The sequence below is a fragment of the Maribacter aquimarinus genome (assembly GCF_047345505.1).
Classification (GTDB): domain Bacteria; phylum Bacteroidota; class Bacteroidia; order Flavobacteriales; family Flavobacteriaceae; genus Maribacter.
Genome location: NZ_JBLFEO010000014.1, coordinates 1 through 115,343, shown reverse-complemented (window position 1 = coordinate 115,343; position 115,343 = coordinate 1). Strand labels below are relative to the sequence as shown.

Sequence of the window (115,343 nt, the reverse complement as noted above, 5' to 3'; positions counted from 1 at the left end):
GAGCCTAAAAAGCAATTTGCTTACCCTGTACCGAGATGCCGACCTCCGCAAAAAAATGGGGAAAAAAGGGCATCTACATTTCAAGAACAGGCTTACCCCCGAGCTGGCCGCGCGTACCATTGCGGAACAGGCCCTGATTTCGGTGCATGAGCGCCCCTAAAAACGCCCAAGGCCAACCCGCTCCTTCCCTTATGTTTATTTTGGATGTATGTGGTACACACCCATCTAAAAGGGGGGTGGCATAACGTTACGTTTCCGTGAAAGGGCCATCGGGAAGTCCGTTTAAACGGAACCCATTGTTCTTCTTCTGCCCTAAACGGCATTACTACGCTCGGAGGCGCAACACTTTTCCGGACTTGGCCATGGAAAGCGCAGTGCACTCACCGTTAATGGATACGGCCTGAACCGAACAGCTGGCCTCAGCTTACTTTCAATAGACCACCTGCTCTACCACTGGATGGGTTTTTGCAGGGGAAAGATCACCTGAACTGGACCAATTATGGCATTTGAACTTTCCGTTGTCGTACAGCAGATTCTGAATGTCACCATCACTGTCCAAGTAGAATATGTTTTCTTTTCCGTTAATGAACATCGCAGTGGGTGGCCCTGCGGCCAAGGGGGCAAAGGCCAACTGGGTCCATCTATTGGCCAGTTTGGTCCAACTGTCTTTTCTGAACCTCCCATTCTCATGGATATAATGTTCAATTTCCCCGTCCGTTCCCTTGAAAAACACGTGTTCTTGCTCATTTACACGCATGGTGGCCACCTTATCCTTGGCTTGGGGCCCACCGGTCTCCTTGGTCCAATTGGCGATCTTACCTTGCTCCATATCTATTACGGTGACCTCATCATTGACATCGCGGAACAGTAATTTTATGCCCGCCTTGGTGGCGAGTATGGCGGGCGACTGTTGGGCCTTGGGGGCCTTATACGTCATGGTGATGTTTTTGGAGCGGTAAGCCCCATCATCCCCATTTTTAAGTTCATGAACATCATTGTTGGCGTCCAAGAGGTAAACAAGGGCAACGCCGTCCTTAATGATGGACGAGATCTCGGTTTTTCCGTTAAGATCGAGCCCCAAATGCGCCAAAGATGATGTGTTGTACGAGTCCTGTGCCACCTGTACCGCCACCAGCTCCCCTTTCGCGCTCAGATAGAAAAGATGGGGTTCCCGACCATCATGGGCCACGGCAATGTTACCGTTTACTTTTGGGGCACTGGACAGGTTGGAAATGTTCCTGACCTGAAAGCCACTGGAAGAGAGGGCCACTTGCACAATGTCCTCGTTCACATCTATGTAATACACCCGTTCTTCCTGGCCCTGGACCTCTTTTTGGCCACAGCCGGAAAAACCCATAATGATACTTATGGCCATTACGGCAATCCATCCCATTCTTTTCATTTTATGCTATTTTATCGGTTTTATTTAAAAAATCTGCAAGTCTCAGGGCAAGCGCCACAATGGTAAGCGTTGGGTTGGCGACCCCGGAAGTACTGAACACCCCGGATCCGGCAATGTACAAGTTGGACACTCCGTGCACTTGGCAATTTTTATCCACCACGCCCTCTTTTGGAGAGGTGCTCATTCTGGTGACCCCCATATGGTGCCATCCGCCAGCCAAATATTCGGGCCATTCAATGTGCTCCGCCAGCAACCAATCGGCCATCTTGATCCTACCCAAACCTACCCTGCCCAGTTCGGAACCCATGATTAAATTGGACTTTAAAATGGATAGCTTATCGCTTTCCAACAACTGCCAATTGAGCTGGGTATGGGGTATGCCCAAGGCGTCTTTTGTACGGGACAAAACCACCCGGCTATCTGGATTGGGAGCTTGCTCGCTTCGGGTATTGAACACATACCTAACGGTGTCCAGCTTATCGCTTTCACTATGGGTCTCCACTTTTTTCATTTGTGCCCACTTACCCAATAAGCGATCCACATTCTCATCCCCAAAGATGCTCTTTAGTTTGTCCACCTTCTCTTTTCTACCGTCCAAACCTTCCCACATATTGAGCAGTTTTTCTGAATCCTCGCTTTGGTTCACGGTTACGCTGCCCTCTGCCGCACTCATGATCCTCACGGAGTAGTTCTGCAGCTGTTGTTCTTGTTGGATGCGCTCCGAGGTAACCAGCATGCCAAAGGCCGTTGAGTTCATGGAGTGGTCAAAGTAAAGATCGGTGCCATACCGTGCCAAAAGCACCAATTCTGCACTATCCACATGCGGATGTTCCATAAAATACCTACCCACCCGGTCGTTCTCATTGCCCACTCCGGTGTTCACCACATCATTGGAGTTTAACAGGTGCCTAACATTCTGCAAGGCACCACAGGCCATAATGAACCTGCCCGCCCTTACCTGATGTTCCTTTCCACTGAGCGTGGCAATGGTAATGTCCTTGATTTCCGACCCATATTCGTTCAGGTTTAACCGAACAAGGTTGGCATTGGTGAGCAAACGCACATTGGCCGAATCCACGATGGCGGCACGATATTTTGGTCCAAACCTGGTGGGGGCACTTTTTTGCCACATCTTTGTCTGCACCACCGCTGTGTTGAGCGGCAATTGGGGCCGCTCCAGTTTGTCTGCCCAGTAGGTTGCGTCATACTCATACTCCTGCAAATCACAGATGGATTGTGCTTTTTCATAATAGGGATGCAAATCTGCCAGTGTTATGGGCCAGCCACTGTTGGGCACTCAGGGCCGTTCTTTAAAATCCTGCTCGTCCAGAATGGAGCACTGCCCCGTCCAGTGATTGGTGGTGCCCCCAAAAAAACGGAGCCTGCTGGACGCCAAGGGAAAATAGGGCTGCCCCACATTTTCACCTTTGTTCATTTCCTGTACCTCCGCATCATACTCAAAGGTGCCGCTCTCCAGCAATAAGACCTTATGCCCCAAACGATCCAGCTCCAAGGCCAAGGTGATGCCGGCGGCCCCGGCACCTATGATGCAGATGTCACTTTCAATGATTTCATTTCTTGCAATGGATTCCAGTGGTTGGTGCATGGTGCTACGCTTCTAATTGGTTCAACAATAAAAATACCGCTTCAGATTTTGCCAGCACCCAACCGTTGCAGATCACCGTATTCTGGTTTTCAAAGTCGGCTCTGATGCGCTCCTCAAGGTCTGCTTCCATATCTTCCGGAAAATCCATGTTCCGATCAAAGGTGTCTGCCAAATAATTGACAATGGCATTCAGGTCATTTTGAGGCAAAAATTCCTGCAGCAAAGGATAGGTGCCTTGGCCCCCGGAATTGCAGGAACCAAACAATGGAAGGCCAGCAAGAAATATCAGGGGTATGGCGGAACTGGTTCCTTGTATGAATTGTCTTCTTTTCATGTCTGTTGGTTGTTGGCGGTGCGGTCATAGCGGCAACATCGCCTTAATATAATGGTATTGAACGTTTTTATTTTTCGTTTATTTCAATTACGTGCCAATCCATTGGCCATGCATTGGCTATTAACATTACCGGCAAAGATTGGGAAATCCCGGCAAAACAAAAACCTAAACGGGACAAAACTGAACATCCCTTGAACACCCTTGGCTTGGATCTGTAAAAATCCAGGTTTCAAAAAAGCACTCCCCGCTGGCCCAAACCGGCAGGTTTCAGGGGCACTGTGCCCAACAATTGAACGCCGGCGCATTGTAAACGCCCTTTTGCCCCAACCTTGGCTGGGCTCTCTTAACCATCTGCACCCCAACCGAACAAACGTGGGGCAAGGTAACCGCTTACCCTATAGACTGATGTCCTGTTTTAGAAAACGTCTTTTTAGGTAGCCCATACCCTTAATGTGCCAGGCAAAACCGTTGACGGGCCAACTGAGCCAATAGAGCTTTTTTCTGTAAAGCAAGGGCTTTACCTTTACAATGTAGCGAAACATCTGGCTGGGGCGCAAAAACAGATTCTTTAAAATCATCTTTTTGTTACTTCCCAATTCGGCCATATCATAGGTGATCCCCACCTTATTGTTGCCTATATTTTGATAAAAACCTCTGGCAATGGCGTTGACAAAGCGCATTTTGGGGCGGCTGGCCACCAAATCCAGTTCTATCTTCAAGTTCACCAGTGACCGGGTGACCATCCCATCATCATAACATACGGTAAAGAGTGCTTGCAACAGATCGCCGTAGCGGCCAAACATATAGTCTTGCAAGGGACCAATGATCTCATCAAAAATTGATTTCTCCTCCTTTTTGTGATATTCTATGCAATGCCCGTCCGTTTCCTTATAGCCCAAGGTACTCCCGTGCGGTGCCGCCAACAATTGCTCGTAGAGCTGTCTATTGGCCATAAGGATGTGGTCCGTATCCTTTATGTAAGGGTACACACTGAAGAGCAAGCCAAAGCGTTTGGTATGTTCGGTAATGTTGTAAATTTCCTGCAAGCCCAGATAGTACCCGGTAACGGGTATCCTTTCTTCCATATATTGGTAAAGGCACTCCTGCATGGTACCCCCCCAGCCCACATCCACAAGGTGCATGCCCGTATCACCAAAATCTGCCCCAAAGGATTTCAGGTATCTTTCAAAATACATTTTTTGCCCTTGCCTATTGTCTTCGTACAATGCCACGAACAAGGGTTCCTGTATTAATTTCAAGTACACCTGGGTCTCAAAAAAATCGGGTATGACCTCATCCAGGTCATGTTGCAATGCCTTGCCCAAGGCCTCCATATCCTTGGTTGTAATTAGAAATGACTTCAAAAACTGCCTTAGGCTCAAATCATCGTATTTTCCTTTAAGGTACTTAAAGTCTTCCTCCAAGAGGGGCTTAAAGGAGATCTGCATGGCGCCCTGTCTGGAAATCTTGAGGTAGTGGGTCTTTATCTTGGTGCTGCCATCAATGCCAATGTGCTCTTGGTAAGCATCAAAAAGCTTCTTTAAAAACAAGCCTTCGCGCGCCAAAAAAAACAAGTCTTGCACATTGTTTTTCTTGGCCATGGCATAGAGGCGCTCCACACAGGCATGAAAGAGGAGCAGGTACTCCGCATAAGGGTGTTCTTTGCTCTTCAGCATTTTTCGTGCCGCTTTCACAACCCCTTTGTACTCTTTTTCATCGTTGCCAAAAAGACGTAGTTTCTGGAGCGCCTTATGCTTTGTACGCTTAAAAAAATAGGCCTGGATACCGTGGCGCTGGGCATGGGCCACATCCACCACTTTGTTGTCCCCTATCATGAACACCTCCTGGGGAGACACCTTTAGCGTTTGCAGCAATTGTTGGTACAAGAGGCCCTTGTTCTCTTTACTGGCCATTCTGGAAGCGGACACAAAAACATCATCATAAACATCCAAAATGCCGTGGTGTTCCATAATACGCCTTATCAAGGCCTCATCCAGATGAAAGTCAGAAACACAATAAATGGAATACCCCCTGGCCTTGAGCTCCCTTAAGGCCTCCACGGCTTCAAGATTCAAATATTGTACGCTGGTCTCTGCTCTATAGTCGGCCGTTCTAAAGGCCTGTATGAATCTTTTGGAATCCAGTGTCCTTGACAAATGGCATGAACTGATCAGGCGCTGGTGCACTTCTGCGATGAGCCTGTCATAGGGGACCTCGGATTCCTTGAGCCCGCTCTTCTGGGCCAAATGGCTCAGGGAGGCCCTGCGTATGGCAAAGAGGTCAGGTACCCCCAAAGGCAGCCCAAACTCCACGATCATCAACTTGGCCCATATCTTAAAAACCTGCATGGGGTGCACATTGCGGTGCACCACCGTGTCATAGAAATCGCAAAAAATAAATTTAACCTTGGGTGTGTCCACGATCTTGGACAGTAGTGCTTTGCTCATTGGGTCAAGTTATTACAGAAGGGGGAACTGTTAATAAACTCAGATTGAATACTATTGGTCGTTTCCGGAAAAGAGCGTCATAGTGGTGCTGTCTCCACTGTTTACACCCTCACTCTTAAACACTTTTACAATGGTCTTAAAAAAAATCCTAGCGTCCAAGAGAAAAGAGAGATGGTCCACATAATAGACATCCAACCTAAACTTTTCCTGCCAACTTAGGGCGTTGCGCCCATTGACCTGGGCCCAACCCGTGATCCCGGGCCTAACCTCATGACGTCTAGACTGTTCTTTGGAATATAAGGGCAAATAGGATACCAAAAGCGGTCTTGGACCTATTAGACTCATATCCCCCTTTAAAACGCTGATGAGCTGGGGTATTTCATCCAAGGAATATTTTCTCACAAAAGCCCCTATCGGTGTCATCCTTTCAAAATCGGGCAAAAGATGTCCATCTTTGTCCTTGGCATCTGTCATTGTCTTGAACTTAATGATCTTGAAAATCTTTCCATGACGCCCTGGGCGTTCTTGGAAGAAGAATGGTTTGCCCCCATTGGCCACGGCCAAAAGCACTGTTAGGACCAAAAACAAGGGCAGCAATAGCAGTGCCCCGAAAAGAACCAATGCAATATCTAAAAATCGCTTAAAAAACTGTCTGTACATATAACCTATATCCTAACCAAAGTGGGTGCTTGCATTTCCAAAACGAACCAAGGAAATCCAAATTAAAAACTAAGATAGATTTTTTAAAGAACCCGATCCCAACTAATCGGTGAAATTCCTTATTAATGGAGGTAAGGCATTTTATGGCCAAGGCCCTTTGTCAAAGGCCAACTGCCCCTGTCCCTTGGAACAAAGCCACCCACCAAAAAAGGGAACGGAACGGGAGCCCTGGGCATTGGTCCCGACCCCTGCACGCGGCATGCAAGGTGCAACGGTACGAGCAGATGGTGTTAACCTATTTGTGCCCTTGGGCCTTGCACAAAAAATTTAGGTGGGCGCAAACCCCATATCTTGGCACAACACCCAATTTCGCATATATTTACGCCGTTTTACGGACCGTTCCACAGATGTAAAGGGCAACTTTTTTCACGATTGTTCGTTCTACCCATTATGATAACCAAAAAGCTTTAAACAACAAAGATGAACATACTCATATCCTCAGCAGGTCGGAGGGTCTCCTTGGTCAGGGCATTTCAAAAGGAACTCAACAACCTTGACCCCTCCTTTAAGGTACTGGCCTCGGATGCCGACCCCCAATTATCCGCTGCCTGCCATGTGGCGGATGATTGCATTGGGCTTCCCTTGGTTACCGCATCCGACTATATGGATGTCCTGATCAGAAAATGCAAAAAAAAGGGCATTAAGATCGTTGTACCCACCATAGATACCGAGCTTAGCCTACTTGCCTTGAACAGGGGGCGTTTCAAGGATGCCGGAATAGAATTGGTGATCAGCGACCAAGCACTCATAGACCAATGCAGGGACAAACGAAGAATCCATTCTTTTTTTAAAAGTCATCATGTTGATGTTGCAAAAGAATACACCAAGGACAACTACCAATTGCCCATGTTTCTAAAGCCCTATGATGGCAGTAGAAGCGTGGACACCTTCTTGATAAAAAAGGAAGAGGATTTAAATGAATATCACCGCAATCACGAGCGGCTGATGTTCTTGGAATATATAGACCACAACCTATATGACGAGTTTACCTGTGACCTATATTACGATAGACAGCACCATTTACGCTGTGCCGTGCCCAGAAAAAGAATCGAAGTCCGGGATGGCGAAGTAAACAAAGGGGTTACGGAAAACGGGTATTTGGTGGCCTACCTCAGGGACAGAATGGCCAAAGTGGAAGGTGCTATGGGGTGCCTAACCGCACAGTTTTTTAAGCACAAAGAAGAGAATATTGTTTACGGAATAGAAATAAACCCGCGTTTTGGCGGCGGTTTTCCCTTGACCTACCTGGCCGGGGCCAATTTTCCCAAATGGATCATTGATGAATATTTATTGAATAAAAATGTGCCCGATGCATTTGATTGCTGGGAAGACAACCTGATGATGTTGCGGTACGATGACGAAATCTTGGTGCATGGAAGTAAAGGTTGATGAACAGACCGTTGTGGTGTTTGATTTGGACGACACGCTTTACAATGAGCTGGACTTCCTGAAATCGGCCTATTTTGAGATGGCATCATCGCTGCAAAAAGACAAACCCTTGCTCCTTTACGCAGAGATGTTTTCCCGCTACCGTGACGGGCAAAATGTGTTTGCCTCACTAGCAGAAAAATACCATAGGCCCATAGCCTACTTTGTGGAGCGTTACCGCGCCCACGTGCCCAATATAAAACCTTTTGACGGTGTGGTGCCCTTATTTCGGGACATAAGGGAAAAACGGGGCAAAATAGCCGTGGTAACCGACGGCAGAAGCAGCACCCAACGCAACAAGCTCAAAGCGCTGGGCATTGAACCTTTCATTGATGCCCTTGTCGTTTCCGAAGAAATAGGCAGCGAAAAACCGAGCAAGGCCAATTTCATGAAGATCGAGGAGCTGTTGCCCGGAACCAGCTACCTATACGTTGCGGACAATTTCAAAAAAGATTTTTTAGCGCCAAAAGCGATGGGGTGGAAAACCATTGGGGTATTGGACAACGGAAAAAACATACATTTCAACATACACCAATACCTCTCCAGAGAATTATATCTACCTTTATATTTGATTAAGGATTTTAATGACCTTTTCATCCGTTGATCTATGAGCTCCCCACTACTATCAGAACTTAAAGAAAAAGAGGAATGGACCGGCTTTCTTGACCAATTTGGCGCAAAAGACGTGTACCATACCTATGACTACCACCATTTGGCCAAAGGAAGTGCCCAACCTGTGCTCTTGGCATTTGAACAGGGCGGCTGCGCCATAGCCTTGCCACTGCTCATTAGACAAATTGAAGGCACCCCGTTCTTTGATGCCACCTCGGTTTACGGTTATGCGGGGCCCTTGTTCCGGCAGACATCGCCCATGGACATCCATACCTTCCAAAAAGAGTTCATACGCTGGTGTGAAGAGCATGACATCGTATCTGTCTTTACGAGAATGAACCCCTACATCCCCGACCAAAACAAAATTGTTGCGGGCCTTGGAAACATCATCCTCCAGGGCAAGGTGGTAAACATTGACACCACCATACCGGATGAAGACCAATGGACACAATATCAAAGAAGGCTCAAAGGCCAAGTGAACCGGGCAAGAAGGGAGTGCAGCGTAGAAGATGCCACCACAGATGCGGGACTGGACGTGTTCATCTCCATCTACAACGAAAATATGAAACGGGTGGGCGCCCAAGAGAGTTATTTTTTTGACAAGCCCTACTACCAACGGCTCATGAACAGCACCGATTTTAAGTGCACCCTGCTTTTGGCGCGCTGCCGAATGAGCCAGGAGCCCATTGCGGGCAGTATGTTCATAAGCCACCAGGACAAGACCCACTACCACCTCGGGGGAACAAGAACCGAATTTTTACCGCTCATGCCATCGAAACTGTTGATAGATGAGATGCGAAGACGTGCCAAGGAAAGCGGGCAACGCTACTTTAATTTGGGCGGTGGCCTCTCCGGACGTCATGATAGCCTGTTCACTTTTAAAGCATCTTTCTCCAATGACCACAAGGATTTCTACCTATGGAACCTTATTGTGAACCAGGAAATCTACGACAAACTATCCGTTGGAATCGACAAAACAGCCCCCTTACCTTATTTTCCGCTATACAGAAGTAATGCAAGACTTACAAGTAAGAGACAACCCCTTTAAATCGGCCACCTTTCAGCGACTTTGGTGCAAGCATTTTGCAAAAAGCCCAACCCATAAAGATGCTGTGACCCTTTGTGGGGTGCCCTTCATAAAGAAAAACCGCCTGCCCATCTATGAAAATGTGGGCAGAACGCAAACCAAGGGCATGGATTTTGAGACCTTGGGAACGGATGATGGCCACCTGGGCCACAGTGCCTTTTTACTTTATGACGTCCCGGGGTATTTCAAGGCACCGGCACATCTGTTGGAGAACCAAATAGGACATTATAAGGTAAAACAGTATCCGGGCTATCTCATTGAGCTTGATTCCTATCAGGATTTGGACAAATTCATGCTCCGGTTCAGCAAGAGAACAAGGTACAAGCTCAGGAAGTGCCACAAACGTCTAAATCTGGCCTTTGACATTGAGCACCACGTTTACTTTGGCGAAATGGACCCGGAAACCCATAACGCCATGTTCAAATCCTTTAAGGGCCTGCTGGAAAAACGCTTCTGTGAAAAGAATGAGCACAACAACAACCTGGAAGACCAGGAATGGAACTTTTTCAAAGATGTTTCCTTGCCGCTAATACGGGAAAAGAAAGCAGCCCTGTCCGTTCTGAGCAATTCAGGACAGCCCATAGCCATTACCCTAAATTTTTGTGGAGATGGGATCCTCTATGATGCCATCACTGTTTTTGATATTGATTATCAGAAGTTTAGCCTAGGTTATGTAAACAACATGTACATTGTTGATTGGTGCCTGAAATCGAACTTTAAAATATTGGATTTTTCCAAAGGCTTTTTTGAGTACAAGGAACAATGGGCATCCTTAAAATACGACTTCTTCCACTATGTCTTTTACAATAGGAAAAGCACCTTGTCCAAAAGTACGGCCTACGCCCTAAAATGCTTTTATGCGGCCAAGCAATGGCTTCGTGACCACAATGTGCACAGGCAATTGAACAAGATAAGATATAGGTTCAAAAAAATGGACAAGGGCGCCAGGGTATCCGTTCACGAATATGAACTGGTACCACTGGAAAGTACTGAAATTCCCGCCAGCTGGGAGCCCATACCCGATCATGCACGTGACTATGGACATTTAAAGGGCACGCTTTTCTCATTTCTTTATCTGAACGAGGTCCATGTTTCTGCCACCAAACTATACGCAGGTCCAAAAAGCAATGAGTACTACCTAGCCGGCCCCAACCAAGTTTTCCAATTATTGGCACCTGGCCCAAAGGACTAATCCCACCCTGTACATGCTGTTCAACTCTCTGGAATTCTTTCTTTTTTTTCCTGCGGTGTTCCTCCTTTACTGGGCGCTTAACAACACCAGATTGGTGTACCAGAACATTGTCTTGCTGGTCAGCAGCTATGTCTTCTATGGTTGGTGGGACTGGAGATTTCTATTCTTGATCGTGATCAGCACACTTGGGGATTATTACATAGGAAAAGAACTGGGCAAGAAGCATCTCGGCGCGGCCAAACGCAAGTTGTGGCTATATACCAGCCTGGTGCTCAACTTAGGGATTTTGGGGTTCTTCAAGTATTACAATTTTTTTGTGGATTCGTTCATTGCCATGTTCCAGACCATTGGGCTCCCGCTGCAGCACACGTGGACCCTGAACGTGATATTACCGGTGGGCATTTCCTTCTATACCTTCCAAACCCTTTCCTATACCATTGATGTTTACCGAAAAAAGATGGCGCCCACGAAGAGCCTTACCTCCTTTGCGGTTTTTGTGGCCTTTTTCCCCCAGTTGGTTGCCGGCCCCATTGAACGGGCCTCCAACATGCTCTCCCAGATAAATGCAAAACGACAGTTCCGATACGGCCAAGCGGGTTCTGGCATAAAACTTATGCTGTACGGCTTGTTCAAAAAAGTGGCCATTGCCGATTCACTGGCCCCACTTGTGGACGATATTTTCTTGAACTATGGAACCATGCCATCCGGAACCCTGCTTCTGGGCATTTTGTTCTTTAGCCTTCAGATCTATTGCGATTTCAGTGGCTACTCGGATATTGCCATTGGCTGCGCCAAGCTTTTTGGCTTTGAGCTCATGTCCAACTTCAAATTCCCGTATTTCTCCAGAAATGTGGCCGAATTTTGGCGCAGGTGGCATATTTCCCTATCGTCCTGGTTCAAGGATTACCTGTACATACCCTTGGGGGGCTCCACGGGGAAAACAACCGTTACATTACGGAACATCTTCATTGTTTTTCTGGTCAGTGGCCTCTGGCACGGGGCAAACTGGACTTTTGTGATATGGGGCGGTATTCACGCCATGCTCTTTCTGCCCCTGTACCTTACCAAGACCAATAGAAAGTACATTGATACCGGCCGCAGTGCTAAAAACCACTACAATTTAGCGGATATGGGCCGGGCCGGCGTCACCTTTTTTATGGTTTCCCTGGCATGGATCTTCTTTAGGGCACCCGATGTGGAAACGGCATGGAACTATTTTCTGCATATTTTTACGCAGCATGGCACAGGGCTTTACCAGCACCCCTTAGGGTACCGCATGGTGGATTATTATGTTCTGATCATTGTTTTCTTCATCTATGAGATGCTTGTGAGCAAGGATGAAAGAGACCCTATTCCGTTTAAATCGGCCATGGTGAGGGCCCTGGTATATATCCTTCTTTGCTTTGGCCTGTTATTGTTTTATGATGGCGGGGCAAACCGTTCTTTTCTCTATTTTCAATTCTAAGCTATGACAAGATTCCTTTTTAGATTGTTTCTTTATGGTCTTCTTATAGCCTTGTCATTGGAACTTCTGGTCAGGGCCTTTCACCTATACACCAATGACCCGCCGCGCTTCATTGATGAAAAAGGTGTGGAAAAGCGCGTGCCCGGCCATACCGGCTTTTCCGTTACCGGAAATAGAAGACAAAACTTCTCAAGGTTTAGCATAAACCAGGCAGGCTTCAATTCTTACCGGGAGTTTACTCCCTCCATGACCAAGTATGACATTGCCCTTATAGGCGATTCTTTCATAGAGGGGTTTCACGTGGATTACGATGAATCCACCGGGAAAAAAATAGAACGGGAAATGGCAGATACCGTGGCCGTTTTTGAGTATGGGTATGCCGGCTATGATATGGCCAACCAACTACATCTGGTCCACGCCTATCGTGAAACGTTCCAGCAGATGGACGCCATTGTTGTCTATACGGATTTTACCACGGACCTTGACCGAGGGGCCTACGAGCCCAATACGGGCAGAATTGCCCTGCTCTCTTCCACAAAATTCAAAATACGAGACAATATCAAATTACTGTCCTATGTCTCCAAAATTGGACTTTTGGACCGTATCCTTGGCATTGGACCTCAAGGCCAGGACATGATGACGGAAGGGGAAAAAAAAGAAACGGATGCGGTGCGCCTTAAAAATCTCAAGGCATTATTGGAGAGCTATCCGTTAGACCCGGCTAAAACCTATTTCCTGTGCGACAAAAGGACCACCAACAGAGCAACAATGTCTTTTTTGGAATCGAGAGGCTTCACCATTATGGACTTTGGCGTGCCCTTCTCCAAAAGTGAATTGCCCACAACCCTGATCTATGACCAGCACTGGAACCACCACGGCCGGCAACTGATTGCCGAACTCATAGCGAAGAACCTAAACCAGTAGCTTAGGAAATGGAGACCCCATCCTTGGTCAGAACATAGTTGCCAATGCAAAGTGCATCAAGGCCGGTGGAGTAAAAACAGCGCAAGGCCTGCACCGGTGATTCCACCACCGGCTCCCCCTGGATATTGAAACTCGTGTTCAACACCACGGGCACGCCCGTAAGACCGCCCAACTTTGAAATGAGTTCATGGTACCTGGGGTTTAATTCCTTTCTTACCGTCTGTAATCTGGCACTGCCATCCACATGGGTTATGGCAGGTACTTCATTTTGTTTGTCTGGAAGCACATTGCATACCTTTAACATAAAAGGGGCCTCTACCTCCAGATCAAAATAATCCTTGTAAGACTCCACGGTGGCAGATGGGGCAAAAGGTCTGTACGCCTCACGAAACTTCACTTCTGCATTGATTTTGTCCTTCATATTGGGGAAAGCCGGGTTGGCCAGGATGCTCCTGTTGCCAAGTGCCCTGGGGCCTATCTCCATTTTTCCCTGAAACCAGCCGATGATGCGCCCCTCTTTTAGAAGCTTTGCGGCAGTACCACATATATCCTCCACATAGGTTGCCCTTAGCTTTGCCCCTTTAATGGCCTGTAAGATCTCCTCATTTCCATACTCCGTTCCCAGGTAGGGATCGTCATGCTGGTACACCCTGGGGTTTTTGAGCATGCCATTGTACAAATAATAGGCAGCGCCAATGGCGGTGCCGTTATCACCGGCCGCAGGCATGACATAAACGTCCTTGAACGGACTTTCCCTAACGATGCGCCCGTTCATGACACTGTTAAGGGATACCCCACCGGCTATGACCAAATACTCCGCACCGGTTCTGCGGTGCAGGATATCGCAAATTTCCAAGACCCTATCTTCCAAAACACGCTGAAAGGCAGCGGCCACATCCATGTGGTGCGACTCAAAATCATCACCAGGGGCCCGGGGGGCACCAAAGACCTCGACAAATTTGGGGGAATAGGTATTGCGAATTAAATGTTGGTAATTAAAATAGTCCAGGTCAACTTTTACGTCGCCACTTTCGGTGACCTTGATCAATTTACTTACCTCCTTCTTAAACCTCTCTGGATTGCCCATCGGGGCAAGGCCCATGGTCTTGCCTTCATCATAGTTTGGTTTAAAACCACAAAATTGGGTGGCGGTCTCATAAAAAGAGCCAAAGGAATTTGGGAAGTAAACTTCCTTGAATTTCTCAATCTCAATTCCGTTACCGGAACCTAGCCAGGTAGTGGCCCACTCCCCTGACCCATCTATTCCCAACAGGGCCGCCTTTTCATACGGAGAAACAAAGAAAGAGCCCGCAACGTGGGTTAGATGATGGTTTATAAAGTGTACTTTGGGGCCGTTTGCCTTCTTCCAAAAACGTTTGTACCACATCCAGAAACGCCGTTGTTTGGCGTATGCGTTCACCACGTGGTGTCCTGAGTAGGCGAGCCATGATTTTGGTTTGTTCCAGAGGTGGCCCACCTTCTTGCCCCAATCTGCCGTGGGATTTATGGAAACCGCGATATGGTTGATCTGATGACGTTCCAATCCCGCAATTTCCAAACAGCGCTCTATGGCCATTTGTGGGAACTGCGAGGTATGCTTGTCCCTGTTCAAACGCTCTTCTTCCAAAGCCACAACGAGCTTCCCATCCACTACCAAACACGCGGATGAATCATGGAAGTAATAATTTAATCCCAATATGACCATAATGCCCACTTATAACAGTCTGTACCCATTTATCGCGCTAAAGATAAGGTTATTTAAAAGTCCAAAGCCCTCCCGGGTCTCCTTTTTAATGCCAAGATTTATCTTCATCATAAAACCAATACGGAGGGCTATGGGAGCGCCACGGGGATATAATCCCCAAACCAAATGGTATGGCCTAATGGCGATCGTAACCTCACTCACGGCTATCACTGTTCACCAAACAATGCTATACTAAAGGTGGACCTCCTGTTAACCCCATGCTTTGTCTCTGAACAGGGCACCCCATCGGCGCATTCGTTCTTAAGCTGGCGCTCTCCCTTGGCCTCGCCCAAAATGCGGTCGCCGGACAGGTTTTTGGACTTCAGGTAATCCAGGGTCCGCTCCAGGCGCCTCTCGGACAACCAAAGATTGTACGCATCGCTTCCCCTGGAATCGGTGTGTGCGGTGACCTTCACCCTAATGTCCGGGTTTTCCTGGAGCAGCACCGCAATTTCGTCCAAAATGGACTTATAGGTAGCGGTAAGGTAGGATGAATTGAACTTGAATTGCACATCGCCCAGATCGTCCATTGCGGTTTGGAGTTCTTTGAACCTTTGTGCCAGGGCATCTTTCCTGGCCTGCTCGGCCGCCGCCAAGGCCGCTGCTTCCTCTTGTTCCTTCTTTAGGCGCTCTGCCAATAGGGCCTCTTCCCTGAGCCTGTTGGCTTCGTTAATGGAATCCTGTTGCCGTTGGCGTTCCTGCTCCAGGGCGGCCAATAGCGCTTTCTTCTCCTCTCCCCTTTTGGAAAGGCCTTTTTCAATGCCAAACTGATAGACCACCCCAGCGGCATGCTGCACGTGGTTGGTGGCTCCGTTGGACTGGCTCATGGCCCATTTCCCCGTGGAGTTGAAATCCAGCCCCCAACGATCGGAAAACCAGGTGCGGAAACCCACCACGGCATTGTAGGTGCCGCGCCCCAGGTTGTTGGCCTCCGTGTATCCGGCGCCCACGCCCACATAGGGATCGAACCATCCGGTTTGGCCCACGATCTTGTTGAGATCGTACGTAATACGGGCATCAATGCCAAAATAATCTATGTCCTGCGGGTTTACCAGCCCATCAATGATCTTGCCTTCTTGGTACTGGTTGTAGGTACCCACGGCCTCCAGTCCCAATCCGCTCTTAAAATAGCGCCCTATGCTGAGGCGTGATGGAAAGGGCACCATGTTCCATTCATTTCCCACATTGAAAAGACCGTCCAGCACATTGCCGGAATCGTCCACCGCATTCAGTCCCAGCCCTAAGATCCAAGAGCTTTGCACAATGCTGTCCTTGGCGGTGAGCTGCAGTTCCTCCTCCGTTAGCTGGGCCATTGAGGTATGGCCAACGAACAGGCATAAAAATAGGGATAACATCCAATTAGAAGTCTTCATAACACATCATTTGGGGTTTAAGGGGTAAAGATACTTTTGGCGCACAAAGCTATCAAAAAAGTCCTACAATCAACCGGTTTATTCGTTCGTTGGCACTCCAAATGCCGGTGCTCGACAAAACCGTACCGTTAAACTCCTTTACCTTGTTGGCGGAACACGCCACTTGGTGCCCGCAGAGCGAGGACATGCAACTGCCAAGTGGCGGAATGTAGGGTGAAAAAGATAGGTCGGGATGATGATGGGGTCGCCCGGGCCCGGGTGGTCCTTACGGGTTCACGGCCGGCACCACCCCCTGGGCCAGCATAACATCCGCAGGGCGATCGGGCTAGCCATGCTGCTGTATGGCACTGATAATGGCCTGTTTCTGGAGCACCCCGCTCTGGCGCCATAACTGCTTCCCTTTCTTAAAGAGGAGCATGGTGGGCACACCGCGCACTTGGTAGGCGCTGGCAAGGCGCTGGTTTTTGTCCACATTGATCTTTACGATCTTCACGGCATCGCCCATGGTTTCCTTTACCTGTTCCAAAATGGGGGCCAGGGTCTTGCAGGGTCCGCACCAATCGGCATAAAAATCGACCAGCACGGGTACCTCGGCATCTATGATGTCCTTAAAACTACTTTTCATCGCTGTTGCATTGTTTTCGCAAATTTAGTTCAATACCGGGAAAAGGGAACTGACCAATATCATGGTTTTTGTTTTCCTTGAGGGGTAATTTTGATGCCAAACCCCTTTGGTATGAAAAAAATTCTAGTGCCCACCGATTTTTCCGAGAACGCCCTCAATGCCCTGATCTATGCGGCCCATTTGTGCGAACTGCAAAAATGTGAGTTCCAGATCATGCACGCCTATGCGGATGAGGTGTACCGCAAAGAGGCCCTGCAAGCCAACCAGGACCTGGAGGCGATCAAAGCAGGGGAACGCGAGGCCGTGGACCGTAATTTTGAAGCACTGAGGAAAAAGTTGCACCAAAGATCGCCAAAATTGGGGCACCGCTTCACCTTTGTGCCCGTTTATGCCTCCCTGGTGGATGGGGTGAACGACTGGGTGACCCAGGAAGACGTGGACCTTATTGTCATGGGCACTCGGGGCGCCGCCAACAACAGGGGCCATACCTTTGGCAGCAATACCCTGCAAGTGCTAAAGTACGCGCACTGCCCCGTACTGGCCGTTCCGGAAGGTTACAACCACAAAACCATTGAAAGGATGTTGTTCCCCACCAATTATCTGGTGCCCTATAAAATGCGCGAGCTGCAGCTCCTGGGCCAGATCACCAGCACCTCCATTGCCAAGATCCACGTGCTCTACATTGATCCCATTGCCAAACTAAGTGCCCGCCAGAGCGAGAACAAAAAGCTGTTGGAAAAATACCTGGCCGCATCGCAGATCAGCTTTGGCACCACAGAAGAGAAAGACAAGACCCTGGCCATTACCAAACATGTGGTGCACCACAAGACCGATCTACTGGTCATTGTAAACTCACGCCACAGCTATATGGAAGATATGCTGCAGCAGAGCACCATTGACCAATTGGGCCTGCACATTAAAATACCCTTTTTGGTATTGCAGAACATTATGCGCTGACCAAAACAGGGACAATAAACCGTGATAACACTTCATTCGCCACACCAGTAAAACCATGTTCCCATGAAAAAAGTGATCTTGCCCACCGACTTTTCGGACAATGCCTTCAACGCCATTACCTATGCGGTTAAGCTTTACGAAAAAGTGCCCACTACCTTTTATCTACTGAACACCTACACCCCCGTGGTGTACCAACCGGAGTATCTCATGGACAGTCCGGGAGCCATTGGGATGGGCGATTTCTACCAAGAACATTCCCTATCCCAATTGGCTTCGCTCAAAACAAAACTGGAGCACCTTTTCCCAAATGCACACCATCAATTTGTACCCCACTCCGCCTTCAATATCTTGGTCGTTGAAATCCATTCTATGGTACAAAACCATGGGGCAGACCTTGTGGTGATGGGCACCCAGGGGGCCACCGGGGCAAAAGAGGTCCTTTTGGGCAGCCATACCGTGCAGGCCATTAAAAAGGCACAATGCCCCATTTTGGCCATACCTGCCGGATTTGAATATGAAGTGCCCAAAGAGATCATGTTTCCCACGGACTATGAATTGGACTACCGGGAAACACAACTGAAAGAGTTGCTGGACATTGCCAGAAACCACATAAGCAGTGTGGAGGTCCTGCATGCGGGCACCGGACGGCCCCTAACGGACCAACAGCTGCAACATAAGGAGAAATTGAGCACGCTGTTGCAGGGCATTGCCCACCTTCACCATCTGCTCCCCAACCAAAATGTGATCGCGGCCATTAACAGCTTCCAACAAAAGAAAAGGATGAACCTCTTGGCCATGGTGCAGAACAAACACACTTTTTTTGAGCGGCTCTTCTTGGAACCGGTCATACAAAAATTGGGCTTCCGGGCCACCATCCCCTTTTTGGTGCTGCCCCATTTGGCACCTTGAGACCCCGAAAAAAGGCCGAACGCGAACTGCGCACGAAACCTAGGGAAAGCCCAACACCCATGGCGCCCAACTGATGAGGGTCATTTTCCCCACGGCAAGCCTTAAGTATATTTGGATGGGGTTTTCCCTAAAGAAAAAAAGAATCAAAAAAAAATATGGAAACAATGGTCTCTTACACCGAATGGCTCCCTGCCGATGAAATGCATGAACAAAGCTTGGCCTGGCGCTCCGAACTGGAATTCTCCAAAGACGAACAGGAGTTCCTTAACATCCTCATTACCGAGAACACCAAGGTACTGCTGGACAACCACAGGTTTAAGGAGGTCCAAGAATTGGTGTCCCGGCTCACCACCTTGGAAACCTCTGGAATGCAGTTGCTGGCCCAACTTCAAAAACACGAAAACAAGTTGGACGTCATGACCAACTCCACCAATGAAAGGGCCTTGGAAAAAGCCTATATCGCCGCCCATAAAGAATTGGGAAAAAGAATGCGGGACCATAGAAAAAACTATGCCCTGATCAAAGAAAGGCTCTTTATGCTGATCCGGGGACTGATGAAGGACAACAAGCGCCTTTTGCCCGGCTAAATGCCCCCCTGGACCACCGCAACAACAATGACCCTAAAACAAAGACGATGAAAAAAACAACCTTCTTGCTCAGTTTTCTGCTACTGGCCTGTTCCGATGCGGAAATGGTGGAGAATTGGAAAAATCCGGACCACGTCATTTTCCATGCCAACAAGGTCCTTTTGGTGGGCATGACCCAAGACACCGCTGCCCGTGAGGCATTCGAAACCAAGTTGAAATCGGCCTTTGATGCGCGCGGGGCGGATGCCATGCGCAGTTTGGATGTCTTTGACGTGTCCTTCACCAATGCCAAAAGAACCGAGAAAGAACTGGACGCCGTGGAGCAAAGCCTCTTGGACAAGGATTTTGATGCCATATTGCTCACCAAGATCACCGGATCGGATAGCAAGAACAGGCTCAGAAAAACCTTTTCGGAACTCAACCTGAACCCCAATGGGTTCAAGGAAGACTACCTGAACGACCAAGAGGTGTTCTACAACGCGGAATACTATGACCAGTACACCGTGTACCACGCAGAGACCTCCCTGTACTGCATCTGTGTGGACAAGGAACGTTCGCTCATTTGGCGGGGCTCCGTGGACATTTACGACCCCAAACAAGTGAGCAAGACCGTGGACGATTATGTGAAGCTCATCGTTATGGCCATGGAAGAACAGGATTTGGTTTTTTACGAGCCCCTTTGAGGTCTGCGAGGCAAGGCTTGGATGATAGGTTGAATTGAAAACCAAGCGCCCGCCCCTTTCCTTGACCCAGGGGAGTTGGTTTTCCACTTCACTGCGGAAAAGCGGAGAGGTTGCTCCGTGGGCTCTTTGGGTTAGGTTGGGATGGATTTCCCAGAGCGGGAAACAGGTCTGGAAAGAACCTTTGGTTATAAATTCACCCTCTTAACCAACCCTTTCTTCCGCAAGCGCAATTCATTCCCCGCCCCCAGGAGGCCCACTTTTCAACTCGGCTTTCCCCAATGGACATAAAAAAGTCCCCAAAGCGCAGGGCGCTTTGGGGACTTTTGGAAAAGGCACTCGGGCGGCTGTCCGCTCGCAGGCACTTTCGGAATCAGTGGACCATGTTGGCCTTGATGGCGGCCTGGGCGGCGGCCACTCTGGCAATGGGCACCCGGAAAGGGGAACAGCTTACGTAGTTCATGCCCATACGGTGACAAAACTCCACCGAACTGGGCTCCCCACCGTGTTCGCCACAAATGCCCACTTTGAGTTGGGGCTTGGTCTTACGTCCGCGCTCGGTGCCCATCTGAACCAGTTGGCCCACGCCTTCTTGGTCCAGCACCTCAAACGGATCAACGATCAAGAGGCCCTTTTCCAGATAAATGGGCAGGAATTTACCGGCGTCGTCCCGAGAATAGCCAAAGGCCATCTGGGTAAGGTCATTGGTGCCAAAGGAGAAAAAGTCGGCATGTTCAGCGATTTGGTCCGCCAAAAGGGCGGCCCGGGGAATCTCGATCATGGTGCCCACCAGATACTCCACGCGGTCTCCGTACGCTTCAAAAACCTCATCTGCCGTACTACGGATAATGCGCTCTTGCTCTAGAAACTCTTTGACCGTGCCTATGAGCGGCACCATGATCTCGGGTTTGGAAGCAATGCCCTTGGCCTTGAGGTTCAGGGCGGCCTCAATGATGGCGCGGGTCTGCATTTCGGTAATTTCCGGGTAGGTATTGCCCAAGCGGCATCCCCGATGCCCCAGCATGGGGTTAAACTCCTGTAGTTCGGCCACCTTGTTCTTCACGGCCTGCAGGGAAATGTGCATGTCCTCGGCCAGTTCCTTTTGGGTGGCCAATTGGTGGGGCACAAATTCGTGCAAAGGGGGATCCAGTAACCTAATGGTCACGGGCAGGCCGTCCATCGCCTCAAAAATACCCTCAAAATCTTCCCGCTGCATGGGCAAGAGATCGCCCAGGGCTTGCCTACGTCCTTTCACGGTATCGGCCAATATCATTTCACGCATGGCCTTGATGCGGTCCACTTCAAAGAACATGTGCTCTGTTCGGGTAAGGCCAATGCCCTTGGCCCCAAAATTACGCGCCACCTTGGCATCCTTGGGCGAGTCCGCGTTGGTGCGCACTTCCATTTTGGCATATTTGTCGGCCATGGCCATCAATTCCGCAAATTCCCCGCTTAAGACGGGTTCAATGGTGGCCACCTTGCCCTCAATGATGTTTCCGGTGGAACCGTTCAGGGAAATCCAATCGCCCTCATGGTATTCCTTGCCCTCTACGGTAAGCGTCCGGTTCTTATAATCTATCTTAAGGGCGCCAGCGCCGGAAATACAGCATTTCCCCATCCCCCGGGCCACTACGGCCGCGTGCGAGGTCATCCCGCCCCTGGCCGTTAAGATGCCCTTGGCCAGGTTCATGCCCTCCAGGTCCTCCGGGGAGGTTTCTATGCGCGTTAGGATGGTGTTCCTGAATTTTTTGGCCTCGTCCGCAAAGAAGACCAACTGGCCCGTGGCGGCCCCTGGGGAAGCAGGCAGCCCCTGCGCAATGATATGGGCCCTTTTAATGGCCTTGGGGTCAAAAACGGGGTGCAGCAGCTCATCCAACTTATTGGGCTCAATGCGCAGCAGGGCTTCCGCTTCATCAATGCTGCCCTCTTTGTACAGGTCCACCGCAATCTTTACCATGGCGGCGCCGGTACGTTTCCCGTTACGGGTCTGTAGGATCCACATCTTTCCATCCTGGATGGTGAACTCCATGTCCTGCATGTCCTTATAATGGGCTTCCAGGGTGGCCTGGTGTGCAAAAAGCTCTTGGTACATCTGTGGCATCAGCTCTTCCAGGGAAGGATAGTTTTGGGCCCTATCGGCTTCCTCCACCATGGCCAGCTCGGCCCAGCGCTGGGAACCCAACTTGGTAATCTGTTGTGGGGTGCGCACACCGGCCACCACATCCTCGCCCTGGGCGTTGATCAAATATTCGCCATTGAACACGTTCTCGCCGGTGCCGGCATCGCGGGTAAAGCAGACCCCGGTGCCAGAGTTATCGCCCATATTGCCGTAAACCATGGCCTGCACGTTCACTGCCGTGCCCCATTCCGCCGGATAGCCGTGCATGTTTCTGTAATAGACGGCACGATCGCCGTTCCAACTATTGAAAACGGCAATGACCGCGCCCCACAATTGCTCCCAGGGATCGGAGGGAAAATCATGTCCGGTACGCTTTTTAACGGCATCCTTAAAATCGTACACCAGATCCTTCAGGTCCTGAACGGTAAACTGGGTATCCAGCTCAATTTGGCGTTTTTCCTTCAAGTGCTCCATAATTTCCTCAAAGGGATCAATGTCCTCCTTGCTTTCCGGTTTCATGCCCAGCACCACGCCACCGTACATCTGAATGAAGCGGCGGTAGGAGTCCCAGGCAAAACGCTCGTTGTTGGTCTTGGCCACCAGGCCGTGCACCACCTCGTCATTGAGCCCCAGGTTCAATACGGTATCCATCATCCCGGGCATGGAGACCCGCGCCCCGGAACGCACGGAAATGAGCAAGGGGTTGTCCACGTTACCGTACTCGGTGCCCATGATGCGGGCTATGTTGTTCACGGCATCCTCCACTTCCTCCTTGATCATGCCCAGCACGGTTTCCTGTCCCAATGCATTGTATTCCGTACAGACCTCGGTGGTAATGGTAAAACCCGGTGGTACCGGAATGCCAAGGGCGCTCATCTCGGCCAAATTGGCCCCTTTGCCCCCCAATAGGTTTTTCATGGTGCTGTTGCCGTCCGCGCTCTTATCACCAAAGCGGTACACCCTTTTCTTGGTTTCAATTGCTATTTCCATACTTAAGATTTTTATAGTTGCCTCTATAACAAGGTGGTGTAAAATTACCGCTTGGGACCCTTCTATTTTATGACAATTGTCATTATGCCCTAAAAGTGTGGTTTATAGTATAGGTTGCATTTGAAACCAAGAACCAGCTCCTCCCCTGAATCAAGGGGAGGTGGTTTTCCACTTCACTGCGAAAAAGCGGAGGGGTTGCTCCGTGGGCACTTTGGGCACTTTGTCCCCAAGCTCCCGGAGCGGGCTTCAACGTGGCCTCAACGTTTGGCTAAATCTCCCTTTCCGGGCCCATTTCTTGGAAATGGGCCCATAAAACGACAAAACCGGCCAAAAGGCCGGTTTTTAAGAATTATAAAAGGGGTTGGTCATTTAAGGTTATCGCAAGTCTTTAGAGCGATACAAAGAAACTCAACTTATAAAAATCATTGGGGGCAAAACGATCGGCCTCATCGGCAAGATTGCCTCCAAAGGAGAAACGCAGACCTGCATTTCCTTTAGCGAATTGGAGGTAGGGCCCCAACCACACATAGCCATCGGCACGGTCCAGGGTAGCGCCGCCATTGACATCCCCTCCGGATAGGTACAGCTCCTCAAAATGGGCGCCCAAGGACAGGTGACTGGTGAGCTTTATGCCCAGATTGGCCCAGTAGTGCACATAGTTGTTGGTGGCCTCCCCAGCCTCGGTGGTGTTGGACAAAGCCCCGTAATAGCCAAAATAGAACTGGCCTTCCAACAGATCGGTGCCATAGTTCACGGTGAGGTTGGGCACTATACCATCCCCTACCACCCCGCGCTGCGCGGCGCCACTGGAGAGCAAGCTCCCCATGGTAAAGCCCAATTGGGGATTAATGTCGAAGTTGCCAACGGTTTTGTTGTAACCAATACCAAACTCCGTCCACTGGTCCCAAGCGCTGCCCGTTCCGGCTCCCCACTGGATGCCATAGGCCGTGAAGGCATCGGTATCGCTAATGGCATACCCGAAGGTCATCATAGGGTTAAAGCCGAAGAAAGCGTCATGGTTAAGGCTAAGGCCCACGCTCACCTTGTCATCGGCATTGTCTTCGGCATCTTGGGCATAAAGCCCCAGGGTGGTGGTCATAAAGAGGATGAATAGGCTAAAAATTGATTTTGTGCATTTCATAAGGTTGATGATTTAGTTATTTGTACTGTTGTGATTGTTTGTCATAAGACCGAACGGCGCTTTGCCTCGGCCGTGGTGCCATATTTCTAGAGGTTTCCCTGGTGGCGCCCTGTCCGGTGCCCGTATCTGGAACGGGCTATTTTTTAAAGTGGTCTTTTTCATGCCTTCCGATGATTTTTTCTTTGTTTATTAAAACCTCCCATCTTCAAACTCGTATTAAAAATTGAATGTTTTCGGGTCGAAAGATATTGTTACATACAATACTACCCTAATTTTATAGGGGTATTGAACACATAATTATGATTATAAGAATATATAACCCCCTCTTTTTTGGGGTACATAAATAAAATTGATTTAATATATTGATTTGCGAAGCGGGAAGTGGAACCCGTTTGCCGTGTGAAACATCCGCGAAAATGTTCCACATGGTCCGTCAGTGCGAGTGCTTCCCTGGGAGCGCGCAATGGCCTGGCCCAGGAAAACCAGAGTCCCTGGAATGGTTTGCCGCTTTGGGGTTAAACTTGTGCGCTTTTCGGTTAAACCATTGGGGGGAATATCCCTAGCTTCATCAAAAAAATTGCTAAATCACTATGGTAATGACGGAAATGGACCAATTACAAATGGAAAAGATCGCAGATTGCGAACACGAGATTTTTGCCCTGTTAAAACAGCGCTACAGTCCGCGCACCTTTGCTTTGGAAAAACTTCGGGACATGCATTTAAAACAACTCTTCGAGGCGGCACGCTGGTCTGCCAGCAGCAACAACCTGCAGCCATGGCGGTTTTTGTACGCCCATCGGGGCACCGCGCCCTATGGCAAGATGTTGGCCTGTCTGAGCGACTTTAACCAAAAGTGGGCAAAAAACGCCCCGATGCTCATGCTAACCGCCTATAGAACAAAGGATGCCAAAGGCCGAGAAAATTTCCATGCACTCCACGATCTGGGACAGGCCGTGGCCCAAATGGGCGTACAGGCACAATATATGGGGATAGGAATGCACCAAATGGCCGGGGTAAACTGGAAAAAGGCACAGCGCGTCTTTGAAGTCCCCGAGGCTTTCCATATTGCCACCGCCGTGGCCGTAGGGTACTACGGCGGACGGCTGGAAGACTTGCCCCAGGAACTCAGGGAGAGCGAAACCAGTACTCGGGAGCGCTTTCCGCAAGCAGATTTTGCCTTCAAAGAGGCTTGGCGGGAAAAATGACCCTTTTCCCGCAGCGCCAAGGCACTCCATTGCCTATTTTCCCGTTGGGCACGGTGCCATAGACAAGACCCATGATCATGACAATTGCAAGTGTGCGAACCCATCATTGAAGCAGCTTAGGTCTGGTATGGCTATCTTCGCAGCTCAATTGGGCCGCATTGACCTGCACCTTCAACCTATTTCGGGGCAGGTCTCAAGGTGCATCCACAGCAATCTTTCATCAAACTAAAAAAACAAAAAAATGATGCCCACAGCACAAGATGTTATTTTTATGGAACGCGCCATTGCCCTGGCCCGCCAAGGAAAAATGAACGATGGCGGCAGTCCGTTTGGGGCGGTGATCGTCCAAAACGGGAAGATTGTTGCCGAGGTGAGCAATTCGGTCAAGGCCGATACCGACTGTACCCAACACGCGGAGCTGAAGGCCATTCAGGTGGCCTGCCGTACCCTAAAAACGCACAATTTGTCAGACTGTGTCCTCTACACCAGCTGCGTGCCCTGCATGATGTGCTTGGGCGCCTGCCATTGGGCCAATTTTAAGGCCATTTTCTACGGCGCATCGGCCCTGGATGCAAAACACCACGGTTACGTCTATTCCGAAATGTACTATGCACGGGACGCAGCACAGCGGGACAAGGAGTTTAAGATGCAACAGTTCATGGCCAAGGAAGCGGTGGCGGTTTGGGAGCATCCCCAGGACCATGGTTGATGGGCAAGATGCGTTTCCCGGCCGCTTAGGGCAGAACCACGATTTACCCAGAACCCGTCAAGGCTTCAGGTACACCGTCTTTTTGTTCACAAATTCGTGAATGCCCTCCCTGGAGAGTTCCCTTCCGTACCCGGACATCTTGGTGCCCCCAAAGGGCAGCCGTGGGTCTGACTTCACCATATCGTTCACAAAAAAGGCCCCGTCGGGGATTTGGTCAATGGCCCACCGGGCGGCTTCCACATCTCGGGTAAAGAGCATGGTGCCCAGCCCAAATTTGGAGTTGGCGGCCAGTTCCAGGCTTTCCGCCCGGTCCTTGGCCTTGATCACGGCCGCAACGGGACCAAAGAGTTCTTCATCAAAAGCGGGCATACCAGGTCTTACATTTTCCAGCAGCGTGGGCTCGTAGTAGGCTTTTTCAACGGTATTTCCGTGGGTCACCACCGCTCCCTTTTCAACGGAGCGGGCCACTTGTTGCTGCAGTTCCCGGGCCAGGTCCTCACGGGCCATGACCCCAATGTCCGTTGCTTCGGAAGCCGGATCGCCGCGCTTCAGATTTTTGAGCTTTTCCTTGAAGCGCGCCACAAAATCATCATAAATGGGCTCCGTGACAATAAAGCGTTTGGCGGCAATACAGCTCTGTCCCGTATTTTGCATCCTGGCGTTTACCATGGTGTCCATATGGGCATCCAGGTCGGCATCTTCCCAGACAATACAGGCGTTGTTGCCCCCCAATTCCATCACCGAGGGCTTTACAAACTGCCCGGCCAGTTTGGCAATATGGCTGCCCGCCGTTCCGCTCCCGGTGACGCTCACAGCCCGTACGTGTGCATGGGCAATGATATGGGCCACCTGCCCGTGGTTGGCCAAAACAGTGGTAAAGGCCGCCTCCGGAAAACCGGCCTCTTTGAAGAGTTCTTCCAGGGCCAGGGCACTGCCGGTGACGTTACTGGCGTGCTTCAACAAAACCGTGTTGCCGGCCAGCAGTGTGGGCACGGCAAAGCGCAGCACCTGCCAAAAAGGATAGTTCCAGGGCATTACCCCCAGCACCACCCCCAAGGGATCGTAACTGATAAAACTCTCGCCCGCTTCGGTTTCTATGAGCTCATCGGCCAGAAAATCTTCTGCGTTCTCATGATAGAAATCGCACAGCCAAACACATTTTTCCACTTCTGCCACCGCCTGTTGTATGGGTTTGCCCATTTCCTGGCTCATCAGGGAAGCGTAACGCCGGCTGCGCTCCAACAAGAGTTTGGCCAGGGCCCCCATGGGAACCAAGCGCTCTTCCATACCATAGCCCCTCCATTGGGAAAATGTGGTATGGGCCTTTTCTATGCAGGCCTCGATCTGGGCATCCGTATGTGGGGCATAGGAAGCAATGGGTTCGTTATTGTACGGATTTTTGGTATGTATCATAGGTTCACGGAATTTAGTTTATAAAGGTAAAAAGTTTGTGCCCCTTAAAGGTATGCTATCCGTTGCCTTCTTAACGCTGGGGCCCATATTGCATCTAGGGCAATCATTGACGCTATTACGTCAAGGACATCCCCTAATTTATTGCAATTTTGGGGAAAACCAGTAGTAACTTAAAACTTAACAACATGAACGATAGTGGAAACACATTATTAGGCGTTTTGGCCGGCACGGCCATTGGTGCGGCCCTGGGCATTCTCTTTGCACCGGACAAGGGCTCTGCCACCAGGCGGCGCATTGTACAGGAGGCCGAGGCCACCAAGGAATCCCTAGCGGAAAGCGCGCTGGACCTCCGGGATCGGGCGGCCCAGACCGTGGCCTCCAAACGGGCCAGCCTGGACCATCAACTGGAAGATATTGTCAACGACGTGAGCCATAAGACGGACGATGTCATTAGCTCCCTGGAAAAGAAATTGGCCGAACTTAAGGCCAAGAACAAAAAGCTCCAGAAATCATAATGGGTGTAGTGGCGTCATTGGAAGAAACCACGGCCGATGCGGCCCAGAGGGGAAAGGCCTATTTGGATACCACCAAGGAATACTACGAGCTCAAGGGCTTTAAGGTTTTGACAGTGGCCACCACCAAGGGAAGCACCTACCTCTTTTATGGGCTGTTGCTCCTTATGGCCGTACTTTTCTTTGCCATATCGGCCGCATTGGCCCTTACGCTTTACTTGGAAAGCGCCCCCTTGGGCTTTCTGCTGGTGGGTTGCTGTTTTGTACTGCTCATGTTGGTGGTGCGCGCCCTACGCAAGCCCTTGGCAAGGACCCTCATTAAAAAACTGTCCAAAAATTATTTCGAGGAATAAAACAAGTCCTAACCATAGTGGATACCGGCCGAAATGTTGATTGGCGAATAACACCCGCCTGAAACGGAACGGGCAGTTCTGACCCTTACCTTGACCTTAAAAAACAAATAAATAGCAACAGATGAAAAAAACCGACTACACCTCATTGAAAGACATTGATCTGCAGCTGAAAATGTTGGATTTAAGGCGACAGATTGAGTGGGAAGAGGTGAAACTTGTACAGCATCAGGTAAAAAAAGATTTACATCACATGAACTTCCTGGCCTCCCTGTTGGACGGTTTTAAGAAATATGGCTTGATGCTCTTGCTCAAAAAAGTGCTCAGATGAGCGGTGCAGGATGGGCGCTACCAAAGGAACACGGATCAGGACATCTAGAAGACAATTCCTTGCCGCCCTTGGCCATGGCCCTTAAATATTGGGTGAAGCGGAAGGATGGCAGATGATTTTAGTTGATGGTTGGTCAATGGCCTTGCTCCCCAAAAGGACAGGGCCATTGTTTTTGTGTTATGGAAGCCTGGACAGGGGCGCAGCGGGCATAAAGGCCTCGGTAACAAATAAAATGCAAACAATGAAAATACAGCTGAAGGAAGCATGGACCGAAATGCTGAACAGGTTGCATTCCTGGGCCGATGCCCTGGTCCTGAACCTGCCCAATATGGTGCTGGCCATCATTGTATTCATCATTGTCATTTTTGTGTCTCGCTATGTAAGCAAGCTGTCCCTGAGGTTGCTTCAGAAAAGCAGCTTACAACAGACCATGAAGAACATCATTGCCAAACTGGTGTCCGTTCTGGTAATCTTGATCGGGCTGTTTTTGGTGCTTGGAATTTTGGACCTGAGCAAGACCCTGAACACCATTTTGGCCGGTGCCGGGGTGGCGGGCCTGGCCGTGGGGCTGGCCCTGCAAGGTGCCCTGGCCAACACCTATTCCGGCATTGTGCTCTCCTACATAAAACAAGTGAAATTTGGCGATTGGATCGAAAGCAATGGTTACGAGGGCGAGGTGATCGACCTGGACCTCAGGGCGGTGACCATTAAGCAACCGGACAACAATTTGGTCTACATCCCCAACAAACTGGTCTTGGAGAACCCCATAAAGAACTATTCCTCTACCGCCCAGTCCCGGGTTATCCTTGGCTGTGGCGTGGCCTACGACACCGATTTGGAATTTGCCAAGGACCTGGTCTGCGACACCATTGCCAAAACCTTTGGGGCCGTGGAGCGGGCCGCGGACGTCATTTTTCTGTACACGGAGTTCAGTGACAGTTCCATTAATTTTGAAATCCGATTTTGGATCGCCTCCACCTCTGCCTTGGAAGTGGCCAAGGCAAAGACCACGGCGGTCATTGCCATTAAAAAGGCCTTTGACGCCCATGACATCACCATCCCGTTCCCCATACGCACGCTGGACATCCCAAGGGACATCCCCATAAGTTCCAGCTAAATGAAGGGGAGCTGCGGTAGGCCGTGACACGATCATTACCAGTAACAACGCCTAAGAGCGAACCTAAAAACGATTCCCAAATTTTGTATCCCACCCTATCCCTTTCCATAAGCAACAAAGGTTTAGAGAAGTTCCTGAAACGACCTCTGAAATATCCGCATTTGCTCCCGGACCCAAGGTTGCTGCGCGGCAAGGCAGAAACCACCGTCCTCATTTTGGGCCAAAGGGAACAACAATGCATAAGTCCGGCCATCTGGGGCCTGTTACCGGAAGGCCATCAGGGCAGTTGGCGTCATTTCCAGGACCGGCATGCCACGCTGTCCATGAACATGGAAAGCGCATTGCGGCAACCTTGGTGCCTTCCCGGTCTGGAGAAAAGAAGGTGCTTGGTTCCCGTTACCGGATTCTTTCTACAACATTTGACCCCTGCCGGGTTGCGGCCCTATCATCTTTACAGCGCACCACAAAAACCTTTCTGCCTGGCGGGATTCTACAATACCACCTCGGACGGTTTCCATACCTTTACCCTCTTAACCTATAGATGGAACCACCCCAACGACCAGCTCAACAATTTAGACAATGAAATACCGCTCATCATTGAAGCGGACCAACATCACCGCTGGCTCAATGGGCTTTTCTCCCCGAAATTTGTGCGCACCTTTCCCACCCTACCCAAAACCTTTGCCCTGAAAGCGCACCCACTGCATCCAGATTTTGAGAGCCAACCCCTGGAAACGGCCCTAAAACCTGCCGCCCTTTAACAACTATGGGCGCACCGGCCCTGATGATGCCTCCCAATCCCGTTAAAAACCAATGCGATGCCATTGATCTGGCTTATTTTAAAATGGCAACTTTGGTATGAGTTTGGTGAGGAACCAAGTTTTTAACAACCTTAAAATAAACACCTATGTTACGCTGGACCATTACCTTTATTGTTTTGGCCATTATTGCCGGCATTTTTGGTTTTAGCGGTATTGCCGCCGGAGCTGCCTCCATAGCCAAAATCCTGTTCTTTATATTTCTGGTCCTTTTTGTGATCAGCCTCATCACGGGCAGAAAAAAAGTATAGCCGAATCATGGCAAGAGCCTGGAATCCCGGCACCAATTTATTCATTTTTTGGCACTGCCACTTAGGTCGTGGAATCGAGAATGATTTTGGCCAGACTAAAGACCCTGGGACGTAAAACGTAAGGTTATAAATAGGTTCGATTACAAAAACCCTGAAAATAGGTAACGATAATCCATAAAACCAAAAACACAAAATCTTACGTCTTACAGTTACAAGTTAGATTATGAATCACGGGTTCTTACCCACAACGACGAGGGTAACCCTTATTTTTTACAACAACCTCTTACATTCCAAATATTATGAAAACGAAAATGATACGTGTTTTTTTTCTCTTTTGCATGGCCGGTACGCTTACCCTTCTAAACAGTTGTAGGGAAGAAAAAAAACCGGGCGAAAAAATTGAGGAAGGCATTGAAGATGTCGGGGAAGGCATTGAAGAAGGTGCCGAGGAAGTGGAAGATGAGATAGACGACGCCACGGACGACAAGTAGGACACCATGCACTGAGGTGCCGGTGCCGGGATTTCCCTTTTAGAGGTCAGTAGATAAATACTTATCCATCAAACAAGGTAATTATTTGATTATAATACGGTTAATAATTTTTACTATTGTCAGTTCGAGCGCAGTCGAGAACCATTTGCCAGCCAAGGAAGACTTCGACTGCGCTCAGCCTGACATTTAGGCTATCAACTCGATTTAAAATAGGTAACTATCTACTGACCTCTAATCCCTTTTATTGAACTTTAAAAATCCAAAAAAAAATGAACACGCGAAGCGAGAAAGAGTACATTAACGACTATGTGGCCAAAGGCTACGAGAAAAATTACCGCATTGAGCAAGGAAAGTTACGGGAGCTGGAAAGCAAAAATACCTTTGGCCCGTCCGAGGTGCACATACACGCCGAGCACCGTTTTGAGGGCACCACCAACCCGTCTGACATGAGCATTTTATACGCCGTGGAGACCCGGGATGGTGGTAAAGGCACGGTGCTGGCCAATTACAGTCCGGCTGCGGACACCGAAATGGCAGCATTCTTCAACGCGGTGCCCAAGGAAAATATGGACAGAAAGGATAAGATCACGTAATGACTTGCACTTGCGATCGGGCACCCAACGATGGCCTGCCCTTTCTGCCAAAATCCCACCCCATCCCCACTTGGGGCAATTAAAAACAACTGCGATGCCAAGCCAGGCCATAAAAAAAACCATCATACCGGGCGCAAGGGCCCAATGACAGCTACCCAACATGCCCTCTTATAGGTGCCCTCCCTGCATTTGGTCAATCCCTTAGTTTGGCAGCCAACCCCAGCTAGGGGAAAGCAGCGGAAAAAAGTAGCCAAGGTATCTTCCACCGCTGTGGAAAATACCTTTGCTTGCGTGACAAAGGCGCAACTAGCGGAGCGAACGCCAAAAATTCAATAAATTACGTCATCTTTGTGGCCAGTACCCTTTGTTCTGCGGAAAAAAAAGGTGCTGAACATCACATACCGGCCCTATGAAGATGAACGTCACATTCAATTACGAACTCCTGTGCAAAAAGGTATTACGGGAACGTCTGGACACCCTCGGTTTTCCCTACCAATTGACGCAACGTGGGGAAATCACCTTTACCAAAACTTTGTCCCCGGAGCAACAGGACTCCGTAAAGCAAGTCTTGGCGCCCTATGGCATTGAGATTTTGCTGAACCAACAGGCCATTCTGGTACAACAGATCAAGGACACCATTACGGAAATGGTGAGGCATCCGGAAAAAACACGGAAATATAATGTATCCAGCTATCTGAGCTCCAGATTGCACTACTCCTATTCCCATCTGTCCACCGTGTTTTCAGAGGAAACACATTCTTCCATTGAGCAGTTCATCATTTTAAAAAAAATTGATGCAGCCAAGACCCTGATCATGGAAAAAAGATTTACCTTGACCGAAATTGCGCACCGATTGGATTATAGCAGTGTGGCCCATTTATCTGCCCAATTCAAAAAAACCACGGGACTGACCCCATCGGCCTTTGAACGCATCATTACAAAACGAACGCAAGTATAATAAGGATACGCAAATGGCCTTGACCCAAATGAACATTGCCCTGGCGGACGATGATGCGGATGACCGTCTTTTTTTCAAGGACGCCATTGCCGAGCTGGACATCAAGACCAAGCTCTCCCTTTTCATCAATGGCCAAGAACTGATGGACTATTTGTTGCTGCCCAACATTGTCTTACCGGAAATTGTGTTCCTGGACCTGAACATGCCAATCAAGGACGGAATGCAGTGTCTGCGGGAAATCCGGGCAAACGAACGCATTAAAGACCTGTGCGTGGCCATTTATTCCACCTCTTCCTCTGAAAGGGACATTGAGCAGACCTTTGTGAACGGGGCCAACATCTACATTAACAAGCCCACCACCTTTGGTGCCCTAAAAAAGGCGGTGGACAAGGTGTTGCGCCTCAATTGGCAATACCACACCTCTTCCCTGAACAGGGACACTTTTCTGCTCCGTATATAAAAAAGAACCCGATGCGTGCATTTGTTGACGTGATTGCATTTTTTTAATTTGCACTGCCCACCAAGTTTCTAACTTACAGGACAAGACCAAGTTTCTAAGGCTAAATAGGCAACTAAGTTGAAAAAATATAGAGGCAATACCCTTCCGCTGCTGTTATGCGCCATATCCGTTTTGGGGGGCATTGGCTTAAGTGGGACGTACTGGGCCAGGGCCTACGAACAAGCCGAAAGGGAGCGGATCCCACTCTTGGAACCACGGGCAGGGGCCGATATTTATATGGGTATGGTGGCCCTAAGAAAAACAGACATCCCGCAGCGGCCCAATATCCCGATAACGATTGAGGCTAGGGAGATCAACAAGCAGTTTTGGCCATTGCTCCACTCCTGGCGGGAAACCCAAAAGGTGCTGAATGCAGGGAATGTATTGACGCTTTCCTTTGGTAAACTCCTCAATGCCCTTTCATGCCGTGGTGGGGCGTGTACAGTTATGGGGCAAGGCCTAATCCAAAATTCAATGGGCACCCTTGAACCGTACCATCAAATAGGGCAACTTGGCAAGCTGTTGATCCAACGGTCGCAGCGGCCCGAGGATGCCTCGGCATCATCGTTTTTGCACGCCTCTTTTACGGTTTTGGTATTGGGCGCCCTGGGCCTTTTCATTCTCCTCATTGCCATTTACTTGCTTTACAGAGAGCGTAAGGCCACCCTGGTATCGCAAGCCTTTATGAAAAACGTGCTCAAGAGCAGCCCTAGTATCGTTAGCCACTTTACCCCCATTTATGATGGCAACGGAACCTTGATGGACATGGTCTTTGAATTTACCAGTGACAGCTATACCGCCCTGACGGGCGAAAACCCTGGGAGCGTCAAGGGAAAGCGCCTTACCCAACTGTTTCCATCGTCACGGCACAACGGCATTCTAGAGAAGATGGAAGCATGCCTAAAAACCGGGGAGACCCAGGTGCATGAATATGAATACAACATTAAAGGTGAATCCATTTGGTTTACCAACATCATCAATAAATTGGACCAAGGGGTTACCACCACCGCCCGCGACAGCACCTTGGAAAAGAAGGCCGAGGCCCATTTGAAACTGTTGAACGAACGGCTGGAAAAACAAAATTTGGAATTGCTGGATGGCCGCGCTTTCCTTAGCAATGTTTTTAAAAGCACCCCCAATGTGGTGATGCACTTGGCATCTGTACGAAATGACGAAGGGAAAATTGTGGATTTTGAGTTCCTGTTTATCAATGAGGCCATAAATGCCCTTACCGGTGAACTTCCGGAAGAGCTAAAACACAAAAAGCTGTCCGATGTGTACCCCATTGTTTTCAAGGACGGGGTGTTTGAGAATCTGGTACAGTGCGTGGACAAAAAGGAAGCCGTTAGCTACGAGACCTCCTATGAACAAGACGGGAAAACCCTTTGGTTCAGTGCCCACGCCATTAAGCTCAATGACGGGGTTACCGTTACCACCAGCAATATCACCAAAGAGAAACAACGGGAGAATGAGCTTAGAAAGCTCAATGAACGCCTCACCCTGAACAACAGTCTGTTGGCCGAAGCAGAAGTTTTGGCCAAAGTGGGCAGTTATCTTTGGGACACCGAAACCCGAACCTCGACCTTATCGGACAATTACTACCGCATTTTGGAGTGCCAACCACAGTCTTTTGTGGCCTCCGAGGAAAATTACCTAAAATTTGTACATCCCGAAGACCGAGAGGCCTACCGGCAAAGTGTGGCGGACACCCTGACCAAAAGGGAGGCCACACCCATTGTGTACCGGGTCATCACCAAAAAGAAAACCATAAAACACTTGCGCACCACGGGCCATTTTGAGATAAGGGATGGAAAGAAAATTGTGGTGGGCGTGGTCCAGGACGTTACCGAAGAGATCAGCATTGAGCAAGAACTGCGCAGCAAGAACCAGGACCTGATGCTTTCCAATGCGGAGCTGGAATCCTTTAACCGGGTGGCCAGCCATGACCTCCAGGAACCGATGCGAAAAATTCAAATGTTCGTTTCCCGTGTTCCGGTGGAGACCCTTCCGGAAAAGGAGGCCATTTACTTTAAAAAGATTGCCCACGCCGCCAATAGGATGCAGAACCTGATCAAGTATCTCTTGACCTATTCCAGGATCACCAAGAACAAGAACGATTTTTTACCAGTGGATCTGAACGAGGTGATGACCAAGGTGATGGAAGACCTGGAAGAACGCATTGAGAGCAGTGGCGTGGAAATAGTGGTGGACGAGCTGCCCAAAATAAGGGCCATACCCTTCCAAATGGAACAGTTGCTCACCAACCTGCTGGGCAATGCCATTAAATACAGGACCACAGAAGAACAGGCCAAGGTGGTGGTGAGCTGTAAACAGGTAAATGCCCGCCAACTGCCGCAGCACCTGGAGCACCAAGAAAAAGCTTATCATAGGATTTCGGTAATGGACAATGGCATAGGGTTTGATCAAGAGAACGCCGACAAGATATTTGAACTCTTTCAGCGGCTGCACCAGAAAGAGACCTACTCCGGTACCGGCATTGGCCTGGCCATTTGCAAAAAGATAGCTGATAACCACAAGGGGCATATTGAGGCAGAGGGGGAAAAGGGAAAAGGCGCAACCTTCTGTGTGTACCTGCCCGTTTAGCACGTTTCCATAAGTTCGGGAATGGCGTGATGGTCCGGAGCTGTAGGAGGACCATGAAAAACCACCACCAAAGGGCCCGGAATTACAATCTTCTTCGCCATAATCTCTTAAAATACCCGCAAAGACCTAAATCGCGGGAGGAACCTAACTCAGATCAAAAGGAAGGGCAAAAGGCAGCGATCATTTAAGCGCCGGGCGTCCCTGATGCAGTTGGTGCCCTTTCTTGGCCGCCGCGGCCAAAAAAATGCCAAAATTGGCCAATGGAACACCCTTTTTATGCAAAAACGGCCTTAAAAAGGGCTTTTTCCCATAAATATGTAACAAATCAAGAAAGTTGTGTAACACCAAAGGGGCACCCTTGCCCCATCTTTGTAGGGAACCTGAAAAATGATGGATGAGCCCCGAAGTAAACCCCACAACAAGCACCCGTGAAAACAGCGATACCACCAATGCCCGGGTTGGCCGGTGTTGGAGTTTACAGCAACGCAGATCGGCGCCGGAAACCACCCCATCCAAGGACAAAGTACGGGTGGGGCGCCATCCGAAAAATCCTGAACACACCTAAGGGGTAATCCGATCACGGCAGGTAAAACAAAAGTATTCACACACAAAACAAAACAGCATGCAAACCCTAAAACTTACACAAGCGAACACAGAGACCATTTTTAAAGAACTACAAAGCCATTTGGGCGGTAGGCGCAACAGCGACCAAAAAGAACACATCCTGAACGTTGACAATGACAAGGCGTTCGGGGAGGTCACCGGTGTGGAAGTGAACAAGCACATCTTACTGATGGAGTACGACCTTACCTTTTTAGAGGATACCCAGGTGGAGTGCTCCTTGGGCAATACCAACCCCATCCACTTCCTCTATTGCGCCGAGGGGCAAATAAGCCATAGTTTCACCACCGCGGGCAAAAAACGCTCCCTGAACCAATTCCAGACCGGGATATTTGCAAGCGACCCCAAAAAAGAGACCACCCTGTTTTTTAGGAAGGGCCAAAAGGTGCAGCTCACCTGTATTATGGTGAACACCGGTACGGGCGCCGATGACGGCACGGACAACCGCCTGCTGCAGCAACAATTGGCCAATGCCTTTATGCCGCAGAAGGAAAGTGCCCCCTTTGCCTATATTGGCTCCTATAACCTTAAGATATCCGAACAAATAGCGCACTTGCAGACCATTAGGCAAAAAGGGATTGTGCGCAGGCTTCTCATCAAGGGCATAGTGCACATGATCTTGGCCCTGGAAATTGAGCAGCACAAGGAAGACATGGAACGTTCCAAGAACCAATTGGGCTCCCTGACCCGGGACGAGATGGCGAGGATAAAGGACATTAGCACCTTTATAAAAAACTATCCAGAAGTGGCCTACAGCCTAAAGTACCTCAGCGGCAAGACCGGCCTATCCCCCGCCAAGCTTCAAGAAGGGTTTAAGCTGCTGCACAACCGCACGGTTTCGGATTTTATCAGGAACGTAAGGGTAGAGACCGCAGAACACCTCATAAAGACCACGGACCTGAACATCTCCGAGATCGTTTACACCGTTGGGCTCACCAGCAGGAGCTACTTCTCCAAAATCTTCAAGGAGAAGTACCATTGCAGTCCCAAGCACTATCAAGACAACCAGAACAGATGGGCCCAAGTGGGGTAAGGGCCCCCAAACAGTCCCTTTGATAAAGCCCTAAAAAGACCGGTATTTTACGCAATAAACGCATCAAAGGTTAAAATAACGATTGTTTAACTTAAATTCTGATTAATTATGTAATTTGTTGTTGTTTTAATTGAACTAAATGAAGCAAAAAGGGTTTTTGATTCTGATATTGACACTGATTATGGGTTTTCTATATGCCCTGCGCAGCGGTAACATCAATTTCTCCAGGGATGAATACAAGGAAATGCCACTGCCAAATGTAGTGGACTACAATTTTCACATAAAGCCCATATTATCTGATAATTGCTATGCCTGTCATGGCCCGGACGCGAACGAGAGACAAGCGGGGTTCCGGGTGGATGTCGGTGAAGCAGCGCGCTCTGAACTCCCAGAAAGCCCAGGACGTTTTGGGATCGTTCCCGGACAGCCGGAAAAAAGCGCCATTTACCAGCACATCATCAGTGACGACCCCAATGAGGTGATGCCGCCTCCCGAGTCCAATCTGGCGTTGACCTCACGGGAGAAGGAGCTCCTAAAAAAATGGATTAGCCAAGGAGCGGCTTTTGACAAACACTGGGCCTACATTCCCCCCAAAAAAGAGTTGCCCCCCAAGCCCAAAAAAAAGGACTGGGGCAACAATGAAATAGACTTGTTTGTTTTGAATAAAATGGAGGAGAATGGTCTGGCACCGTCTGAAAGGGCTGCCCCTGCCACCCTACTTAGGCGCATGAGTTTAGATCTTAATGGCCTCCCTCCCACCCCAGCATTGGTGGACCAACTTCTTACAGGAAATGACCCAAAAGCCCTGGACAAGGCCATTGACATTCTTTTGGCCTCTCCCGCCTATGGGGAACGAATGACCCAATATTGGCTGGACGTGGCCAGGTATGCAGACTCCCACGGGTACCAGGACGATAGTTACAGGACCATGTGGCCCTGGCGGGATTGGGTAATCCACGCCTTCAACCAAAACATGCCCTACGATGAATTCATAACCTTACAGCTTGCCGGCGATTTGTTGCCCAATGCCACGAAAGAGCAGATTTTGGCCACGGGCTTCAACAGAAACCATCCCATTACCCAAGAAGGCGGGGTCATACAGGAAGAATATCGTACCAATTACGTCCTGGACAGAACCAATACCCTGGGCAAGGGGATTCTGGGGCTCACCCTGGAATGCGCCCGCTGTCATGACCATAAATATGATGCCATATCACAGGCCAATTATTTCGAGTTTTATGCCTTTTTTAACCAAGTGGATGAAAAAGGCCTACAGATGGATGCCGTACGGGCAGCGGAGAAAGAGTTCTATGCAGACCCCCCCTATCTCAGCATTACGGAAGAGGACAAGAACGGGGTACTCTCCTTTATCAACATGAAAAACACGACCTCCGTTAAGGTGATGGTCATGAACGATTCCGCACCAAAGACCACTTACCTCTTGAATCGCGGCGAATATGACCAACCCACCGATTCCGTTTTGCCCAATGCCCCCGATGAGGTTTTTCCCTACTCGGATGCCTTACCCAAAAACAGGTTGGGCCTTGCCCAATGGATTACCCATAAGGACAACCCCCTAACGGCAAGGGTCTTTGTGAACCAAATCTGGGCCATGATCTTTGGCAAAGGCTTGGTGGAGACCACGGAAGACTTCGGTGTACAGGGCAGTTTGCCCACGCACCCCGATCTCTTGGACTGGTTGGCTGTGGATTTCATGGAAAATGATTGGGACATTAAATATTTGATCAAGAAGATAGTGTCATCGGCCACCTACCGGCAAACTTCTGTCATAAGACCTGAGCTGAAGGAGCTGGACCCAGAAAACAAATGGTTGGCGACCATGCCCCGTTTTAGGATGAGCGGTGAAATGATCCGTGATTACATCTTGGCCTCCAGTGGCATCCTAAACCCGGAAATAGGCGGGCCCAGCGTAAAACCTTACCAACCACAGGGTCTGTGGGAAGAGACCAATGCCGGGGGAAACCGGGGCATCTTGACAAAATACGTTCAGGACAAGGGTGAGGCGCTTTACAGAAGGTCCCTGTACACCTTTTGGAAAAGAACGCTGCCCCCACCGAACATGACCATTTTTGACGCCCCAACGCGCGATTTTTGCGAAGTGCGCAGGCAAAAGACAAATACCCCCTTACAGGCGTTGGCCCTACAGAACGATGTCCAGGTGCTTGAGGCTGCACGTGTCTTGGCCCAAAACCTCGCAAAAGACCCTATGACGGAAAAGGATAAGTTAACACACCTCTTTAGGAGCATTCTGGTGCGCAGCCCAAAAACAGAGGAACTGTCATTGCTGCAAAAGTACTACAGCGATACCTGGGAGAGCTACAATATGAACCAAGAGGATGCGCTTGCCCTTGTTTCCCATGGGGAATATCCAAGAAATGATGCCGATCCCATTGAGACGGCCGCCCTGATGTTAACCGCCCAGGTCGTTTACAACTTAGATGAAACCATTACCAAAGAATAACAGAAGTATGGAAGATGACAAGCCGAATCCGGAAAACCCCCTAAAGCAAAACCGTCGCCATTTCTTTTCACAACTCAGCGTTGGCATCGGGTCATTGGCCTTGGGGTCTTTGTTGATACCCGACCTTTTTAAGGGCAACAGTACCTCAGTTCCAAGACAGGCCTTAGGTTTGCCCCATTTTGCGCCTAAAGCGAAAAGGGTCATTTACCTTTTTCAGGCGGGAGCACCGTCCCAACTGGAGTCCTTTGACTATAAGCCCACCCTCATTAAACGTATGGGAGAGGATTTGCCCGAATCCATTAGAAATGGCCAGCGACTCACCGGAATGACGGCAAACCAGGACAAATTCCCTCTGATGCCCCCAAAAATTGGGTTTAAGCAATACGGGGAAAGTAGAACATGGGTCAGTGATTTCTTCCCCCACATTGCCAAAATTGCCGATGAGATCACCGTTGTGAAGAGCATGCATACGGAAGCCATTAACCACGATCCGGCCATTACGTTTTTCCAGACCGGTACCCAGATCGCCGGTAGGCCCAGTATGGGTTCCTGGCTCAGTTATGGCCTTGGCAGCGAAAATAAGAACCTTCCCTCATTTGTTGTCCTGACCTCCCGCGGCAAAGGCAATAGCCAAGGGCTCTATTCCAAATTGTGGTCCAGTGGTTTTTTAGACTCAAAACATCAAGGGGTACTGCTGCGATCGGGCAAGGACCCCGTACTCTACTTGAATGACCCCGACGGATTGTCCAGATCGGACAAAAGGCACTTGTTGGACCATGTCTCTTCCCTAAATAAACTGCACCATGTGGAAACCGGGGATGACGAAATAGAATCAAGAATTGCACAGTACGAAATGGCCTATCGCATGCAAATGTCCGTCCCAGACGTGATGGACATTTCCAAGGAGCCGGAATCCATCATAAAACTGTACGGGGAAGACTGCCAAGTACCTGGAACCTATGCCGCCAACGCCCTACAGGCGCGTAGGCTTGCAGAAAATGGGGTACGCTTTATACAACTGTACCATCAAGGTTGGGACCAGCACGGAAATTTGCACAATGAAATGGCCGGACAGGCCAAAGATGTGGACCAGGCATCAGCGGCCCTTGTGTTGGATTTGAAACAAAGGGGCATGCTGGAGGATACCTTGGTCATTTGGGGCGGGGAGTTTGGCAGGGGAAACTACGCCCAAGGCAAGTTCGATGTTGATAATTACGGCCGGGACCACCACCCAAGGGCCTTTAGTATATGGATGGCCGGCGGAGGCGTTAAGCCCGGTCTCAATTATGGCAAAACAGACGAGTTCGGCTACAATGTCATAGAAAACCCAGTACACATCCATGATTTCCACGCCACCATGATGCACATGCTTGGCATTGATCATGAACAACTTACGTACAAATATCAAGGCAGGCGCTTTAGGCTTACCGATGTATCGGGAAATATTATAAACGATCTTTTAGCGTAATGGCCAAGGCTGTAAAAAACAGAACATGGGTGGATTATGTGGTCTTGGCACTTTCCGTTTTTCTGGTCTTTTGTTTGCTTTTTGAGACGTTTATACGCCTGCCACCCCTAGTGGCTTGGATGGGCAAATGGCACCCTTTGGTACTGCACTTTCCCATTGTCTTATTGGTACTTACCGCTTTTCTGGGCTTAACCAACAAGCCCATTCCCAATACGCTGCTCCAGGTAGCGGTAATTAGCGCGCTGGCAACGGCCATTTCAGGATTTTTTCTGGGCATGGAAACCCCGGAAAAAGGAAATCTTCTCTTTTGGCACCAATATGCCGGCAGTGGTTTGGCCCTTTTGGCGGTGGTTTGGTATGCGGTGAACAAAATGGGAAGGCAACTCCATCTCTTTTCCAAAATGTTGCAGGTTGTAATGGTATTGCTCGTTTTCTTTACAGGACACTACGGAGGTATGGTCACCCACGGCGAAGATTTTTTGGCATTGCCCACAAAAAAGGCTAAAAAGGAACTGCCAGAGGACCCCTTGATTTATGGGGATGTGGTGCATGCCATCTTGGAGGCCAATTGCATTTCCTGCCACAATCCCAATAAACAAAAAGGACAATTGCTAATGACCAATTTGCCGGCAATGCTCAAGGGAGGTAAAAGTGGCAGTTCCATTCTTCCGGGAAACAGCGGGGGAAGCGAGCTAATACGCCGCCTGTATCTTCCAAAGGAAGATGACGCGCATATGCCGCCAACAGGCAAAAAGCCCCTAAACGAGAACGAGATCAATATCCTGGAACGATGGATTGCACTCGGGGCCTCAGACACTCTAAAACTGAGCCATTTGGATAAGGGCGAGCCCTTGGTAGGTTTGCTGGCTTCCTTGTACGGGCCGGATGACCAAGCGGAATGGGCAGAACTCCCAAAGGTGGCAGATACCACCTTAACCCGCCTATCCACGGATTATATGACGGTACAGCGCATTTCCAAAGGCTCCAATGCCCTAAGCGTGGTGGTCTTTCTGCCTCCAAACTATGTGCCGGAAGAAATTTTGAAACTGGGCCCTGTGGCCAAAAACATTGTTGAGCTTGACCTGAGTGGACTGCCCTTGGGCGAAGTGGAGATGGCCCTGGTGGGCCAATGCACCAACCTGAGACGTCTAGAAGTGGATCGTACCCCATTGCAAACTTCGGATATTGCGTCAATTGCATCTCTTAAGAAATTGGAATTTCTTAAAATTTACGATACCGCGGTGAATGATGGGGCCCTTTCGGTGTTTGCAGAGCTCAACAGCTTAAAGCAAATCTATCTTTGGAATTCTGAGATAAGCAGTGCCGCCCTGGAAAAGTTTGAGCAGAACCACCAAGAACTGACCGTTAACAAAGGTATCCATAGTGAATTGATGCCATTCTTCATTTCCAAAGACTCACTCAAAAACGATGAACAGTTACCATCTGTTGAATAAGACTTGGCCAATAAGGAATGATTTTTCCAGCCCGTCCCGATCTTTGTCCCATGAACCAATTGACTGTACCCGAACGTACATCACATAGCAAAAAAAAGGGTACTTGGCTGTTTTAAAAGCGATGTGCCATTGCCCAATTAAAGAACCCCTTGGCCTTAAAAGTTCCGATTTTTTGCCGATGATATTGGGTTTGGCCGGCTCTGCTCTCCCAGAACGTCACTAATCCAGATGGGAAACAACAGTTTAGCAGAAGGAACCATACCGGGAGGTGATGTGCCCAGCAGCACTTTCTGTCTGGTGTAAAAGAAACTCAAGTGGTTTTAAACTCTCGCCGCCGTGCTACCCCTTGAACATCCGTTTTTTACCACAAACCATATCCCATCCAAGGTGGTAAAGGGGCCAACCCGCTATTGCCCCGGCGGAAATGCATGTTGCAGAAGGCTTGGGCAGCGCTAGGCAGTGGTTTGGCCCGGCCACGGCGTGGATGTCAAAGGGGGAATGTTTCGCAGATTGCAGTAAGGCACGTCTGCCCATGTGGACCAAGACTAGCGGTAAGGCTTGTCCAGTCCCGCGCTATCGGGGGCCATATATTCCTTGAACTGCGCACCTGTTTCAATGGCAATGACCTTGTCCCCGTGAAGCACAAGGGGATGTCTTAACAGCGCCGGGGATTTTTGCAGTACCTTGAACCAGTCGTCATCGGACATGGTTACCGTGTCCGTGCCGTACTGTTCCTTAAAGTCGGGGTGGTCCGTGTTCACCAAGTACGATACGGGCTTCTCCAGCCCGTGCGCCAGTTCGGCCCATTGGGTTCCCGTTACCTTGTCCTTGGCTATGTCCACGGCCAATATCTTTTTGTCGGATGCGGCCACATAGGCGCGCGTCTGTTTACCAATGGAATTTCCGGAATAGTAATATAAGGTCATTTGTCTGCCGTTTGTGGAGATCACTCCCATTTGGTTTCTGTTTACCGCAAGGTAGGAAGCCATATGGGCACCGTTTAGCTTCATCCATTTTTATGGTAGTCCAAAAAACCAACAAAATGGTGAGGTCGCGCACCTTGGTGGCCGCAAAAAGGCCGATACGGCAGTACCGCATCGGCCTTCACACAAAACAACATTATGAGTGGATGTTGTGCTGTTGCGGTCATCACCCCTCAAAGTAAAGGTTACGGACATACTGCGCCGCAACCCCATCTTTGCGGGAAAACCAACAACACACCAAAGATAAAGGGTATGGTGGTGGCAAGGGTGTGCTATCGCTACCAATGCTATCGGAAACAAAGATGGAAAAATGATGGGCAACCTTTAGCGGCAGCATCAAATGCTTTGGCATCGATCAAAAATGCGCTGTTTTTATAAATTGTATCGAACCAAAAAAAGAAACCCTATGGGAATATTCAAAGACAAAAAAAAGTTTAAGCGCAAAGTGGAACAGCACAACCCCACCAATCCTACCGGAAACACCAATATTGACACGAACAAGGTGGATTATGATGAGGAAAACATCAAAAACCAACAGAAGAAAAAATAGGCACGGGCACGGAAATGTGGCCCACGGTGCCCACCCAGAAGCCCAAGTTTGGCCAGAGTGTCCCCTCATCATGGCAGGAGCCGCCCGCATCCGTAAGGTTGTGGGCTTTTTTTGTGTTCGGCGCCCACCCAAAATGAAATCAACAAAAACAATAAATCTCCCAAGCGTGGGGGTGCCAAACATTTCCTTTTGTCCACAAGGGGGTTCTTCGTTTACAATCCTGAATATTGTATCTTGTTTGCCCTAATCGATGTTACATCCCTGAACACCCAAGATGAAGAAAGACCAACGCCTGTCCCTTGGGATGCTACGCATGCGAGCCACGCACCATAGCTGTCGTTTTTTGCTCCTGGTTGTAGTATTTTTATGGGCAGGGAGCTGCAAAACGCCGAACAAACCCGCTACACAAGAACATCAAGCTAAAAACAAGGCCATGACCACCATTACCAAAGAAACATACGGCACCACCAAGAAAGGGGAAACCGTACACCGCTATGCCTTAAAGAATGCCATGGGCATGGAAGTGCACATCCTCACCTATGGGGGCATCATTGCCCATTTGGCCGTGCCCGATAGGGACGGCACCCTGCAAAATGTGGTGCTGAACTTGGATTCCTTGGCCGGGTATGAAGCGGGACATCCCTATTTTGGCGCTCTGATCGGACGGTATGGCAACCGCATTGCCAACGCTCAATTTACGCTGGAGGGCACCACCTACACGCTCGCGGCCAACAATGGCCCCAACAACTTGCACGGGGGCGAGGAAGGGTTTGACAAAAAAGTCTGGGAAGTGGTGGAGACCTCTTCCGGGGAGCAAGCCACCCTGGGCCTCAGGTACCTAAGCCCCGATATGGAGGAAGGCTTCCCCGGAAATCTGGATGTCCGGGTCACCTACACCCTCACGGCAAAGAACACCTTGGAAGTGGCCTACACGGCCACCACCGACAAAAGCACGGTGGTGAACCTGACGCAGCACGCCTATTTTAACCTCACCGGGGACTTTACCAAATCCGTTATGGGGCACCAACTGCAGCTGCGGGCAGACCACGTTGTTCCCGTAAACCCAAACCTGATCCCCACCGGCCGGTTGATGGAGGTAGCGGGCACCCCTTTTGACTTTAGAACCCAAAAGGCCATTGGGAGGGACATTGGGGCAGACCACGGGCAACTGCGGGTTGCGGGAGGGTACGACCATTGTTGGGCACTGGACAATCCGGAGAAACAACTGCGTTCCATTGCCGTACTCACAGAACCGGTAACGGGCAGGGTAATGGAAGTGGCCACCACGGAACCGGGCGTACAACTGTACACCGGGAATTTCTTGGACGGCACCTTGCCCATTCCCGGTGGCGGGCATTACGGCCAACGCAGCGGACTCTGTTTGGAGACCCAGCATTATCCGGACAGCCCCAACCAGCCCCAGTTTCCGTCCGTGGTACTTCGCCCCGGGGAACGCTATTTCTCCAAGACCGTCTTTGGGTTTGCCACGCAATAGCCCAGGGCTCAAGAAACTGAACCCGCCCCTGAGCACATCAACCATCAACTTTTGTCCAAAATAAGTGCCAGCAGTACGCTGCCTTCTGTTCAATACCAGTTCTCGTTTGAAGTGCAGGCATAGAAATGGTATAAAATGCAAATACGACCCTTGGTTCCAGTTTGTCAATGGAAGAAACGGCTGTTTTGTTTCCCCTTCGGGGGATGGAAAACGCCCTGGATACCTGCCCCGGACATACCCGAGGCCCGAGGATGCTCCGGGCCAGCCCGGAGGTTAAGCTTCTTTTTTGTTTGAATCCCTGGGCACCGGCAAAAGGGACGCTGCCCCATATGCCGTTAGGCTATAAAATAGAATTAGTCTAAGCTCTTTTTTGGGCTTGGACCAACACAATCCCTTTATCTTTGTATAGGGTGCATTTGGCAGCACGGCGATTTTATGATGTTGGCACCAAAAACCCTGTTGTGGATTGATTTCCAGACGTATGCGTTGCAATGACCAGGAAGGGCAATGGGCACTGTTGAACCCAGATGATGCAGTAAAAATGCTTTTACGGCTGTAAATCCCGGCCAAAGCGATCGCTGCGTACACCTTTGCCCGAGCGCGATGGCAATGGCTGCCTGCCCGAACGTACCGTTCGGTACGGGCGGGCCCGCCCGACCTAGTCATTCGGGGGGATGCCCCGAGGACAGAAGTCTTGATCTTATTGGGCTTGGCACCCTCATTGCAAAAGTCCAATACATGTTCTGGGTGGTAGGTGAAGTGGGCAAGGATGGAGCAACTTGACGGAAAACATACGGTTGGCTTTTGGGCAAGGCTGGGGAGGGATAGGCAATACTTTTTAACCAAAGACCCATGATCGATAAAATCATTGATTTTTCCATACACAACAAGGCCATCATTGGCCTCTTCACCCTCTTTCTTTTATTGGGGGGCATTTGGAGCATGACCCAAGTGCCCATAGATGCCGTTCCGGACATTACCAACAACCAGGTACAGGTCATTACGCAATCGGCCAATCTGGGAACCGAAGATATAGAGCAGTTTGTGACCTACCCCATTGAGGTGGCCTTGGGCAACCTGCCCCATGTCAGGGAGATCCGTTCCATTTCCAGGAGCGGTCTTTCCCTGGTCACCGTGGTTTTTGATGATGCCGTGGGCACCTACCTTCCAAGACAGTTGGTGGCAGAGAAACTGCCCCAGATACAGCAGGAGATCCCGGAAGGTTTTGGAGCACCCTATATGGGCCCCATTTCCACCGGCCTGGGCGAGATTTACCAATATACGTTGGAAGTGGCTCCGGAGCACAGGAAGACCTATTCCGTGATGGAGCTGCGCACGCTGCAGGATTGGATCATTGCCAGACAGATGGCCATGGTGCCCGGCGTGGTGGAGGTCAATGCCTTTGGCGGTGAGAGCAAACAGTACGAGGTGGCCGTGAACCCCAAGGTGCTACGTTCGTCCGGCGTTACCATTACGGAGGTCTTTACGGCCCTGCAAGACAACAACCAGAACACGGGTGGGGCCTACATTGAGCGCGACCGTAAGGCCATTTTTGTGCGTGGCGAGGGCATGATGCGTGATGTGGCCGACATTGAGAACACCGTGGTGAAGACAACCAACGGGATACCGGTGCTGGTCAAGGACATTGGCCAGGTAAGAATGGGAACGGCCATACGGTACGGTGCCCTTACCAAAAATGGGGAGGGAGAGGCCGTGGGCGGCACGGTCATGATGCTCAAGGATGCCAACTCCAACGAAGTGGTTAAAGGGGTAAAGGAACGCATGGCCCTGATACAGCAATCCCTGCCGGAGGGCATTTCCATTGTACCCTTTCTGGACCGCAGTGACCTCATTGCCAACACCACCGATACCGTGACCCAAAACTTGATGGAGGGCGGTCTCATTGTGATTCTGGTGCTGGTGCTCTTACTGGGCAACTGGCGCGGAGGCCTCATTGTGGCCTCGACCATTCCGCTCTCCCTGCTGTTTGCCTTTATCTGCATGCATCTTTTTGGGGTTTCGGCCAACCTGATGAGCCTGGGGGCCATAGATTTTGGCATCATTGTGGACGGCGCGGTCATCATTGTGGAAAGCACGGTATTCTTAATGTATCGTAAACTAAGGAAAGACAAGTTGGTGAACGGTCCCGAGAAAGACCGGCTCACCGCAAGTGCATCGAAAAACATGATGAACGCCGCTTTTTTTGGACAGCTGATCATTCTTATTGTATTCGTGCCCATATTGGCGTTGGAGGGCATAGAGGGCAAAATGTTTCGGCCCATGGCCCTGACCTTCATCTTTGCCATGCTGGGAGCCATGGTGCTCTGCCTTACCTATGTGCCCATGGTGTCTGCCCTGTTCCTACGGCCGTCTTCCGATAAAATTGTTTGGGGAGAGCGCCTCATCCATTGGATAACGGAGCAGTTTAAACCCCTACTGCAACGGGCCCTGGGGCATAAAAGGGTGGTCATTGGTTTTTCCCTGGCGGTTTTGGTGCTCGCCGTATTTACCTTCAACAGACTGGGAGGGGAGTTCATTCCCACGCTCGATGAGGGCGACATTGCCTTCCATGTTATCCTAAAACCCGGCAGTTCGCTTTCGGAGACCATTGCCACGACCACCCAGGCCGAACAGCTCATCATGGCCAATTTTCCCGAAGCCGAACAGGTCGTTAGCCGCATTGGCCAATCGGACGTGCCCACCGACCCCATGCCCATGGACATTGCGGACTGCTTCATTATCCTTAAACCCAAGAGCGAATGGGTATCTGCCTCCAGCAAGGAAGACCTCATTGAGAAAATAAAGGAAACGGTAAGCGTGCTCCCCGGGGTTGGGCTTGAGTTTTCGCAGCCCATTGAAATGCGCTTCAATGAACTGATGACCGGCGTGCGGCAAGATGTGGCCGTAAAACTCTACGGTGAAGATTTGGACGTGCTGGCCCGGAAGGCCCGTGAAATAGAGCGCCTCATTGCCAACATTCCCGGAGTGGCAGACCTAAAAGTGGAGGCCACCACCGGACTGCCACAGATCAATATCCGCTATGACCGGGAACAACTGGCCACCTACGGACTGCAGATCAAGGACCTTAACCGCTTTGTGGAGTCGGCTTTTGCGGGCGGCGCTGCCGGGGTGGTCTTTGAGGGCGAGAAACGGTTCGATCTGGTGGTGCGCTTTCAGGAAGCGTACCGGCAGAGCATGGCCGATGTAAAGAACCTCTACCTGGACCTTCCCAATGGGGCACAACTGCCGCTGCGCGAATTGGCGGAGATCAGCTTTAAGCCCGGCCCAATGCAGATCAGCAGGGACAACACCAATAGGCGCACCTATGTGGGCATCAACATCAGAAACCGGGACGTGCAATCTGTGGTGCAAGACATCCAAAAAAGGCTCCGCGAAGATCTTAGCCTGCCCCCGGGATATTTCATTCGCTATGGGGGTGCCTTTGAGAACCTGGAACGGGCCACATCAAAATTGCGCACCTTGGTGCCCGTGGCACTGCTGCTCATTTTTATACTGATCTACCTTGCCCTGCGCTCCTTGGGGCAGACCATGATCATATACCTGGCCATACCCTTGGCCACCATTGGGGGTGTATTTGCCCTATGGGCCAGGGACATGCCCTTTAGCATCTCGGCCGGAGTGGGCTTTATTGTACTGTTTGGGGTGGCGGTGCTCAACGGGCTGGTCATGGTCAATGGGCTCAATGAACTCAAGGCAGAAGGGGTTACCAGCCTAAAAGAGCGCATTCTACGGGGCACCTCGCGCAGAATACGCCCGATCACGCTCACCGCCCTGACCGATATTCTGGGCTTTGTGCCCATGGCCATCTCCACCACGGCCGGGGCGGAAGTACAACGACCCCTGGCAACCGTGGTCATAGGCGGACTGGTGATCGCCACCCTGCTCACCCTCTTTATCCTTCCCATTCTGTACCACTGGTTGGAAGAAGGAACGTTCAAGATATGGCCCAGGGGCACCAAGACGGCACTGGCCACTTTTGCCCTGCTGTTCTTTGGGCTTTATCCGGGCCGGGGCCAGCAGGCACCGGCCGTGCCCATTTCCATGGAGGATGCCGTGGCCATGGCCAGGGAAAATTACCCTGCCCTGCGCAACCAGGCCCTGGCCGTGGAACGCCAAGAAGTACTTAAGGGAAATGCCAACGCTTTGGGCAACACCCAAATCTACACCGGCGGAGAGGAGATTGGCGATGGCGGCAGTGTGTACACCACCATTGGCCTGGGACAACAAAACATGGCGGTGTTCTCCATTGGCCCGGTAAAGAAATGGCAGCAACGGCAATTGGAGGTGGCCCAAGCCGCACGGGACCTATCCGTTTTGGAACTGGAGCAACAGGTGAGAACCCTCTGGGCCAAGGCCCATTTGGCCCAACGGACCTACCGTCTCTATCAAGAGATGGACACGGTGTACGCCCAGTTCAACAAGACCATAGACCTGAACTTTGAGGTGGAGGCCATATCCCAACTGGAACGAAATGCCGCAAAAAACGAGATCCTCCAGAACAGGAACAAACAAGAACAGGCCTACAACGACCTACAGATCGCCCTACAGGATTTAAACCTGTGGTTGTTTGCCGATCGGTGGCATGCGCCCAGCACCCAATTGCCCGATATGGAGCTCTTCTTGGCCACGGACAAGTTCTCCGTAAAAGACCATGCCGGCCAGCGCCTGGTGGAGCGTCAGCTCCAGAGTGCCCAGGCGGGCGCTGCCGCGATGCGCGCCCAGCTTTTGCCACAATTGAGCCTACAGGGCGGATTGCAGCGCGTTGATGGCAACGGCGGCTTTTACAGCTATCAAGCCGGGCTGTCCCTTCCCTTGTTGTCCGGACCGGAAAAAGCCAGGAAAAGGGCGGCGGAACTGGACGTGGAAATGGCAGAAAACCTGGTCCTGCTTAGCCAGGAGCGCTTAAAGGCCCAGTACAACAATGCCCTGCAACAACACTATAAGTGGGAACGCAGCTGGAGGTTCTATGAGGAAGAGGCCCTTCCCTTGGCCAAAACGCAGCGAAAAGGGGCCCTGTTTGCCTACAGGGAAGGGGCCATTGACTATTTTGGCTTTGTACAGTTGATGAACGCGGCACTGACAACCGAACTCAAGGGACTGGAAGCCTTGGAAAACCATTTGAACGCCCTTTTTGCCCTCCACTATTTTAAACCATAGCGGAGGCCATGGCATCAAGGCCCAACACAACATATGAACCCAACAGCATGAACATCATAGCCATGAAACATTTCCCAAACCTTTGGAGAGGGATGGCCCTTCTCCCCTTGCTTCTATCGTGCGGGGAAAGCCAAGACGGCGCACACCGCGGGGAAGCCAACCAAACCGCCCAACAAGAAGAGGGCACCAAGGGACAGACCGATGCGGTCTTTCTTACCCATCGACAGTTTGAGGCCTTGAAAATGAAGGTGGACACCTTGGCCCAACGGAACATGGCTAACTACGTGGAAGCTTCCGGCGAATTGCACCTGCCGCCCCAGAACGACGCCATCGTGACCACCGTGGTGGGCGGCAATCTGGTGGACATTCCCGTCTTGATCGGGAATGCGGTGAAGAAAGGGACGCCCTTGGCCTACCTGGCGCACCCGGATATAGTACAAATACAATCGGACTATCTGGAAGCGCACACCGAGGCGGAATTTTTGGAGCGGGAATACCAAAGGCAACAACGGTTGTACCGCAATGGGGTGGGCTCCGGCATGAACTTTCAACGTGCCGAGGCCAATTATAAAGCAGCCCAGGGCAAACGTAGGGCCCTTGCGGCACAATTGAGGCAACTGGGGCTTTCGGCCGCTGAGGTGGCCGCCGGAAACATCAGCAACAAATTGGCCCTGAGAAGCCCCATAGACGGTCATGTACAGGACATCATGGCCAAGCTGGGGCAGTATGTGGCCCCGCAGACACCGGTGTTCAATGTGGTGAACACGGACCATGTGCACATAGACCTCACGGTCTATGAGAAAGACGCCCACAGGGTGGCCGTGGGGCAAACGGTACGGTTCACGGTGCCCTCACAATCCAATGCAGAGGGTACCTCGGAAATCTACAACATCAGCAAGGCCTTTGATCAAAACCCCAGGGCCGTGCACGTGCATGCCGAAATACCACATTCCGATATGGCCTTGATACCGGGCAGTTACGTGCGTGCCCAAATAGAGGTGGGCAACACCAAAAACACGGCCCTGCCCACGGATGCCGTGATCAACGATGCCGGCCGGCATTTGGTCTTTATGGGAGAACAAGATAAAAATGGTTGGCGCTTTGTGCCCGTGGAGGTCATCGTGGAACAGGAAGGCAGGAACTGGACCGGGGTTCGCTTTTTGGAAGCCCCCCCAAAAAACGCCCTTTTTGCCCAGAACAGCGCCTACTACCTCAGCGCAGAGCTCAACAAGGAAAATGCGGCACACGATCATTGAGACCACTGCCCAAAAAAGCCCCCTTTATTTAGAACGGTTTAAAATTGTGTTGTACTTTTGCCCACAATTGCAAACGGGGCACCACCCGATCTATGGGCCGAAGCGCTTGCCACGAGATTCGGAAAAAACGACGCCCATTGAACAGATCAGCTGTGCGAGGTGCCAAAACATTGTTGAAATCATGAAAAAAATCATTTTTGGCCTTCTGGCCACCGTACTGCTCCTCTCCTGTAAGGAAGAAGCCAAGAAAACCGGGGCGTCCAATGGGGAAACCGTGGCCCAGGAAGTAAATGTCTATACCCATAGGCACTATCCCGCCGACCAAGAGCTATTTGCCAGTTTTGAGGAGAAGACCGGCATCAAGGTGAATGTGGTGAACGCCAGTGCGGACGAACTCATTCAAAAGATGGGCGAAGAGGGTGCGCAATCTCCCGCAGATGTCCTCATTACGGTAGATGCGGGCCGCCTGGTGCGCGCCAAGGACAGGGGCCTTTTACAGTCGGTCGATTCCGAAGTGCTCCGCACCACCGTTCCCGGGCATTTGCGCGATACGGACAACCAGTGGTTTGCCCTGACCAAAAGGGCCAGGATCATTGCCTATGCCAAGGACAGGGTGCAGCCCGATCAATTGAGCACCTATGAGGACCTGGCTTCCGATCGATGGAAGGGAAAAATCTTGGTGCGCTCCTCAGGGAACATCTACAACCAATCCCTGATGGCTTCCGTGATCGCCCATACGGATGAGGCCACGGCCAAGGAATGGGCCAATGGAGTATTGAACAATATGGCGCGCGACCCCAAGGGCAACGACCGCGACCAGGTCAAGGCCGTTGTGGCCGGTGAGGGCGATGTGGCCATTGTAAACACCTACTACATTGGGAAGCTGCTGAACTCCGAAGACGCCGAGGAGGTAAAGGCCGGTGAAGGCGTGGGCATCTTTTTCCCCAATCAGGACGGACGCGGCACCCACATCAACGTGAGCGGCGCCGGCGTGGCCAAGTACGCGCCCAACAAGGCCAACGCCGTTACCTTCTTGGAATTCCTGATCAGCGAGGAGGCCCAAAAGGTCTTTGCCCACAGCAATTACGAATACCCCGTAAACCCTAAAGTTCCCGCCGCGGAGCTCTTGCGGTCCTGGGGCGATTTCAAGGAAGATACCCTGGACCTTTCGGCCCTTGGGAACAACAACAAAAAGGCGGTGATGGTCTTTGACGAGGTGGGCTGGAAATAACAGCCAGGGCGAAGTTTCCTTTTTTTTTTTAAAACAAGACTTCTGCCCCCAAAACCCGAACATTCATAAAACGGCCCATCACGCCAAAGGGAAAAATAGGGGCCTCATTGCTTCCGATCGGTTTTCCAAGTGCTCCCTCTTGACCTTTCCAAACCTTTTTTTGGCGTAGGATGGTGTTTGGAGCAAGAAAATGGGACATAAAAATGGGTGGCATATCAAACCAAAAGAAACCATAAGGGATTTCAACAAATGGTCCGTCTTCACGGTGGCCATTGTGCTGTTTATGGGCCTGCCCATCTACACCATTGCCCTACGCATCTTTTCCGGGCCCGGGGAGAGTTGGCAACATCTGGTGGATCATGTGCTGCTGGACTACGTGGGCAATTCCCTTTGGCTGATCCTGGGCTGCACCATCATGACCTTGGCCATGGGGGTGTCTGCCGCGTGGTTCTTGAGCCGGTACCACCTTCCCGGCCACCGATGGCTGGAGTGGCTCTTGATCCTGCCCTTGGCCTTTCCTTCTTACATCACGGCCTATGCCTATGCCGGTTTCTTTGATTATGGCGGCAGTTTTGGCCGTATGTTCCAAGCGCTGGGTCTGCAGGCCCCGCGGGTGGACGTCATGAACGTTCCCGGATTGGTCTTTGTGCTCAGCGTTTCGCTCTTTCCCTATGTTTACGTGGCTTCCCGTGCGGTTTTTGTATATCAGTCCAGTAGGCTCATGGAAGCCTCCAAGCTCTTGGGCGCCACGGAGTTCAAAACCTTTTTCAAGATCGTGCTGCCCATGGCCAGGCCCGGTATCTTTGCCGGCTTGCTATTGGTGGTAATGGAAGTGCTGAATGATTATGGGGCGGCCAAGTACTACGGTGTGAGCACCTTTACCACCGGCATCTTCCGCGCTTGGTTTGCCCTGGAAGAACCGGCCACGGCCATCTATCTATCGGCCCTGCTTTTGGGGCTTGTAGCCCTTTTTGTGCTACTGGAGCGTTGGCAGCGTGGCCAAAAGAGCTATGCCCTGGCCTCCAAGAGCAAGATCAAGCTTCCCAAGATCAAGGCCTCCCCGCCCAAACGTATCCTGTTTCTTTCCATCATTGCCGTGCCCTTGGTTTTTGGCTTTCTGTTGCCGGTGCTGCAATTGGGACATTGGAGCGTACTTACCTTTCATAAGGTGGCCTCGGGCGCCTTTTTGGGCATTGCCCTGAAAAGTTTGGGCGTGGCCCTGCTCACGGCCCTGCTCACCGTCATGGTGGCCCTGATGACGCTTTACTTCCCCGTTTGGAACCGCCTCGGGTTTTTGCGCAAAAGTGGAAAACTGGCCATATTGGGCTATGCCGTTCCCGGTGCCGTCCTGGCCATTGGGGTCATGATCCCCACCTTGGGCTTGGATCGGTGGCTCATGGGGGTGGCACGGGAGCTGTTCCGGGCAGACGTGGGGCTGCTGCTCAACGGAACCCTGGGCGTTTTGGTCTATGCCTACATCATCAGGTTTCTGGCGGTGGCGGCAAACCCCATCCAATCCAACCAACTAAAAATAAAGCAATCGCTCTCCGATGCTTCCCGACTTCTGGGCAGGGGGCCCTGGCGCACTTTTTTAAAGATAGACCTGCCGCTCTTGAAACCGGGCCTGTTGGCCGCTTTTATTTTGGTTTTTGTGGACACGATGAAAGAATTGCCCCTGACCCTGATCTTAAAACCCTACGATTTCAATACCTTGGCGGTAAAAGCCTACGAGTACGCCAGTGACGAACAGGTAATGGAAGCCTCACTGCCCGCGCTGTGCATTGTGCTCACGGGAGTTGTGCCCATTGTACTACTAAACAGATTCATTCTCAATGACAGAACCGACTGACCCAAAGCCGGTGTTGCGCACCACCGCATTGCACAAGTCCTTTAACCAAGGAAAAGATCCCGCGGTTTGCGGCGTGACCCTATCCTTGGCCCAGGGGAACATCTTGGCCCTGGTGGGGGAAAGCGGTTGTGGCAAGACCACTTTGGTTCGGCTCATTGCCGGTCTGGAAACCCCGGACAGCGGTAGCATTTCCGTAGCAGGGCGATCCTTGACCTCCCCTACCGCCTTTGTGCCCCCGGAAGAAAGGAACATTGGCATGGTCTTCCAGGATTACGCCCTCTTTCCGCACCTTAGCGTTTATGACAACGTAACCTATGGCTGCAAGCACATTTCAAGAAACGCCCTCCAATCTGTCCTGAAACTGGTGGGGCTGGGCGGTTACGAGGCACGCTACCCGCACCAACTTTCCGGCGGGCAGCAACAGAGGGTGGCCCTGGCCCGGGCCTTGGCGCCGGAGCCCAAACTGCTCATTTTGGACGAGCCCTTCAGCAATCTGGACATCGCCCTAAAACTGCAACTGCGCAACGAGATTTTTGAGATCATAAACAAATTGGGCATCACGGCCATTTTTGTGACCCATGACACCCAGGATGCCATCATGATCGCAGACGACATTGCGGTGCTCAAAAACGGGAAAATAGTACAGCAAGGCAGCGCCAGCCAGCTCTATCAGCATCCCAACAGCCTCTATGTGGCCTCCCTGTTTGGCAGTGTGGTGCCCCTGAGCGCGGAAGACATGCGCCTCTTTGGCCATGACGGAAAAGAAGGACACCATTATGCCGTGCGCATGGAGCACTTTAAAACCGATACGGACGGAAACCACGGAAACCACCAAATACGCACGCAGATCGATCGAAGTCTGTTCTTTGGACAGCACCACCTGAACAGCTGTACCCTTCCCAATGGCAAGCGCATTAGCTTTACCTCTACCACCGCGCTTCACGGGGAGATCGCCCTGGGCTTTGAAAAAGAAGCGGTGCTCACCTTTAACCCAGATTAAGCAATAGAAATTCCCCGCCTGAAAGGAACGGGCAGGTATTACGGCTGCAAATCCCTTCAAAATCAATCGTTGCACTGACTTTTGCTCACTCACCGTAGCGATGGCTACCCGCCCGTACCGAACGATACGTTCGGGCGGGCCTGCCCGACTGAGTCATTCAGGCGGGCGCCTCAATCGCAAAAGTCTTGATTTTATTGGGCTTTACACCCTCATCCGAAAGTCCAGTGCATAATCTGGGTTTAAAGATCGGCCACACTGACCCCTTGAACGGGGCCTGCGGGCACTACAGCCCTGATGAACAGTAAGCAAGGGCTCCCCGTGGCCTTGGTAGCCCTTTGGTAGGGTAAGCCCAGATGGTGCACCTGCAAAAGGCCAATTGGGTTAAACATACGTTAAAGTCACGGAAGCAATATATATGGTCATTAACTTTAAGAGTTTGAAACAAATGTATTGAACCCAGAATAAGCAATAGAAATTCTATTACGGCTGCAAATCCCTGCAAAATCAATCGTTGCACTGACTTTTGCTCACTCACCGTAGCGATGGCTACGCCTCAATCGCAAAAGTCTTGATTTTATTGGGATTTACACCCTCATCACGAAAGTCTAGTGCATAATCTGGGTTGAACGGCGCAGATGTAGGATGTCCCTAGACCCTTCGATTATGGCTTCTTTATATTCCGATTTAAAAACATGTTCCCTACCCTTCCATAAGCCGTTTCTACTCCTTGTGTGTTGCCTTTACGGTTTCTTTTGGTTTTTTGAACCTTTTGTGGATGCCCCGACAGAAGATGTGGCAATCCCCCAAACGACCACGGGGGAAACCTTGTCTCCCGTTGACCATTCCTTCTCTTTGGATTTTTTGGAACCCACCGAAAACCTCCCGGAAACCCCATTGGGGGATGATGCCGCAACCCCGGTGAAAGGGCCCGGCACCCTGGTGGACAAAAAAGAACTTAGGGGGCTTCCCGTGATTTCCCACATCTTGGACCCGCCGCCCCGGCACCACGCCCCCCTCATCTGATTTTCGTTTTCCCTCAACCTATGGCCTCTACGCCGTAAAAACAAACCCTTTTACGCATTGGGGCCTGCCAACTCATGAAATGTTCTTATGGATCTTTTCCAAAAAATGTACGGTTTAACCACAAAAAAACACCTTTGGGTCTTTCTGTGCCTGGCACTGCAAGCCTGTAACGACAAGGTGACACAACAAAGTGAAGCACCCAATTTTCCCGTGACCAAGCCCGTGGTCATAAACACCAAGACGGCAGTGGATTATGTGGCCGAGATACTGGCGGTACAGAACATAGACATCAGGGCCAAGGCACAGGGCTACCTGGAACGCATTCACGTGGATGAGGGTGCCCAGGTAAGGGCGGGGCAGTTGCTTTTCAGCATCAACAGCGATGTGTACCAAGAGGCCCTGGCCAAAAGCGATGCCGAGTTGCTCATGGCCGAGGCCGAAATGAACAACGCCGAGCTGGAGCTACAGAACATAGAGACCCTGCTGGCCGAAAACGTCATCTCTTCCATTGAGCTTGAATTTGCCAAGAACAGGCTGCAGATCGCCAAGGCCAAGGTGCAACAGGCCGCGGCCGACAGGGCGCAGGCCGCCTATATGCTGTCCTACACCAAAATAAAGGCGCCCTTTGACGGCATCATCAATCGTTTGCCCCAAAAAAGGGGCAGTTTGGTGGAAGAGGGCACCCTGCTCACCACCTTGAGCCAGAACAAGGAAGTGTTCGCCTATTTTGATGTCTCCGAAAAAGAATACTTGGCCTTGATGTCCGATCTTGGGCAAAACGGACCGGGCAAGAGACAGGTGGAGCTCATTTTGGCCAATGGACTTAAGCATACCGATGCCGGCACCATAGAGACCATGGACGGTGAGATAGACCAGGAAACCGGAAACCTGGCCTTTAGGGCCCGTTTCAACAATCCGGGCGGCCTGCTCAAGCACGGGGCCAGTGGCAAGGTCCGCATAGAAAGGGATTTGCCCAACGCCTTGGTCATTCCGCAAAAGGCCACGTTTGAGATTCAGGACCGCATGTTTGTCTATGTGGTGAACGCGGACAATACCCTGAGCGTGCGGCAAATTAAAATTGAATCCAGATTGCCCCACCTTTATGTGATCGCGGAAGGGGTCTCGCCCAAGGACACCATTGTGTACGAAGGGGTGCAGACGGCCAGTGATGGCCTTGCCATTGTGCCCGAGATGCGGCCTATGAAAGATATCATGGAAGCTTTCGCCAAACGCTAACCTAGACCCAAAAGCACCATGGTACAAAAATTCATTGAAAGACCTGTTCTCTCCCTTGTCATTTCCATCTTCATCGTTTTGGTGGGCGTGCTGGCCTTTTTTGGCCTGCCCGTGACCCAATATCCGGACATTGCCCCACCAGCGGTATCGGTGACCACCAAATACACGGGTGCCAATGCCGAGGTATCGGCAAAAGCGGTGGTGACCCCTTTGGAGCGCGCCATCAATGGCGTTCCGGGAATGACCTATATGACCTCGGTATCGGGCAACGACGGTACCAGCGTGATCACTGTCTATTTTGAGGTGGGCACCGACCCAGATGTGGCGGCGGTGAACGTACAGAACCGGGTGGCCACCATTTTGGACGAACTGCCCGAAGAGGTGATCCGCGCCGGGGTGATCACGGAAAAGGAGATCAACTCCATGCTCATGTACATCAACCTAAAGGCGGACGACCCCACCTTGGACGAAAAGTTCATTTACAATTTTGCGGACATCAACGTGCTCTTGGAGCTGCGCCGCATTAAAGGCGTGGGCTACGCCCAGATCATGGGCAACAGGGAATACGCCATGCGGATTTGGTTAAAGCCACAGCAGTTGGATGCCTACGGCGTTTCGGCCCAAGATGTGATCCACGCCCTGAGAAAGCAGAACCTGGAGGCCGCACCGGGAAAAATTGGCGAGAGTTCCGGCAAAACCCCACAGTCCATGCAGTACGTGCTGCGGTACACCGGCAAACTCACGGAAAAGGAAGATTATGAAAATGTGGTGGTGAAAATAACCGATGGTGGCGAGCTGCTGCGCCTCAGGGACGTGGCCTCGGTGGAATTTGGTTCGGTGGAGTACGATGTGATCTCCAAGGAAAACGGAAGTCCCTCAGCGGCCATTGTGCTGAAACAGCGCCCCGGATCCAACGCCAGCCAGGTCATTGCCGATGTAAAAAAGAGGCTGGAAGAACTGAAACGGAGTTCCTTTCCGCCAGGGATGGACTATACCATTAGTTATGACGTCTCACGGTTTCTGGATGCCTCCATCAAGGAAGTGGTCAAGACCCTGATCGAAGCCTTTATTTTGGTGGCCTTGGTGGTGTTTGTCTTCCTACAGGATCTAAGATCTACCATCATTCCCATTTTGGCCGTTCCCGTGGCCCTTGTCGGGGCCTTTGCCTTTATGCAGCCCTTTGGATTCAGCGTTAATTTGCTCACCCTTTTTGCCTTGGTATTGGCCATTGGCATTGTGGTGGACAACGCCATTGTGGTGGTGGAGGCCGTGCACGCCAAAATGCACGAGAAGGGACTGGAACCCAAGGCCGCCACCATTGAGGCCATGAACGAGATCACCGGGGCCATTGTGGCCATTACCTTGGTGATGTCCGCCGTATTCATTCCCGTGGCCTTCCTGGATGGCCCCGTAGGGGTGTTTTACCGGCAATTTTCCATTACCATGGCCGTTTCCATCATCATTTCGGGGGTAAACGCCCTTACCTTGACCCCGGCCCTCTGCGCCTTGATGCTGAAACCGATCGAAGTGAACAAGAAACACACTTGGCTCAGTCGGTTTTTCGATGCCTTCAACCATCGCTTTATGCAGATCTCGGAGAAGTACCGCTCCATTTTACTGCTCATTGTAAACCGTAGAACGGTGACCGTGGGCGTGATCGCCCTCTTCATCTTTGGCAGCTGGGGGGTGGGCCAATTTTTGCCCACCGGCTTTATCCCCACCGAAGATCAGGGCACCATTTATGTGAACGTGACCACGCCCACCGGATCCACTTTGGAACGCACCGAGATTGTGATGGACGAAATAGACCGGGTTTCCCAGCAGTTGGAGGAGGTGGAGTCCATTTCCAGTCTATCTGGCTACAGCATGATGACCGAAGGGGTGGGCTCTTCCTTTGGGATGAGCACCATCAACCTAAAACCTTGGGACGATCGCGATCGTGACGCGAATGCCATCATCGCGGAGCTGGTGCAAAAAACACGGCATATCAAAGATGCGGAGATACAGTTTTTCCCGCCCCCTGCCGTTCCCGGCTTCGGAAACGCGGATGGCTTTGAAATGCGGGTACTGGACAAGACCGGCGGTACGGACCTACAGGAAACGGCACGCGTAACCGACCAGTTCATTGCCGCACTGGCCAAGCGGCCAGAGATCGCCGAAGCCTATTCCAGCTTTGACCCCTCCTTTCCCCAATACCTGATCCACATTGATCCGGACAATGCGGCCAAAAAGAAGATCACGGCAGAGGATGCCCTCATCAACCTACAATCGCTCATAGGAAGTTTTTACGCCACCAACTTTATCAAGTACGGGCAAATGTACAAGGTCATGGTACAGGCAGACCCCGTTTACCGCGACCAACCGGACGACCTCTTGAAACTCAGGGTGAAAAATGCGGACGGTGAAATGGTGCCTTACAGTGCCTTTGCCCGCATAGAGCGGGTCTATGGCCCCGAGCAGCTTACGCGCTACAATATGTACGTTTCTGCGATGGTGAGCGGAAATCCCGCCGAGGGATTCAGCAGTGGCGATGCCATCACCGCCGTGCAGGAGACCGCGGCGGCACAGCTGCCCAGGGGCTACGACTATGAATGGTCCGGGATGACCCGCGAGGAGATTCTATCGGGCAACCAAGTGGTGTTCGTCTTTTTGATCTGTCTGGTGTTCGTGTACCTCCTGCTCTCGGCCCAGTACGAGAGCTTTCTATTGCCGCTGCCCGTACTGCTGTTCCTCCCCACCGGGGTGTTTGGCTCTTTCCTGTTCTTGGTGATGCTGGGCCTGGAAAACAACATATACGCCTAGGTGGCCATGGTGATGCTGATCGGACTTCTGGGCAAGAATGCCATTCTCATTGTGGAATTTGCCATTTTAAAACAAAGCGAGGGCAGGACCGTGGTGCAGGCCGCCATTGCCGGGGCCTCGGCCCGTTTACGGCCCATTTTAATGACCTCCTTTGCCTTTACGGCAGGGCTCATTCCCTTGATGCTCGCCTCTGGCGCAGGGGCCATAGGGAACCGGACCATTGGCTCGGCGGCAGCGGGCGGTATGTTGTTCGGGACCCTATTTGGCGTGCTGGTCATTCCCGGACTTTACGTTCTCTTTGCCTCCATGTCCAAAAAAAACAAGGAATGAAATGAGCCCTAACCATGCTGGATACCAACCCAAATGTTGGTTGGCGAATGACACCCGCCTGAACCAGAACGGGCAGGTCTCACCTTAAAAAACAATAGAAACACACCGATGAAAAAAGGACTTCTCAGCAGTTTGATCTTTTTGGTGCTCCTGTCCTGCACCAGTACAAAGGACCCCTTTACCGCAAACATCGGTATTCCCGAACAATACGATTCAGGGGCCAGGAAAATGATGTTGGATTCCATGGCTTCGGCCCAGGCGACCCCTCCCCTGTCTTGGCGGGAGTTTTTTAAGGATTCGGTCCTGCACGCCCTAATAGACAGCGCCGTGGTCTCCAATTTCGATGTGAACATCGCCTATCAGCGACTGGTGCAGGTACAGTCCGAAGTGCAATATGCCTCCGGGAGGTTGGTGCCCGAACTGGGTGCCCGTATCGGGGCGGGCGTGCGCCGTTTTGGGGAGTTCACCATGGACGGGGTGGGTAATTTTGACACCCAGTTCTCTCCCAACCTCACCGATGAGCAGCAAATTCCCGATCCCCTGCCCGATTTCTACACGGGGGTCTATTCCCATTGGGAAATAGACCTATGGGGCAAGCTAAAAGATAGAAAAAAGGCTGCGCTAGATCGGTTTCTGGCCTCGGGGCAGGGTGTACATTTGGTGCTGACGCAATTGGTGGCCGATGTGGCCATACTGTACACCAACCTGCAATTGTTGGATCAGGAACTGGTGATCATTGAAGAGAACATTGCCCTCCAGGAGAACGCCCTAGCCGTGGTACGGATGCAAAAGCAGGCCGGAAAGGAAACCGAGCTGGGCATTGGGCTCTTGGCCGCCCAGGTGCTGGATGCCAAGAACATGCTCCTGGCCACCAAAATGCGCATATTGGAACTGGAAAATGCCCTGAACCTCCTCTTGGGGCGGTATCCCCAAAAGATAGAAAGAAGTCCGTTTTCCGAAGATCTGATCCCCAGCACCGCCATTGAGACGGGCATTCCCTCGGACCTATTGCAGAACCGGCCAGACCTCAAGGCCGCCTATTTTGAACTGCGCTCCAAAAATGCCGATGTGCGCGCCGCCAAGGCCGCTTTTTACCCCAGCCTTAACATCAATGCCAATCTGGGCTACCAGGCCTTCCGATCGGCCCTGTTGTTCGATACCCCGGCATCCGTGGCCTACAACCTGGCGGGCGGTCTCACCGCGCCGCTGTTGAACCGGCGGGCGCTAAAGGCCGAACTGCTGCTCTCCAAAGCATCGCAGACCGAGGCATATCTGAATTATGAGCGCACGGTGGTCACTGCCTTTGGCGAAGTATTTGAGACCGTGCAGAAAACGCAGCTGTTGGAGGAAATGAAGGATTTAAAGGCGCAACAAGTGCGGGAACTGGAACGCTCCATCACCATATCCAAATTACTTTTCGCCTCCGGCAGGGCCAATTACCTGGAGATCATTACCGCCCAAGAGAACTCCCTCACGGCCAAACTGGAACTGCTTGAGGTCCAGGCAGAAAGGACGCAGAACCAGGTCCTGTTGTTCAAGTCCCTGGGCGGTGGGTGGTTTTGATCCAGGCCTTGGCCCACCCAAGTTCCCATTCTATTTAAAATGCTTGATCTGGCCAGATGCTGTCCTGTATTCGATCATCGGAGCTGCCCGAAACCCTGGCTATTTTTTGAGCGTGGCCCTTGTCCGGTACCGTTGTCACCAAAAAGAACAACAGAACCAAAATTTTTCCAATTTTTGGCCAGCCCATATTTCAGGCTGAAAAATGCTCAAAATTGCGTAGCTTGTGATCTGCAACGAAGCGCTGGGTTGCCCACCTGGTGCTGCCAACCAAAAAAAGACAACCCTTGAAGACGGATGAAATCTTAGCGCCGAGACGCTTTACGGCCTCAAAGAACAAACTGAAGGTTTACTTGAGCGCACGGCTGGGCATCCTATTGCTGTTGCTACTTCCGCCACTATCCCCGGCGCAACAAGAATCACTTCAATTATCTGACCTTCAGTCCATCCCCATAGATAGCGCAATAGTGGGACTGGGCAAGGCCATCAATAAAATGACCGGGGAAAACGATACTGCCATCAAAAAGGAATTATGGAAGATACTGGGCCGTGCCAAGGAAAACAAAGAACCCCTTTTATTGGCCAAAGTCTATAAGGAACTGGCCAACTGGCATTACCTCAGCATCTCCTCGGAAAACAAGGATTCGATTTATTTCTATGATAACAAGGCCCTTCAGGAATTTTTAAAGACCAAGGACAAAGAACTGATCAGCAAAGCCTACAGAACGGTGGGGTTCGATCTGGACTTTATGCAGCGATACGCCGAAGCCGAGGTCCATTATTTTAAAGGCCTGGAGATGGCACAGGCCAACAAAGATCAAAAAACCATCAATGCCATCCACGCGTCCTTGAGCAATTTGTACGCCAACACAAAGGATTATACATCGGCCTTAAAATACAGTAAAATGGTGGTTGCCGCCTACGAAAAGGAGCAAAACACCCATCCTTTGATCCGGGCATTTTTGGGCCAGAGCCATATCTATCTGAATACGGACATGCCAAACGAGGCACTAAACGCGGTTAACAAGGCTATGGCCCTCGTTCCCAATTTGCCCGAGGAATACCAAAAATCGGAAATACTGAATGTCAGGGCCTGGCGGGCACAGGCCTACAGGGATTTAAGAAGATATGACGAGGCCTTGGCCGATTTTGAATTTTCTTGGAAGGGCATGAGGGAAAAGTATGGGGACGAAATGGCCAACGGTTGGAAAGGCGGCATTGGCAGCATCCTATATCTGCAGGGAAAATATGCCGAGGCCATTCCTTACCTAAAAGACTATGTGGCGCATTTCAGGGAGAAAAAAGTACATAGCCCCGAGGAGTTAAAAAAGCACTATTTATGGCTCGCGGAAAGCTATAAGGCCCTCGATCGGCCAGATTTGGCCTACACCTATTTGGCCGAAGGCAAGGATATTGCGATCAATGCCCTGAATGAAGAAACCCAGGCCCTAAAAAGTGAATTGAGGGTAAAATACGAAACCGAACAAAAGGACGAAACCATTTCTTCCCAGTCCGAGTTGATAGCGCAACAGCAAAAAAACCAGTTGCTGAGCTATCTCGCAGGGGCCCTATTGGTCGTTATTTTGGGAGGTCTGTTCTATGCCTTCAATAAAAACAAGAAGAAAAACAAGCAACTGGAGAACTTGAACAAAAATCTTGCAGTTTCCAATGCGCAACTGGACAAACGCCATAAGGAAAACGAACTGCTTCTCAAGGAAATTCACCACCGGGTTAAGAACAACCTTGAGCTGGTGTCGAGTTTGTTGCAGCTTCAATCGGCGCAGATCGAGGATCCTTCAGTACAGGCGGCGATGCGCTCCAGCCAAAACCGGGTGCATTCCATGGGCATCATACACCAAAAACTCTACCAGAACGAACACCTGACCTCCATAGAAATGCGCGATTATTTTGTGAACCTGGGTGATAACATCCGCAATTCTTTCGATGCCCACGGAAAAATCAAAATTGACTGTGATATGCCCGAACTGGTGCTGGACGTGGACACCGCCATCTCGGTGGGCCTGATCACCAACGAACTGATGACCAATGCCTTCAAATATGCCTTTAAGGGGAAGGAAAAGGGCAACATACAGGTAAATCTGACCCGACAAGGGCCCAACAACGATAATTTTGTACTCTATTTTTCGGATGATGGCATTGGTAAGGCGATAGATGCACCACTGCAGGGAACGGGCTTCGGCACCCAGCTCATAGACCTGCTCACCAAACAACTGAACGGCACGATCAGCTACCAAGTGGAGAACGGTACCAAGGTCTCGCTGGTTTTTGGAAAACCCGCAATTTCTTGATGCTATGTACGGTTAATATGGAAATTATATTTATTTTGACTTTAACTATTTACACTTCAATGCGTTGTATCGCTTAGATGCTGGTCTTAAACAAAGCTATGAAAAACGGTTTTTTGAACAAGAAGCCAGATATTATTCAAATTGAATCATTGCCATGAAGAACTTGATGTACGTTTTTTTACGATGTCTTTGGTCATTTCGTGCGACAGGGACGAAAAGGCCATTTCGGAAGAAGAACTGCTAATAGGACAATGGTCCGGTTTTGGGGAGATTAAAACGGATGTTGATGGCAGCACCTTGCCCCAACAGAATTCGCGTATGTGCAGAGGATATGAAAATCTCACTTTCAACACAAACGGTGAGATGACCTTTGAGGAAAGTGAGCAAATAAGCGCAACGGAATGTTTTGTTAAACCTACCGCTCAGGGCAGATGGGAAAAGCTTGGGAGGGGGAAATTTAGATGGTCCCTTCTCAATTCAGCGGAAGATGTTGTGCGGGTCTTAGAACCAGAATTGATCAGTTTTAGGCAAGATGGGGAAATTATGGCCATTCAGTTTGAGCCCGTGGTGCAGAATGGCCCTGGGGCTCCCTATTTTTATGAAATCATTTTTTTTTTAAAGCAGACCCATCCCAGAGCTTGGATTAGAAATTCCATCACGGCCTCATATCCCGGCAAATTCCATCCTTGCGCCCACTTTTGATCAACCACCAAGGCAATGTCCCTCGATGGCAAATGTCTTGTTTTTGTTGGGGTTGTACCCTCTTTACGAATGTCCGGCACAGCGCTTGGGTTACCGTCGCCACAAGTGCGGGAACTGGAACGCTCCATCACCATATCCAAGTTACCTTTCGCCTCCGGCAGGGCCAATTACCTGGAGATCATTACCGCCCAAGAGAACTCCCTCACGGCCAAACTGGAACTGCTGGAGGTACAGGCAGGAAGGACGCAGAACCAGGTCCTGTTGTACAAGTCCCTGGGCGGTGGGTGGTTTTGGTGGTTTCAACGCCCAAGGCAGTAAGGCCAAAATGAAGGTTATGTCCTAAACCAACTTGTTATGGGTGATCGCAAAGAAATGACACCCAAGCCATTACCAGTTTAATTGGCTACCCACGGGCCAACCACTTCGTATATCCTACCCAATTTAATATCTTTAGGGATGCTGTTGGTTTTTTTATGGATTGATGACCTGTAAGCCGCCAAGAACATGGATGCACGAAAGTCTTTTGAGAAATTGTTGCCCAATGAAAGGGTGGAAGAACTTATGGCCATTGGCCGGAGAGAAGGTATCCAGAAAGGACAATACTACATCCGTGCAGGAGAAACGCCCAACAAATTTGCCTATGTGCTAAAAGGAATATTTAGATATGTGTACCTGAGCGAACAGGGCAAAGCGTTTACAAAGGGCATCATTTTGGAAGATCGCTTTATCTCTTCGTACTCGGCCATGATCTCAAACAAGCCTTCCTACTTTTTTATAGAGGCCTTGGAAGATGCCGAGTTGTTTTCCATTCCTTACGTAAAGTGGCGGCAATTATTGAAATCCGATCCTTTTTGGCCAAGCTTTCTACTGGGATTTGTGGAAAGGGGCTTCGGCATAAAGGAAAAAAGGGAAAGGGACATGCTCCTGCTCGATGCCCAAAGCAGATACCGCGAATTTTTGGAAGAATACCCCAATATGGAAAAAAGAATCCCGCAGACCGTCATCGCATCCTATTTGGGCATACAACCCGAATCCCTTAGCCGCATCAGAAAAAAACAGGCCCCTTAACATACATCAATGCAGTCGTGGTTTCCCAGTTTTACTTTTGACCTATTATCGGTTTAAAAAGTGAAGCGGGATGAAATTATACAACAACACCATACTGATCACCGGAGGAAGCTCGGGAATAGGACTGGCCTTGAGCAAACACTTCGTACAAACGGGGAATAGGGTAATCATTTGTGGGCGATGCCCTGAGAAATTGGAACGGGCAAAAGAACAATGTTCGGAATTGCACTTATACCAATGTGATGTTTCCGACAGGGGCCAGATTGATCTTCTGGTATCCCACATCAAACATAAGTTTGGCGAACTCAACGTCCTCATCAATAACGCTGCCATGGTGCACCGTGTTAATTTTCTTGAGACCAAAGGGGTCCTTGAGATGGCGGCGGCAGAAATGAAAAGCAATTTTCTGGGCCCCATTGGGTTGATTTATGAGCTATTTCCTGTTCTTTCCAGCAATCGCCATGCGGCCATCATCAACGTCACTACCGGGCTTGTATATACACCTAGGGCCTTGTACCCCTTTTACAATGCCACCAAAGCCGCACTACATTCCTTTACCCAAGTATTGCGCAAGCAAACGGAGGGGTCCAATGTGGAAATCATAGAAGTTCTTTTTCCAGCGGTGAACACACCTTGGCACGGCGGGAGTCCGCCAAAAATTGCCATTTCCACCGAACAAGCGGTCACCGAGATGATAAATGGCCTTAGCCGGGAAAAAACGGAAATTAGGGTTGCAGGGGTCCGTTTGCTCTATCTTCTATCAAGGATAGCGCCCAAATTCGCTTTTATGAAAGTAAACCGTCTAGCTTAAAAAAAAATGCTGACCCATCAGCTCAAAACAAGTGTTATGGCAACCTTTAAAAACAATGTTCTTAAACTCTCCTGGATACCCTATCTGCTCATTCTATTTGAGATGCTATATATGGCCACGCCTTTCGCAGTTTTCTTTTATTCCATTTATGAAGTGCCCTTGAAATTTTTGAATTTAAGCCCTAACACGGCCTGGATGCTGCAAACGGTCTTTCCCCATTTTGTGGAAACGAATAGTCCGTTCATTTCTATTTTGCTCGGTGCGGGATGGTTGTTCATGGGCGTGGGCATTCTGGTTTTTATCATTGCCTTTGTACAGATCTACTATGCCAAATTCACAAAAAAGGGTGCGGTTACCAATGGGCTTTATCGTTTTATCCGTCATCCACAATATACCGCATGGACACTTTTTGGATTGGGCATGTGTTTGGTCTGGTCTCGGATCATCGTATGGCTTATGTTCGTGACCATGACCTTCATTTACTATAAACTGGCAAAGGCCGAAGAAAGGGAATGCCTGGCCAAGTTCCCGGATTCTTACGGAAACTACATAAAAAAGACAGGGTTGTTCTTTCCCAAATTCTCCAAGGACAGCTCCGGTCGGAACATCACCCCAAAAAACTATTTCCATGCCCTCTTGTCCCAGCTGGCGGTTTATTTTGGTGCCCTGGTCGCCACCGTGCTCGTTGCCCACCTATTAAGGACGTACACCATACATAGCATTGCCAGCGATTTTAATGACCAATATACGGCCGTCTCGGTAACATACATGGCCCCGGAACAGATAAGGCGGGCCACGCAAGTACTGTTCAAGGATAAAAAAGTGCTGAACCAACTGGACAAGCACTTTGCAAAAAACGATAAAATGATACTTTACATTTTACCTCAGAATTGGAGCATTGAAGAGCTGGGAATGGAAAATAAAAGGAATCAATACCACAAAAATGCACGCAGGCAGCCGAGCATTTCGGCCCACGGAAACCCGCTGGATACGGATACGGAAAAAAAGCGGGTCATTGTTTCCCTGGCCAGACTTATGAATCCATCCAAAGACCGTAACTTTCTGTTTGACATGAAGCAACAGGTTCCTAAATTCTATGTTGATGTGGATTTGGAAAAGGGAGTGGTCACCAATGTCATCACCTCGCTTCCTCCCAGCATCTATGGAGATATACCAGTTCCGATGTATTGAATATCCAAGGTTTCGGGAAAGCTGAAATTTCCTGAGGGTTTACCATGTATTGCAAACGAGAGCTTAAACCAAAAAAATGCCAAGTACAGCCCTGATCTATTGCGAATACCATCGCTGCGCTACTTTTTGCGATGTAACCATAGCGGTGCCATGCCAAAATCGATGCAACCCGGGCATTCATTGTATCTCAAAACTTCATAAAGAAATTCCAATACATAATATGGGATAAAAACAAGGGTGGTTAAACATTCGTGTCGGGCCGATCTTGGCACCACCTACCCCCTGAACAGGAAAAACCGTTCCTTGAGCTCCTCTATGGCGGTGACCTTGTTGGTGGTAATGTACTTCAGGGCCTCGTCCGTGAACTCTTGACCTTTTTCGGTAAGGGAAACAATGTTGTTCTGCGTACGGACAAGGTTGTTCTTTGCGGCCAGTTCCAAGACCGTTTTGGCACGTACCTTTTGCCAGTTGATGTGCTCCCTAAGGTGGTTAACGTGCCGCTCCTCTTCTTCGGTATGGTTTTGGAGGTGCAACAGAAAGATCAAAAGGGAAACTTCCACGCGCTGTTGGCGCTCCCTGAACAGACCGGAAAACACCCCTTGTTTGGGCGCAAAGAGATAGGCCGTTAAAAAAAGCAGGCCCAGTACGGTGGTCATGGAACCGGCAATGGAGGCATCCAGCAAATGGGCCAGCCAGTAGCCGCCAATGGCCGCGATAATGCCGAACACACTGCTCAACAACAACATACGCTTTAAATCATCGGTGAGCAAATAGGCCGTGGCCGCAGGCGCAATGATCAGGGCCACGACCAAAACGGCGCCCACGGCATCAAAGGCACCCACAATGGTGACCGAGGAGACCGTCATGAGCCCATAATGCAGGATAACCGGCGAAAAGCCCAAGGTCGTGGCCAGGCCCTTGTCGAACGTGCTTAGCTTCAATTCCTTGAAAAACAGGAAGAGCAGCACCACGGAGACCAACAAAACCATACTGATCACCCAGAGCGATTTTGGCCCCATATCGGTGCCGGAAATGAGGAGCCGGTCAAAAGGGGCAAAGGCCAGTTCGCCCAACAGAACGGCATCGACATCCAAATGCACGTCATTGGCATTTTTGGCTATCATGATCACCCCGATGCTGAACAAGGCGGGAAATACCAGGCCAATGGCCGTATCTTCCTTTACCAGTCCGGTGCGCTGAATGAACTCCACCAGCATTACGGTAATGACCCCGGTCAGGGCCGCCAACAGAATGAGGAGGGGCGAGTTGAGGTCTTGGGTAATAAAAAAGCCCAATACAATGCCCGGCAGAATGGCATGGCTGATGGCATCGCTGATCATGGCCATTTTACGCAGCACCAGAAAGGTCCCGGGCAGGGCGCAGGCCACGGCCACCAAGGCTGCTATGAGCTGTATTTCCATCTGCGCGCTAGTCATTTTCCTTGCCTATTTGGTTGAACATGGAGGCGGCCTCCCGGTAGCCTTTCTCGGTCATGGCCCATTGGTTGCCCCGCAACTGTATAAACTGCTGTTCTTCCAGTTGCGTCAAGGTCTTGCGCGTAAATCCCTGAAAGTTGTTCAGGATGCGGATGGCGTGCGGGTGCGATACGTTCTCGTGCGTCTTGGCAATATGGTACATGAACGTCAGGGTCTTTTTTAAGTGCAGTTCCCTACGGTTTTTTCTAAAACGGATCTCCCGGAACAGCAGTCCCCGACCCGGGGAAAAGATAAAGGAGACAACGACAAAAAATGCCGCCACCAACACGATCACCGGTCCGGTGGAGAGGTTGTTCTGGCTGGCGCTGATGGCGGTGCCGAACACCCCGGACAAAGCCCCAAAAACGGAGGCCAAAGTGATCATAACGCCCAGGCTGTTGGTCCATTGCCTAGCGGCCGCTGCCGGTGCCAGCAGCATGGCGCTCATCAATACCACGCCCACGGTCTGCAGGCCCAAGACAATGGCCAGGACAATGAAGGTGGTAATGAGCACATCCAAAAAACGGGTGTTAAAGCCCAAGGTCTTGGTATAGTCGGCATCAAAAAGCAAGAGCTTCAGTTCCTTCCAAAAGAGCAGCAGCACCAGCAGACTGGTGCCCGTTACCATGGCCATGATCCACACATCCTCTTCCACCAAGGTGGCGGCCTGTCCAAAAAGGTATTTGTCCAGCCCGGCCTGGTTGGCGTTGGGCATTTTTTGGATGAAGGTGAGCAACAACATGCCAAAACCAAAAAACAGGGAAAGGATAAGGCCCAGGGCGGTGTCGCTTTTTAAGCGCGTGCGCTTTACAATGCCCTTGATCCAAAAGGTGCCTATGAGTCCGCTTACAAGGGCGCCGATGAGCATCACGTTGGTGTCCTTGATGCCGGTGATCAAAAAAGCGAGCGCAATGCCGGGAAGCGCCGCGTGCGAAATGGCATCGCCCAACAGACTCTGCTTGCGCAATACCGCAAAACTGCCCAGCATCCCGCAAATGGCCCCCAAAATGGCGGTGCCCAGCGTAATGGTGCGGAGGGTGTAGTCGGTAAAAAAGTCCGTGAGGTTCATTGTTTAGTGGGTAGTTCTTAGTGGGTAGTTCTTAGTGGGTAGTTTTTAGTGGGTAGTGGGTAGAGGGTAGAGGGTGGTTTTTATGTTAAATTGAGAATTCATTTTGTGGCGTATTTCGTTTATTTTATGTGATGTATTTTAAGTCGGATAGTGTTATTTATTTTTAAAATATTTCTGAAGGGCCGTAATCATCTTCGATAGTTCTGCCAGTTTTATTCTGAATTGTAAATTGATGTCATTATCAATATAGTTTCTTCTAAAAGCGATGGTAGAGCAAGTAACACATTCCCTGACCGAATCCATTGCAATTTGTACATACTTATTAAAGGATGCATCGCTCCCACCAGAACCTTCACTGATATTTAGAGCTATAGAATTCGCCGCGCGAACATATTGCGAGGTGAGTCGGTATGTTTCAACTTTAGGAAAGGTTTCCGTTATGTCATATACGTCATCCATAAAATCCAATGCTTTTTGATACACTTTTAAATCTTCAAAATTGAATTTAGGCGTTTCCATTGTTTAGTGGATAGTTGGTAGTCCTTAGAGCGTAGTTTGTAGCGGTTAAAAGCCAATACGAGGTGCTGGCCCTTGATTTAAATATGTTAAATGATGATATTTTCATTCTGATTCTTTTGTTTTTACTAATAGCTTGACAAGCATAACAATTAAGAACACAACACGCTATTGTACATCATACCATTTGTGTCCACAACATCAACTACCCACTTCCCTCTACTCACCACCGACTACCCTCTACCTCACTGATTCACCGCCACCTTATAATTGATGCCGTAGGTCTTGGTCAGGTTATCGTCATTGAAGATATCCTTTACCGGTCCGGAGGCAATGCCCTTGACGTTCAAGAAGGTTACCCAGTCGAAATACTCGGGAACAGTTTGTAAATCATGATGTACCACAATTAATGTTTTTCCGGCTTGGCGCAGTTCTTTCAGGATGTTGATGATGGCCTTCTCGGTGGTGGCATCCACGCCTTGAAAGGGTTCGTCCATCAGGTAGATTTCGGCCTGTTGCACCAGGGCGCGGGCCAAAAAGATGCGTTGTTGCTGACCTCCGCTAAGCTGACTTATCTGCCGGCCCTTGAACTCCAGCATCCCCACTTTTTCCAAGGCTTCCAAGGCGGCCTTCTTTTCCTTTTGACCGGGGCGCTTGATCCAGCCGAGGCTACCGTAGGTGCCCATCATCACCACATCCAGGGCGGTGGTGGGAAAATCCCAGTCCACACTCCCTTTTTGGGGCACATAGGCCACCTTGTCCACTTGCTTCTTATAAGGCTCACCAAACACCTGTACCGTACCCGCAATGGGTTTTATAATGCCCAAAATGGATTTGATCAAGGTAGATTTTCCTGCCCCGTTGGGCCCTACAATGGCCATGAGCACCCCTTCGGGGATAACAAGGTCAATGTCCCACAAGACGGGCTTGTAGTCATAAGCCACCGTGAGGTCGTCTATTTGTATGGCCGGATGGTTATTGCCCATGATTTAAATTCAGGTTCAAAAGATAAACATAAGTCCAATTCATTCTGGTGTTTTTTTTTTCAAGTGCCAATTCGGTCAGCGGTGCCCCTTCGCTGGCGCCCGGCCATCACGATCCCACAGTTTGCCACGTCGCGAGAAACTTGATTTCCAAGATCGATCCTGTTGCACGCTCCTCGCAAAGACTTCGCTGGCGCGGGCGTCTTGCCCGTGCCCATTCTCAAGTACTCTTCGTTGGCCGGAACGCCTAGCAATCAAAATTCAACAGTTTGCCGCGTCGCGAAAAACTTAATTTCCAAGATCGATCCTGTGGCACGCTCCTCGCAAAGACTTCGCTGGCGCGGGCGTCACGCCCGTGCCCATTCTCAAGTACTCTTCGTTGGCTGGAACGCCTAGCAATCAAAATTCAACAGTTTGCCGCGTCGCGAGAAACTTGATTTCCAACATCGATCCTGTTGCACGCTCCTCGCAAAGACGTTTTCTTTCGCTGGCGCGAGCGTCCTGCCCGTGCCCATTCTCAAGTACCCTTCGTTGGCCGGAACGCCTAGCAATCAAAATTCAACAGTATGCCGCGTCGCGAGAAACTTGATTTCCAACATCGATCCTGTTGCACGCTCCTCGCAAAGACTTCGCTGGCGCGAGCGTCACGCTCGTGCCTGTTTTCAAGCACTTCCATCAAATCGAAAACGTCCCTACCCATCCGTCCTAAACTAACCTCTGTCCAATAGCCCACCATCAACTACTTCAACGCCTCCACCATCGTATTGACATTATAGCGGAACATCCCCAAATAAGTCCCTTCTTCCGTACCGGGATTTCCCAGCGCATCGGAATACAAGGTGCCGCCGATCGCCACCTCAAAACCTTTGGAAAGCACCGCTTGCTGCAGCGCTTCAATGGTGCGTTTGGGAACACTGGTCTCCACGAAAATGGCCTTTACCTCTTTATCCATGATCAACTTGGCCAAGTTTTGCACATCCTGTACGCCCGCTTCGGTGGCGGTGCTTAGGCCCTGTAGGCCAACAACCTCAAAACCGTAGGCCTCACCAAAATAGTTGAAGGCGTCATGGGCGGTGACCAGGATGCGCTTTTCCCGGGGCAGGGTGGCTATGGTCTGCTCCATCTCGGCTTCCAAGGCATCCAGCTTCGCAAAATAGTGCACCTTGTTGGCCTCAAAGTACCCTGCGTTCTCCGGTTCCAGGATACTCAATTGTTCGGTGAGATAGGTTGTCACCTGGCGCCAATAGTCAATATTGAACCAAATATGGGGATCGTAGTTGGAGGCAAAATACTCCGAGCCGATCAACTTGTCCTTGTCCAAAACCTCCGCCAGGGCAACCGTATTGGTGTTTCTTCCCATTTTCTCAAATACGTCCACCAATTTGCCCTCCAGGTGCAGGCCGTTGTAAAAAACAACATCGGCATTGGTAAGTTTGGAGACATCGCCCTCGCTGGCCTTGTACAGGTGCGGATCCACCCCGCTGCCCATAAGCCCTTGCACGTTCACGGAATCGCCACCAATGTTGCGCACCAAATCGGTGATCATGGTGGTGGTGGTTACAATGTCCAGTTTGCCGTTGTTGGGTTTCTTGGCCTCCTGGCAACTGGCAAAAAGTACGATGGCAAGTACTAAAAGCGGGTATGTTCTCTTCATTGCTATGCTTCAAAAAATGTCTATTGCACCAAAAGCTGATGCCCGGTATTGGGGTTGATCATCCTTCATTCCATCAAACGGGTCACAACAACCGGGTCCAACCCTTTTGGTTCATCACGCTCCCCTTACGGGTGCCCTTGCTCAACTTTCCATATAAATATTTTCGGTGGCCGTCTTGGACAGGGAAAGGGTCCTTTGGCCCACCAACACCGTCATGCTCTCATCAAAGGACTCAATGTTAAGCACCTTGATCGGGGTCTCCAGGCCAATGTCATGCTTGGCCACATACTGCAAAAAGGCCGAGGAGTTGTCGTTAAAGCCCTTACAGATCCCGGACTCGCCCTCCTTTAGCTGGGACAACTTCCTTCGGGCCGCCCTGGGCAGCTCGCCCTGGGCATTGGGAATGGGGTCTCCGTGCGGATCGTATTCGGGCCTGCCCAGATAAACGTCCAGTTCCTCTACCAACTTGGGCGACTTTATATGCTCCAACTGTTCGGCCACGTCATGGACCTCGTCCCAGTCAAAATTCAACCGCTCCACCAAAAAATATTCCCAAAGGCGGTGTTTCCGGATGATGAGCAGCGCGTGCTTGCGGCCCTCTTCCGTCAATTGCACCCCATAGTATTTTTGGTAGTTCACCAATTTTTTCTCGGCCAAACGCTTCACCATTTCGGTGACAGATGCCGCTTTGGTCACCAACTTTTCGGAAAGACTGCTGGTGCTTATGCCCCCATCCTCCTCTTCCTGCAAATGGAAAATGGCCTTAAGGTAGTTTTCTTCAGAAGTGGTAAACATAATTTTAAACTAAAGTGTAAAGATACATTTTTAGTTTGAACAAAAATTATTAGGTTTGCCTAAAAATTATTTGATGTTTTTTTAAAAAATTAATGATGGTAGGCAAATTATTGTTGTTCTCAATGTTCATTGGCTCCCTTGCCACTAGCGTTGCACAAGCTCCAACCACTGTGCTAAAGGGTACGGTATTGGCAGGGGAAGACCCGGTTCCCTTTGCTGCAATCTATGTAGAGGGCGGTTCGGAGGGCACCCATGCCAATGCACGCGGACAATACCAACTTTCCCTGGCGCCGGGCACCTATACCCTTTTGGTCAGCGCCCAAGGGTACAGAAGTAAAGGCCAAGAAATTACGGTGGCAGCCAACACAACCACCATCCTGGATTTTGAACTGTTGGAAGATACCATGGGCTTGGACGAAGTGGTGGTGAGTGCCACCCGTAACCGCGTGCAGCGCAAGAATGCCCCGGTGATCGTATCCACATTGAGCCCTAGGCTGTTAACCGCCACCCAATCCCTGACCCTGGCAGACGGACTTAACTTTACGCCCGGGGTGCGCGTGGAGAACAACTGCCAAAACTGTGGCTTTACCCAGGTGCGCCTCAACGGCCTGGGCGGCGGCTACACGCAGGTATTGTTGAACAGCAGGCCCGTATTCACTTCATTATTGGGCGTGTACGGATTGGAGCAGATACCCACCAATACCATTGAACGGGTAGAAGTGGTGCGCAGCGGCGGATCGGCCCTCTACGGCTCCAATGCCATTGCGGGCACGGTGAACGTCATTACCAAGGACCCCATCTTGAACACTTGGGAGGTGGGCACCAATCTGGCCCTGATCAATGGCGAGGCGGCGGACCGTGTGCTCAACTTCAACACCTCGGTTGTGGCGGACGATCTCAATAGCGGGGTCACCGTTTACGGCACCTACCGAAATCGGGAAGCTTGGGACGCCAATGATGACGGATTTACCGAAATCGTGGCGCTGCGCAACAATACCGTGGGCGCCAAGGCCTTTATGCGGCCCAATGAGCGCAGTCGCTTGTCCGTGAACCTCAACGCCATAAGGGAATACCGCCGTGGAGGGGACCGCTTGAACCTCTCCCCACAATTTACCGATATTACGGAGGAACTGGACCACGACACCTTTGTGGGCGGGGCCGATTATGAAGGGTACAGTAAAGACAATACCGCCCAATGGCAACTCTATTCCTCTGCATCCTACACCAATAGGAGCAGCTATTACGGCGGATTGGGCGGCGGACGCACCCCACAGGACAGTGTTCTGGCCAACAATGCCTTTGGCAGCACCAGGGACCTGGCCTGGGTAAACGGGGCACAGTACACCAAAGCCTTTAAGAACAGGGACGTCCTTACGGTGGGTTCCGAATTTAACCATACGGAGACCCAGGACCAAATCCCCGGGTACGACCGTCTCATCGATCAAGGTGTAAACGCCCTGGGCGCCTATGCCCAGTACGAGTGGAAGCCCAGCGAGAAATTTACGGCCCTTTTGGGCACCCGGGTAGATCACGTGCAAGTGGATGGCGACTATTCCATTGGGGGCATTGATCGGGCCGTGGATATTGACCAGACCGCGTTTTCCCCCAGACTTACCATTTCCTACCAACTTACGGAAGATTTAAAATTCCGAGGTGGCTATGCCCGTGGTTTCCGTGCGCCACAAGCCTTTAACGAGGATTTGCACATTTCCAGCGTAGGGGGCGAGCCCTTGTTCGTGATATTATCGAACGATCTGGACACGGAATATTCCAATGCCTATACGGGATCCTTCAATTATTCAAAAAACATCGATCTGTTGCAGGTCGATTTTCTGGCTGAAGGATTCTTTACCACTCTGGAAGACCCCTTTACCCAGGTCAGCACCGGGGCCGTGCTGGACAATGGCTCCATTTTGGAGGAGGTTCGCAATGGTGAAGGAGCGCGGGTGTACGGCAGCAATTTTGAATTTGGGGTGTCTCCCGATCCGGAGTGGCGATTTCAACTGGGCGGTACGGTACAAAAGGCAGAATATGATGCGCCCCAAATCCTGTTTGAAAGCGATGGCACCCCTGGGGAAACGGATGTTACTGTAGATGAATTTGTTAGAACACCAAATTTTTATGGTTACTTGAATACAACTTGGATGCCCAATGAGGGTTTCAATCTGGATGTCACCGGTACCTACACCGGCAGTATGGTAGTGCCCAGGGTGGTGGGCGACAGTGGCTTTTTACAACTGAACGAGGTGGGTTCCTTTTTGGACATCAACCTAAAATTGGAGTCGCACCTTCATTTCAATGATGAGTTTATGATCACCTTTTCCGGAGGGGTAAAAAACCTGTTCAATAGTTTTCAGGACGATTTTGATGTGGGGCCCACCCGGGATTCGGATTATGTGTACGGGCCCATAGCCCCGCGCACCTTCTTTTTTGGCCTAAAGTTTGGAAAGTTGCACTAGGCCATTGCCGTCTTAGAGGCTGTAAATGAGCATGAGGGATGGTTAAGGAAATTTGTACAAGTTTTAGGGAAAAAGAGGCATTTGGCTGGCCGTTGCGGTGAAGTAATTTTGTTCCCATCAATTTAAAACCTTTACAACGGAATCTATGGAAACATCACAAACAGCACAGGAAGCCAAATTATTGGAAAACGCAAACGCCGTATTGGCATTGTTGGGGGAAGGAAAATTTATGGAAGCGATGAACGCCTACCTCGCCGATGACGTAAAGCTCTACGAGGGGAACAATCCCGCCAAGGAGGGGAAGGCCTTTTGCCTGGCCGAGGAACAGAAATTATTGGACACCGTAACGGCCTTTCACGGCTACCGCGTGTTAAGCGGCCCCGCGGTGAGCGGGGACACCACCTTTTATGAGGCCGTTATGGAATTTAGGACAAACGACGGCACCGAGCATAAATTTGAGCAGGTGGTGCGCACGGTCTGGAAGGACGGCAAAATCGTGAACGAGCGGTATTACCACGCTTAAATGGGTACGGTTAACAGTTTTGGCCCCGGGTTTTCAGGGATGCCCTGCAAAAGTGTCCCGTGACCAAGGGCAAAAGGGCGTAAGGTGTACGCTTTTGTGACATTGAAAAGAGCCGCCACCCCTTGCCAACGGAATGGGAATTGCAAAGCAACGGTAAGCGGCGGCTCTTTTAAAATGGGACCTGTTTGGATTTGACCGCAGTATAAAAAAGAACCATGCACAGTTTAAAATACATTTTTTTGATCACTGCCTTTATTGGGGCCACCATGCTGTCCTGGGCACAGGAACGGGAAATTCGGTGGATGACCTTTGAGCAGTTGGAAGACTCCTTGGCCGTACAACCCAAAAAGGTATATATAGATTTCTATGCGGAATGGTGCGCTTATTGCAAAAAAATGGACCAGGCGGCCTACAGGGACCCAAAAATTATCCAAATCCTGAATACCGAATACTACCCGGTAAAAATGAATGCCGAGTCCACCAAGGCCATTGCCTTTGATGGAACGGTTTTCCAAAACAAGCAGCTGGGAAAAAAAAGGAACCCCGTGCATGACCTTCCCCTATTGCTGGCCTCAAGGGGGAACGCCCCTTTTTCCTTGCCCGCCGTGGTGATTCTGGACGCGTCCTTTCGGGTAAGGGAGCGGCATTTCCAGTACCTGTCTCCCAAACAACTATTTTCTTTGGTCACAGAACACATCCCATACTGAGGCCTGGATGGCTTCTTTCTCCCCTACAACCACTTGTGATGCAAGGGCATTTGCCTGGTGCAGACACCACAAGGCCTAACCGCCATTTTCACTGGCCTCCGCTAGATCAATGCACTATTGGCGCTGCAATTCCCAACGCAGGGGATATCGATGGAAGTGCTTCACACCATTTGTTAATATCGTTACATTGGCTTGGATGGCATCATGGTGTTTACTTTTTACAAAAGCAGGTACTTACCTTTATAAAATCTTCGATTTATAAAAATATGAACGTTTCACCTCTAACTTCAATACCATCCAAATGAAAACAAGCGTATTTTTCCCACTTTCCGTGTTGTTTCTCCCCTGCCTTGTCTTTTCGCAGATAACGGTTACCAGTCTTAACGTTAGTAAAAAGCACAGTTATGGTCATCGCACCAGTTTAAATCTGAGCATACCGGTGGAAGAGGGACAGAAGTTCTTTAGATTGAACACCGAGAAATCCCAGTTTACCGGCATCACCGATGATACCGGCCTTGATTTGACCGCCAGCGGAAAAGGCGTGTTAAAAGAGAATCTTTACACTTACCTGGACCCTGAAACCAATACCGTTGATGCTGCGTTGCAGATAGATGGAACGCCTGCCAAAGGGGCAAGAACAGTGAGTTTGACCGGTACGTTGGTGATGGAGTACCAGGACGATTCCAAAACTGAGGAAGTTACCTTGAAGATGCCCTTCAGGGACGCCATACAAAAGCCCGTGCTCACGAACATAGGTTACATTACCATTATGGCTTCGGGCTCATTGACAACAAACGATGGCGTGGAATACCAAACCTTTTATTTAACATCCGAGGTTCCCCTTACCTCCTTGGAAGTTGTGGGAGGGGATGAAAGCCAAGCGTACAGGGAACTGGGCATGGCTCTGGAAGCCAACAACTTTGTGCTTACAACGGAACCCGACAACATTACCCTGAAGTTGGGGGTTGCGGCCGTAACAACGGTAGAGGTTCCTTTAAAATTGGAGTTTGGCATAGGGCTTTAGGCCTATCGTACCGGGGAAACCCTTTTTACCTTGATCGTGGCCAGAAAATGGATCCCCGAGACAGCCCTTTGTCCGGCCATGTTCAAGGGCACCGTTAAGGAAACAAAGCGGCTTCCGTTACCCTTCATTTTTGGGCCATTGTCATCTGCTAGGTCCATAAGGGAAAACCTGTTGGCGTTACGGGCAAAGGCGTTGGTACGGAATTTTTGCGTTTCCACCTGAACCACCGCCACCAGGTATGCACGCCCTTGCCCCAGTGTGTTGCAAGGGGCTTGTGCACAATGGGATGACCAAAAAAAATGGAAATACAACCTATGGCCCAACAGTGGGCGGCCCTTTTCTTGGCCAGATTTGCGTTAACCGTTTTTATGAGCCACAAGCGTTGCGCCTTTGTAATCAGCGGCCAAAATAGGGCGGCAGGCCTCATTGGCATATAAATTCCCGCCAATGGCACAAGGAAACATATCATCCATACAATTGCCCCAAAACAAGATGTCCGATCTATTATTTTTAAATCGGTGTTTACCTTTTTAAAATTAAGATACCAATCCATATAAAAACAATAAAAATTATGAGAACAATGAACGCTTTACTAGTGCTGGGACTGCTCCTTATGAACAGTTCGTGCACCTACTACAATCCGCTTGACCGAAAGGGTGCACCAGAAGAATCGGAAAGTTATCATTTAGAAATGGACTATTATCAACTAAGTCTCGAAGCCGAAGATCGCCAGCTGCGAAACGAAATGTTGATGATTATGGAAGCTATGGAAGATGGGAGAACAGAAGGGAAAGGGCGCTATGAAGAAATTCAGGAAAGACGATCCGTAATCGCAGACAATCTTGCCTGGAACGAGTCCCTTAGAGGCCGTGGACCAATAATAGGGGGCGGTCCATTCCCTCCAAGATGTGATGAACGACCAGATTTGTTACCATGCCCCATAGCCATCGAGGCACTTGAGAATTTCTACCTGACCAATGAGCAATGGCAAAAAAGTGGCGACAGCGGTGCTATTGAATGTTTTGACGAGAAAGGCAACCTTGTTGGCAAAATGGTGGGTACAAGTGACGTTGTTGAAAGCGACGGATTTTTTCTAAAGGCCGAAATGGAATACGAAGCCGATAGGGTGTATGAAATTAGAATAAGAAATTTGGACGTTTATGGAGACCTTAGAACCTCCGTTTTTCGAGTGGAAAGATAATCCGTATTTTATTTACCTTTAAAAGCCTCCTTTGTGGGGCTTTTGCTTATGAAACCAACTCGTGCTATTTGTGGTATTGTTTTTTTGTTTCCCACCATCTTCTTTTCACAAAGCCAGAAGGACAAGGGGGAGTTAATGTATGCTTTTTTTGAAAAGGGCTACCACCATGTATATGTCCAAAAAGACAGTGCGTATCATAATCTGGAAAAGGCATTGCAAATAGCGTTGGAAATTGGCGATTATGATTCCAGTCTTGGCATTCTTGATCATATGATCATTACCGCAGATTACCATCACGATCTACCAAAATTCCGCGGCACACTTCAGCGGGTGGACACATTACTGACCGACGAAGAAATTACGCCAAAGATACAAGGTGTAAAAGACTGGAGCACAAACTATTTGACATGGCTTGCCTCTTACCACTTCGAAACCAAAGAATTTTCAAAGGCAAAAGATCTTTATAGAAAGGCGCGTACCTACTTTGATGAACTTACCACAGAAAGCCTTTCGGCCGTGCAAGCCCAAAGATTATACGCCATATATAGCTCTTTGGGCACAACATATTTGAACTTGGGAAATTTTGAACTGGCAGAACTGAATTTCTCAAGATGTATCGAATTGGTAAAGACCCATGAATTCTTGAAGCAAAATTCAGAGCATTACATTGTTTCAACAAATCAATCCAAAGCGCAGTTGTACACCCGTATGGGCAAACATGCTGAGGCAAACCGTTTTTATATCACAAATTTAAACTGGACTAAGACGTACTATGAGCAGGATAAAAAATTTAAGAACAATGTACTTAACGCTTACCAGAAGATAACACAAAGTTACATTGCTCAAGACAGTCTTAAAAAAGCGCTGTATTTTTTAGAAGAAAGCAATCCGTATCATTTGCCCAACGACCCGTTTTACAAAGACGCACTGCTGTTCTATGGTGCTATTTATGTTGGATTGAACGAAAACGAAAAGGCATTGGATATTTTAGAAGAAGCCTTGGCGGTTTTTACCAAATTTAGGGAAAGTGACGCCCACCAGGACATCGCCGAGGTCCACGGCAAGATCGCCGAGCTCCACTTAAAGCAAAAACAACATCAGCAAGGCCTGATAGCCATTGAAAAAGGCCTCCGCGCAGCGGGAAACGACATCCAATGGACCACTTTGCAACAAAACCCGGATCCTGAAAACGTTTTTTCAAAGACCCAGTTGCTCTATTTGTTGGATGTGAAGTCGCAGCTTTTGCAAGGCCGTTATGATGCCACAAAAGAGGCGCGTTACCAAGCGGCCCTACTGCAGACCAGCCGTGATATGCTGGCCACTTTCGATTTGCTGAAAAGCGAGTTCGACAGTAAGCTGGACAAACAATTTTTGGCCGAAAAGGCCTATCCTATTTTTCACCGGTTGATGGAAACGGCCCATAAGGCCTACGAAAAAGATGCTTCCAGCGAAAACCTGGAGTTGGCCCTGAACATCGCCGAAAAGAACAAGGACTTTCTTTTGCTCGAAGCCCTGCGCAACGCCCAGGCCACTGAATATGGCAATGTGCCAAAGACGGTTTTGGAAAAAGAAGCGCAACTGCGCGCACAGATCACGCAGGTGGAAAAGCAATTGTTCGATGCCAACGCCACGGAAAGTCAATTCTCCGGGATGCTCTTCAATCTAAAACAAGAATACTATGCCTTTTTGGATACCCTAAGGACCAAATACCCAAAATACCACCAACTGAAATATCAAAACAGAAGCTTGGACCTGGCGACCTTGCGAACCAGGGTCTTGGACGATAAGGGCACGCTGATTTCGTACACCATGACCGAAGATGAGCTGTATGCCATTACACTTGACCGATCCAGGGAAAAATTTTTAAAGCTCCCTTTTGGGGAAGCCGATCGGGAAAACATCCGAAAGTTTTACCGCTTGCTTTCAAGCCCTTCGATCAAGGATCCCGGAAACGAGATTTCAGATATGGGCCACGCCCTTTTTAAGGGCATCCTACAAAAACCCTTGGAGGGGTTCCGTTCGGAAAACCTGACCATTGTCCCCGACGGAGAATTGCACTACCTTCCTTTCGATCTCTTACGGGAAAACGGTTCGTATCTTTTGGAGACCGCAAACATAGGCTATGGCAATTCGGTTACCTCTTTGCTGGAACTGAAAGAAAAGAAACGGGCCAATGACAACAAGTTGCTGGCCTTTGCCCCCAGTTTCTCGGGAGCCGTGGCCACAAATCCCGATCGGCAGTTTGGCAAATTGTTGTACAATGACGATGAGGTGGCTAAAATAAGTCTGTTCTACGACACCGAAACGCTAACGGACCAAAAAGCGACGCTCGATAATTTTAAAGCCAAAACTGCGGGATTCAACATTGTGCACCTGGCCACACACGCCTCGGCCAACGACGAACACCCCGACTATTCCTACTTGGCCTTTACCGAAACAAAGGATAGCGAGGAGGGAAATATCCTCTATATCAAAGACCTGTACAACACCATCTTAAATGCCGATATGGTAACCCTCAGTGCCTGCCAGACCGGCATTGGAAAACTGCAAAAAGGGCAGGGCATGTTAAGCCTCTCCAAGGGCTTTTATTACGCGGGCGCAAAATCGATCGTGAACACCCTTTGGAAGATCAACGATAAGAGCACCGTAATGTTGATGGATCATTTCTACGAAGGATTGAGCAAGGGAAAATCGAAAAAGGAGGCCCTGCGCGAGGCAAAGCTCAAATATTTGGAAACCACCGATGACGAATTCCTGAAGCATCCCTATTATTGGGCCGCGTTCGTGGTCTCCGGCGACACCGCACCTATTTCCGAAAACGGTAACTGGTGGTACCTGGGCCTGGGAGGCGTACTGATGGCCACCCTGTTGTTGGTGATCGTCAATAAGAAAAGAAGGTCTGGAAATGTGTGAAGCAGAGTTGTGGTTTTCTTTTTTAGGATGATTTTTGTTTTCCAAAAACCCCGCGCCAAAAGCTCCTCCCTTTGGACAAAGGGAGGTGTCCAACTTGTTGGACGGAGGGTTCGACCCGCAAGGCCGCTCACGTACTGCCTGGCATAACTTACTGGAGAACAAAAAAGCACCGAGGCTCCCAAGGCAAACCCTCCGTCTCCGCGGGCGGAGCCACCTCCCTTGGCCTCAAGGGAAGAACCCTTTTTTTTCATCCCTTTGTTCTAAAAACCACCACGCTTAACCAGCTCCTCCCTTTGTTTTTTATCCCTTTTTAAAATTCTCCCGAATCTCCATCATTACCGACTGAAAATTATCGAAGACCATTTTGTTCTCAAATCGTATGACCTTATACCCCATTCCTTCAAGGTAGGAAGTCCTTTTTGCATCGTATTCCACTGCGCTGGGGTTCATATGCACCTCCCCGTCCAATTCAACGATCAGCCGCTCCGAGGCACAATAAAAATCAACAATATAGTTGCCTATACTATGTTGTCTTGTAAACCGTTTTCCGTCCAGTTTTCTGGATTTCAGATGTTTCCAAAGAAATGCCTCCGCAGGAGTCAAGTTTTCGCGCAGGGTCTTCCTGCGCCCGGAAAGTTCCTTTTTAGTGTGTACTCTTTCGTTCTTTTTCAAAACGTCTGTATTTTTAGGCGCTGTCCTTGGTTTCAAGGGTAGAGCTTTTGTTGTTTCAACCTTTGTTCTAAAAACCCACTTAACCAGCTCCTCCCTTTGGACAAAGGGAGGTGTCCAACTTGTTGGACGGAGGGTTCGACCCGCAAGGCCGCTCACGTACTGCCTGGCATAACCTGCCGAAATGCAAAAAAGCACCGAGGCTCCCAAGGCAAACCCTCCGTCTCCGCGGGCGGAGCCACCTCCCTTGGCCTCAAGGGAAGAACCCTTTTTTTTTCATCCCTTTGTTCTAAAAAACCCACGCTCAAAAAGCTCCTCCCTTTGGACAAAGGGAGGTGTCCAACTTTGTTGGACGGAGGGTTCGACCCGCACAGCCGCTCACGAACTGCCGCGACCGCACTACCATAAGGCCTAAGGCCACGTGAGCACCTTTGCGGGTCCAACTCCCCATCCGGCAAAGCCGAATTTCCCCTCTTGGTCCCAAGAGGGGAGCTTTTTTGGTTTCAACCCTTGTTCTGGTTAGAAACCTGTCCTTTGTTTGCGAGGTTGGGGCGACTACAAACCACTCAACAACTCCCGGGCAGCTTGGGCCTTGAAACCGTTTTGTTGCACCAATATTTCCAGCTGATCTTTGGACTTGTTCAGTTCATTTCGCTTTAAATGGGAAAGTGCCAGATACCAAATGGCCCGGTCCTTCAATTCACCATCCGTTGAAATATATTTTTCCAAAAGCGGAATGGCCTCTTCGTGCCGGTTCAATTGCATCAATACGATGGCCTCATAAAATTCAAGGTACGAATCGGTCTGTTTTTGTTGCAGTTCCTTAAAAAGATCAAGCGCCTGGCCATAATCGCCATCTTCATAGGCCGTAAAGGCACGGTCTTTCAATGCTACCATCTCATTGCCCCGCTCAATGGGGTGCACCACGTTCTCATAGGGCACAAAATTGGCCGCATACAATTGCTCGGCATTCAAATCGGGTTCCGTAAACCATAACAGCCAGGCGCCCAGGCCCACCAGGGCGGCAACCGAAGCGGCAACCAGCCAGGGCCTCAACGATAATACCTTAGTTTCCTTTTTCACGGGAACACGGTCTTGCACCTCTCTTTCCCTTTCTATGTTAAGGTTGGAGAAGAGCGAATTGATCTCACGTCGTTCCTCTTTTTTCAGGGCAGACTGTAGATCCCGCTCAAAATCGAAGGCTTTAGCGAATGCAGTGTCCGTTTCGCGCAAACGCTCCAGCTCGGCCAATTGACTATCGGAGAGGGAACCTTCGAAATATCCGTTGATCAATGCTTCTTTATCCATTATGCTTTCCTATTAATTGCTTTAAAGATTTTAGGCAGCGGCTTTTTTGGCTCTTTGCCACATCTTTGTTGTCATAACCCTGTTTTTTGGTGATCTCATCCAACTTCATCCCCTGTAAATAAAAGAGTTCCAGGATTTCGCGGCACTTTTCGCCCAATTTTTTAAAATTCGCCACCAGTTGCCTTTGATATTCATTGGGCCCTTGGTCCTCAAACACATCTTCCATCACGGCCGTTTCCCTTTGATCAAAAATATAATCTTCATCGGTGGCCATTTCCTTGGTGTCCCTGAACTTTTTAAAGAGCATGAACTTTCCGGTACTAAAAAGATAGGTTTTTAGGCTGCTCTTCAGATCATCCAACTTTCCCGCCAGGGCGTTTTCATACACGGCAATGACGGCATCCTGAAAGATATCTTCCAGCACTATGTCATCTTTGGTATATCGGCGCGCAAACCTGAAAAACTCGGTCTTGTACTCAAGATATACATCCTTCAATGCATTTCTATCCCTTTTTTTTAGCTGGGAGATACGCTGCTCATCGGTCATTAATGCGGAATTGGTTATAAAGTAAACACAAGATAAGTCAAAAATCTAAGTAGGGCACTGTTTACATTTTGAAGCCGCGGGTACCAATGGCCGTAAAACATTTAAAAAAGAATGAGATGAATCTAAAGAATTTACTGCCTTTGGCACTGCTCGTATTATTTTCAATGGGATGTGATAAGGAAGAACTCCAGGAAAGCGGCGCCGTAAGTTTTATGGACCCGGCCCTGGATCAGGGCATTTCCTTGAAACTGACCTACCCCGATGGTAGCACCAAAACGATAACAGGGAACAGGGTGCTTGGCTGGCATAAGGGACAACTTTTAAATGGAGATCATTTTAGAAGCCTTAACGGTGGCGGAAATGGGCCGAGGTTCGATTTGCGATTTAGTTTTCCGAAAGCGGTAAAGGCGGCCGATGTCATAGCGGGAAATCACACCTTTCGAACTACAAGGCTAAGGCTGGAAGATACCGGTAATTTAGACCAGACCCAAGTAGAGTTTTGGTTGGATTCCGTTGAGGGTAATGGGGAATTTGACCCCTACACCAATGTTACCGGCACGCTTGCTTTCAAGGAAGACTTCAAGGCATTTGACCAGACCTATGCCATAGTGGCCGATATTGATGGTGAGGTCATAAACCGAAAAGGGGAAAAGGTAACCATTAAAGGTGGTTTTTGGAGCAAAAAACTTTTGATAAAAATCTAATTGTCAAGAGCATTGGGATTGGGATGTTCATTTAGTTTTTGAAATAAACCAAAATGTATCCCCGCTCCACAGGAGGGTAATTAGGAAGCGGACTTTACAGAGCCCGGAAATTTCCCCCGAAAAAAAAGGGGTTCCAACCATGAAATTAAAATTTCCACAAAGTCATGTTTACCTTTTTAGATTATTGGAACAAAGGCTTGTATAACTTTTAAAACCAAAAAAATGGAAATTTTAAAAATGAATTTAAAGTATCTAATGGTTGTCATGGTGGGCGCAGCCCTTTTTTCCTGCTCAAAAGCCGAAGACGGGGCAATTGGTCCTATTGGCCCTAAAGGAGAGCAAGGCATTCAAGGGCCAGAGGGGCCAGAGGGACCCGCTGGTGAAGACGGAGCCGATGGTGCGGATGGTGCAGATGGCAATGCCAATGTGATCGCTTCTGACTGGTTTACATTTGAAAACTCCGATTGGGTGCCAAACACGCTCCAGACCACGGCAACGGTAACTAAAGACGCTCCGGAAATTACACAAGCGGTCATAGACAATTCCGTCATTCTGGTTTATAGACAAGTAATAGCCCCTGCAGAGGGGCCTACACCTTTGCCCGTATATAATGGAATTTGGTACACCAACTTCACGCTTAGACTCGGAGAAATCATGTTTCGAGTCATTCGTACCGATGGTAATAATGTAGTTGTCGGCAATAGTTCAAATACAGAGTACAGGTATGTCATCATACCCCCGGCAGCTACAACCAGTGGAAAATCGGCCGGTCTTGATTACCATAAAATGTCTTACGAAGAAGTGATGGACCACTTTGGCCTAGCGTATTAGTGTTCGTTGAGTTAGTTTGATGAAAGGCCCGATGCCATTACTGCATTGGGCTTTTTTTGATTTTGGTGTTTACTTTTTAATAAGGGCGGTACAAACCCATAGGAAACAACTCAAAAGAAGAACATCATGAACGCAAGAACACTTTTGATCGCAATCGCCTTCCTTTTTATGGGTTCGGCCACGCAGGCCCAGTTCTTGAAAAAATTGGGGGAACGTGCCGAAAGAGCCGCCGAGCGCGCGGTAATCAGAAAGACCGAACAGAAGGTCCGTAAAGAGACGGAAAAGGCAATGGACACCATTTTGGGCAATGGCCAAAAGGGAAATAAACGCCGTACACAAAACGATCGCCAAGGCGAGATCGCCATTGACGGCAAGGAAACCCAGGAAAACGGGGTCGTTACAAATCAACCTTCCGAAGAAAATAGCGCGGCAACCACGCCAAAACTAAAGACCTGGTCCAAATACAATTTTGTGCCCGGGGACCATATTATATTCGAGGATGACCTTGCCACCGAGGAGAACGGCGAATTTCCATCGCGATGGGACCTGAACAAGGGCAATGCCGAAAACGCACAATTAGGGGAGGCCAACATCATCAATTTTGAAAACAGGAGCATCATTGCCCCCCTAATGAAGACGCAGAACTACCTGCCCGAGGTGTTTACCATAGAATTCGATGCCTATTTCAACGATGTATATTCGAGCTGGCAATCGTACGACATACGGTTTTGGCAGGGCCCCCATCATCTGAACGAGGGAAAGGACTCATTTTGGCCGGTCAGGGTCTTTCAGGACGGTGCCAGTACCCAGACCAGGATACAGGGCTTCGATAAAAAATACGAGGCCAACGATAAAACCGTGAAAGGGCAACTGCCCGGATGGAAACGCATTGCCATATCGTTCAACCAGCGCAGCTTAAAAGTGTTTGTAGATGAATACCGCGCCCTGAACATTCCCAATTACGGCTATACCCCCAAAATGTTCAGCGTTGGCAGCTACATGCATAAACCGGAAGGAAAAACAATGGCGATCAAGAACATACGCATCGCAGAGGGCGGTAAGAAACTGTATGACCGCGTTATGGCCGATGGAAAGTTCGTGACCAGGGGCATTCTCTTTGATGTGAACAAGGCCACCCTAAAACCAAGTTCCATGGGCGTGATCAACGAAGTGGCGAACATGATGCAAGCGCATCCCGATCTAAAGTTCCGCATAGAAGGCCATACCGATAGTGACGGCGATGAAAAACACAACCTGGAACTTTCGGAAAAACGGGCGGCTGCCGTAAAGGAGGCCCTGGCAAACGCTGGAATAGACAGTTCCCGATTTCAGGTAAAGGGCATGGGCGAGGGCGTACCGGTCTCCGATAATTCCACCCCCGAAGGCAAGGCGAACAACCGCAGGGTGGAGTTCGTGAAGTTATAGTACGCGGGCAGAAGTGGCCCTGGGCGGCAATGCAAAAGAGCCGGGACACCACGTCCTCCACAAAAAACAACACCCTTTGGAACAAAGACCAAGACTATTAAAAAAATAAAAGAACAACCATAAGAACACCGATATGAAAATCACAACGATAACAGCAATGGCACTATGCCTTTTGGCAAGTAGCGCAAACGCACAGTTTCTTAAAAAAATTGCCAAAGGTGCCGAAAGGGCTGTCTTTAACTCCGCCGCCGAGAAAGCCATGGAAGGAATGATGAGCACCGACGGATTTGGCGGTGCGGTAGATCCCTCGGTATTGCCCGCAAGTTATGCCTACAATTGGCGCTATACCCTGCGGATGGAGCACGAAGAGGGCACGATGGACATCCATTACCACCTTAGGCCCAACGGTACCGATTTTGCCAGCAGAATGGAAATGGAACAGCAGACCATGATGGGCGGTATGTTAACGGTCATGGACCAACAACGTGGAGTGGTTGCCATACTAATGGAGATGCAGGGAAACAAGGCTGGCCAAGTTATGGCCATGGACAATGGCACCCTTGATTCGGAAGCGGCACAGAACGAAATGGGGGACATGGAATTCAAGGAAATAGGCACCAAAAAGATATTGGGCCATACCTGTCATGGCTATCGTATAGAGAACGATGATATGACGATGACCATGTACGTGGCCTTTGATACCCCGGTGAGCATGAACAAGGTTACGGCCCAAGAACTGAAACGGATGCCCAAAGGCTTTAACCCCAAATGGATGGACAAGCTGGGCAAGGAAAATTTGATGATGGAGATGCAAATGGTGCACAAGCGCAAAAAGAAGCACAATGCAACGATCACCTGCGTGGCCCTGGAAGAAGAGCCGATGACCATAGCCATATCGGAATACGATTTCAGCTTTCAGAAAGCCTTGCAGCGGCAGTAGGCCATAAGGGCCAATGGGCTTGCAGTGGTACAAACGGCACCTAGAACGTTTATTGGTGCTCCCATAAAAAAGCCCGCTGAGATCCGTAGAAAATTATCCTTTTCAATGAAGAAATAAGAATCAATAACCAAGTAATACACAATTAAAAAATGGAAATCATGAAAACAATCGGAAGAATCAAAACAAATATTTTATCCATGGGCTGCTTTGCTGTGCTCCTAAGCTTTTCATCAGGATGCGGCAAGGATGATGCCGAGGATACGGTGGAAAACTGTTTCGGTGGAAATTGGGCGGAACGCTATGCCGCTGAACTGGAAGTGTATGCGAATGCCGTATCGGTTTACAACGAAACCCCTACCCCGGCCAATTGCGCCAGTTACAAAACGGCGGCCAAAAATTACTTGGACGCCCTTAGGTCAATCGTGGATTGCGTGCCCACCATCAGTAGGGCCGAGATAAACGCCTCCATCAACGAAGCCAAAGCCGAGGTGGACCGGGAGGGTTGCGACTAGTCAATTTCCGCTTAAACCAAAGGGGTGCCGGGGATGGTCCCCGGCCCTTACCCACGAAACCACAGGACGAACCCCGGAACCATCCCCACCAGCCGTGGGCCAATTTTAAAAACAGGAATTGGGCGGGCATAATGTAAAAACCTTAAGACCATGAAAAAAGTAATAAACATAGCGCTTCCCTTACTTTCTGCACTTGTACTTATGGCCTGTGTGGGCGAGGTAAAGGAAAAGCTGAAAACCGCAAAGGAAGGTGTGTCCAACGCCTCTACGCTGGTCAAAGAGGCCCAAAAGGCCTCTAGCCGCGTAGAAAAGCTAAGAGAAGCCGTGCCCTTGACCAATGAACAGCTCAAAGCCTGGCTCCCAGAAAACCTGGATGGCATGGAACGCACCGGCTTCAAGGTGGGCCAAGCGGGCATGTACAAGGTAAATTCCGTAGAGGGGACCTATAAGGCATCAGAAGAGAAAAAGAAATTCAACGTCATGGTCATTGACGGTGCCGGCCCAACCGGTAGCATGATGTCTGCCAGTTACGGTCTCTTGGGCAATTTTGAAATGGAGAGCGAAGACGAGTACGAACACCAGCAAACAGTGGAGGTGGGTGGCATAAAAGCCCAACAGACCTATAAGAAAAAATTGAACGACACCCAATTGCTGTTCGCCTACCGAGAAAGGTTTTTGGTAACGGTCAATGCCACGGACATAAACGTGGCAGAAACCTGGGAACTGACCGAAAAACTGAATTTGGGGGCCTTGGCCGAGTTGGCGGAATGACCCCGTGAAAAAAGGGGGAAACACGTCAACTTCACTAAATGGGTAAGACCCAACAATAAACTTTAACATACGATACAAATGGAAACAACAAAAACAAATTTGGGCACTGACGAAACGGTGGCCGTAAACGAGGAAGCGAAGAAAATAGCGGTCATTGGTTACATTACCCTCATTGGTCTGGTCATTGCTTTGGTAATGAACAACGAAAAGAAACTGCCTTTTGCGAGTTACCATCTTCGCCAATCTCTGGGGCTTTGTGCCACCGGGCTTGCACTGGGAGTTATCGGTCTTGTTCCCATTTTGGGATGGGTCATCAACATCATTGGCATATTTGTCCTGCTCTATATGTGGATCATGGGCCTGATGAACGCCATCAACCAAAAAGAAAAGCCCGTGCCGTTTTTGGGCGAAAAATATCAAGCGTGGTTCAAATCCATATAACGAAACGATGGCGAGTTGACTTTCCCAAACCCGAACCGGTCACTTTTATGCAATGCGATTCTATTTGTTCTGGGCAACATCCGCAAGGCCCAAATGGAGCAATGATCGGGGCGGGCCCAATGCCGGACTTTCAGTTGGTTGTCCTTTTTAGGGTATCGCGTCAAGCGGATAGACATCCCTTTGATTGACCAAGCCCAGTTTTTTTGGGCACAACAAATGTCTAGGTCGGTTTTGGGAAGAACGTACATCCTCGGAAGCAGAAAAACACATCCATCAATCTTGTCCGGAAATCCAAAAATTTTACCCCAGAATATCATTTTAACCCACGAAACCAAGAGTAATCAATTCTATAAATCATTTAAAAACAACCTTATGAAAACAAAAAACATCATTTGCACCCTGTTCTTTTTTGCCCTTTTTCTAGGCAGCCAGAAGACCCTTTCCCAGATAACGGCCGGTGCCGGACTTGCCTTTGGCACGAATGTGAACACGGCCGGGATCACTGTTAACGGACAGTACTTTATCAATGAAAAATGGGCCATTGCTCCGGATTTTATCTATTATTTTCCACGGTCCGGCGGTAACGGTTTCAACCTTAATTGGTATGAGATAAACGCCAACGGCAACTATTACTTTGTAGATGGGGGCGTAACCAAATTTTACGGACTGGCCGGGCTCAACCTGTCCATTGTATCCATTCCGTCCCTTGGTTTTGCTGGGGTTGGTTCCTCTGCCTCCAACCTAGGTTTTAACCTTGGGGGAGGTGCCGATTTTGACATTAGCAGTAGCATAACGCCTTTTGCTCAGTTAAAGTACACCCTGAGTTCCTTTAACCAATTGGTGATCACGGCCGGGGTAAGATATACGTTTTAAAGGAAATACCTTCACGGGGAAACACGCGGCAGGCCCCTATTTGGAGCAGGCGGGTTACTTCCTTCGGTTCCCGTGGCCCTCCCCTGAACCAGGACGTTGAACCACGACCAACCTTTGTGCAAACCATGCTTCCACCCCATTTCCCCGCATCCTTGCTCAGGGAACAATGGCCAAGGCTTCGGTGGTTTTCCAGGCCCCTCTGGTAAAATCGGGGAACTGTTGCGGAGCCCCGTTGGCGGCCACGGAGGCTTCGCTCAAGGGCGTAACGGCGCTCCACAGACAACCTTCGTAAACGTTTTGGTCCAAGGGTTCTCCCTTGCGCAGGCACTCCACCATGCGGTAGAGCATCATAAAGTCCATACCGCCATGACCGCCCATTTTGGTGGCCAGGGCGCCCAACCGTTTGTAGAGGGGGTGTTCGTACTTTTCAAAAACGGCCTGTAGTGCCTCTCCCTGTGCCCAGCTGTGGTGGTCCTTGGTAATGCCTTCCACCCCACCCTCCAGGGCAATGCGGGTGGGGAAACCGGTCAAGGTTCCTTTGGTGCCTTGGATGAGATTGTGCCTGGAATAGGGCCTTGGGCTGGTCTCGTCCCATTGGACCATTATGGTGCGCCCCATTTCCGTTTTTATGATGGAGGTATTTATGTCTCCCCCCTTGTATTCCAAGGCATTCCATTTGTGGTCCGCCGGATAATTTTTCTCCGCATACAGCTGCCGCCCCCGGGCCAGGGAAGAGAAAGAGTTCATAAAGGCAAAGGTGTCCTCTCCCCTGGCAATGTTCATGTACTGGGCCACGGGCCCCAGACCATGGGTAGGGTACAGATTACCATTTCTATGCGCGTAGTGCGGTGTTCGCCAAGAACCGGTGCCCCGTTCTTCTTCCTTCATCTGAAACCGAAGTTCGTGAATATAAGAGGCCTCCCCGTGCAGAAGTTCCCCGATCACCCCCTGTCGGCACATGTTCAGGTACAAGAGCTCTTCCCTGCCGTAGTTCACGTTCTCCATCATCATGCAATGCTTCTGGGTCTTTTCGGACACATCCACCAAGGCCCACATTTCTTGTAGGGTAAGCGCCAGGGGCACCTCCACGAAGGCATGGGCACCCGCGTTCATGGTCGCGATGGCCATTGGGGCGTGCAGTTTCCAAGGGGTGGAAATGATCACGGCGTCCGGCTTTTCGCGCCTCAACATCTTCTTCCAGTCGTTCTCCCCGTCCGTATATAGTTTTATTTTTTGGTGCCGCTCCCCTTTTCCCCGTTCGGCACAGGCTTCCTTGGATTTTTTGGCAAGATCGTCATAGAGATCGGAAATGGCCACGATCTCGGTTCCCTCAATGGAAGCGATCTGCCTGGCATGGCCGGAACCGCGGGCGCCCACACCAATGAGGGCAAACCGCACCGTATCCATTTTGGGAGCCGCGAAACCGCCCATATAGCGGGCACTGGAGGGCCGGGCATTGCCGAACAAACCGGCATTCATCACCGTGGGGGCCATGGCCAGGCCGGCACTGGCAAAAGAGGTTTTTTTAAGGAAATTTCTTCTGTTGGGGTTCATTGCTTTTTCTTGTTAAACGGTCGTTATGGGTATGCCCTGGCCACTTTTGTCTTTGCTTTGGGCCGCCATTTACGGGCCGTGAATTGGGCCTTGGTGCACTGCCCCATAAAACGTCGGGGAAAAGGATACCTTGACCTGATTATAAGCTATGGGCAAGTTACTGATTTTTTTAAATTGGGCCCAATGGTTTTGGTGGCGCGCAAAGCCAGACCAAAGAGGTAAGCGTTGCGGAACCTTGGGGGCTTTGGCTCCTTGGTCAATAGGTCCTTGATGCTCCCTGGGTGTATTAAGGATTCCCGATTCTTGGGTTACCTTACGCAAGTGCTTAGCATTATCCAAGCCCACGAACAGCACAACAGAAAAGAAAGCGCACCATTGTAAACAGAAGGGCACTGATGCTGCATGGTTGACCCGTGCACCATACAAACCGCAAGACCAAACCTTGAACAAGCCATTACATCCATCCTGCTTTTTCGAGGCGATGGAATTGTCTTTCCAAGCGTGCTTGGGCAACATTGTTGATATCCAGGGTTTTAGGCCGCATCATTCCAAAAGATTAGGATAAATGGACGGAGGGCCTTAAAACCCAGTGGAAAAGGTAAAAAGTATCATACGCCCTGAACAACGAGGAAGATTTGCTTGTTTTGGTTGATAGCTTCACGAAATTCCCAAAGCAAAATCAACAAAATATCATAATTTGCCGATAGCGCCCGGAAATCCAAATACGGCTGCAAGGCAGGGAACCCAAGAAGGCCTCACCGGGCCATAGTGAACTTGATGTACTTGCGATGGTAATACGATGTGCGCGCAATTTAGGAACTATGTGAGGCGTAAATGAAGTACTTTGAACAACAGGGGCCTGTGTGGCACCATTCCCGGGAAGCGAAGACGCTGCTGAACGAAAACCAACTCCAAACCGTAGGGGAAGTGCTGGAACACGAACCGGATCTGGAATATGGTTTAAGCCAATTGTTGCTATGGTCCGACACCACCATCATAAACCGATTGCTTTGTTGGCTCCAGGGGCTCAATGGGGCCATTGGTGCTTATCACATAAGTTACAAGCCCTTGGTATTGGCCATTTTGTGGGCATTTCAGAGCGATACCCCCATAAGAAGACAGACGCAGCACCAATTTGAGATAAGCCTGCGCCTGCTCCAAGATTTTTTGGGATTCGGAATTCCGTTGGGTGGCCATCTGGATGCAAGGTACCTTTTAATGAACCTGTTTATCCTCTCCGAGCGTCCGGATCTTGGTGCACGATCATTAAAAAAAGAGATGGTACGCTATGGGGAGCGCGGTATCCTTACCGTCTTTCACAAAAGCCTTGACCAATTGTTGCACCATCTTTTTGTGCAGGTTAGGTTACCCACCTTTTTGTTTCCATACCTGGTCATGGGCAACTATCAGGTTTACAGAACCATTGTACAGATATTGGACGGGCAGCGCCTACGCAGCATTTTTCCCGCCCATTTAAAGCTCACCAAAGCAGAAAATGCCCTTCTCCAAAAAAATGTGATCCGGTTGCCAGATGCCAAGGATCATATCTTGGAGCGCTTTGTCATGGCCGCAAGGGTTCTCAAAGAGCGTCCAAATGATTTTACCACATTGAACCGAATGTTGGATGCCAGTAAGATCTTCAAGGACCAATTTGCCACGTTCGAAAACGATGTTGTTTTCTGGCAAAGTGTTTTCAGATTCCTTGCCAACAACCGGGAAGCGCTGGAGGAAGCGTACGTCTTTTCGCACCATATCGATTTTTTTGAGGCCCAACGGTATTTTTGTGAGGTGCCCTTGGCCTACAGCCTAAAGGGAAGGACATTTGCCTCCGTGCAACGGGCCCTGGGAGACTGGGAGATGAACTTCACCTACCGCCCGGAATATGTAAGTTATACCTGGGAGCCCATGGCCATTGAAAAGTGGTTGTGCGTAAAGGACCCGTTTTCGTACATCATCGAAGAAATCACCGATGGAAAGCGACTGCTCGAGGAAAGTAAGAATCTGCACCACTGTGTTTTTGGCTATGCCAAAAGCTGTCAGGAGGGTTACGCGCACATATTCAGTCTAAGCCGGGTAAGGGGCAATATAAAAAAACCATGGTTTACCATAGAGGTGCGCGGAAAAGCGATCGTACAGATTGCCGGGAAAAGGAATAGGCAGGCAAATGATGAGGTGATGGCCGTCATTGGGGAATGGGGTGCCGCAAACCAACTCCATATGGCGGTATAGCCCCTGTTGCGCCGACCTATACCGTGGAAAACCCTTAACCCAGATGTAACGACAGGAATTCTGTTACAGCTGCACATGCCCGCAAGACCGATCGTTGCACTGTGTTTTGCCCACTCACCGCAGCGATGGCTACCTGCCCGTACCGAAAAGCACGTTCGGGCAGGCCCGCCCGTACCCAAAAGTACGTTCGGGCAGGCCCGCCCGTACCGAAAAGCAGGTTCGGGCGGGCGCGTCAATGGCTAAAGTCTTGATTTTATTGGTCCCGAACACACGGGATACCCCCTTTTGACAAAAGTCTAGTGAACAACTTGGGTTTAAAAATAATCTACAAGTGCCAATAGCCCATTAAAGGAAATGACACAGGCAAAGAACAGCGCGGTTACCAACCCCAAATTGACCCAGAGACCCGTTGTGTTCTCCCCCATTGTTCTTTTGTTGTTAATGAGCAACAGTATGCCCATGATAACGACCGGTAGCACAAATACGTTAAACACCTGGGAAACAATTTGCATCTCAATGGGGTTGGCGCCAAAAACGGGAACGATCAAAGCGAACAGACAGGCAAGGAACGTAATGGTTCTAAATTGCTTGGAGCTCGTATCCAATTCCCCGGATTGATAATCTGCCACTAAGATGGGCGCAATGAGCAAGCAGGGGAAAATAGAGGAAAGTCCGGCACTCAAGGTGCCAAAAAAGAAAAGGGTCAGGGCAAATTTGCCGGCTACAGGTTCCAAGGTATGCACCATATCCAAAACTTTGGTCACGGGTTGCCCTTGATGGAACAAGGCTCCGCTGGCCACCGCCATAACCGAGGCGCTGATCACAAACACCAGGCAAGCGGCCGCAATGGCATCCTTCTTTTGTTGTTTTACGTTTTTAATGGTCCAACCCTTTCCTTTTACAAAAAGGGGTCTGGATAAAAAGGTGGCCGCGGCCATGGTGGTTCCCACAAAGGCGGCAACCATCATCTGCCCCCCTTCTACCTCGGGAATGGAAGGCACTAACCCCTGAACAACTTCGATCGGCAAAGGGTACACCATAAAAAGGGACACTAAAAAGGACAATCCCATTATGGTAACGAAAAGAACCAAGATTTTTTCAAAAAAGGTGTACTTACCCACCAATAAAAGAGCGTACATGGCAGCGATCACCATAATGGCCACGAATAAAACCGTCTCATATCTAAACCCTTCCAAATGTGGAAAGTAAATGAGAAGAATTTCATAAATGATGTTTGAGGAAATTCCCAAAATACCCATTAGGGAATTCCATTGACCGAATGAAATACCGATAATGATTAAAATAGCAAGAATTTTTCCGCCTTTGATGTGCTTTTTAAAACTGTACAATGCCGTTTCTCCGGAGATTAAGGCGTAGTTGCCATAAACGTACATCAAAAGACCAGAGAAAATACAGCTCAACAAGAGCACCCACAGCAACTGCATGCCGTAGGTACTTCCTGCAACGATCATGGAGGTTACACTGCCTGTGCCAATGGTGTACCCTATAGCAAAAATACCCGGGCCAAAGGCAAGTACCATTGCAATGAACCTTTTAAGAACCGAAGCACTTGCCCTGGGTGTTTCCATAAGGCTAGTTTTTTAACTTTAAAATTGTTCCCAAGGTTCTTCGAACCAAAGTTTCCAGGCCCTCAAAGTCTTTTCTTGCCAATATGTCCTGACTTATCAATTTTGACCCCATTCCTACGCAGGTAACCCCGGCATTGAACCACGCCCTGAGGTTTTCTTCAGCCGTACTTACCCCACCCGTGGGCATTACGCTGGTCCATGGTTGCGGCCCCTTGATCCCTTTCACGAAACCTGGGCCATAAACATCCCCCGGAAACAACTTAACGATTTCACAGCCCAGTTCCTCGGCCCTATTGATTTCTGACAGTGAGCCACAGCCAGGGGACCATAACACCTTTCTGCGATTACAAGCGATCGCAATGTCTTCCCTCAGGGACGGGGTAACAATAAAGTTTGCGCCCATTTGCATAAAAATGGAGGCCGCGGCGGCATCGGTTATGGAACCGACCCCAATGATCATTCCCGGAAGTTCTTTGATGGCATATTTGTTGAGCTCCAAGAATACTTCAAAAGCAAAATCGCCACGTGCCGTAAACTCCATTAAGCGCGCCCCGCCATTATAACATGCTTTGAGCACTTTTTTTCCCAGATCAACATCTGGATGGTAAAACAGAGGAACCATTCCAGTTTCCTTCATTACCGTTGCCACCTCTATTCTGGAATATTGTGCCATAGCTATCTTGCCACCCTGCCGGAGGCGTCACCGCCCATTAGTTTGTTCACCTCTTCAACGGTTACCAAGTTGGCATCGCCCTTTATGGTGTGCTTTAAGCAGGATGCCGCAACCGCAAAATCCAATGCGTTCTGGTCGTCTTCCGGATATTTCAACAAGCCGTAAATGAGTCCGCCCATAAAGGAATCGCCACCACCTACCCGGTCAACGATATCGGTAATCTGGTATTGGCGGGTTTTGTACATTTTATCACCGTCATAAAGCACCCCCGCCCATGTATTGTGCGATGCGGAAATAGAGCCTCTCAAAGTGGTAATCACTTTCTTGGCCTTGGGGAATTTTGCCATCATCTGCCTACAGACCGATAAAAAGGCTTCTGCTTTTACCTCGGTCCCGTGCTTGTGCACATCCAAGCCCTCTGGGTGGATACCAAAGTGCTTTTCGGCATCTTCCTCGTTGCCCAAAATAATGTCACAATAGCTCGTAAGCTCGGTCATAATGGCCTCACGGTCCCCGCCGTAATTCCATAGTTTGGCCCGGTAATTGAGATCCGTTGAGATGGTAACACCCATTTCACTGGCCACTTTTAAAGCCTCTAAACAAGCGTCTGCCGCACCTTGGGATATGGCCGGTGTAATTCCGGTCCAATGAAACCATCCGGCACCGTCAAAGACTTTTTCCCAATCGATCATTCCCGGTTCTATTTCACAGATCGCTGAATGCGCCCGGTCATAGACCACTTTACTTCCCCTGCTCACCGCTCCCGTCTCCAAAAAGTAAATGCCGAGCCGGTCTCCCCCGAAAATAACATTCTGGGTATTTACCCCTCTCTTTCGCATCTCCATCAAGGCACATTCCCCGATATCGTTTTTGGGAAGGCGTGTCACAAAATCCACGGGCACGCCATAATTGGCAAGGGAGACCGCAACGTTGCTTTCGCCACCGCCATATACAACATCAAAACTATTGGTTTGGGAAAACCTAAGATATCCCGGGGGCGCCAAACGCAGCATAATCTCCCCGAAGGTCACTACTTTTTTCATCTCTTGCTATTTATTTGTTTTTTAAGGTCAGACCTGCCCGTTACGGTTCAGGCGGGTATAATTCGCCAATCAACATTTCGGTTGGTATCCAGCATTGTCATGGCTCATTCCATATGTTTAAATCTTATTCATTATCAAAAAACAAGCGAATTGAAAATTGAGGATTCCTTAAGTGCGGGACAACCGCAACGCTCCGCATTAAGAATTTAAGCATCGTCTTTTGGGAAGTAGCTTTAGCAATTTCTCAATGCTCGTTTCATCTAATTCACATTTCTAAAAGAATACTTTTTGCCATGCAGGTTTGGTTAGTCACATAGACACCCACACAGCAAAAAGCACCATAAAATCATTTGTTTTAAATACCCAAAGCCTGGCCACCACCTATTTGGATGGTTTCTGCCGTTATAAAAGAGGCATCTTTACTTGCCAAGAAAGAGATAACGCCGGCAACATCTTCCGGCTGGCCCAACCTGCCCAACATAATATTGTTTGCCCATGAGGCAAAAACTTCTGGTTTGGTAGATTTTATCTGTGCGTGGAAAGGCGTATCTATGGTCCCGGGGGAAACCGCATTGACCCTAATGCCATACTCTGCCAAATCTTTGGCCAAGGCCCTGGTAATGGCATGCACACCGGCTTTGGACGTTCCGTAGATACCTGCTCCGGGTCCACCAGCCGTCCACCCTGCGTTTGAGGTATAGTTAATGATGGTGGGATGCTCGCCTTCCTTAAGAAAGGGGATGGCGGCTCTTGAAGCGAAGAAAACGGAATCCAGGTTCAAGGCCATTACCTTTCGGTAAAACGCTGTGGTCATTTCCTCAAAACGAGATCTTCCGCCCAGACCACCGGCGTTGTTCACCAATACATCAATTTTTCCGTATTTGTTCCCTATGCCCTTGATGTTGGTGTCCACGGCCTCTTCGTTGGTAACATCAAACCCCCTATATTCTGCCGTGATGTTCTCTGACTTGAGTTCTTCCACTCTTTTGGCCCCGGCCTCATCATCAATGCCGTTTAAGATTACGCTATATCCGTCCTTGCCCAATCTCTTGGCCACTTCAAAACCGATACCACCGGTTGCGCCGGTAACTATGGCTACTTTTCCTTTATTGCTCATATTATATCTAATTAAATGGTGTTGTTTCTATTTGTGCCGTTCTGTCAAGGGTTCAATGTTGGGAATAAGCAACCAAACACTTGCCATGGTAATGATGGCCAGTGCGGCGCCAATGATAAATGCCGGGGTGTAATTGCCTCCCGAGGTGAGCCATGGCACCAAGGCCGTTAGGCCAAAGGCGCCCAACTTGGCGGCGGTACCCGCAAACCCAGATAGGGTACCCACGGTTTTTCCTCCAAAAAGGTCACTGGGAAGGGTCTGTACATTGCCTATGGCCGTCTGGAAACCGAAAAGGATAATGGCCATTAAAAGCACCGCCGTCTCGGGTCCTCCGGGATTGGCCATGGCGATCAATGTGGGCAACATGATCAAACAGCCCAAGGAAATGACAAACTTGCGCGTCCTGTTCACCGACCAGCCCACCTTGATGCGATTTTGGGCCAGGAGCCCACCGAACCAGGCCCCGAACATTGCCCCCACATAGGGCACCCATGCATAAAAGCCTATGGACTTGACATCCATACCGTACACCTCATTTAGGTAAATGGGAATCCAAAAAATGAACAACCACCAAATGGGATCCAAAGCTGCTGAGGCCAAGATAACGCCCCAACTTTCTTTATGCCTCAGCATCTTACCGGTTTCGGGATTATAACCATCATCAAACTCCCCACCCTTATCCAAATCCTGGTTCTTCTGACCGGTTAGGATGTACTCCCGTTCCTCCTCGGTTATCCAGGGATGATCCTTGGGCGGTGATTTTACAATGATCCACCAAGGTATGAGCCATAAAAGTCCCAGGGCGCCCACCAAGATAAAAATCCAGTGCCAATCCAGATAGACAGATAGCATTCCCAGCACGGGAAATGCCACAATGCCCCCAATGGCGGCCCCTGAATTGAACAATCCCTGGGCAAACGCCCGTTCTTTTGTTGGAAACCACTCTGCATTCCCTTTGGCCGCACCCGGCCAGTTACCGGCTTCAGAAACTCCCAAGAGCGCACGAAAGATACTGAGGCTAACCACCCCTTTGGCCAAGGCATGCAAGGCGGTGGCCAAAGACCAAAAGCCTATGGAGAGCGCAAATCCGATTCTAGTGCCCACCTTGTCAAAAATCTTCCCGAAAATGGCTTGGCCAAAAGCATAGGAAAAAATAAACACCGTGGAAATTATGGCAAAGATGCCCTTGCGTTCATCGGCCGATTTCTCGGGATATAATTCTTCCGCGATATCGGGCCATAAGACGGGCAAAGCTTGCCTGTCTATATAATTTATTACCGTGGCCAGGGCTATAAGCCCAATGACCCACCATCTTAATCCGTTTAGTTTCATCGTCACTACTTTTTATTTAAATGTGGACACAACAATCCCAGTAGGACAAACTGCCCTAAAAAAAAATTGACCAAGAATTTGGTAAAATCCTTTTTGAATGCTCAACAAAATCCCCTGACCACATTGAACCCCATAAATGCTTCCAAACGCTCCAAGCTCTTTTTAAGGAAGTATGGAAATGACCGGAGTTCCCAAACTTTTAAAATCAGATGTTATAACAATATTGATAAAGTGCCCTAAAGTGTATTTTCATCTTTTCCTTTGCCAAGGCAGGATTTTGCGCTTTTATGGCATCAAATATGTCCTGGTGTTCTTGCTCGCCCATAAAGGCCATGCCCTTATCACAAACATGGTACTTTTCAAAGTTGGTGATGATCTCTGGGGTTATGATCAACATAAAGGTGTTCATGGTGCTGTTTCCGCTTGCCTTTGCAATGGCCAAATGAAAAAGTAGATCTTCCTGCACCGCATCCTCACCTTTGTTCACTTTATCACTATAGGCCAAAAGGGCTTTCTCCATCCTCACCAAGTCTTCCGGCCCCCGTCTTTGTGCGGCCAACTTCACCGTTTTAAGCTCCAATAAGATCCGGGTTTCCACCAAGGATTTAAAATCGGGATCCTCCAATCTCAAAATATCTTCCATCATCCCGTTCATTGCTATTTGCCCTATATCTGCCACAAAGGTGCCGCTTTGCGGTTTGGATTTCAAGATACCGTAAAACTCCAATTTCTGGATGGCCTCCCTCACATTGGTTCTGCTCACTTCAAACTTCTCGGACAACATCCTTTCCGAAGGGAGCTTGTCCCCAGGTTCCAAATTCTTATAATTTATCAAGTCCCTTATTTTGGCGATAATGTTATGTTGAATATCCTTATTTTCATTTTTTGTGAGGAGCTCTAATTTCATCTTTGCGTGTTAATTGGTTAACCAGATTGGTTTGTTAAAATTACTGAAATTCTGGTTAGCATAAAAGAAACTAGGACTCATACCGTTCATTTAATGGGTTTTATTGTACAGATTTGAGTTGTTTTACTGGTTCCCGTTAAGAGAACCAGCAAAACCATTTTCAACTCACTCAAACCAATTCCTTTAAAACTTTTTCTCACTTTTGACACAAGGTGCCACTTTTTTCCTGGGCGTAAAACCTTGCTTAATATCCCGGATTTTGGGTGACGACCCCATCTGTTGCCAATATTTCTGAAATGGGCACCGGAAACAGGTAATAGTTGGGGTTTATGGCCTCTCCCATTTCGGCATCGACCGTACCCGTTCTCACCAGATCAAACCAGCGCTGCCCCTCAAAGGCCAGTTCCAATCTTCTTTCGTCCAGAATGGCCTGTCTTACCTCGGCCGGGGTGGTGGCAACAGAATTTGCCAAACCGGCCCTTTCCCTTATTTTATTGAGCTCCACCAAAGCTCCGGCCGTATCGCCGTTTTCGTTCAATGCCTCGGCATACATTAAAATCACATCGGCCAATCGAATTTCGATCCAATCATGTTCTGGTCCGTTGGTCTGTGGAAATTTTGGGGAGGCCAATATGGCCTCATCAATGGTCACGGCCCGTCTCAAATCTCCCGGACTGGCATCAAAGGCAGCAATGAGATCGGGGTCCAAAGGCTCCAGGGATTTGGTATCCAAGCCGCCGGACCAAGACCAAAATTCCGAGAAACCGTACTCGTCCACGATGGAACTGGATACTTGGGTGGCAAAAATGATTTCTGAATTCAAATCGTTTTCCTCTCCAAAAATATCCTCAAAGTTCTCCTGAAGTTCAATCCCTGCACTACTTGCTCCACTGACCACGGCTCCCAGTTGGGTCTCCGCAGCACCAAAGTTGCCCGTAAAAAGGTACACTTTGCCCAATAATGCCTGTGCTGCCCATCTTGAGGCCCTCCCGTTGACTATTTCGGTGTCCAAAGCGGCCACGGCATCCTGCAAATCTGGAATGATCACGGTATTGTACACCTCTGCCGCAGGCTGTCTTGCCAAGACGGACGTGTCTTCTGGCGAGGGCCTAACCGCGAGATTAATGGTCACATCGCCAAAGACCTGCACCAATTTAAAGTAAGACAATGCCCTTAAAAACTTGGCCTCTGCCACATCACAGGCATCGTTGGAATTCTCTATAACGTTGTTGGCACTCAATATTGATTTGTACAGTGCCGTGTAAAAAGGTCCAAAAAACTGATCTTCCATCACCGGCAAATCGGCGTCAAACTCATCAAACTCCGTAAAAGGGGCCTCGAACATAAAGGCGTTGTCCGCCCTAAAATCTCCCATTACCGCAATGGGCGTAACCGAACCCAATTGATAATAGTATGCGGCGTTGAGCACACCGGAAAAGTCTTCCAATGAGTCTGCACTGGCGATATTGGGCGGAACTTGGTCCAAATCGTTGTCGCATGCTGTAAGTACCAGCAATAATCCTAGTGTTATTCTATAAACTGTTTTCATCTTTTTACTGTTAGAAATTAAGATTTAAACCCAATGTAAAGCTTCTCACGATCGGGCTGGCCCCCACCTGCACCCCAAAGGTTGTGGGGCCCAAATAGCCTGGGTTGGTGGTTTCCACCCCCTCTGGGTTATAAGAAGTATAATCATCTCCCCACAGATACAATAAGTTTGTGGCCGCCAGATAGACCCGTGCAGACCCCAGACCAATTTTATTGACCAACTCCGGATCTACCGTATAGCCAATGGTAAGGTTTCTCAGGGCAATGTAGGAAGCATCCTGTATCATGGCATCTGTTTGGTCCCTGTTCCTAACAAAGGGCTGTCCGTTGTTGTCCGCAAGACCGTTGCCATCCGCATCAAAGGCATCCCTTAGGCCCCTGCCCCACTGGGAACCGTAATAAAGGGGGTCGATGTTATAAACTTCTCCGCCCTGGGCTCCTTGAAATTGGAAGGACATATCAAAATCCTTCACTCTTATGTTGCTGTTGAAGCCCCAATAAAAATCTGGTGTGTTTTGGCCAATTTTTACCAAATCGCCGCCTTCTTCCACAGTTCTTGTCCGATCAATGACACCATCACCGTTTTGATCAACGGCATAGCTCCAGCCACTTTCTTGATCTGGGAATTCAATGGGGTTGGACAGATACTCCATCTCTACCTCACCGGTGGTTTCAATGCCCCACATTTCACCGATTTCGCCACCTACATAATTCCTGAACACCGGACCCCTGCCGCTTTGGCCGTAAATGGTCTGTGGCAGCTCATCCAAACCGCCCAAATCGGTGATCTCTGTTCTTACGGTAGAGAAGTTGGCGCCAAAATTCCAAGTAAAATCGTTCTTCCTGATCAAGGCACCGGAAAGTTCCAGTTCCACACCCGAGCTTCTCACATCACCGGAGTTCAATCTTATGGAGGTGGTTCCCAACACCTCGGAAACACTTTGGTTGATCAAGATATCCTCGATGTCCGATGTATAGTAATCCGCACTGAATCTAAACCGGTTTTTTACAAACCCCAAATCCAGACCGTAGTTGGTTTCCGTGTTGGTTTGCCAGGTGAGGTCATCATTGGCCACATCCGAAGGGATCAAGAAGCCGTTCCCAAAAATAGTGGCTCTTGGATTCAATAGGCTCAGGGAATTATAGGCGCCCAAATCCGAGGTGGTGCCCAAGGAGCCCGTACTGAATCTGAGCTTCATTAGACTGAGCGCATCAGAATTCCAAAAAGACTCATTGTGAACGTTCCACCCCACGGACAATGCGGGAAAGGTCTCAAATTTGTTGTTGGCCCCAAAACGGGAATCACCGTCCCTCCTCACCGAGGCACTGAACAAATAACGATTGTCATAAGCGTAGTTGACCCTGCCAAAAACACTTCTTCTGGCAATGGTCTCGTCCCGTTCGGAAACGGCAATGTCTGCCTGCTCCAAAAGGTTGAAGTTGATGATGTCCCCAAAGGGCACGTTAGACCCTTGCAATGAGATACCCTCAATGAAAAAGTTCTGATACTCCAAACCTGCCACCACAGAGATGTCATGCTTTCCTATGACCTTGGCAAAATTCAAGGTGGTCTCGCTCAAGATGGAAGACCTTTTTACATTGGTCTGATCTAAGGCGGTCTGGGTACTGCGGGCCCTGGAATCAAATTCCAGCCCTCTCCAGAAATAATCTTCCGTATCCCTCATATCGCCCCCCAACACTGTTTTGATGTTAAGGCCGTCAATGATCTCATATTGTAGATAGGAGGTAAGATTGCCAAAAAAGGTTTTTTGATAGCGATCGGTATTGTCCAATTTGGTGGCCGGGCCAGCGTCTCCCGAGCCCCCTATACCATTACCGGCCCTACCGTAATGCCAATCCTGTGCGGTCATGCCAGGTTCCAAGGTATATATGCTGCTGTTCCAAGGCGCATCTGAACCACCCCTAAAACCGGAGTCAAAAGAGGCAAGACCAAGGGCCTGAGCGTCCTGGTCCAATTGCTGTACAAAGGCAATGGAAGCATCTGTATGGTATATGGGGTGCACACTGTAGGCCCGTAACAGATCGCGCATATCATGGCCCACAATGTCCCTTCTGGAGATAAAACCATTAAAACTGACACCGGTCCTGAACTTATCGCCCAATTTGGCATCCACGTTCAAACGTGCGTTCATCCTCTCGAAACCCTGGGTAATGACCACGCCATCCGTATTCAGGTATCCAACCGAGGCAAAATAATTTACATCATCCGTTCCGCCGCTCATGCTAAAGTCATGACTGGTGCTGGACCCATTGCGAAAGAACCAATCTTCCACGCTCACCACATCCGGTGAATTTGCAAAGCCATTGAGCCTGTAGTCCACCACCTGGGGATCTAAGTCGGATACATTAAAGGTACCGTTGGCAATGTTTGCGCGGGCGATTTCCGCGAAATCTCCGGAGGTGGTCATGATATTGTCCCTAAGATAGCGACTGGAAGTACTGGTATAGGTGTTATAACTAAAACTGGCCTTGCCAGACTTGCCCTTCTTTGTGGTGACCAAGACCACACCGTTGGCTCCCCTGGAACCATAGATGGCGGCAGAGGCGGCATCCTTTAACACCTCCAAGCTTTCAATGTCATTGGGGTTCACCGTGGCCAAACTGCCGGAGATCGGATAGCCATCCACCACGATCAAAGGATTGGAATCCCCGTTTATGGAGGAGGCCGCCCGTATCTGAATCTTGGGGTCTGCGCCCGGGGCACCGTCTTGGTTCTGTATCAAGACACCAGATAGTTTTCCGGCAAGTGCTTCATCCACACGCTGTGCCTGTATGGCCGCAATATCGCCGCCGTCCACCTTGGCCACCGCACCGGTCAATGAAGATTTTTTCTGGGTACCGTAGCCAATGACCACCACTTCATCCAAAAGGGCGCTATCCTCTTCCAACATCACATTGATGGTGGCCTGTCCGTTAACAGGAACTTCCTGCGTCTTGTAGCCAATGTAACTGAACACCAAAATGGAGGTGCCCGCTACATTATCCAGTGCATAAACACCGTCAAAATCGGTCTGGGTCCCGTTTGTGGTACCCTTTACCACAACAGTGGCGCCCGGCAAGGGCCCGCTTGCGTCTGAAACGGTTCCGCTTACCGTCTGGGCCCAAGATGCACCGAAGCAAACAAATGCGCCCAGTGCCAGCAGACCTTTAAAGAACGTAATCTTCATAAATTTAGAGTTTTAGTTACTATTCGGTTATACACTTCATTCAATCTCAATGCGATTGTCCTGTTGATCATTTTTGGCCGAAAAACCACTTTTAAATTGGTTTTCCATTATGGTTCACCAAATTGGTTAACCAGTTTGGTGAACCAAATATATGTTATTAGATTGTTAATGGAAAATTTTTATCGAAAAAAATGAAGAATTAACATTTTTCGATGCGTAAAAATGATAAGCTGCTCAAGCAGACACGACCTTTTTACCAAGATCTGCACGTGATACCAGGCATTATGGGGTTCACTTTTCATCTCTTCCATTGACAAACGGTACTGGGAAATGTGCCGAAAAGGACAGGGAACCCTGAACCTATAGGCGAAAAATGTGTGTCATTTGGAAAACTACGGGGAAGGAACCGCTTTGGAGTGCCTTGTTTTGGCCTAAATAGAAGAAAGCCCGCAATCTTTGGGGCACCAACAAACACGCTGGACCGTTTTAATACGATTTTCCAGTTGAAAACCAGCCGATGAACGGTTTCTTTTTACGCCCTACTTCAAAATAAGAATACCCCGTAGCTGGGCCATGCCTTATATTTCTTTTTCACAGGCCAAAAAAAATATTTAATTTCTTTGGCAGAATTTCAAACAAGAACGGGCATGACTACATGTTGTACACCCCACCATTGATGTCCAAGGTTGCGCCGGTGATAAAGCCATCGTGCTCGGAAGCAAGGTAAACCACCGCACGAGCCACGTCATCGGGATTTCCGGCACGCTTAATGGGAATACCCGCCGTGGTTGCCTGGGCAGATGCCTTGGTGGTATGGGTATTGTGAAAAGAGGTACCCAATATGAGTCCGGGCGCCACGGCATTTACCCGTATGCCCTCAGGGCCCAATTCTGAGGCCAAGGCCCTGGTAAAGGTCAAAATGGCCCCTTTGCTGGTGGAATATGCCAATGATCCAGGGTGGCCTCCCTTACGTCCGGCCAGGGAAGCCAGGTTAACGATACTGCTGGTATTGTTCTTTGCCAGATGGGGGCTGGCCGCACGGGTCACCAACATCATTGAGGTTAGGTTAATGTCCATAACCTTATGCCAAAAAGTTGTTTCCATTTCGGCCAGCATCTTGCGTGCCACCAGCGATCCGGCATTATTGATGAGTATGTCCAGACCCCCCAAGACGTCCACCGTTTTTTTAACCAAGGCATTGGCATCTGCCTCTGTGGTAAGGTCACCGCCAATGGCCACCGCTTTGAGCCCTTTGGACCGGGCATGGCGAACCAATTCATTCGCTGTGGTGGCACTTGAAAAATAATTTATGGCCACATGGGCCCCTTGTTCAATAAAATGTTTGGTTATGGCCTCCCCAATGCCTTGGGCACCTGCGGTGATGAGCACGTTCTTGCCAGACAACTTGTCTTTCATATCGTTATGGGTCATGGAGTTCATGAGAACGGTGCCACCAACAAACAGCTTTTCCGCACCGGATGCCTCTTGCAAAAACAGCTTTGTCATATTGGCCGCTTAGCCGTATAGATCAAAGATGTTGCTTTATATTGGTAATCTTCTTAAGCGTCCTGTTCTCCGAAATAGGAAACACCATCACCGCTCAGGAAATCTTCCCTGACCGGGCTAAACGTGTCTATGAGTATCCCTTCCTCCAAACAAACGGCACTGTGCAACAAATTGGGCTCAATGTAAACCCCATCCCCTGCTTCCACAATTTTCTTTTCTCCGTCAATCTCAAATTCAAACTTTCCGGAGACACAATAGGTGGCCTGGGTATGAAAATGTTGATGTGGCGCGCCCAAAGCCCCTTTATCAAATTTTACCTTGACCATCATGATCTGGTTGTCATACCCCAAGAATTTTCTTGAGACGCCCCCACCGAGTTCTTCCCATTCCATTCCCTTGGTACTGATGTACTTGTCGCTAAATCGTTTCATTTTTTTCTGGTATTGTTATTTTCACTGATGCCCAATACATTCCATTTGTTGACAAAAGGTGGAGTTGGTTTCAGGTATCGCGGTTTCTATTTTTAGTTTGATTTTGGGGGAATACCTGGTCCCACCGTTGCATCTTTAAACCATACTTCTGTATAAGAGCCATTTTCATATTGCTTGGCAATATCCCCTCCGTAGATTTCTGCCCCGGCAGACCAAACCCTATTCGTATCCGGGCTTTTCCCGTTGGTCTGATTGTAGGCTCCTTGTTTAAAATAATTCAATTCCCCACTGTAGGCCGTGGGGCGCTCGGTGCCGTCCTGGCCCATGGGCACGAAAAGTTTTTTTACCTGTTGCGGAATGTCCGACTTTTTTACGTATTCCGATGCAATCAAGTTTTTGGTAAAGGTTTTGGTCTCATGATTGTCACTTTCAAAAGTGAGGTACATGATCCCTTTGTACACGTTTATTTCATAGCTGAATTCCTCACCCAGTTCAATCCCATCTTCAGGCTCCGGTGGGTAGTTATCCTTGGCGGTTCCGACAACCGACATGTCATGACCCCAGACCGCGGTCGAAAAATCCCATCGACCTGCATTATCATCTCCAGCGGTGTTTATTTCATAATTCCAGAATACAGATCCTTTCTTATGGCCCGGAAATTTTTTGTAAAAGATTTTTACGGGTTCGTTTTCATGCCCTTCACCGCTATGTATTTGTCCGATCACCGTGGAATATGAGGCCGCAACCCTGGCATCTCCCGAAACGGAAACCTGCATCACTTTGCACATACCTGTGAGCCTACCGCCCTCTTCGGGGGTCCAATTGCGTTTTTCGTGCAACTCCGTTCTGGTATTGCTGGAGTTTTTGGAAGTGACACCGGAATTTGGTGTTTTATAAACTACCCATCGCCTGGTGCCATCCATTACCGTGTAGAAAAAATCCTTATCTTCAAAATCTACAAGATTGTCCTCCGTTGTGCCGTCACCCATTAAAATTTTAAACTTGTCCATAAAGGGGATTACCTCACTCGGATATACCGTTTTTTCGCTAAGGCCATCGTTAGCGGCAAAATAACCCTGATTGGATAGGGCATCATCGGGAATGGTGATGGCGGCCGTTTTAAACCAGACCTCTGCGTAATTGCCATCCGCGTATTGTTTTTGCAGATCGCCGCCATGGGTTTCGGCGCCGGAGCACCAGACCCTGTTCACTTTGGGATCTTTACCATTGGTTTGGTTATAGCTTCCCAATTTAAAAAAGAGTCCCTCGTCCGAGTAGGCCTTTTTACGTTCCACACCATCTTGACCAATGGGCACAAAAAGGGCTTTTGTTTGTTCAGGGATATCGGATGGGCTGCCGTATTCACTGGCAACAAGATTTTTGGTAAAGGTTTTGGTCTCGTGACCCTTGCTGGTAAAGGTGAGGTACAACATCCCTTCGTTTATGTCCACTTGATAACTAAACTCTTCCCCGAGTGCAATGCCATCTTCCGGTTCAGGGGGAAAGGTATTTGCATTGGCGCCAACCACAGAAAAATCATGACCCCAAATAGGATAGGAATAGTCCCACCGTTTTGAGTTATCATCACCAGCAGTATTGATTTCATAGTTCCAAAAGACAGAACCTTTGGTATGGCCTGGGAATTTTTTATAGAATATTTTAAGGGGTTCGTTCTCGTGCCCATCTGCACTATGGATCTGGCCAACCACCACCGAATAGGTGGATGCAACACTGGCATCTCCCGTAGCAGATACGTTCATCACCTTTAAGGTAGCCTTCATAGTGGCCTTTGTGCTTGGCAACCACTTTTTTAATTGTGCCAGTTCGGTTCTGGTATTGTTCGATGTGCCATGGGTATTTCCTGCATTTGGAGTTTTAAACACAACCCATTTACCGTGATTATCGATAGTTGTGTAAAAGAAATCTTTGTTCTTGTAGTCCGTTGCCTGCCCCACATTGGAGCCATCCCCCAAAATCAAGTTCCAATGTTGAAAAAAAGGTATAACATCATTGGCTTTGATGGTTCCCGTGGTCCGTTCCCCATTTTCCGAACCTTTTTGCGCTTTGGATTCCCCACCACAAGCACCCATGAAAAGGACCGCTCCGATCATAAAAGGATATAAGTTGCTTTTTATGGCCGCGTTTTTGAGGTTCATCTGGAATTTTACGTTCATTGTTTACTGTTGTTAAGATCGTTTGGCACTAGCTGTAAATTGGCAGCAGCCATCCTTTAAATCGTTAAAACCAAAGGACCACGGTTGCGCTTTCCCTGTTAGCCGGGGCAGTTGACCCGATTGGGATTACGATTTTAAAAATTGGTTAACCAATTTGGTTTACCAAAAATACGTATATTTGTCACACCTGCAAATTTTTAACACCAATTCTTTACCAAAGCTAAAAAAACCATCGTCAGTCATGAAGCCCAAAAGCAAGCCCATATCCAGAAGAAATTTCTCGAGGTTATCTGCAACCGCCTTGGGCAGTATACCATTAATGGGCTTTGACCATTTACTTTCAAATACCTCTTTGGGGGCTCCAGATGGAATCGAGGTTCATTTGTTTTCAAAACATCTTCAGTTTCTGGACTACAACGAAATGGCGGCTGCAACCGCCGAAATGGGCTTTGATGGCCTGGATCTAACGGTACGGCCAAAAGGACATGTCTTGCCAGAAAAAGTAATAGATAATTTGCCAAAGGCGGTAAATGCAATGAAAAAATATGGAATTGCCCCAAAAGCGATGACCACAAACGTATGGAATATTAAAGAACCGGAAGAGTTAAGGGTGTTGGAAACGGCTAGCAAATTAGGTTTTAGCCATTACCGAACGGCCTGGTTAAACTACCCCGAAGATAGAACGGTTGCGGAAAGCCAAGCGCTTTATGCACAGCAGGCCAAAGCTTTGGAACGGGTAAATGAGGAATTGGGATTATTTGGTTGTTATCAAAACCACGCTGGTAATCATGTGGGCGCACCTATTTGGGATTTACTGCCCATTTTGTCTGCCACACGTAACCAGCACATAGGTTGCCAATATGATATAAGGCATGCGGTAGTTGAAGGAGGCACAAGTTGGGAACTGGGACTGCGACAGATTCAACCCTTCATAAAATCCTTGGTCATCAAAGACTTTAAATGGGGCCTGGTGGATGGGAGATGGAAACCGGTCAACACTCCCCTTGGAGAAGGAATGGTAGATTTTAAACGCTACTTTGCGCTCCTTAAAAAGTATAAGATCAACGTACCGGTTTCCTTACATTTGGAGTATTACTTGGGAGGGGCCGAGCACGGAAACAGCAAAATAAGCATACCTAAAAAAGAGGTGTTTGCCCATATGAAGAGAGACCTAGGCTTTCTACGGAACACATGGCAAAATACCCCGTAAAACATAAGATTGTGAACCTGCGAGTCCAAACTATCAAAACTTAAAAAATCCTGTGATCAATGGATCATAGAGATTTTAAAAGGGACCGTCCAGGTGGCAGCCCCGAGGCGTCGGGGGAACCTGAGGCCTCCCCCAATGCCGCATCCGTCGCCAAAGCACCATCACCAAAAAAAATCCGGCCCAAATGAAAATGGACCGGACATACATACTGTCGGGGTGGCAGCCCGAACGGACTTCCTATACGCCCTTAATTATCAAACAAATACGCCAAAACTTTTCTTTCAGGTAACCAAATAGGTAACTTTCACCGTCGATATTAACTTGTTTATAAAGGTATTAATAATATTTGATGCCCGATAATTTTATTTGAATAACAAACCTTGAACAGGTGCTTTGATTTGCCAAAAAATAGTCTTACATAAAGGTGATTATGAACCTTTAAATTTAATGATGGTTCGCTAAGCCAATCACTAAACCATTCATTAAGTTAAGTATTGACACACCCGAATTCTTAGCAAGAAAACTTGGAATAAAAAATGGTATAGGTAATCCCACTTGGATTCAACTGATAAACGCAACAGCTTGCTGTTGAAAAAAGCCCTCTCCGGAGATCTGGTCCTAGGGCCAGATCTCCGGAGAGGGCGGCGCAAAAACTTCATACCTTTGGGGTCGCTAAA

General features: G+C 49.5%; 95 protein-coding genes and 1 pseudogene (1 of these 96 running past the window's edge). 61 read left to right on the top strand and 35 right to left on the bottom strand.

Going from position 1 to position 115,343, the window contains the following annotated elements; translation table 11 throughout:
* Positions 1-160, top strand: the final stretch of a protein-coding gene (locus ACKWCC_RS11715; protein WP_413996127.1) for a glycosyltransferase family 4 protein. Its footprint begins 1,061 nt before the window's first position; the window shows 160 of its 1,221 coding nt (coding positions 1,062-1,221); its start codon lies beyond the left edge, outside the window; the stop codon is at positions 158-160.
* A 270-nt stretch (positions 161-430) separates the two neighbouring features.
* Here the strand turns inward: ACKWCC_RS11715 and ACKWCC_RS11710 are convergent, their stop codons facing one another.
* The 6 genes from ACKWCC_RS11710 to ACKWCC_RS11685 form a co-directional block, all read right to left on the bottom strand.
* A complete protein-coding gene (locus ACKWCC_RS11710) occupies positions 431-1,402 on the bottom strand; it encodes a hypothetical protein (RefSeq protein WP_413996126.1) in 972 nt (323 codons plus the stop codon).
* A 1-nt stretch (position 1,403) separates the two neighbouring features.
* Positions 1,404-2,663 carry a GMC family oxidoreductase gene (locus ACKWCC_RS11705; RefSeq protein ID WP_413996125.1) on the bottom strand — a complete coding sequence of 420 codons (1,260 nt, stop codon included), beginning with the start codon at positions 2,661-2,663 and terminating at the stop codon, positions 1,404-1,406.
* 36 nt (positions 2,664-2,699) lie between these two features.
* Positions 2,700-3,008 (bottom strand): FAD-dependent oxidoreductase, encoded by a 309-nt coding sequence (locus ACKWCC_RS11700; protein ID WP_413996124.1) that lies wholly within the window; start codon positions 3,006-3,008, stop codon positions 2,700-2,702.
* Between the two features lie 4 nt (positions 3,009-3,012).
* Positions 3,013-3,342 (bottom strand): hypothetical protein, encoded by a 330-nt coding sequence (locus ACKWCC_RS11695; protein ID WP_413996123.1) that lies wholly within the window; start codon positions 3,340-3,342, stop codon positions 3,013-3,015.
* 395 nt (positions 3,343-3,737) lie between these two features.
* Positions 3,738-5,789, bottom strand: coding sequence for an HAD family hydrolase (locus ACKWCC_RS11690; protein WP_413996122.1), 2,052 nt, complete (start codon positions 5,787-5,789; stop codon positions 3,738-3,740).
* A 51-nt stretch (positions 5,790-5,840) separates the two neighbouring features.
* Positions 5,841-6,449: a sugar transferase gene (locus ACKWCC_RS11685; RefSeq protein ID WP_413996121.1), complete on the bottom strand. Its 609-nt coding sequence runs from the start codon at positions 6,447-6,449 to the stop codon at positions 5,841-5,843.
* A gap of 480 nt (positions 6,450-6,929) precedes the next feature.
* Between ACKWCC_RS11685 and ACKWCC_RS11680 the strand changes: the two genes are divergently transcribed.
* Genes ACKWCC_RS11680 through ACKWCC_RS11655 form a run of 6 tightly spaced genes read left to right on the top strand, consistent with a single transcriptional unit; the run spans position 6,930 to position 13,217 of the window.
* The gene (locus tag ACKWCC_RS11680; RefSeq protein ID WP_413996120.1) at positions 6,930-7,898 is read left to right on the top strand and encodes an ATP-grasp domain-containing protein; all 969 of its coding nucleotides are present in this window, start codon (positions 6,930-6,932) and stop codon (positions 7,896-7,898) included.
* Positions 7,882-8,541 carry an HAD family hydrolase gene (locus ACKWCC_RS11675; protein WP_413996119.1) on the top strand — a complete coding sequence of 220 codons (660 nt, stop codon included), beginning with the start codon at positions 7,882-7,884 and terminating at the stop codon, positions 8,539-8,541. The genes ACKWCC_RS11680 and ACKWCC_RS11675 overlap by 17 nt, the downstream gene beginning before the upstream one ends.
* A gap of 3 nt (positions 8,542-8,544) precedes the next feature.
* On the top strand, positions 8,545-9,597 hold the full coding sequence (locus ACKWCC_RS11670; RefSeq protein ID WP_413996118.1) for a GNAT family N-acetyltransferase: 1,053 nt from the start codon (positions 8,545-8,547) through the stop codon (positions 9,595-9,597).
* Positions 9,563-10,828: a GNAT family N-acetyltransferase gene (locus tag ACKWCC_RS11665; protein ID WP_413996117.1), complete on the top strand. Its 1,266-nt coding sequence runs from the start codon at positions 9,563-9,565 to the stop codon at positions 10,826-10,828. The genes ACKWCC_RS11670 and ACKWCC_RS11665 overlap by 35 nt, the downstream gene beginning before the upstream one ends.
* A 13-nt stretch (positions 10,829-10,841) precedes the next feature.
* Positions 10,842-12,293, top strand: coding sequence for an MBOAT family O-acyltransferase (locus ACKWCC_RS11660; RefSeq protein WP_413996116.1), 1,452 nt, complete (start codon positions 10,842-10,844; stop codon positions 12,291-12,293).
* Positions 12,294-12,296: 3 nt separating this feature from the next.
* Positions 12,297-13,217, top strand: a complete 921-nt coding sequence (locus ACKWCC_RS11655; RefSeq protein ID WP_413996115.1) for a hypothetical protein — start codon at positions 12,297-12,299, stop codon at positions 13,215-13,217.
* Position 13,218: 1 nt separating this feature from the next.
* Here ACKWCC_RS11655 and ACKWCC_RS11650 read toward each other — a convergent pair whose 3' ends face one another.
* The 3 genes from ACKWCC_RS11650 to trxA all read right to left on the bottom strand — a co-directional run bounded on the left by ACKWCC_RS11650 (position 13,219) and on the right by trxA (position 16,959).
* Positions 13,219-14,922 (bottom strand): carbamoyltransferase family protein, encoded by a 1,704-nt coding sequence (locus tag ACKWCC_RS11650; RefSeq protein ID WP_413996114.1) that lies wholly within the window; start codon positions 14,920-14,922, stop codon positions 13,219-13,221.
* 206 nt (positions 14,923-15,128) lie between these two features.
* A complete protein-coding gene (locus ACKWCC_RS11645) occupies positions 15,129-16,334 on the bottom strand; it encodes an OmpA family protein (protein WP_413996113.1) in 1,206 nt (401 codons plus the stop codon).
* A 325-nt stretch (positions 16,335-16,659) separates the two neighbouring features.
* Complete coding sequence (gene trxA, locus ACKWCC_RS11640) at positions 16,660-16,959, bottom strand: thioredoxin (RefSeq protein ID WP_413996112.1); 300 nt, start codon at positions 16,957-16,959, stop codon at positions 16,660-16,662.
* Between the two features lie 111 nt (positions 16,960-17,070).
* On the opposite strand from trxA, the gene ACKWCC_RS11635 reads away from it, so the two are divergent.
* From ACKWCC_RS11635 to ACKWCC_RS11620, 4 genes are all read left to right on the top strand, one after another.
* The gene (locus ACKWCC_RS11635) at positions 17,071-17,916 is read left to right on the top strand and encodes a universal stress protein (protein ID WP_413996111.1); all 846 of its coding nucleotides are present in this window, start codon (positions 17,071-17,073) and stop codon (positions 17,914-17,916) included.
* Between the two features lie 63 nt (positions 17,917-17,979).
* A complete protein-coding gene (locus tag ACKWCC_RS11630) occupies positions 17,980-18,825 on the top strand; it encodes a universal stress protein (RefSeq protein WP_413996110.1) in 846 nt (281 codons plus the stop codon).
* Between the two features lie 155 nt (positions 18,826-18,980).
* Complete coding sequence (locus tag ACKWCC_RS11625; RefSeq protein WP_413996109.1) at positions 18,981-19,412, top strand: hypothetical protein; 432 nt, start codon at positions 18,981-18,983, stop codon at positions 19,410-19,412.
* A gap of 47 nt (positions 19,413-19,459) precedes the next feature.
* Positions 19,460-20,095: a hypothetical protein gene (locus ACKWCC_RS11620; RefSeq protein WP_413996108.1), complete on the top strand. Its 636-nt coding sequence runs from the start codon at positions 19,460-19,462 to the stop codon at positions 20,093-20,095.
* 370 nt (positions 20,096-20,465) lie between these two features.
* Here the strand turns inward: ACKWCC_RS11620 and ppdK are convergent, their stop codons facing one another.
* Together ppdK and ACKWCC_RS11610 are read right to left on the bottom strand one after the other, a co-directional pair.
* Positions 20,466-23,201 carry a pyruvate, phosphate dikinase gene (gene ppdK, locus ACKWCC_RS11615; protein ID WP_413996107.1) on the bottom strand — a complete coding sequence of 912 codons (2,736 nt, stop codon included), beginning with the start codon at positions 23,199-23,201 and terminating at the stop codon, positions 20,466-20,468.
* Between the two features lie 388 nt (positions 23,202-23,589).
* Positions 23,590-24,342, bottom strand: coding sequence for a DUF6733 family protein (locus tag ACKWCC_RS11610; protein WP_413996106.1), 753 nt, complete (start codon positions 24,340-24,342; stop codon positions 23,590-23,592).
* A 590-nt stretch (positions 24,343-24,932) separates the two neighbouring features.
* On the opposite strand from ACKWCC_RS11610, the gene ACKWCC_RS11605 reads away from it, so the two are divergent.
* Both ACKWCC_RS11605 and ACKWCC_RS11600 read left to right on the top strand, forming a co-directional pair.
* Positions 24,933-25,547, top strand: coding sequence for a nitroreductase family protein (locus ACKWCC_RS11605; protein WP_413996105.1), 615 nt, complete (start codon positions 24,933-24,935; stop codon positions 25,545-25,547).
* Positions 25,548-25,788: 241 nt separating this feature from the next.
* On the top strand, positions 25,789-26,256 hold the full coding sequence (locus tag ACKWCC_RS11600) for a nucleoside deaminase (protein ID WP_413996104.1): 468 nt from the start codon (positions 25,789-25,791) through the stop codon (positions 26,254-26,256).
* Positions 26,257-26,313: 57 nt separating this feature from the next.
* On the opposite strand, the gene ACKWCC_RS11595 is transcribed toward ACKWCC_RS11600, so the two are convergent.
* Complete coding sequence (locus tag ACKWCC_RS11595; RefSeq protein ID WP_413996103.1) at positions 26,314-27,669, bottom strand: NAD-dependent succinate-semialdehyde dehydrogenase; 1,356 nt, start codon at positions 27,667-27,669, stop codon at positions 26,314-26,316.
* Positions 27,670-27,854: 185 nt separating this feature from the next.
* Here ACKWCC_RS11595 and ACKWCC_RS11590 point away from each other — a divergent pair, with 185 nt between their 5' ends.
* From ACKWCC_RS11590 to ACKWCC_RS11520, 15 genes are all read left to right on the top strand, one after another.
* Positions 27,855-28,184 carry a YtxH domain-containing protein gene (locus ACKWCC_RS11590; RefSeq protein WP_413996102.1) on the top strand — a complete coding sequence of 110 codons (330 nt, stop codon included), beginning with the start codon at positions 27,855-27,857 and terminating at the stop codon, positions 28,182-28,184.
* On the top strand, positions 28,184-28,534 hold the full coding sequence (locus tag ACKWCC_RS11585; RefSeq protein ID WP_413996101.1) for a hypothetical protein: 351 nt from the start codon (positions 28,184-28,186) through the stop codon (positions 28,532-28,534). Before ACKWCC_RS11590 ends, ACKWCC_RS11585 begins: the two co-directional genes overlap by 1 nt.
* Positions 28,535-28,655: 121 nt before the next feature.
* A complete protein-coding gene (locus ACKWCC_RS11580) occupies positions 28,656-28,862 on the top strand; it encodes a hypothetical protein (protein ID WP_413996100.1) in 207 nt (68 codons plus the stop codon).
* A 241-nt stretch (positions 28,863-29,103) separates the two neighbouring features.
* Complete coding sequence (locus ACKWCC_RS11575) at positions 29,104-29,979, top strand: mechanosensitive ion channel family protein (protein WP_413996099.1); 876 nt, start codon at positions 29,104-29,106, stop codon at positions 29,977-29,979.
* Positions 29,980-30,062: 83 nt separating this feature from the next.
* The gene (locus ACKWCC_RS11570) at positions 30,063-30,740 is read left to right on the top strand and encodes an SOS response-associated peptidase family protein (protein ID WP_413996098.1); all 678 of its coding nucleotides are present in this window, start codon (positions 30,063-30,065) and stop codon (positions 30,738-30,740) included.
* 146 nt (positions 30,741-30,886) lie between these two features.
* Positions 30,887-31,048, top strand: a complete 162-nt coding sequence (locus tag ACKWCC_RS11565) for a DUF1328 domain-containing protein (RefSeq protein WP_413996097.1) — start codon at positions 30,887-30,889, stop codon at positions 31,046-31,048.
* A gap of 311 nt (positions 31,049-31,359) precedes the next feature.
* A complete protein-coding gene (locus ACKWCC_RS11560; RefSeq protein ID WP_413996096.1) occupies positions 31,360-31,539 on the top strand; it encodes a hypothetical protein in 180 nt (59 codons plus the stop codon).
* A gap of 269 nt (positions 31,540-31,808) precedes the next feature.
* On the top strand, positions 31,809-32,132 hold the full coding sequence (locus ACKWCC_RS11555; protein WP_413996095.1) for a hypothetical protein: 324 nt from the start codon (positions 31,809-31,811) through the stop codon (positions 32,130-32,132).
* Positions 32,133-32,541: 409 nt separating this feature from the next.
* Complete coding sequence (locus ACKWCC_RS11550) at positions 32,542-33,090, top strand: helix-turn-helix domain-containing protein (protein WP_413996094.1); 549 nt, start codon at positions 32,542-32,544, stop codon at positions 33,088-33,090.
* 13 nt (positions 33,091-33,103) lie between these two features.
* Positions 33,104-33,550 carry a response regulator gene (locus ACKWCC_RS11545; RefSeq protein WP_413996093.1) on the top strand — a complete coding sequence of 149 codons (447 nt, stop codon included), beginning with the start codon at positions 33,104-33,106 and terminating at the stop codon, positions 33,548-33,550.
* Between the two features lie 117 nt (positions 33,551-33,667).
* Positions 33,668-36,193 (top strand): PAS domain-containing sensor histidine kinase, encoded by a 2,526-nt coding sequence (locus ACKWCC_RS11540; RefSeq protein WP_413996092.1) that lies wholly within the window; start codon positions 33,668-33,670, stop codon positions 36,191-36,193.
* 622 nt (positions 36,194-36,815) lie between these two features.
* A complete protein-coding gene (locus ACKWCC_RS11535; protein ID WP_413996091.1) occupies positions 36,816-37,847 on the top strand; it encodes a helix-turn-helix domain-containing protein in 1,032 nt (343 codons plus the stop codon).
* A 157-nt stretch (positions 37,848-38,004) separates the two neighbouring features.
* Complete coding sequence (locus ACKWCC_RS11530) at positions 38,005-40,329, top strand: PSD1 and planctomycete cytochrome C domain-containing protein (RefSeq protein ID WP_413996090.1); 2,325 nt, start codon at positions 38,005-38,007, stop codon at positions 40,327-40,329.
* Between the two features lie 7 nt (positions 40,330-40,336).
* Complete coding sequence (locus ACKWCC_RS11525; protein WP_413996089.1) at positions 40,337-41,797, top strand: DUF1501 domain-containing protein; 1,461 nt, start codon at positions 40,337-40,339, stop codon at positions 41,795-41,797.
* Complete coding sequence (locus tag ACKWCC_RS11520) at positions 41,797-43,251, top strand: c-type cytochrome domain-containing protein (protein WP_413996088.1); 1,455 nt, start codon at positions 41,797-41,799, stop codon at positions 43,249-43,251. Before ACKWCC_RS11525 ends, ACKWCC_RS11520 begins: the two co-directional genes overlap by 1 nt.
* Before the next feature lie 545 nt (positions 43,252-43,796).
* Here ACKWCC_RS11520 and ACKWCC_RS11515 read toward each other — a convergent pair.
* Positions 43,797-44,240 (bottom strand): arsenate reductase family protein, encoded by a 444-nt coding sequence (locus ACKWCC_RS11515; protein ID WP_413996087.1) that lies wholly within the window; start codon positions 44,238-44,240, stop codon positions 43,797-43,799.
* Positions 44,241-44,372: 132 nt separating this feature from the next.
* Here ACKWCC_RS11515 and ACKWCC_RS11510 point away from each other — a divergent pair, with 132 nt between their 5' ends.
* The 17 genes and pseudogenes from ACKWCC_RS11510 (at position 44,373) to ACKWCC_RS11430 (ending at position 69,825) form a co-directional block, all read left to right on the top strand.
* A complete protein-coding gene (locus ACKWCC_RS11510; RefSeq protein ID WP_413996086.1) occupies positions 44,373-44,612 on the top strand; it encodes a hypothetical protein in 240 nt (79 codons plus the stop codon).
* A gap of 28 nt (positions 44,613-44,640) precedes the next feature.
* Positions 44,641-44,784, top strand: a complete 144-nt coding sequence (locus ACKWCC_RS11505; RefSeq protein WP_413996085.1) for a hypothetical protein — start codon at positions 44,641-44,643, stop codon at positions 44,782-44,784.
* Between the two features lie 433 nt (positions 44,785-45,217).
* A complete protein-coding gene (locus tag ACKWCC_RS11500; protein WP_413996084.1) occupies positions 45,218-46,279 on the top strand; it encodes an aldose epimerase family protein in 1,062 nt (353 codons plus the stop codon).
* 852 nt (positions 46,280-47,131) lie between these two features.
* Positions 47,132-51,457, top strand: coding sequence for a CusA/CzcA family heavy metal efflux RND transporter (locus ACKWCC_RS11495; RefSeq protein WP_413996083.1), 4,326 nt, complete (start codon positions 47,132-47,134; stop codon positions 51,455-51,457).
* 47 nt (positions 51,458-51,504) lie between these two features.
* Positions 51,505-52,713, top strand: coding sequence for an efflux RND transporter periplasmic adaptor subunit (locus ACKWCC_RS11490; RefSeq protein ID WP_413996082.1), 1,209 nt, complete (start codon positions 51,505-51,507; stop codon positions 52,711-52,713).
* A gap of 181 nt (positions 52,714-52,894) precedes the next feature.
* On the top strand, positions 52,895-53,944 hold the full coding sequence (locus ACKWCC_RS11485; RefSeq protein WP_413996081.1) for a Fe(3+) ABC transporter substrate-binding protein: 1,050 nt from the start codon (positions 52,895-52,897) through the stop codon (positions 53,942-53,944).
* A gap of 190 nt (positions 53,945-54,134) precedes the next feature.
* Positions 54,135-55,793, top strand: coding sequence for an ABC transporter permease (locus ACKWCC_RS11480; RefSeq protein WP_413996080.1), 1,659 nt, complete (start codon positions 54,135-54,137; stop codon positions 55,791-55,793).
* A complete protein-coding gene (locus ACKWCC_RS11475; RefSeq protein WP_413996079.1) occupies positions 55,777-56,793 on the top strand; it encodes an ABC transporter ATP-binding protein in 1,017 nt (338 codons plus the stop codon). The genes ACKWCC_RS11480 and ACKWCC_RS11475 overlap by 17 nt, the downstream gene beginning before the upstream one ends.
* A 792-nt stretch (positions 56,794-57,585) precedes the next feature.
* Positions 57,586-57,816, top strand: a complete 231-nt coding sequence (locus ACKWCC_RS11470; RefSeq protein WP_413996078.1) for a hypothetical protein — start codon at positions 57,586-57,588, stop codon at positions 57,814-57,816.
* Positions 57,817-57,921: 105 nt separating this feature from the next.
* Positions 57,922-59,052: an efflux RND transporter periplasmic adaptor subunit gene (locus tag ACKWCC_RS11465; protein ID WP_413996077.1), complete on the top strand. Its 1,131-nt coding sequence runs from the start codon at positions 57,922-57,924 to the stop codon at positions 59,050-59,052.
* An 18-nt stretch (positions 59,053-59,070) separates the two neighbouring features.
* Positions 59,071-62,184: pseudogene (locus ACKWCC_RS11460) on the top strand (efflux RND transporter permease subunit).
* 108 nt (positions 62,185-62,292) lie between these two features.
* Positions 62,293-63,747, top strand: a complete 1,455-nt coding sequence (locus tag ACKWCC_RS11455; RefSeq protein WP_413996076.1) for an efflux transporter outer membrane subunit — start codon at positions 62,293-62,295, stop codon at positions 63,745-63,747.
* 284 nt (positions 63,748-64,031) lie between these two features.
* On the top strand, positions 64,032-66,053 hold the full coding sequence (locus ACKWCC_RS11450; protein WP_413996075.1) for a tetratricopeptide repeat-containing sensor histidine kinase: 2,022 nt from the start codon (positions 64,032-64,034) through the stop codon (positions 66,051-66,053).
* Positions 66,054-66,824: 771 nt separating this feature from the next.
* Complete coding sequence (locus ACKWCC_RS11445; protein WP_413996074.1) at positions 66,825-67,073, top strand: hypothetical protein; 249 nt, start codon at positions 66,825-66,827, stop codon at positions 67,071-67,073.
* Between the two features lie 186 nt (positions 67,074-67,259).
* The gene (locus ACKWCC_RS11440) at positions 67,260-67,823 is read left to right on the top strand and encodes a Crp/Fnr family transcriptional regulator (RefSeq protein WP_413996073.1); all 564 of its coding nucleotides are present in this window, start codon (positions 67,260-67,262) and stop codon (positions 67,821-67,823) included.
* A gap of 70 nt (positions 67,824-67,893) precedes the next feature.
* A complete protein-coding gene (locus ACKWCC_RS11435) occupies positions 67,894-68,634 on the top strand; it encodes an SDR family oxidoreductase (protein ID WP_413996072.1) in 741 nt (246 codons plus the stop codon).
* A 36-nt stretch (positions 68,635-68,670) separates the two neighbouring features.
* Entirely contained in the window at positions 68,671-69,825 is a 1,155-nt protein-coding gene (locus ACKWCC_RS11430; protein ID WP_413996071.1) for a methyltransferase family protein, read from the top strand.
* A 275-nt stretch (positions 69,826-70,100) separates the two neighbouring features.
* On the opposite strand, the gene ACKWCC_RS11425 is transcribed toward ACKWCC_RS11430, so the two are convergent.
* From ACKWCC_RS11425 to ACKWCC_RS11400, 6 genes are all read right to left on the bottom strand, one after another.
* Positions 70,101-71,261, bottom strand: a complete 1,161-nt coding sequence (locus tag ACKWCC_RS11425) for a metal ABC transporter permease (RefSeq protein WP_413996070.1) — start codon at positions 71,259-71,261, stop codon at positions 70,101-70,103.
* Complete coding sequence (locus ACKWCC_RS11420) at positions 71,254-72,369, bottom strand: metal ABC transporter permease (RefSeq protein WP_413996069.1); 1,116 nt, start codon at positions 72,367-72,369, stop codon at positions 71,254-71,256. Before ACKWCC_RS11420 ends, ACKWCC_RS11425 begins: the two co-directional genes overlap by 8 nt.
* 153 nt (positions 72,370-72,522) lie before the next feature.
* Complete coding sequence (locus ACKWCC_RS11415) at positions 72,523-72,888, bottom strand: four helix bundle protein (RefSeq protein ID WP_413996068.1); 366 nt, start codon at positions 72,886-72,888, stop codon at positions 72,523-72,525.
* A gap of 242 nt (positions 72,889-73,130) precedes the next feature.
* Positions 73,131-73,871 (bottom strand): metal ABC transporter ATP-binding protein, encoded by a 741-nt coding sequence (locus ACKWCC_RS11410; protein WP_413996067.1) that lies wholly within the window; start codon positions 73,869-73,871, stop codon positions 73,131-73,133.
* 736 nt (positions 73,872-74,607) lie between these two features.
* Complete coding sequence (locus ACKWCC_RS11405) at positions 74,608-75,522, bottom strand: metal ABC transporter solute-binding protein, Zn/Mn family (RefSeq protein WP_413996066.1); 915 nt, start codon at positions 75,520-75,522, stop codon at positions 74,608-74,610.
* A gap of 141 nt (positions 75,523-75,663) precedes the next feature.
* On the bottom strand, positions 75,664-76,317 hold the full coding sequence (locus tag ACKWCC_RS11400; RefSeq protein ID WP_413996065.1) for a metal-dependent transcriptional regulator: 654 nt from the start codon (positions 76,315-76,317) through the stop codon (positions 75,664-75,666).
* 92 nt (positions 76,318-76,409) lie between these two features.
* Between ACKWCC_RS11400 and ACKWCC_RS11395 the strand changes: the two genes are divergently transcribed.
* The 4 genes from ACKWCC_RS11395 (at position 76,410) to ACKWCC_RS11380 (ending at position 81,030) form a co-directional block, all read left to right on the top strand.
* A complete protein-coding gene (locus tag ACKWCC_RS11395; RefSeq protein WP_413996064.1) occupies positions 76,410-78,776 on the top strand; it encodes a TonB-dependent receptor in 2,367 nt (788 codons plus the stop codon).
* Between the two features lie 145 nt (positions 78,777-78,921).
* Positions 78,922-79,299, top strand: coding sequence for a hypothetical protein (locus tag ACKWCC_RS11390; protein ID WP_413996063.1), 378 nt, complete (start codon positions 78,922-78,924; stop codon positions 79,297-79,299).
* A gap of 215 nt (positions 79,300-79,514) precedes the next feature.
* The gene (locus ACKWCC_RS11385) at positions 79,515-80,006 is read left to right on the top strand and encodes a thioredoxin family protein (RefSeq protein ID WP_413996062.1); all 492 of its coding nucleotides are present in this window, start codon (positions 79,515-79,517) and stop codon (positions 80,004-80,006) included.
* Between the two features lie 301 nt (positions 80,007-80,307).
* Positions 80,308-81,030 carry a hypothetical protein gene (locus ACKWCC_RS11380; protein ID WP_413996061.1) on the top strand — a complete coding sequence of 241 codons (723 nt, stop codon included), beginning with the start codon at positions 80,308-80,310 and terminating at the stop codon, positions 81,028-81,030.
* Between the two features lie 2 nt (positions 81,031-81,032).
* Here ACKWCC_RS11380 and ACKWCC_RS11375 read toward each other — a convergent pair whose 3' ends face one another.
* The gene (locus ACKWCC_RS11375) at positions 81,033-81,188 is read right to left on the bottom strand and encodes a hypothetical protein (protein ID WP_413996060.1); all 156 of its coding nucleotides are present in this window, start codon (positions 81,186-81,188) and stop codon (positions 81,033-81,035) included.
* Positions 81,189-81,601: 413 nt separating this feature from the next.
* Here ACKWCC_RS11375 and ACKWCC_RS11370 point away from each other — a divergent pair, with 413 nt between their 5' ends.
* Both ACKWCC_RS11370 and ACKWCC_RS11365 read left to right on the top strand, forming a co-directional pair.
* On the top strand, positions 81,602-82,231 hold the full coding sequence (locus ACKWCC_RS11370; protein ID WP_413996059.1) for a hypothetical protein: 630 nt from the start codon (positions 81,602-81,604) through the stop codon (positions 82,229-82,231).
* A 135-nt stretch (positions 82,232-82,366) separates the two neighbouring features.
* A complete protein-coding gene (locus tag ACKWCC_RS11365; protein WP_413996058.1) occupies positions 82,367-85,144 on the top strand; it encodes a CHAT domain-containing protein in 2,778 nt (925 codons plus the stop codon).
* A 300-nt stretch (positions 85,145-85,444) separates the two neighbouring features.
* Here the strand turns inward: ACKWCC_RS11365 and ACKWCC_RS11360 are convergent, their stop codons facing one another.
* The 3 genes from ACKWCC_RS11360 to ACKWCC_RS11350 form a co-directional block, all read right to left on the bottom strand.
* Positions 85,445-85,816: an endonuclease domain-containing protein gene (locus ACKWCC_RS11360; RefSeq protein ID WP_413996057.1), complete on the bottom strand. Its 372-nt coding sequence runs from the start codon at positions 85,814-85,816 to the stop codon at positions 85,445-85,447.
* Positions 85,817-86,368: 552 nt separating this feature from the next.
* Entirely contained in the window at positions 86,369-87,121 is a 753-nt protein-coding gene (locus ACKWCC_RS11355) for a hypothetical protein (RefSeq protein ID WP_413996056.1), read from the bottom strand.
* Complete coding sequence (locus ACKWCC_RS11350; protein WP_413996055.1) at positions 87,114-87,668, bottom strand: RNA polymerase sigma factor; 555 nt, start codon at positions 87,666-87,668, stop codon at positions 87,114-87,116. Before ACKWCC_RS11350 ends, ACKWCC_RS11355 begins: the two co-directional genes overlap by 8 nt.
* A gap of 116 nt (positions 87,669-87,784) precedes the next feature.
* Between ACKWCC_RS11350 and ACKWCC_RS11345 the strand changes: the two genes are divergently transcribed.
* From ACKWCC_RS11345 to ACKWCC_RS11310, 8 genes are all read left to right on the top strand, one after another.
* Positions 87,785-88,372, top strand: coding sequence for a hypothetical protein (locus tag ACKWCC_RS11345; protein ID WP_413996054.1), 588 nt, complete (start codon positions 87,785-87,787; stop codon positions 88,370-88,372).
* A 222-nt stretch (positions 88,373-88,594) separates the two neighbouring features.
* Positions 88,595-89,203, top strand: a complete 609-nt coding sequence (locus ACKWCC_RS11340) for a hypothetical protein (RefSeq protein ID WP_413996053.1) — start codon at positions 88,595-88,597, stop codon at positions 89,201-89,203.
* 126 nt (positions 89,204-89,329) lie between these two features.
* Positions 89,330-90,628, top strand: a complete 1,299-nt coding sequence (locus ACKWCC_RS11335; protein WP_413996052.1) for an OmpA family protein — start codon at positions 89,330-89,332, stop codon at positions 90,626-90,628.
* Positions 90,629-90,761: 133 nt separating this feature from the next.
* Complete coding sequence (locus tag ACKWCC_RS11330) at positions 90,762-91,568, top strand: DUF4412 domain-containing protein (protein WP_413996051.1); 807 nt, start codon at positions 90,762-90,764, stop codon at positions 91,566-91,568.
* Positions 91,569-91,726: 158 nt separating this feature from the next.
* A complete protein-coding gene (locus tag ACKWCC_RS11325; RefSeq protein ID WP_413996050.1) occupies positions 91,727-92,080 on the top strand; it encodes a hypothetical protein in 354 nt (117 codons plus the stop codon).
* A 150-nt stretch (positions 92,081-92,230) separates the two neighbouring features.
* The gene (locus ACKWCC_RS11320) at positions 92,231-92,851 is read left to right on the top strand and encodes a hypothetical protein (protein ID WP_413996049.1); all 621 of its coding nucleotides are present in this window, start codon (positions 92,231-92,233) and stop codon (positions 92,849-92,851) included.
* Between the two features lie 78 nt (positions 92,852-92,929).
* Positions 92,930-93,292 carry a DUF4870 domain-containing protein gene (locus ACKWCC_RS11315; RefSeq protein WP_413996048.1) on the top strand — a complete coding sequence of 121 codons (363 nt, stop codon included), beginning with the start codon at positions 92,930-92,932 and terminating at the stop codon, positions 93,290-93,292.
* A 372-nt stretch (positions 93,293-93,664) separates the two neighbouring features.
* Positions 93,665-94,165, top strand: coding sequence for a hypothetical protein (locus tag ACKWCC_RS11310; RefSeq protein WP_413996047.1), 501 nt, complete (start codon positions 93,665-93,667; stop codon positions 94,163-94,165).
* Positions 94,166-94,321: 156 nt separating this feature from the next.
* Here the strand turns inward: ACKWCC_RS11310 and ACKWCC_RS11305 are convergent, their stop codons facing one another.
* Complete coding sequence (locus tag ACKWCC_RS11305) at positions 94,322-95,719, bottom strand: Gfo/Idh/MocA family protein (RefSeq protein ID WP_413996046.1); 1,398 nt, start codon at positions 95,717-95,719, stop codon at positions 94,322-94,324.
* 834 nt (positions 95,720-96,553) lie between these two features.
* Here ACKWCC_RS11305 and ACKWCC_RS11300 point away from each other — a divergent pair.
* Complete coding sequence (locus tag ACKWCC_RS11300) at positions 96,554-97,948, top strand: PcfJ domain-containing protein (protein WP_413996045.1); 1,395 nt, start codon at positions 96,554-96,556, stop codon at positions 97,946-97,948.
* 314 nt (positions 97,949-98,262) lie between these two features.
* Here the strand turns inward: ACKWCC_RS11300 and ACKWCC_RS11295 are convergent, their stop codons facing one another.
* The 11 genes from ACKWCC_RS11295 to ACKWCC_RS11245 form a co-directional block, all read right to left on the bottom strand.
* Positions 98,263-99,537: an NRAMP family divalent metal transporter gene (locus tag ACKWCC_RS11295; protein WP_413996044.1), complete on the bottom strand. Its 1,275-nt coding sequence runs from the start codon at positions 99,535-99,537 to the stop codon at positions 98,263-98,265.
* Positions 99,538-99,541: 4 nt separating this feature from the next.
* Complete coding sequence (locus ACKWCC_RS11290) at positions 99,542-100,210, bottom strand: bifunctional 4-hydroxy-2-oxoglutarate aldolase/2-dehydro-3-deoxy-phosphogluconate aldolase (protein WP_413996043.1); 669 nt, start codon at positions 100,208-100,210, stop codon at positions 99,542-99,544.
* A gap of 2 nt (positions 100,211-100,212) precedes the next feature.
* The gene (locus tag ACKWCC_RS11285) at positions 100,213-101,253 is read right to left on the bottom strand and encodes a PfkB family carbohydrate kinase (protein ID WP_413996042.1); all 1,041 of its coding nucleotides are present in this window, start codon (positions 101,251-101,253) and stop codon (positions 100,213-100,215) included.
* Between the two features lie 355 nt (positions 101,254-101,608).
* Positions 101,609-102,370 (bottom strand): SDR family NAD(P)-dependent oxidoreductase, encoded by a 762-nt coding sequence (locus ACKWCC_RS11280; RefSeq protein WP_413996041.1) that lies wholly within the window; start codon positions 102,368-102,370, stop codon positions 101,609-101,611.
* A 27-nt stretch (positions 102,371-102,397) separates the two neighbouring features.
* A complete protein-coding gene (locus ACKWCC_RS11275; RefSeq protein WP_413996040.1) occupies positions 102,398-103,702 on the bottom strand; it encodes an MFS transporter in 1,305 nt (434 codons plus the stop codon).
* A 205-nt stretch (positions 103,703-103,907) separates the two neighbouring features.
* Positions 103,908-104,609, bottom strand: a complete 702-nt coding sequence (locus ACKWCC_RS11270; RefSeq protein WP_413996039.1) for a FadR/GntR family transcriptional regulator — start codon at positions 104,607-104,609, stop codon at positions 103,908-103,910.
* Positions 104,610-104,853: 244 nt separating this feature from the next.
* Complete coding sequence (locus ACKWCC_RS11265; protein WP_413996038.1) at positions 104,854-106,158, bottom strand: RagB/SusD family nutrient uptake outer membrane protein; 1,305 nt, start codon at positions 106,156-106,158, stop codon at positions 104,854-104,856.
* Between the two features lie 10 nt (positions 106,159-106,168).
* A complete protein-coding gene (locus ACKWCC_RS11260; RefSeq protein ID WP_413996037.1) occupies positions 106,169-109,345 on the bottom strand; it encodes a SusC/RagA family TonB-linked outer membrane protein in 3,177 nt (1,058 codons plus the stop codon).
* 651 nt (positions 109,346-109,996) lie between these two features.
* Positions 109,997-110,851, bottom strand: a complete 855-nt coding sequence (locus tag ACKWCC_RS11255; protein WP_413996036.1) for an SDR family NAD(P)-dependent oxidoreductase — start codon at positions 110,849-110,851, stop codon at positions 109,997-109,999.
* A gap of 53 nt (positions 110,852-110,904) precedes the next feature.
* The gene (locus ACKWCC_RS11250; protein ID WP_413996035.1) at positions 110,905-111,282 is read right to left on the bottom strand and encodes a cupin domain-containing protein; all 378 of its coding nucleotides are present in this window, start codon (positions 111,280-111,282) and stop codon (positions 110,905-110,907) included.
* 92 nt (positions 111,283-111,374) lie between these two features.
* A complete protein-coding gene (locus ACKWCC_RS11245; RefSeq protein WP_413996034.1) occupies positions 111,375-113,456 on the bottom strand; it encodes a polysaccharide lyase family 7 protein in 2,082 nt (693 codons plus the stop codon).
* Positions 113,457-113,634: 178 nt separating this feature from the next.
* Between ACKWCC_RS11245 and ACKWCC_RS11240 the strand changes: the two genes are divergently transcribed.
* A complete protein-coding gene (locus ACKWCC_RS11240; RefSeq protein WP_413996033.1) occupies positions 113,635-114,666 on the top strand; it encodes a sugar phosphate isomerase/epimerase family protein in 1,032 nt (343 codons plus the stop codon).
* Positions 114,667-115,343: the final 677 nt, after the last annotated feature.

Bases quoted from the DNA above. Each gene is read 5' to 3' on its own strand.
- ACKWCC_RS11710 (WP_413996126.1), bottom strand. From the start codon at position 1,402: ATGAAAAGAATGGGATGGATTGCCGTAATGGCCATAAGTATCATTATG.
- ACKWCC_RS11700 (WP_413996124.1), bottom strand. From the start codon at position 3,008: ATGCACCAACCACTGGAATCCATTGCAAGAAATGAAATCATTGAAAGT.
- ACKWCC_RS11695 (WP_413996123.1), bottom strand. From the start codon at position 3,342: ATGAAAAGAAGACAATTCATACAAGGAACCAGTTCCGCCATACCCCTG.
- ACKWCC_RS11690 (WP_413996122.1), bottom strand. From the start codon at position 5,789: ATGAGCAAAGCACTACTGTCCAAGATCGTGGACACACCCAAGGTTAAA.
- ACKWCC_RS11685 (WP_413996121.1), bottom strand. From the start codon at position 6,449: ATGTACAGACAGTTTTTTAAGCGATTTTTAGATATTGCATTGGTTCTT.
- ACKWCC_RS11680 (WP_413996120.1), top strand. From the start codon at position 6,930: ATGAACATACTCATATCCTCAGCAGGTCGGAGGGTCTCCTTGGTCAGG.
- ACKWCC_RS11675 (WP_413996119.1), top strand. From the start codon at position 7,882: ATGGAAGTAAAGGTTGATGAACAGACCGTTGTGGTGTTTGATTTGGAC.
- ACKWCC_RS11670 (WP_413996118.1), top strand. From the start codon at position 8,545: ATGAGCTCCCCACTACTATCAGAACTTAAAGAAAAAGAGGAATGGACC.
- ACKWCC_RS11665 (WP_413996117.1), top strand. From the start codon at position 9,563: ATGCAAGACTTACAAGTAAGAGACAACCCCTTTAAATCGGCCACCTTT.
- ACKWCC_RS11660 (WP_413996116.1), top strand. From the start codon at position 10,842: ATGCTGTTCAACTCTCTGGAATTCTTTCTTTTTTTTCCTGCGGTGTTC.
- ACKWCC_RS11655 (WP_413996115.1), top strand. From the start codon at position 12,297: ATGACAAGATTCCTTTTTAGATTGTTTCTTTATGGTCTTCTTATAGCC.
- ACKWCC_RS11650 (WP_413996114.1), bottom strand. From the start codon at position 14,922: ATGGTCATATTGGGATTAAATTATTACTTCCATGATTCATCCGCGTGT.
- ACKWCC_RS11645 (WP_413996113.1), bottom strand. From the start codon at position 16,334: ATGAAGACTTCTAATTGGATGTTATCCCTATTTTTATGCCTGTTCGTT.
- trxA (WP_413996112.1), bottom strand. From the start codon at position 16,959: ATGAAAAGTAGTTTTAAGGACATCATAGATGCCGAGGTACCCGTGCTG.
- ACKWCC_RS11635 (WP_413996111.1), top strand. From the start codon at position 17,071: ATGAAAAAAATTCTAGTGCCCACCGATTTTTCCGAGAACGCCCTCAAT.
- ACKWCC_RS11630 (WP_413996110.1), top strand. From the start codon at position 17,980: ATGAAAAAAGTGATCTTGCCCACCGACTTTTCGGACAATGCCTTCAAC.
- ACKWCC_RS11625 (WP_413996109.1), top strand. From the start codon at position 18,981: ATGGAAACAATGGTCTCTTACACCGAATGGCTCCCTGCCGATGAAATG.
- ACKWCC_RS11620 (WP_413996108.1), top strand. From the start codon at position 19,460: ATGAAAAAAACAACCTTCTTGCTCAGTTTTCTGCTACTGGCCTGTTCC.
- ppdK (WP_413996107.1), bottom strand. From the start codon at position 23,201: ATGGAAATAGCAATTGAAACCAAGAAAAGGGTGTACCGCTTTGGTGAT.
- ACKWCC_RS11610 (WP_413996106.1), bottom strand. From the start codon at position 24,342: ATGAAATGCACAAAATCAATTTTTAGCCTATTCATCCTCTTTATGACC.
- ACKWCC_RS11605 (WP_413996105.1), top strand. From the start codon at position 24,933: ATGGTAATGACGGAAATGGACCAATTACAAATGGAAAAGATCGCAGAT.
- ACKWCC_RS11600 (WP_413996104.1), top strand. From the start codon at position 25,789: ATGATGCCCACAGCACAAGATGTTATTTTTATGGAACGCGCCATTGCC.
- ACKWCC_RS11595 (WP_413996103.1), bottom strand. From the start codon at position 27,669: ATGATACATACCAAAAATCCGTACAATAACGAACCCATTGCTTCCTAT.
- ACKWCC_RS11590 (WP_413996102.1), top strand. From the start codon at position 27,855: ATGAACGATAGTGGAAACACATTATTAGGCGTTTTGGCCGGCACGGCC.
- ACKWCC_RS11585 (WP_413996101.1), top strand. From the start codon at position 28,184: ATGGGTGTAGTGGCGTCATTGGAAGAAACCACGGCCGATGCGGCCCAG.
- ACKWCC_RS11580 (WP_413996100.1), top strand. From the start codon at position 28,656: ATGAAAAAAACCGACTACACCTCATTGAAAGACATTGATCTGCAGCTG.
- ACKWCC_RS11575 (WP_413996099.1), top strand. From the start codon at position 29,104: ATGAAAATACAGCTGAAGGAAGCATGGACCGAAATGCTGAACAGGTTG.
- ACKWCC_RS11565 (WP_413996097.1), top strand. From the start codon at position 30,887: ATGTTACGCTGGACCATTACCTTTATTGTTTTGGCCATTATTGCCGGC.
- ACKWCC_RS11560 (WP_413996096.1), top strand. From the start codon at position 31,360: ATGATACGTGTTTTTTTTCTCTTTTGCATGGCCGGTACGCTTACCCTT.
- ACKWCC_RS11555 (WP_413996095.1), top strand. From the start codon at position 31,809: ATGAACACGCGAAGCGAGAAAGAGTACATTAACGACTATGTGGCCAAA.
- ACKWCC_RS11550 (WP_413996094.1), top strand. From the start codon at position 32,542: ATGAAGATGAACGTCACATTCAATTACGAACTCCTGTGCAAAAAGGTA.
- ACKWCC_RS11545 (WP_413996093.1), top strand. From the start codon at position 33,104: ATGGCCTTGACCCAAATGAACATTGCCCTGGCGGACGATGATGCGGAT.
- ACKWCC_RS11535 (WP_413996091.1), top strand. From the start codon at position 36,816: ATGCAAACCCTAAAACTTACACAAGCGAACACAGAGACCATTTTTAAA.
- ACKWCC_RS11525 (WP_413996089.1), top strand. From the start codon at position 40,337: ATGGAAGATGACAAGCCGAATCCGGAAAACCCCCTAAAGCAAAACCGT.
- ACKWCC_RS11520 (WP_413996088.1), top strand. From the start codon at position 41,797: ATGGCCAAGGCTGTAAAAAACAGAACATGGGTGGATTATGTGGTCTTG.
- ACKWCC_RS11515 (WP_413996087.1), bottom strand. From the start codon at position 44,240: ATGGCTTCCTACCTTGCGGTAAACAGAAACCAAATGGGAGTGATCTCC.
- ACKWCC_RS11510 (WP_413996086.1), top strand. From the start codon at position 44,373: ATGAGTGGATGTTGTGCTGTTGCGGTCATCACCCCTCAAAGTAAAGGT.
- ACKWCC_RS11505 (WP_413996085.1), top strand. From the start codon at position 44,641: ATGGGAATATTCAAAGACAAAAAAAAGTTTAAGCGCAAAGTGGAACAG.
- ACKWCC_RS11500 (WP_413996084.1), top strand. From the start codon at position 45,218: ATGACCACCATTACCAAAGAAACATACGGCACCACCAAGAAAGGGGAA.
- ACKWCC_RS11495 (WP_413996083.1), top strand. From the start codon at position 47,132: ATGATCGATAAAATCATTGATTTTTCCATACACAACAAGGCCATCATT.
- ACKWCC_RS11490 (WP_413996082.1), top strand. From the start codon at position 51,505: ATGAACATCATAGCCATGAAACATTTCCCAAACCTTTGGAGAGGGATG.
- ACKWCC_RS11485 (WP_413996081.1), top strand. From the start codon at position 52,895: ATGAAAAAAATCATTTTTGGCCTTCTGGCCACCGTACTGCTCCTCTCC.
- ACKWCC_RS11480 (WP_413996080.1), top strand. From the start codon at position 54,135: ATGGGACATAAAAATGGGTGGCATATCAAACCAAAAGAAACCATAAGG.
- ACKWCC_RS11475 (WP_413996079.1), top strand. From the start codon at position 55,777: ATGACAGAACCGACTGACCCAAAGCCGGTGTTGCGCACCACCGCATTG.
- ACKWCC_RS11465 (WP_413996077.1), top strand. From the start codon at position 57,922: ATGTACGGTTTAACCACAAAAAAACACCTTTGGGTCTTTCTGTGCCTG.
- ACKWCC_RS11455 (WP_413996076.1), top strand. From the start codon at position 62,293: ATGAAAAAAGGACTTCTCAGCAGTTTGATCTTTTTGGTGCTCCTGTCC.
- ACKWCC_RS11445 (WP_413996074.1), top strand. From the start codon at position 66,825: ATGTCCGGCACAGCGCTTGGGTTACCGTCGCCACAAGTGCGGGAACTG.
- ACKWCC_RS11440 (WP_413996073.1), top strand. From the start codon at position 67,260: ATGGATGCACGAAAGTCTTTTGAGAAATTGTTGCCCAATGAAAGGGTG.
- ACKWCC_RS11435 (WP_413996072.1), top strand. From the start codon at position 67,894: ATGAAATTATACAACAACACCATACTGATCACCGGAGGAAGCTCGGGA.
- ACKWCC_RS11430 (WP_413996071.1), top strand. From the start codon at position 68,671: ATGGCAACCTTTAAAAACAATGTTCTTAAACTCTCCTGGATACCCTAT.
- ACKWCC_RS11425 (WP_413996070.1), bottom strand. From the start codon at position 71,261: ATGACTAGCGCGCAGATGGAAATACAGCTCATAGCAGCCTTGGTGGCC.
- ACKWCC_RS11420 (WP_413996069.1), bottom strand. From the start codon at position 72,369: ATGAACCTCACGGACTTTTTTACCGACTACACCCTCCGCACCATTACG.
- ACKWCC_RS11415 (WP_413996068.1), bottom strand. From the start codon at position 72,888: ATGGAAACGCCTAAATTCAATTTTGAAGATTTAAAAGTGTATCAAAAA.
- ACKWCC_RS11410 (WP_413996067.1), bottom strand. From the start codon at position 73,871: ATGGGCAATAACCATCCGGCCATACAAATAGACGACCTCACGGTGGCT.
- ACKWCC_RS11405 (WP_413996066.1), bottom strand. From the start codon at position 75,522: ATGAAGAGAACATACCCGCTTTTAGTACTTGCCATCGTACTTTTTGCC.
- ACKWCC_RS11400 (WP_413996065.1), bottom strand. From the start codon at position 76,317: ATGTTTACCACTTCTGAAGAAAACTACCTTAAGGCCATTTTCCATTTG.
- ACKWCC_RS11395 (WP_413996064.1), top strand. From the start codon at position 76,410: ATGATGGTAGGCAAATTATTGTTGTTCTCAATGTTCATTGGCTCCCTT.
- ACKWCC_RS11390 (WP_413996063.1), top strand. From the start codon at position 78,922: ATGGAAACATCACAAACAGCACAGGAAGCCAAATTATTGGAAAACGCA.
- ACKWCC_RS11385 (WP_413996062.1), top strand. From the start codon at position 79,515: ATGCACAGTTTAAAATACATTTTTTTGATCACTGCCTTTATTGGGGCC.
- ACKWCC_RS11380 (WP_413996061.1), top strand. From the start codon at position 80,308: ATGAAAACAAGCGTATTTTTCCCACTTTCCGTGTTGTTTCTCCCCTGC.
- ACKWCC_RS11375 (WP_413996060.1), bottom strand. From the start codon at position 81,188: ATGGACCTAGCAGATGACAATGGCCCAAAAATGAAGGGTAACGGAAGC.
- ACKWCC_RS11370 (WP_413996059.1), top strand. From the start codon at position 81,602: ATGAGAACAATGAACGCTTTACTAGTGCTGGGACTGCTCCTTATGAAC.
- ACKWCC_RS11365 (WP_413996058.1), top strand. From the start codon at position 82,367: ATGTATGCTTTTTTTGAAAAGGGCTACCACCATGTATATGTCCAAAAA.
- ACKWCC_RS11355 (WP_413996056.1), bottom strand. From the start codon at position 87,121: ATGGATAAAGAAGCATTGATCAACGGATATTTCGAAGGTTCCCTCTCC.
- ACKWCC_RS11350 (WP_413996055.1), bottom strand. From the start codon at position 87,668: ATGACCGATGAGCAGCGTATCTCCCAGCTAAAAAAAAGGGATAGAAAT.
- ACKWCC_RS11345 (WP_413996054.1), top strand. From the start codon at position 87,785: ATGAATCTAAAGAATTTACTGCCTTTGGCACTGCTCGTATTATTTTCA.
- ACKWCC_RS11340 (WP_413996053.1), top strand. From the start codon at position 88,595: ATGGAAATTTTAAAAATGAATTTAAAGTATCTAATGGTTGTCATGGTG.
- ACKWCC_RS11335 (WP_413996052.1), top strand. From the start codon at position 89,330: ATGAACGCAAGAACACTTTTGATCGCAATCGCCTTCCTTTTTATGGGT.
- ACKWCC_RS11330 (WP_413996051.1), top strand. From the start codon at position 90,762: ATGAAAATCACAACGATAACAGCAATGGCACTATGCCTTTTGGCAAGT.
- ACKWCC_RS11325 (WP_413996050.1), top strand. From the start codon at position 91,727: ATGAAAACAATCGGAAGAATCAAAACAAATATTTTATCCATGGGCTGC.
- ACKWCC_RS11320 (WP_413996049.1), top strand. From the start codon at position 92,231: ATGAAAAAAGTAATAAACATAGCGCTTCCCTTACTTTCTGCACTTGTA.
- ACKWCC_RS11315 (WP_413996048.1), top strand. From the start codon at position 92,930: ATGGAAACAACAAAAACAAATTTGGGCACTGACGAAACGGTGGCCGTA.
- ACKWCC_RS11310 (WP_413996047.1), top strand. From the start codon at position 93,665: ATGAAAACAAAAAACATCATTTGCACCCTGTTCTTTTTTGCCCTTTTT.
- ACKWCC_RS11305 (WP_413996046.1), bottom strand. From the start codon at position 95,719: ATGAACCCCAACAGAAGAAATTTCCTTAAAAAAACCTCTTTTGCCAGT.
- ACKWCC_RS11300 (WP_413996045.1), top strand. From the start codon at position 96,554: ATGAAGTACTTTGAACAACAGGGGCCTGTGTGGCACCATTCCCGGGAA.
- ACKWCC_RS11295 (WP_413996044.1), bottom strand. From the start codon at position 99,537: ATGGAAACACCCAGGGCAAGTGCTTCGGTTCTTAAAAGGTTCATTGCA.
- ACKWCC_RS11290 (WP_413996043.1), bottom strand. From the start codon at position 100,210: ATGGCACAATATTCCAGAATAGAGGTGGCAACGGTAATGAAGGAAACT.
- ACKWCC_RS11285 (WP_413996042.1), bottom strand. From the start codon at position 101,253: ATGAAAAAAGTAGTGACCTTCGGGGAGATTATGCTGCGTTTGGCGCCC.
- ACKWCC_RS11280 (WP_413996041.1), bottom strand. From the start codon at position 102,370: ATGAGCAATAAAGGAAAAGTAGCCATAGTTACCGGCGCAACCGGTGGT.
- ACKWCC_RS11275 (WP_413996040.1), bottom strand. From the start codon at position 103,702: ATGAAACTAAACGGATTAAGATGGTGGGTCATTGGGCTTATAGCCCTG.
- ACKWCC_RS11270 (WP_413996039.1), bottom strand. From the start codon at position 104,609: ATGAAATTAGAGCTCCTCACAAAAAATGAAAATAAGGATATTCAACAT.
- ACKWCC_RS11265 (WP_413996038.1), bottom strand. From the start codon at position 106,158: ATGAAAACAGTTTATAGAATAACACTAGGATTATTGCTGGTACTTACA.
- ACKWCC_RS11260 (WP_413996037.1), bottom strand. From the start codon at position 109,345: ATGAAGATTACGTTCTTTAAAGGTCTGCTGGCACTGGGCGCATTTGTT.
- ACKWCC_RS11255 (WP_413996036.1), bottom strand. From the start codon at position 110,851: ATGACAAAGCTGTTTTTGCAAGAGGCATCCGGTGCGGAAAAGCTGTTT.
- ACKWCC_RS11250 (WP_413996035.1), bottom strand. From the start codon at position 111,282: ATGAAACGATTTAGCGACAAGTACATCAGTACCAAGGGAATGGAATGG.
- ACKWCC_RS11245 (WP_413996034.1), bottom strand. From the start codon at position 113,456: ATGAACGTAAAATTCCAGATGAACCTCAAAAACGCGGCCATAAAAAGC.